This is a genomic window from Arthrobacter humicola (assembly GCF_039531445.1).
Taxonomy (GTDB): domain Bacteria; phylum Actinomycetota; class Actinomycetes; order Actinomycetales; family Micrococcaceae; genus Arthrobacter; species Arthrobacter humicola.
The window spans coordinates 1-98696 of the sequence record NZ_BAAAQB010000010.1; the positions used below are offsets into that span (position 1 = coordinate 1).

The window sequence follows — 98696 nt, forward strand, 5'->3', positions numbered from 1 at the left end:
CATCCTGAGCCAGGATCAAACTCTCCGTTGAAGAAAAACAGACACAACATGCGCCCCCGGGAAAACGGGATGCACACGCTGCACAAAATTTGAAACCAGCCAAAAACACCAGACCACACCACGGGGTGGCGGGCCCGGCACATTCAACCAATTCAATACAATAAATTGGTATCAACAAACTTGGCACACTATTGAGTTCTCAAACAACAGACACATTCGAATACTCGTCGAAACAATTCATTTCAATGAATTCTTTTATTTCGCTTTTCTTCGCTGCGATGTTTACAGCTTATTTCATTCATTTCCACTTTGCAAATTCGCGATTTTCATCCGAATTTCACTCTGTGGAGCGAATCCGCCCAGCAGAATTGAAGCAATTTTCATTATCCGCGCCTAGCGCATGAAGAATTGCTTCTCATTTGTGGGGGTTTGTCTCCGCTCAGCGGCGGCGACTCAGAAAACAATACACGCTCCTCCCCGGCCGTGCAAATCAGCCAGGAAGGAGCGTGCAGCGTGCGTTCTCAGTACGGACCAGCAGCGGATCAGGGCGCCGCGACCTCCACCGTTGCCAGGTTCTTCTTGCCCCGACGCAGGAGCAGGTAGCGCCCGTGCAGCAACTGGCTGGCCGCGATAACGGCGTCGGGGTCGGAGACCTTCGCGTTGTTCACGTAGGCCCCGCCCTCCCCCACGGTGCGGCGGGCGGCGGACTTGCTCTCGGACAGGCCGGAGGCCACGAGCAGTTCGATGATGCCCAGACCGCCGGCGTCCACGGTGGCGGACGGCAGCTCGGAGGTGGCAGCCTTCAGGGTCGCTTCATCCAGCACGGTCAGATCGCCGTTGCCGAACACCGCCGCCGACGCCGCAATGACCTTTTCCGTGGCGTCAACACCGTGGACAAGAGAGGTCACCTCGTATGCCAGTTTCCGCTGGCCCTCGCGAGCGAACGGCCGTTCGGCGACTGCCAGCTCCAGTGCCTCGATCTCCGCACGGGTCAGGAACGTGAAGACCTTGAGGCGGGCCGCGACGTCGGCATCTGCCGTGTTGAGCCAGAACTGGTAGAAGGCGTACGGGCTGCACATCGCCGGATCCAGCCAGATCGCGTTGCCCTCGCTCTTGCCGAACTTGGTGCCGTCAGAGTTGGTGATGAGCGGCGTTCCCAGGGCATGGACGTGCTTGCCCTCAACCTTCCGGATGAGTTCGGTGCCGCTGGTGAGGTTGCCCCACTGGTCCGAGCCGCCGGTCTGCAAGGCGCAGCCGTAGTCGCGGAACAACTGGAGGTAGTCCATGCCCTGCAGGATCTGGTAGCTGAATTCGGTGTAGCTGATGCCTTCATCCGAGCCAAGGCGGGACGCGACGGCATCCTTGCGGAGCATGGTCCCGACCCGGAAGTGCTTGCCGATGTCGCGCAGGAAGTCGATGGCGCTCAGCGGCGCCGTCCAATCCAGGTTGTTGACCATCCGGGCGGCGTTGTCGCCCTCGAAGCTCAGGAAGCGGCGGACCTGCGCCTGCAGGTAGCCCACCCACTCCGAGACGGTGTCCTTGGTGTTAAGGGTGCGTTCCGCCGTCGGACGCGGATCCCCGATCAGCCCCGTGGAGCCGCCGACCAGGCCGAGCGGCTTGTGGCCGGCCAGCTGGATCCGGCGCATGAGCAGCAGCTGGACGAGGTTGCCCAGGTGCAGGCTCGGCGCGGTCGGATCGAAGCCGCAGTAATACGTCACAGGCTCGCCGGCGAGGAGCTTCTCGAGCTCCGCCTCATCCGTGGAGACGTGGACAAGGCCGCGCCATTTCAGCTCCTGCCAGATATTGGCGAAGCTGGGGTCGTTCTGCTGGGCATCGAGATTATTTAGCTGGGACACGGAATCTAAGGTAGCAGGATCAGCACATCCGCATCGCAGGTGACGCCCTGCCGACCGCTGTCTCCCCGCCGCCGTCCGGCAGCCGTACAACGCGGCGGCCGGAACGGGCCTACTCCTCGATGCCGGCGGGGACGCCGGAGGCGGCGATGAGCCTCAGGCGTTGCGTGGGCCTGGTCATGGCCACATAGAGGTCGCCCACCCGGCCGTGCTCATGGTTGAGCATGTCCGTCGGTTCAAGGACCACGACGCCGTCGAACTCCAGTCCCTTTGCCTCGCGGGGGCTGATAACCACGATGTCCTGCGCGTAGCTTCCCGCACCGGTCCCCACGCGGTGCCCGTACACGGCCCGGAGTGCAGCGCTGGCTTCCGGGAGAAGCTCGCCGTCGGCAATGACCGCCAGCAGGCCACCTTCGATCGCGTCCAGTTCCTCCGGCAGTACCTCGACGAGCTTCCTGACAATCTGGCTCTGGTCCACGCGGTCGATCACCGGCGCCCAGCGTCCTTCCCTGACTGCCTTCGGCGCGGAAACCACCAGGCCGGCCGCATTGGCCATCCGGGCGGCCGCCTCGGCGATCTGCGACGGCGTGCGGTAGTTGACGGTAAGTTCCTCGAGCTGCCAGCGGTCGCCGAACATGGGGGCCAGCGCGCTGTGCCAAGAGTTGGCGCCGGCGACTGAACTCGTCTGGGCGATGTCGCCGACGATCGTGAACGACTTCAGCGGGCAACGGCGGACGAGCAGCCGCCACTGCATGGGCGACAACTCCTGCGCCTCGTCCACCACAATGTGCCCGAACGCCCAGCTGCGGTCCGTGGTGGCACGCTCGGCAGCGGTCAGCCGCGTCTCGCGCTCCTGGTTCTGGTCCACGAGGTCTTCGGCGGTGACGAGGACATCCACCCCGGCGGTTTCCATGTTGACCAGAGTCTGCTTGGCGTTGGCGAGATCGCGGGCGCGGTCCTGTTCCTGCTGAGCCAGTCCCCGGCCGGCGGCGGCATCAAGCTCGCCGAGCAATTCGGCGGCCTCGTCGAGCAACGGGACGTCGGACTCCGTCCACGGCGAACCGGCCGGGCGGAGCAGCAGGGCGCGTTCCTCCGGGGTGAGGTTCGGGGTGCATGCCTCGAGAATGGCCGGCTTGCTCAGCAACTCGCCCACGAGCTTCTCCGGGGTCATGGGCATCCAGCACAGGTTCAGCGCGATCCGGACATCCCGGGCGGACCGGACATCCTCCGCCAGGTAGGAACGGTCGGCGTTGTTGCCGATGTTGCCGGCTTCCACCAGCTCCGTCATCTGTTCGGTCAGTTCGCGGAGCAGAATCTTGACGAAGGAGACGCGGGCCTCGTTGTGCGGCTTGCCCGTGGCCCGTGCCCTCTCCTTGGCGCGGCGGACCTGCCGCGGCGTCAGGATCAGCTTGCGCCCGTCGACCTCCAGGACGCGGTTTCCGGCCGGGAGGCGCTGCCGGTTGGCGACGGCGTTGGCCACCACGTCGGCCATGTCCAGCCGGCCCTTGATGGCAGCCACGGCAGAGTCCGGCTCGGCGACGGCGGTGATGCCCGGCATAAGCCGGCCAAGGCTCGCCATCACGACGCCGGTCTCACCCAGCGAGGGCAGCACACGTTCGATGTACTTCATGAAGGACGACGTCGGCCCCACCAGCAGGACGCCGGCGCTCTTTAGCCGGTCCCGGTGCGTGTAGAGCAGGTAGGCCGCGCGGTGCAGTGCGACGGCGGTCTTGCCAGTGCCCGGTCCGCCCTGGACCACGAGCGCGCCGGAGATGGAGGAACGGATGATCCGGTCCTGCTCGGACTGGATGGTGCCGACGATGTCCGACATCCGGCCGGTCCGCTTGGAATTCAGGGCAGCCAGCAGGGCGCCTTCGCCCTGGAGGGAGTCGTTGTCGGCGAGCATGTCGGCGTCGAGCACGTCATCCTCGATCGCCTTGACCTCGCGGCCCTGCAGGATCAAGTGACGGCGGCGACGAACGCCCTGCCGGTCAAAAGCCGTGGCCTGGTAGAAATGGCCGGCCTCGGGCGCCCGCCAGTCCACCATGAGCCGCTGCAGGTCCTCGGTGGTCAGCCCGATGCGGCCGATGTACTGGGCCTCCCCGGAGTCCAGGTCCAGGCGGCCGAAGACGAGGCGGTCATCGACGGCGTCGAGCTGGGCGAGGCGGTCCTCGTACAGGGCCGCGAAGGCATCGCGTTCGGAGACGTTTTGCATGGTGCCCACGGCACCGGCACGGCGCACCTGGGCCAGCTGGGTGCGCTTCTCTGCCCGCAACTCATCGAGCCGGGCGTAAAGTCCGGCCACATAGTCGCGTTCATGGGCCAAATCAGCGTCGTGCATCGAACGTTCCCCTATCGAAAAAGACAGACCCACCATTCTACAGCCATTTCGGCAGACTCAGCTTTCGCCGGTCTGTCGAACAATGCCAAGGCAGTCTTCGTCAGGGAATTCTACCGACACGTCCCGAATGGTCCAGCCCCGGACCTCCCGTTAGAGCCGTAACAAGGATCGGACGTTGTGGCCGGTCAGGGCCGCGCGACCGCCAAGATCGTCCAGTTCCATGACCACGCCGACGCCGGCCACGTGGATGCCGCAGCGCTCAAACAGCCGTGCCGCGGCGCCGAGCGTACCGCCGGTGGCGAGGACGTCGTCGAGGATCAGCACGCGGCTCCCGGGCGCCAGATCGGTCCTATGCAGCTCGAGGGTGGCGGTGCCGTATTCCAGGGCGTAGTCCTCGGAGACGACCTCGCGCGGCAGCTTGCCCGCCTTCCGGACGGTGATGACGCCGGTGCCGGTGGCATACGCGGCAGCGGCGGCAAGAAGGAAGCCGCGGGCTTCCACCCCGGCGACGGCGTCGAACTGGCCCTTGAACGACTCAACGAGGGCGTCGACTACCGCCTTCAGTGCCGCCCCGTCGGCGAACACCGGGGTCAGGTCCTTGAAGCTGATTCCGGGTTGGGGGTAGTCCGGGATGGTGGCGCAGAGGCTGTTGATCAGCTCGCCCGCGGGCTTTGCTGGCTTGATCTGGTTCGGCTCGCTTGGATTCACCCATCCACCTTACTGGCTGGTAGCCACGCGCCGCCGGGCCTGCCCCGTGCCGGGCAACCTGGCGGTCACCGAATGTTCACCTCAGGGGTGCCGGATTCCACCGTTGCGTCCACTCCCGCGGTGATTGAATGCTCCAATGCGACACGAAATCGTCCTCTCCGGCCATGGCGTCCACGTGGTTCCGCTGGCCCCGGAGCATGCGGAAGGTCTCTTTGATTTTGTGGATTCCGGCATGTGGGCGGGCATGGCGGCGCCGATGCCCGGGACCAGCGGCGAGCTGGCGGCGCTGTTCCAGTCCCGGCTGGACGATCCTGCAACCATCCCGTTCGCTGTGACGGACGGGCGGACCGGCGCCCTCCTTGGCACGACGTCCCTGTGTGACTACGTCCCCGCCCAACAGCGCCTGGAAATCGGGGGAACGTTCTTCGGGCGTCAGTTCTGGGGCAGCCACATCAATCCCGCGAGCAAGCACATGCTCCTCGCCCACGCCTTTGAGGTACTGGAAGTCCACCGGGTGGCGTTCCGCTGCGATGCCCGCAACACCCGCAGCGCGACGGCGATCGAGCGGCTCGGCGCCCGCTTCGAGGGGATCCTGCGCGGCCACCGCGTAGCGCCCGGCGGGGGCCGCTCGGACACCGCCGTGTTCTCGATCCTCTCGCAGGAGTGGCCGCAGGTGCGCGAAGACCTCCGGCGCCGGCTTGCCCCGTTCGCTGTCGGAGCCGACGGCGCACTCCGCGCCTTCGCGGGCCCGTAGAACTCCCTACGCCCCAGGCCCTGCATCTGCACAGGAGGCGCCCCCGGCGTCGCCGCCCGGGTCCGGTGGGCGCAGGAGGTCCTGGGCGAGCCCAAAGGAGACGACGTCGAGCGCCTTTCTGAGCGCGTGCTCGGCATGGAACCGTCCGGCCGCCACAGTGCTCAGCCTGGCGTAGTCCTCCGCCCAGCCGGACCGGCGGAACCTGTCTGCGTCGCCATGCAGGAGCCGCCCGTAGAGCACGTCCTCGAAGAGGTCATGGGCATCATCCTGATCATCCGGAGCGAGTCCGGACATCAACTTCTGGCGGCCCCGGATCATCCCATCGGTGAACAAGGTGGCCGCCTGGTCTGCGCCCTCGCTTATCCGGGCGTCCGCCGCGTAATTGCACAAACGCAGGGCCCGCACCACGAGTTTGAGCGACACGTGTTCATCCGGAACGATGAATTTGCGCAGCAAGACCGCACGGAAGAGCTCGATCCAGTGCGTGCGCTCCGCCGCTGCAGCGTCGACGGAATCGACGGGTTCCGCTGGCTCCGCCGGCTCCCTCGGGACCGGGCCGCCATCTGCGGAGAACAGCTCAACCATGCGGAAGTACTCGGTGGCCAGCTGCGCAAAGATCTGCAGGCGTTCGAGCTCGCTGCTTGGCTTTCCGCGTTTTCCCTCGCCCATAATGCTTCATCATGCCCCACCGCGGGTGCCCGGCATCAGGGGTCCCTCCGGCTACGCGTTCCTGGCGTTTGGCGCTTTGGCGGCCTTGTAGCGGGACACGGTGGGGTCGCCGCTGAGCCAGAACCGCCACGGGTAGTCATGGCTGCCGCCGGCGCCGGAGACGCCGACGCGCGGACCCGAGCTGATGTCCGCAGCGGCCGCGCCCGGCGGCGTCGCGGGCAGCTCCAGCCGGAAGGGTGCAACGAGGGCGTCCCGCCCGCTGTCCGCCGTCGTCAGCCCCAGCGCGGTGGCAAGCCGGGCGGGCCCGCTTGCGAGGTCGTTGTCGGATTTCGACGTCGGGCGCCTGCTCCGGGCCAGCTCGTGTCCGGCGACAACTTCGCCGGCCCGCAGCAGCAAGGCCGACGCCGTGCCGGCGGGTCCGCAGACGATGTTGGCGCAATGGTGCATCCCGTACGTGAAATACACGTAGAGGTGGCCGGCCGGCCCGAACATCGGCGCGTTGCGCGCCGTTTCGCCGCGGAAGGTGTGGGAGCCCGGGTCAGGGTGCAGTGAATCATGCGGGCCAAGGTAGGCCTCCACTTCGGTGATCCGTACCGAGACGGAACCGTCGCGCCCGTCATGCGTCAAGACGGCTCCCAGAATCAGCGGCGCCACGTGCCGGGCGTCCGCCGAGAGCAGTTCCCGGAGCAACCCGGCCGCAACGGGCGATGCGCCGGATACCGCACCCGGCACTGTTCCCGCCCCGGACACGGCACCGGACCTGGCGGGAAGCGGGCTGGACGTCATGCTCCGACTTTAACAAACGCCCGCCGGACACTGAACCACCCGCCACGGCCGTGTCCGAATTCCGCTAGCAGGTGGTCGGCGGAGCTGGCAGGATGGGGTCATGGACTTCTGGCAGCGCTACCGGGCAATCGACGCCCGGGACACCCGATTCGACGGGCAGTTCTATACCGCTGTCCGGACCACCGGGATCTACTGCCGGCCCTCATGCCCGGCCCGGACCCCCAAAGCGGACAACGTCACGTTCTATGAAACCTCGGCCGCCGCGCACGAGGCCGGCTACCGGGCCTGCAAGCGCTGCCTGCCCGAGGCCGTGCCCGGCACGCCGGCCTGGAACGTGCGCTCGGACATCGCCGGCCGCGCCATGCGGCTCATCAACGACGGCGTGATCAACCGCGACGGCGTCGAGGGGCTGGCGGCCCGGCTGGGCTATTCCTCGCGCCAGCTCAACCGGATACTGAGCCATGAACTCGGCGCCGGCCCGCTGTCCCTCGCGCGGGCCAGCCGCGCCCAGACCGCGCGCACCCTGCTGGTCTCCACCGGAATGAAGGTCTCGGACATCGCCTTCGCCGCCGGATTCAGCAGCGTGCGCCAGTTCAACGAGACCATCGGCGAAGTCTTTGCCATGACGCCCTCCGCCCTCCGTGCCACGGCCCGGCATCACCGTGCCCCCGCTGCTACCACGGCGCTCACGCTCAACCTTCCGTACCGGGAACCGTTCAATCCCGGCGTGTTCAACTTCCTCGCCGTCCGCGCCATCCCCGGGATCGAGGAAGGCAGCTCCGGCTCCTATGCCCGGACCCTGCGGCTGGCCCACGGCGATGCCCGGTTCCGGGTGGAGTACGACGCCGGCGCGCCCGGCCGTCCGCTGGTACTGACCATCGGCGCCGTCGACCTCCGGGACCTGGCCTCCCTGCTGAGCCGGGTCCGGCGTCTGCTGGACCTCGACGCCGATCCCGTCGCCATCGACGCCGCCCTCGCGGCCGATCCCCGCCTCGCCGCCGCCGTGGCACGCACGCCGGGCATGCGGATGCCCGGCGCCGTAGACCCGCAGGAACTCCTGATCCGGGCCATGATCGGCCAACAGATCACCGTGGCTGCCGCGCGGACCGCCCTGGTCCAGCTCTCCGCGGCCGGAAGCGAGAGCCTGGTGCCCGCCGACGGTCTCCACCGGCTCTTCCCCACGGCCGCCCAGATCGCGGAAACAGGCTTCGAACTGCTCCGCGGGCCGCAACGCCGCATCGACTCGGTCCGGGCAGCGGCCGCGGCAATGGCCTCCGGGGACCTGGACTTCGGCTACGGCGATGACGTGCGCGGACTTGAGGACAAGCTCTTGCCGCTTGCCGGCGTCGGGCCGTGGACGGTGGGATACGTCGCGATGCGGGTCATCGGGGCCCCGGACGTGTTCCTGGCCAACGACGCCGCGGTCCGCAATGGCATCCGGTCGCTCACTCAGGCCACAGACGGCACCACTCCTTCCCCCGATTTCCGTGAGGTGAGTCCGTGGCGCTCCTACGCCACGATGCACCTTTGGCGCGCGGCAGCTGCTGCCCAGGCCGCGGCGCGCACAGCATCTCCTACCCGGTCGCAGTGACCGCCGCAGACTCCGAAGAAAGCGAAACCATGAAAGCCCAGTTGTTGACCATGTCCACCCCGGACGGTCCTTTCACCATCATTGCCCGCGACGGCGCCGTGCTGTCATCCGGCTGGACCGCCGTTCCCGGCGAGCTGACCGGTCAGATCCACGCGGACCTGCTGCCGGCCGAATTCGAGACCGTTACCGGCCTCGGCGCCATCTCCGAGGCGGTGGAGGCGTTCTACTCCGGCGATCCGGAACCGGCCATGGGCGTGCCGGTGCTGCAGAAATCCGGTCCCTTCCGCAGCCACGCCTGGGACGTGCTCCGCACCGTCGCACCGGGACGCCCTGTGACCTACACGGAGTATGCGGAGCTTTCCGGCAACGCCAAGGCCGTCCGCGCAGCGGCCAGTGCCTGCGCCTTCAATGCGGCGGCCCTGTTTGTTCCCTGCCACCGGGTCATCCGGACCGACGGGACCCTGGGTGGCTTCCGCTGGGGGCTGGCCGTCAAGGGCAGCCTACTGGACCGGGAACGCGAACTGGCCCTGACGGCGTCGCGGCCGTAGGGCTGCAGGCCCCGGGAGCGCCGCCTGGCGAAAGGCAGGCCCCGCTCAGTTGTTGACGGGCACGCCCGCGGGCCAAGGCAGCAGCTCCGGAAGGTCCACGCCGTCGGCCGCTGCCGTGGCGCGCAGGCTCCCGAGGCTCGGGGTGCGGCCGGCCAGCCAGGCGGCGATATCGGTCAGCATGCCGCTGATGACGGTGGATTTCCCCCCGCTGCCAATGGCCCGGTCGGGCAACCCGAGCGGCTGCAGCACGAAACGCTGGCCGTCCGGGACCCTGGCGGAGAGGAAGTCGAAGAGGTGCTCGCAGAAGGGCCGGCTCCAGGTTTCCGGTCCGCGCCCGGTGCCGAGGTCCGTGGCATGGATGACGAGTTCTCGCCACAGCGCCAGTCCGCCGTCAAGGGCCACTCCCCCGCGGTAGGCAATGGGCGCACGCCAGCCGGCCGCGTCGAGGGAATCGAAGGCGCGCAGAGCCCGTTCCAGCGACGAGGCGAGGTCGGCACGGTGCTCCGCGAGGCTGTGGCCGGCCGCCATTTCGATGGCACGGGTGCGCCCCTCGAAACCGCCGTCATAGAGCTCGATTTCTTCGCCGCGGGCGGCATGTTCGAGCTGGCGGGCCATCGCGTTGGCGATGCCGCAGATGTGCGCCAGCACGTGCCCGCGGGTCCAGCCCGGCAGCTCGGACGGCGCCTTGATGTCCTGTTCCGAGAGCGAAGCGGCAATACCCGTCACGGTGTCGGCGGCCCGGTGCAGTTCTTCCCGAAGCTTTTCTGGTGTGATTGCGGTCATGGCGCCCATCCTAACGGAGCCACCGGATTAGCAGCGATTAACTGAGCCGGGTCAGGTCAGCGGGTCGGGTAGCGGTGCCGGATGTGCCGGCGGTCGTGCCGTGCCTGCCAGAATTCGATCTCCCGCGGACGCACCGCGTAGAGCTGCCAGTTGGGGTTCTCAGTGCCGTCCGCCCCGGGCCGGGCGTGCCAGTCCGCGGCCGAGGCCGCGGCGGACAGCGCCACGACGTCCCCTGCCACCCGCACCTGGCGCCCCTGCGGCTGCCAGAAGAAGTTCAGCGCCGCGTGCGGGTTGGCCGTGAGTTCGTGTCCCTTCCGGGACTCCCGGGACGTGGCGAAGTGCCAGCCGTCGGCGTCGATGTCCTTCAGGATCAGCATGCGCGAGGACGGCCGGCCGTCGGCGTCGGCCGTGGCCAGGCTGCAGGCGTTGGGTTGCGGCACCCCGGCCTCGAGGGCTTCGGCGAGCCACTGCCGGAAGAGTTCGGCGGGATCTGCGGGGGCGGCGGCCGGATCAAACTCCGGGAGGACATCGGGGAAATCGGGCAGGGCACGCAGGTACTGGCGGAAGGATTCGCTCATGCACCCACCTTAAGCGCCGCGAGTTGGCACTTCACGGCAGTGTTTTCGAAAAACATTGCCGCGAAATGCCAACTCGGTGGTAGACGCCCGGGTGGCGAGAGTTGCTACCCCGCGTACTCCCGCACGCCGGCCAGCTCGTCTTCAAGGGCCAGCAGCTGGCGCTCGACGGCGGCCGGTGCCGTGCCGCCCTGGGAGTTGCGGCTGTTGAGCGAACCCTCCGTGGACAGGACCGTACGGACCTCCGGCGTCAGGTGCTCCGAGATGGCGGCGTATTCCTCGTCCGTCAGGTCCCAGAGCTCGACGCCGCGGCTTTCGGCTTGCTTCACCGCGGCACCGGAGAGCTCGTGCGCCTCGCGGAACGGAACACCCTGCCGAACCAGCCATTCGGCAATGTCCGTGGCCAGCGCGAAGCCCTGGGGGGCCAGCGCTTCCATCCGTTCGGTGTTGAACTTCAGGGTCGCGATCATGCCGGAGACGGCCGGAAGCAGCACTTCCAGGGTGTCGGCGGCGTCGAAGACCGGCTCCTTGTCTTCCTGCAGGTCGCGGTTGTACGCGAGCGGCAGGCCCTTGAGCGTCGCCAGCAGGCCCGTCAGGTTGCCGATCAGCCGGCCGGCCTTACCGCGCGCGAGCTCGGCGACGTCCGGGTTCTTCTTCTGCGGCATGATCGAGGAGCCGGTGGAATAGGAATCATGCAGGGTGACGAAGGAGAACTCCTTCGTGGCCCACAGGATCACTTCCTCCGAGACCCGGGACAAGTCCACCCCGATCATGGCCGTGATCCAGGCGAACTCAGCGAAGACATCGCGGGAGGCGGTGCCGTCGATCGAGTTGTGCGTGGCGGAGAAGAAGCCCAGTTCCGCGGCAACGGCTTCGGGGTCCAGGCCCAGCGAGGAGCCGGCGAGGGCGCCCGAGCCATAGGGCGAAACCCCGGCGCGCTTGTCCCAGTCGGCCAGCCGCTGCACATCGCGCAGCAGCGCCCAGGCGTGGGCCAGCAGGTGGTGGCTGAGCAGCACCGGCTGGGCATGCTGGAGGTGGGTGCGGCCGGGCATGGCCACACCACGGTGGGCCTTGGCCTGGTCCACGAGAGCATCGATCGTGGCGAGCACGCCGCGCGCGATGATCCGGGCGTGGTCCCGCAGGAACATCCGGCCCAGGGTGGCCACCTGGTCGTTGCGGGACCGGCCGGCGCGGAGCTTGCCGCCGAGCTGGGTCCCGGCGCGCTCGATCAGGCCGCGCTCCAGGGAACCATGCACGTCCTCATCGGACTCGGCCGGCGTATAGGCCCCCGAGGCGACGTCCTCATCCAGCCGCGTCAGGGCGGCCAGCATGCCCTCGAGCTCGGCGTCGTCCAGCAGCCCGGCCTTGTGCAGCACGCGGGCGTGCGCCTTGGACCCGGCGATGTCGTAGCGGGCAAGCCGCCAGTCAAAGTGTGTGGACTTGCTCAGCGCTGCGAGGGCGTCCGCGGGGCCGCCGGCGAACCGGCCGCCCCACAGCGCTCCCGTGTTGGTGGCTTCGGACTTGGTGGTTTCCTGCTCAGCCACAGGGGCTACTTTCCGGCGACGCGGATGTCGCGGCCGGAAGCAACCTTGGCGGACATGCCCCACAGCTCGATGAAGCCACGCGCCATCGACTGGTCGAAGGTGTCGCCGGTGTCGTAGGTGGCGAGGTCGAAGTCGTAGAGCGAGGTCTCGGAGCGGCGTCCGTTGACGATCGCCTGGCCACCGTGCAGGACCATGCGGATGTCGCCGGAGACGTAGCGCTGGGTGTCTTCGATGAAGGCGTCGAGCGAGCGCTTGAGCGGGGAGAACCACTGGCCGTCGTAGACCAACTCGGCCCAGCGCTGGCCGACGGTGGCCTTGAAGCGGGCCTGCTCGCGCTCGATCGTGATGTCCTCGAGGTGCTTGTGTGCGGTGATCAGCGCCATGGCGCCGGGGGCCTCGTAGATTTCGCGGGACTTGATGCCCACCAGGCGGTCCTCGACGACGTCGATCCGGCCGACGCCCTGGGCACCGGCCCGGCGGTTGAGTTCCTTGATGGCCTGCAGCGGGGTGACCTTGACGCCGTCGATCGCGACCGGCACGCCGGCCTCGAAGGAGATGGTGACTTCATCCGGCGCCGGCGGGAATTCCGGGGTGGCGGTGTAGTCGTAGATGTCCTTGGTGGGGGCGTTCCAGATGTCCTCAAGGTAGCCGGTTTCGACGGCGCGGCCCCAGACGTTCTGGTCGATCGAGTACGGGTTCTTCTTGGTGGTCTCGATCGGCAGTCCCTTCTCCTCCGCGAAGGCGATGGCCTTGTCTCGGGTCAGGGCGAGGTCGCGGACCGGGGCGATGCACTTCAGGTCCGGGCCGAGGGTCTGGATGCCGACCTCGAAGCGGACCTGGTCGTTGCCCTTGCCGGTGCAGCCGTGGGCCACGGTGGTGGCACCGAATTCACGGGCGGCCTTGACCAGGTGCTTGACGATCACCGGGCGGGAGATGGCGGAGACCAGCGGGTAGTGGCCCTGGTAGAGGGCGTTGGCCTTCAGCGTGGGGACGCAGTACTCGTTGGCGAACTCGTCGCTGGCGTCGGCCACGTAGGCCTCGACGGCGCCGCAGCCCAACGCGCGCTGGCGGATGGTTTCCAGGGATTCGCCGCCCTGTCCGACGTCGACGGCCACGGCGATGACCTCGGCGCCGGTGGCTTCACCGATCCAGCCGATGGCTACGGAAGTATCCAGGCCGCCGGAGTAGGCCAGAACAATACGCTCAGTCACTTGAAATGCTCCTTAGTTGTTTGGTTGATGCAGTTGTCTGGGAAGAATGTGGAAGAACTGTCGGGAAAACTGCTGCGGAAATCGTGTCTGTTGAAAGCCTGTCACAGGCCCGCCGCAGGCCCAATCCTGCGTTTGCCGCGGCGCTATTGGCTGCCGGCTTCCTCGGCGAACTGCAGGAAGCGGGCTGCGACGTCGGCGCCGCCCAGGGGGTCCCGGGTGACGAGGAGGACGGTGTCGTCCCCCGCGATGGTGCCCAGGATCGAGGGCATCACGGAGTGGTCGATCGCGAGGGCCAGGAAGTTCGCGGCCCCCGGCGGGGTCCTGAGCACCACGAGGTTGGCCGAGGCCTCGGCGGTCACGAGCAGTTCCCCGCACAGCCGGCTCAGCCGGGCGTCGAGGATTTCCTGGGTGACACCGCTTTTGGCGGCCCGTTCGCCGCCCTCCCCCGGGACGGCGTAGACCAGCACGCCGTCCTTGCCGCGGACCCGGACCGCGCCGAGTTCCACGAGGTCGCGGGAGAGCGTGGCCTGGGTGACCTGGACGCCGTCGTCCGCGAGCAGCGCCGCGAGCTCGGCCTGCGACCGGACCGATTCGCCCGTGAGGATCGCCGTGATCCGAGCCTGCCGGGCCGTTTTGGTGGCCGGGCTGGCCCCCGGAGAGGCTGGCTGGACGGACATCAGGCCGGGCCCACCGGCGCCAGCCCATCGACCGGCGCGAGCCCGTCAACTACCGCCAGGCCTGAGCGGTGCATGAGCCATGCCATGAGTGCCTTCTGGGCGTGGAGGCGGTTTTCGGCCTCGTCCCAGACCACCGACTGCGGGCCGTCAATGACGTCCGCGGCGATCTCGTAGCCCCGGTAGGCCGGCAGGCAGTGGAGCACGACGGCGTCCGGCGCCGCGAGCTTCATGGCCTGGGCGTCCACGGAATAGTTGCGGAACAGCTTCATCCGCGCTTCCTTTTCCGCTTCCTGGCCCATGGACACCCACGTGTCGGTGGCGACGACGTCGGCGCCGAGGAGGGCCTCGGCGGGGTCGATCGTCACGAGCACCGAGCCGCCGGTCTCCGCGGCGCGGTCCTCGGCGGCGGCGATGATCTCCGGGGACGGCAGGTACCCGTCCGGGCCCGCGATGCGGACGTTCATGCCCGCCGTGACGCCGGCCAGCAGGTAGGAGTTGGCCATGTTGTTGGCGGAGTCGCCCAGGTACGCCATGGTCAGGCCGTTGAGTTCGCCCTTGTGTTCCTTGATGGTCAGGAGGTCGGCGAGCAGCTGGCACGGGTGGTAGTCATCGCATAGGGCGTTGATGACCGGAACGCGCGAGTTTTCGGCCATGGCGACGAGGCCGGCGTGCGCGCCGGTGCGCCACACGATGGTGGAGACCATGCGTTCGAGCACCTTGGCGGTGTCCTCGACCGATTCCTTGTGGCCGATCTGTGCCTCGCCCGGGTTGATGATGAGCGGGTTGCCGCCCATGTCCGCGATGCCGGTGGCGAAGGAGACCCGGGTCCGGGTGGAGGTCTTGTCGAAGATGACAGCCACGGTCTTGCGGCCGCTGGCCGCCGCGGCGAAGGGCTGGACGCTGTACGGCGCGGCTTTCATCCGGGCGGCGAGCTCGAGGACCTCGGCTTGTTCGGCCGGGCTGAGGTCCGTGTCCTTGAGGAAGTGGCGGACGGGTCTTGTCGAAATTTCAGTTGCGGTCACTGGGCGTCCTTTGCAGTCTGGAGGAGGGCGGGCAGCGCCGCGAGGAAGCGGTCGGCCTGATCGGTGGTCAGGATCAGCGGCGGTGCCAGCCGGATGGTGCGCGGGCCCGGGCTGTTGACGATGAACCCGGCGTCGAGCCCGGCGGCAACGACGCCGGGCGCGACGTCGGCGTCGAGGTCGAAGCCGATCAGCAGCCCCTCGCCGCGGACCTCGGTCACGCCGTCGATCGCGGCCAGGCCCGCGCGCAGGTGCTCCCCCACGGCCCGGACGTGGGCCAGGACGTCCTGGCTTTCGAGGACGTGCAGGGTGGCGAGGGCGGCCGCGGTGGCCACCGGGTTGCCGCCGAACGTGGTCCCGTGCTGGCCGGCGGTCAGCAGCGCGGAGTTTTCCGGGCCGAAGGTCACGAGGGCGCCGATCGGGAAGCCTCCGCCCAGCCCCTTGGCGAGGGTCACGGCGTCGGGCACGATCCCGGCGTCCTCGCTGGCCAGCCACTTGCCGGTCCGGCCGATGCCGGTCTGGACCTCGTCGAGGATCAGCAGCGCGCCCGCGGCGGTAGTGGCCTCGCGGGCAGCCTTGAGGTAGCCGGCGGGCAGCGGCCGGACGCCGGCCTCGCCCTGGATCGGTTCCAGGAAGACCGCGGCGGTGGTGTTGTCCACCGCGGCGCGAAGGGCCTCGATGTCACCGAACGGAACGTGCACGACGCCGCCGGGCAGCGGCGCGAACGGCGCACGGTATGCCTCCTTGGCGGTCAGCGCGAGGGCGCCCATAGTGCGGCCGTGAAAGGCGCCCTCGAGCGCGATGATTTTGGTGCGCGGCTTCGCTGCGCTCTCCGCGGCTGCGGCGTGGCTGGCGCCGGTGTTCCGGCGCGCCAGCTTGAACGCCGCTTCGACGGCCTCGGTGCCGGAGTTGGCGAAGAACACCTTCGAGCCGGCCGGCGCCTTGGACAGTTCCAGCAGCTTTTCGGCCAGGGCGATCTGGGTGGGGCTCGTGAAGAAGTTGGAGACGTGGCCCAGGGTGGCGAGCTGGCTGGAGATCACCGAGGTGACGAACGGGTGGGCGTGGCCCAGCGCGTTCACCGCGATTCCGCCGAGCAGGTCGAGGTACTCCTTGCCGTCGGCGTCCCACACGAGGCAGCCGGCGCCGCGGACCAGAACCCGTTGCGGGGTGCCGAAGACGCCCATCAGGGAGGAGGAGTAGCGGGAGAGCCACTGCGCGCCAGTGGCGTGCGAGTGGACCAGCTCCCCTACCGGAGAGTGTTCGAGATCCGTGGAAGATGCCGTTTCGATCTGGTTCATTTGCTTTCCTCGTCCGGGACCACCTGGGTGCCGATACCCGCGGTCGTAAAGGTTTCCAGCAGCATCGAGTGCGGCAGCCGGCCGTCAACGATGTGGGCGCGCTCGACGCCGTCGTCAATTGCTTTCAGGCAGGCCGCCATCTTCGGGATCATGCCGGACTCAAGGCGCGGCAGCAGCTCGCGGAGCTCCGAAGCCGTCAGCGACGAGATGAGCGAGGACCGGTCCGGCCAGTTGGCGTAGAGGCCTTCGACATCGGTCAGGATGACCAGCTTGGATGCACCCAGCGCCGACGCGACCGCGGCCGCCGCCGTGTCCGCGTTGACGTTTAGTACCTGCCCGGTGGTGGACCCGTCGTCGTGGATTTCCGGGGCGACGGTGGAGATCACGGGAATCCGCCCGGCGGCCACGATGTCCAGGATGCCTTCCGGGTTGACCCCGACGACCTCGCCCACCAGGCCCAGGTCCACCTCTTCGCCGTCCACCACGGTGCCGGTACGGACGGCGCGGAGCAGGCCACCGTCCTCACCCGACATGCCGACGGCGTACGGGCCGTGGGAGTTGATCAGGCCCACGAGTTCGCGTCCCACCTGGCCGGTGAGGACCATCCGGACCACGTCCATGGCCTCGGGGGTGGTGACGCGCAGGCCGCCCTTGAACTCGGATTCGATCCCGAGCCGGCTGAGCATGGTGTTGATCTGCGGGCCGCCGCCGTGCACCACCACGGGGTGGATGCCGACGTGGTGCAGGAAGACGACGTCTTCCGCGAAGGCGCGGCGGAGCTCGTCGTTGACCATGGCGTTGCCGCCGTACTTGATCACCATGGTGGTGCCGGCAAAGCGCTGGATCCAGGGCAGCGCCTCGATCAGCGTGGCTGCTTTGTCGCGGGCCTCGGACATGGAGGTGGTCTCGCGTGTCTGGGTGTTCATGCTGTTCGTCCCTTCCCGGAAGGGCCTAGCTTGAGTAGGCGCTGTTCTCGTGGACGTAGTCGTGGGTGAGGTCGTTGGTGAGGATCGTGGCCTCGGCCTCGCCGGCCTGCAGGTCGATCTCGACGAGGACCTCGCGCGGCTCCAGGTCCACGAGGTTCCGGTCGTCGCCTATGCTGCCGTTGCGGCAGATCTGGACGCCGTTCATGGTCACATTGAGCTGGTCCGGCTCGAACGCCGCGTCGGTGGTGCCGACGGCGGACAGCACGCGGCCCCAGTTGGGGTCCTTGCCGAAAATCGCGGTCTTGAACAGGTTGGAGCGGGCGACGGCGCGGCTGACGGTCTCGGCGTCCCGCTCGCTCGCAGCGTTGAACGTCCGGATCGCAATATCGTGGCTGGCGCCCTCGGCGTCGCCGATCAGTTTGCGTGCCAGCTCGGCGCAGACCTCGGTCAGTCCTGCGCCGAACGCGACGGCGGACGGCACGGCACCGGAGGCACCGGAGGCCAGGAGCACCACGGTGTCGTTGGTGGACATGCAGCCGTCGGAGTCCGCCCGGTCGAAGGTGACCCGGGTGGCGTCGCGGAGGACGACGTCGAGCATTTCCGGCTGGACGTCGGCGTCCGTGGTGAGGACCACCAGCATAGTAGCGAGGCCCGGGGCCAGCATGCCGGCGCCCTTGGCCATGCCGCCGATGGTGAACTCGTTGCCCTCGGCGTCCGTGCCGGTGAAGACGACCTGCTTGGACACGGAGTCCGTGGTCATGATTGCGGTGGCCGCTGCTGCCCCGCCGTCGGCGGCCAGGCCGGCGGTGGCGGAACCGATCCCGGCCAGGATCTTGTCCATGGGCAGCTGCTCGCCGATCAGTCCGGTGGAGCAGACCACGACGTCGGTGGCCGAGACACCCAGCGCCTCGGCGGTCTTCTCGGCCGTGGTGTGCGTGTTCTGGAAGCCCTGGGGCCCGGTGCAGGCGTTGGCTCCCCCGGAGTTGAGGATGACGGCGTCGACGCGCCCGTCCTTGACCACTTCGCGGGACCAGTGCACGGGTGCCGCGGCGACGCGGTTGGACGTGAAGACCGCCGCGGCGGCCTTGGACGGGCCGTCGTTGACCACGAGGGCCAGGTCCGGTTTGCCGGAGGTCTTGAGGCCGGCGGTGACGCCGGCGGCGCGGAATCCCTGCGGTGCGGTGATGCTCACGGTGCGACTCCCTGGAGGTTGAGGCCGGCGTCTTCCGCCAGGCCGAGGGCAATATTCATGGACTGCACGGCCCCGCCGGCGGTTCCCTTGGTCAGGTTGTCGATGGCGCAGCACACGATCACGCGGCCGGTGTGCTCATCGAACGCAAGCTGCATGGCCGTGTGGTTGGATCCCAGGACCGATTTGGTGGAGGGCCACTGGCCTTCGGGGAGCAGGTGCACGAACGGTTCGTCGTCGTAGGCCTCGCTCCAGGCGCGGCGCAACTCCTCGGCCGTGACGCCCGAACGCACCTTCGCAGTTGCCGTCGTGAGGATGCCGCGGCTCATCGGAGCGAGCGTGGGCGTGAAGGACACGGTGACCGGGGCGTTCAGGGCTTTGGACAGTCCCTGCTCGATCTCCGGGGTGTGCCGGTGTCCGCCGCCCACACCGTAGGGGCTCATGGAGCCCATGACCTCGGCGCCGATCAGGTTCACCTTGGCGGCCTTGCCGGCCCCGGACGTGCCGGAAGCGGAGACGATCACGACGTCGTCGCCTTCCAGGAGGTGGTTGCTGAAGCCGGGCGTGAGGGCCAGCAGGGCCGACGTCGGGTAGCAGCCCGGGACGGCGATCCGGGTGGCGCCGCGCAGGGCGTCGCGCTGGCCGGGCAGCTCAGGGAGTCCGTAGGGCCAGGTGCCGGCGTGCGCGGAGCCGTAGAACTTCTCCCAGGCGTGCGGGTCCTCGAGGCGGTGGTCCGCGCCGGCGTCGATCACCACGGTTCCGGCCGGAAGCCGGGCCGCGATCTCCGCGGACGCCCCGTGCGGAAGCGCCAGGAACACGACGTCGTGCCCGGCCAGGTTGTCCACCGTGGTGTCTTCAAGGATCCGGTCTGCCAGGCCATGGAGATGCGGCTGCAATTCCCCTAGTCTGGAACCGGCGTTGCTGTGGGCCGTGATGGCGCCGATGGTGACGTCGGGATGCCCGGCAAGGATCCGCAGGACCTCGCCGCCGGCATAACCGCTCGCCCCGGAAACGGCAACAGAAATAGTCATAAGCACGACTATACAGCAAGAGTATGCATAGGTGCCGATATTTATGCATCGATGCTTCCGTGTCCGGATGACCCCCGGAATGCGTACGGCTACGTCCCCCTAGCCTGTCCTCCGAGCACGGCTCCGGAAGAAGCGTGCCGGCGTCAGGAGAGTTCCGCCGGCAGAGGATGACGGTGTGGATCGGCGGTCCGTGTAGACACCGGGGCGTATGCTGGGTAAAGGGTAATACAGACCGTGCAGCTGCGAATGTCAGTTGGCGCGTTGCCCGTAACAGTTACGAGGCAAGCGCTCCATGACCCTCACCACCGCAACGACGGAGCGACCGAAATCGCGCGTCCGGCAGCCCAATGCCGTCGTCCTCAGCTACTCGGAACTCCTGAAAACCGTCAAGGCGGCGGGCCTGCTCGAACGCCGCGTCGGTTTCTACATCACGGTGTTTTCCGTCCTGGCCCTCCTGATGGCCGCCACCTGGTTCGGCTTCGCCTTGATCGGTGACAGCTGGTTCCAGCTCCTCATCGCCGCGGCCCTGGGCATCCTCTGCACCCAGCTGAGCTTCCTGGCCCACGAGGCCGGGCATCGGCAGATCTTCGCCTCCCGCCGCGCCAACGACTGGGCCGCACGGCTCCTTGCCACCTCGGTCGCCGGGATCAGCTACTCCTGGTGGGAGCAGAAGCACGGCGCGCACCACAACCACCCGAACGTCATTTCCAAGGACCCGGACATCGCTACGGGGGCGATCGCCTTCTTCCCGGAAGCTGCGGCGACCCGGCAGGGACGGTTCTCGTTCCTCACCCGCAAACAGGGCTGGTTCTTCTTCCCGCTCCTGTTCCTTGTGGGCCTGGGCCTGCAGATCGATTCGATCAAGTTCATCTTCCAGCGCGCCAAGGTCACGCACCGCTGGGTTGAAATCCCGATCCTCGTGGTCCGCCTCAGCCTGCTGCCGGTTCTCGCCTTCACTTTCCTGCCGTGGGGCATGGCACTCGCGTTCATCGCGGTCCAGCTCGCCGTCTTCGGTTTTTACATGGGCGCCTCCTTCGCCCCGAACCACAAGGGCATGCCGGTCCTGCCTGCCGACAGCCGCGTGGACTTCTTCAGCCGCCAGGTCCTGACCTCCCGGAACATCTCGGGCGGCCGCTTCATGGACATCCTGCTCGGCGGCCTCAACCGCCAGGCCGAGCACCACCTGTTCCCGGACATGGCCCGCCCGCAGCTGGACAAGGCCGCCGTGATCGTCCGCGAGTTCTGCGCGAAGCACCAGGTTCCTTACACGGAAACCACGCTCCTGCAGTCCTACGGCATCATCGTCCGTTACCTCAACGACGTCGGCCTCTCCGCCGGACGCCACTTCGAGTGCCCGATGGCGACCGTCACCCGCCGCTACTAGCCGGGCGCAACGCCTCTGCCGCCGCCCGGGTGCAGGCTCCGCCGGCGGGCCGGGCAGGTGTGGGACCATCATGCGCTGGTCTGTTCATGGCCGCACCACGTGACGGCTAGTTACGGACGGCCCCTTCATGGTTGTCGCCGGTGTCCCTAGGATGGTCCATGGGACCGGGACAGAAAATTCCCGCCCGGAAAAGGAGCCATATGATGCACGCTATCGTCGCCCGCCGGGCAGGGGGCCCCGAGGTCCTGGAACTCGACGAAACAGCCCGTCCCGTTCCCGGACCGGGCCAGCTTCTGATCAGGGTCGCCGCCGCGGGCGTGAACTTCATCGACACCTACAAGCGCAGCGGCGTCTACAAGGTCGCCTACCCCTTCACACCCGGCTCCGAAGCCTCGGGGACCGTGGAGGAAGTCGGCGACGGCGTCACCGGGTTCGCTCCCGGCGACCGGGTGGCGACGGCGGAAGGCATCAACTGCTACGCCGGCTATGCCCTCGTCGACGGGGACAAGGCCCTCCCGGTTCCGGACGGTCTGGACAATTTCACCGCCGCGGCCCTGCCGCTACAGGGCGTCACAGCCCATTACCTGATCAATTCCACCTTCAAGGTCGAGCCTGACCACACGGTGCTGGTCCACGCCGGCGCCGGTGGTGTCGGGCTCCTCATGATCCAACTGCTCAAGGCCAAGGGCGCCCACGTCATCACCACCGTCTCCACGGACGCGAAAGAACAGCTGGCCCGGAACGCCGGGGCAGACCACGTGCTGCGCTACGACGGATTCGCGGAGCACGTCCGCGACCTGACCAGCGGCACCGGCGCGGACGTGGTGTACGACGGCGTCGGAAAAGACACCTTCGACGGGTCCCTGGCGTCGCTGCGCATCCGGGGCATGCTGGTCCTCTTCGGCGGAGCCTCCGGTCCGGTCCCGCCGTTCGACCCGCAGCGGCTCAATGCCGGCGGCTCGCTGTACCTCACGCGGCCCACCATGGGCCACTACCTTCGCGACGCCCGGGAACGCCGCTGGCGCTCGGACGAAGTCTTTGCCGCCGCTGCCGCGGGCAGCCTCAAGGTCAGGATCGGCGCGCGCTACTCCCTCGCCGAAGCAGCACAGGCCCATGATGACCTCGAACAGCGCCGCACCACGGGCAAAGTCATCCTGGTCCCCTAAAGCCGCGCGGGCGCCTAGACCACGCGGCAACACCATCCGTTCATCTCTTGCAGGGACAATGCGCCAGTGACCGAGCAACAACTGACCCCGAGTAAAGCCCCCGACGCCGGTTCGGCACAGCGTGTGGCGGCGGACGACACCCCCGTCCACGCGCCCCAACTGCCCGGCGCGCTCTCCGCCCCGCCGGAGCGGACGCTCATAGACATCCTCCGCACTACTGCCGACCGATTCCCTGATGCATCCGCCCTCGACGACGGCCACCGCTCGCTCAGTTACGCCCAGCTAATGCACGAAGTCCGGGCAACCGCGCGGAAACTGCACATGGCCGGACTGGGTGCCGGCGACAAGATCGGCGTCCGGATCCCGTCCGGCACCAATGAGCTCTACATCTCGATCCTGGCGGTGCTGCTCGTCGGGGCGGCGTACGTCCCGGTCGACGCGGACGACCCCGACGAGCGGGCCAAACTCGTCTTCGGGGAAGCCAGGGTTTCCGGCATTCTTCGCGCCGGCGCGAAGATCGTCACGGACAGCAAACACCCCCGGCCGTTCCCCGCGGCCAGGCAGCCGGGCCCCGACGACGACGCGTGGGTTATCTTCACTTCCGGTTCCACCGGCACTCCCAAGGGCGTTGCCGTCCAGCACCGCTCGGCCGCCGCGTTCGTGGACGCCGAGGCCCGCCTCTTCCTGCAGGATGATCCGGTGGGCCCGCAGGACCGGGTGCTGGCAGGATTGTCCGTTGCCTTTGACGCCTCCTGCGAGGAAATGTGGCTCGCGTGGCGCAACGGCGCCTGCCTCGTCCCGGCACCCCGGGCGCTGGTCCGCACCGGGATGGACCTTGGCCCCTGGCTCATCAGCCACAGCATCACAGTGGTATCCACCGTCCCCACGCTCGCCGCACTCTGGCCCGTCGAGTCGCTGGAAAGCGTCCGCCTGCTGATCTTCGGCGGGGAAGCGTGTCCGCCGGACCTTGCCGAGCGGCTCGCCGTCGAAGGCCGGGAAGTATGGAACACCTATGGTCCCACCGAGGCCACCGTGGTCGCCTGTGCCGCGCCGCTCGGCACGCCCGGCCCCATCCGGATCGGCCTGCCGCTGGACGGCTGGGACCTCGCCGTCGTCGACGCCGATTCACTCCCGGTCGCCGAAGGCGCGGTGGGCGAACTGATCATCGGCGGCGTCGGGCTGGCCCGGTACCTTGACCCGGCCAAGGATGCGGAAAAGTACGCCCCCATGCCGACGCTGGGCTGGGAGCGCGCCTACCGCTCGGGCGACCTCGTCAAGTACGAGGCCGAGGGACTCATCTTCCAGGGCCGCGCCGATGAACAGGTCAAGCTCGGCGGCCGCCGGATCGAACTGGGCGAAATCGACGCCGCCCTGCAGTCGCTGCCGGATGTCGCCGGTGCCGCCGCCGCGGTGCAGACCACGGCGGCGGGCAACCAGATCCTGGTCGGCTACCTTGCCGCCGTGGCTGGCCAGGACATTGACCTCGCAGTCGCGCGCGAACTGCTGGGCGAGAACCTGCCGGCACCGCTCATCCCGCTCCTGACCCTCGTCGATTCGCTGCCCACCAAGACCAGCGGCAAAGTGGACCGCCATGCCCTGCCCTGGCCGCTCAGCGGTACCGGAGCCGTCGAGGCCGAAGGCGCCCCTCTCAACCTGCCCGAGGACGCGCAATGGATCGTGCAGCAGTGGAGCGCCGTGCTGGGGAGCCCGGTCACGAGCCTGGACGCTGATTTCTTCGCCTACGGCGGCGGCTCGCTGGCAGCCGCGCAACTCGTGTCCGCCCTGCGCGTGCGCTACCCGACCATCACGGTGGCCGATATCTACGCGACCCCCAGGGTAGGCGCGCTGGTGGACACGGCCCGCCAGTCGCTACCCGAGGGCGGGGCTGTTCCCGCACAGGAGCGGACCGTCCGGCCCACGGCACGGAGGTCCCAGGCCTTCCAGACGTTCATGGGCGTCCCGCTGCACATCCTCGTCGGCATGCGCTGGCTGACCTACCTGATGGCCGCCAACAACCTTCTGGCAGCCTTCGCCGGATTCAGCGCGGCGCCAACAATTTCGTGGTGGTGGGTCCTTGCCTCCTGGCTCGTCTTCGTCAGCCCCGCCGGGCGGATGATGATCTCCATTGCCGCGGCCCGGATCCTGCTCCGCAACGTCGGGCCCGGAACGTACCCGCGGTCCGGGAGGGTGCACATCCGGCTCTGGCTCGCCGAGCAGATCCAGGACCTCGCCGGCGCTATCAGCCTGGCCAGCGCGCCGTGGGTCCCTTACTACGCAAAAGCCCTGGGCGCCAAGATCGGCGAGAACGTCCAACTGCACTCCCTCCCGCCCGTCACCGGGCTGCTGACCCTCGGAGCCGGGTCCAACATCGAGCCTGAAGTTGATCTGTCCGGCTGGTGGATCGACGGCGACCTCGTCCACATCGGCGCCATCAGAATTGGCCCCGGCGCAAGCGTCGGGGCGCGCAGCACACTCATGCCGGGAGCCATCGTGGGCGCAGGAGCGCAGGTGGAGCCGGGCTCCGCAGTCATGGGGAAGGTCAAAGCCGGCCAGCTGGTGGCAGGGTCACCGGCCGAGCGACGCGGCAAGGCCCGGCACTCGTGGCCGGAATCCCCGGCCGAGCACCGGCTGATCGGCCGGCTGTGGTTTGCCGGGTTCGCCGCGGCATCAGCGGTGCTGGCTCTTATCCCCTACGCCTCCGCCGCCGCTGCGGCCTTTGTGATGTTCTCGTTCATCAAGGGGCACTCCTCGTTGTCCGCGGCCCTGCCCGGACTTGTGCTCTCCATCCCCCTTGCGGCACTCGTGTGGTTCCTGACCAACCTGTTGCTGATACTTGCCACCACACGGCTCCTCAGCATCGGCCTCGCCGAGGGCTACTACCGTGTCCGCAGCCGGATCGGATGGCAGGTGTGGGCAACCGAGCGGGTGCTGGACCTGGCCCGGGATCTGCTGTTCCCGATCTACGCCAGCCTCTTCACCCCTGTCTGGCTCCGGCTTCTCGGCGCGAAGATCGGCCGCAACGTGGAAGCCTCCACGGTGCTCCTGATCCCCCGCATGACCACTGTGGGAGAAGGCGCGTTCCTGGCCGACGACACCATGGTGGCGTCCTACGAACTCGACGGCGGCTGGATGCGGATTGCGCCGGCAAAGATCGGCAAGCGGTCCTTCCTGGGCAACTCGGGCATGACGGCGGCCGGCCGCAACGTGCCCAAGAACTCCCTCGTGGCTGTCCTCTCCGCGACCCCGGCCAAGGCGAAGTCCGGGACGTCGTGGCTCGGCAGCCCGCCCGTGCGGCTGCGGCGCACCGCCATCGCCTCCGACGACACCCGGACCTACCAGCCGCCCCGGCGGCTGAAGGTCGCACGCACCCTGTGGGAGCTGTGCCGGTTCGTCCCGGTCATGCTCACGGTCGCGATCGCCGTCGCCGTGATGCTGGCATTTGACGCGATCGCAACCATCTTCAACTATGGCATCGCCGCCGTCCTGGGCGGGGTGGTGATCCTGCTGGCCGGTGCCACGGCCGCAGGAAGTGCGGTGGCGGCCAAATGGCTGCTGGTCGGCCGTATCCGCCCCGGTGAACACCCGCTCTGGAGCTCCTTCATTTGGCGGAACGAAGTGGTGGACACCTTCATTGAGATGGTCAGCGCCCCGTGGTTCGCGCGCGCGGCCACAGGCACACCGGCGCTGGTCTGGTGGCTGCGGGCACTCGGCGCGAAAATCGGCAGGGGAACCTGGTGCGAAAGCTACTGGCTGCCCGAGGCAGACCTCGTGACCCTCGGCAGGAACTCGACCGTCAACCGCGGGTGCGTCGTGCAGACCCATCTGTTCCATGACCGCGTCATGAGCATCGACACTGTTACGCTCGATGACGGAGCCACCATGGGACCGCATGGCGTCATCCTGCCGCAGGCCAGGATAGGCACCGGCGGCACGGTGGGGCCGGCGTCCCTCGTCATGCGGGGCGAAACCGTCCCTGCCGGCACGTACTGGATGGGCAACCCCGTCAGCCCCTGGGACGGCCCCGCACCGCCCGCCAAGTCCCGGTAGGCCCGGCCCGTATGTCCGACAGCACCACAATCCGAAGGTCCGTCCATTGAGTACCAGTGCACCAAGCAGCGGCGCCTCTGCCACCGGCGGGGATACTGCCGGAGAAATCGGCGGGGATATTGCCAGGCAAATCAGCAGGGATACAGCCAGGGCACCGGCGCGGGTTGTTGGCTCCCCGGACCCCTACATGCCTGGTCACGGGACCCACGCCTACCGGGTCACCCGGTATGAACTCGAGCTGGACTACAGGGTCAGCAGCAATCGCCTGAACGGGCGTGCTGTCCTGCACGCCATGACACAACTTCCGACGTCGGCGATCGTCCTGGACTTGACCGGGCTGCGGGCCACCAAGATCCAGCTCGACGGCCGCAAGGTGCGCCGGTTCACCCAGCGCGCCGAGCAGCTCGTCGTATACCCGGAAGTGCCGCTGCTCGCCGATGAGGCGTTCAGCCTGGATATCCGCTACGAGGGATACCCTGCACCCCGCCGCGGCCTCTGGGGCGAAGTGGGCTGGGAAGAGCTCTCCGATGGCGTGCTGGTGGCTGGCCAGCCCAACGGCGCCGCTTCCTGGTTCCCGTGCAATGACCACCCGCGGGACAAGGCGAGCTATCGCATCACGGTGACCACCGAGGCGAACTACCGGGCGGTGTGCAACGGCGTGCTGCTGTCCCGCACCAGCAGGGCCAGCCGCGAGACCTGGGTGTACGAGCAGGCCGAACCCATGGCCACCTACCTCGCAACGGTCCAGATCGGGCGTTATGAGCTCCTGACGCTCAACGCCGAGCGGCCGTCGGGTCACGTTCCCCAGTATGTGGCCGTTCCGGCGTCGCAGGCGGCGGACGCCCGGACCGCCCTGGCCCGGCAGCCCGACATGATGCGGACCTTCACCAACTGCTTTGGGCCGTATCCGTTCCCGGAGTACACCGTGGTGGTGACCGGGGACGTGCTGGAAATCCCGCTGGAGGCACAGACGCTGTCCATCCTGGGTCCCAACCATTTGCGGCAGGACTGGGAGTCGCAGCGGATGGTCGCCCACGAGCTCGCCCACCAGTGGTTCGGGAACTCGCTCACGACGGCCACGTGGAAGGACATCTGGCTGCACGAGGGCTTTGCCTGCTATGCCGAATGGCTCTGGTCCGAAGAGGCCGGCGTGATGTCGGTGGCCGGCCGCGCCCGGGCTGCCTGGCGCAAGCTTTCCGCCCTCCCACAGGACCTGATGGTCGGCGACCCCGGCCCGGAGCTGATGTTTGACGACCGCGTCTACAAGCGCGGAGCCTTGGCCCTGCACGCACTGCGGGTGCGCTCTGGCGACCTCGCGTTCTTCGCCCTGCTGCATGACTGGACGGACCGTTTCCGCCACGGCACCGTGACGACGGCCGACTTCATCCTCACGGCGGCCCACGCGACAGGCCTCGATGCCGAGGCACTGCTGCACCCGTGGCTCTACGAAGATGCCCTCCCGCCGCTGCCGCAGTCAGCGCCGCCAACGCCCTGACGGCGGCCGGCGCCGCAGAAAGACCGGTCGCAGACACACTGGCCGCGTACAGACCGAAAGCGCCTAGGGATAGACCGCCACGGCGACGGCGGCCACGAGGTATGCGGGCAGCCCGGCCTCTGCCGGCGGCAGGTCCCGGAGCCCGGCACGGCCGTTGACGTCCCCCTCCAGCACGTCATCCGGGGCGTCATCGAACACGTCGACGGTGTCCGGAGCCGTCTGCAGTCCCGTGCCGGTCATCTTGAGCCAGGCCTCCTTGCGCGCCCACAGCCGTGCCCGCGCGCGCAACAGCTGGGTGCCGGTGAGGGCCGCGAGGTGGGCGCGTTCCGCCGGGGTCAGCACTACGGCGTCGAAACCCTCGAAGTCGGTCCTGGCCGGATCCTCAACGTCGATCCCCAGGCGCAGGGCCGGGTCCGGGTCAACGATTCCGGCCAGCAGCGTCCAGCCGGCCGCACGGGACAGGCTGAGCAGCAACGGCGCCGCTGCTCCCCCGATCAGGTAGCCGGGACGGCCGTGGGAGATCTGCGTGCCGGTGCCGCAGCGCGGACAGCTGTACCAGGCTGTGAGGGCCGACGCCGGCACACCCAGCAGCCCGGCGGCAAACCTCCGCTGCGCCAGCCGTCCGGCGAGGAAGTCCTCCCGTGTCCGGGCGGTCATGGCCCGTGCCCGGTCCAGCTCCGGTCCGTCCAGAAGGGAACGCGCGTCGCTCTCCAGGAGCGAGGCAGCTGCCGCCGTTGCCGCGGCTGATGCGGGGTCCAAGGGATCGCCGGAGCTCACGGGGACGCGAAAGGGCGGGCAGGCACGCACAACAAGGTGTGATGCCATGACCCGCCCTTTCAGCTCGCCAGCGCCGTCGTCAGCTCAGTGCCGCAGTTAGCGCTGCACAGCCCCGAAGCGTTCGTGGGCAGCGGCGACGGCACCCTCGCGGGCCGCCGATGCCTCGTCCGCCGTCAGGGTGCGGTCGTCGGCGCGGAAGCGCAGGCTGAACGCGAGCGACTTCTTGCCGTCCTCGATGCCCTTGCCCGCGTAGACGTCGAACAGTGCGACGTCCTCGAGCAGTTCGCCGGCGCCTTCACGCAGGGCCGTAAGCACCTCTCCGGCCGGGACGTCCTGCGGGACCACGAGGGCCACATCCTGGGTCGCCACCGGGTACGTCGAGATGTGCCGGGCCACGATCACATCGGCGGCGGCCTCGAACAGGGCGTCGGCGTTCAGTTCCAGCGCCACGGAGCGGGCCGGCATGTCGTAGGCTGCCAGCAGCTTCGGGTGCAGCTCCCCGGCATAGCCCACTACCTCGCCGGTGCGCAGGGCAATCTGCGCGGCCCGGCCCGGGTGGAAGGCCTGGTGCCGGCCCTGAGTGACCACGAGGTCGACGCCGAGCACGTCGCCGGCGACACGGGCGATATCCAGGGCGTCGGCCCAGTCCCACGCCCGCGGGGCGTGGCCCGGGGCTGCGGGAGAGTCGTGCCCCGTGAGAACCGCGGCGAGGTGCAGCGGCTGGTCCGGGACGCCGTCGTACAGGGCATCCAGCACCTCGTCGCCGGGTTTGACGCCGAGCGGCGGAATCGAGGCGGTGCCCAGCTGCTCGCCGGGCAGGAACACGAGCCCGGCCTCGAAGAGGGCGAGGTCGCGGAAACCGCGGGAGTGGTTGCGCTTGGCCACCTCGATCAGGCCCGGCAGGATGGAGGTCCGCAGGAAGCCGTGCTCCTCGCTGATCGGGTTCGCCAGTTTGAGGGCCGTGCGCGCCGCACCCTCGGCAGGAACGCCGAAGGTGTCGTTGGCGGCCTTGGACACGAACGGGTAGGCCAGCACTTCGGTAAGTCCGGCGTCGGCGAGGGCCTGGATCAGGCGTCGGCGCTGCTGCTGGACACGGGTCAGGCCACGGCCCGGCGGCGCAACCGGCAGGGTTGCCGGGATCTTGTCGTAGCCGACCAGCCGGGCGATTTCCTCGGTGAGGTCGTCTTTGGTTTCGAGGTCGTTGCGCCAGCTCGGGGCGGTCACCGTGTGGCCGGCGGCGCTCGTTTCGACGACGGCGCCGAGGTCCTCGAGCGAGGTCACGATGTGGTCCTCGGTGAAGTCGATCCCGATCCGGGCGGCAGCGTAGCCTGCCGGCAGTTCGATGGTGACGGCGTCCGGTGCAGTGCCGACGTCGGTCCCCGCCTCGTCGGCGGTGCCGCCGGCGAGTTCGACCAGCAGGTCCACCACGCGCTGGGCGGCGACGTCGGCAACCTGCCAGTCCACGCCGCGTTCGAAGCGCTTGGACGCCTCGGATGGGAGCTTGTGGCGGCGGCGCGATCGCGCGATCGAGACTTCGTCGAAGTGCGCGGCCTCGACCAGGACGTTGGTGGTGGAGTCCGATACCTCGGTGTGGGCACCGCCCATGACGCCGGCGATCCCGATGGGCCCGGAGGCGTCCGTGATGAGCAGGTCCTCGGCGTCGAGCGTGCGCTCCTTGTCATCCAAGGTGGTGATCTTCTCCCCTGCCGCGGCCCTCCGGACCACGATGTCGCCGGACAGCTTGTCCAGGTCATAGCAGTGGTTCGGCTGCCCGAGCTCGAGCATTACGTAATTGGAGATATCCACCGGCAGGGAGATGGACCGGATGCCGGCGAGCCGGAGGCGGGACGTCATCCACGGCGGGGTGGGCCGGGTGGCGTCCACGCCGCGCACGGTGCGGGCCACGAAGCGGTCGCAGCCGGGCTTGCCGTAGATCGGGGCGTCGTCGTTGAGCTTGACGCCGTAGCCGCCGGACAGCACCTGCGGGGCGTGGACCTTGGATGCCGGGTCTGTGAACTCGGTGCCGGTGGCATGCGCGTATTCACGGGCCACTCCGCGGATGGAGAAGCAGTAGCTGCGGTCCGGGGTGACGTTGATTTCGGCGGCCTGGTCATAGAGGCCCAGGAGTTCCATGGCGTCGGTGCCCAGTTCGGGGTCGAGGCCGATCCGGGACAGGACCAGGATGCCGTCGTGGTCCTCGCCGATGCCGAGTTCACGCACGGACGCGATCATGCCGGCGGAGAGGTGTCCGTAGGTCTTGCGTGCGGAGATGTGGAAGTCGCCCGGCAGCACGGCACCGGGGAGGGTGACAACCACCTTGTCGCCTTCGACGAAGTTGTGGGCGCCGCAGATGATGCCCTGCACACCGGAGGGGTCGATGCCCTCACCGGTCAGGGTCTGTTGCTGGCCTTCGGGGACAACCCGGACCTGGCACCAGTTGATGGTCTTGCCGTTGGTCTGGGGTTCCTTGACGATGCTGAGCACCTGGCCCACCACGATCGGACCCTGGATGGTGTCCGTGGGACGGTGGACCGCTTCTTCTTCGAGTCCGACTTTGACGAGCTCGGCCATGACGTCTTCGGCCGTTGCTTCGGCCGGTACCTGCGCGAATTCGCGCAACCAGGAAAGTGGGATACGCACTGTTAGATCTCCATCCCGAAGTGCTCGCTGAAACGTACGTCGCCTTCAATCATGTCGCGCATGTCGCCAACCTCATTGCGGAACATGAGGGTGCGCTCGATGCCCATACCGAAGGCAAAACCTGAATAAACGTCCGGATCGATGCCGGCGGCGCGCAGGACGTTCGGGTTGACCATGCCGCAGCCGCCCCACTCGATCCAGCTGGGGCCGCCCTTGGCGCCCGGGTGCCAGATGTCCAGCTCGGCGGAGGGCTCGGTGAACGGGAAGTAGTTCGGGCGCAGCCGGATCTGTGCTTCCCCGCCGAACATCTGCCGTGCGAAGTGCTCCAGGGTGCCGCGGAGGTCGGCCATGCTCAGCTTCTTGTCGATGGCCAGGCCCTCGAACTGGTGGAAGACTGGGGTGTGCGTCGCGTCGAGTTCATCCGTGCGGAACACTTTGCCCGGGCACAGCACGTAGATGGGCAGTTCGCGTTCCAGCATGGAGCGGACCTGCACCGGTGAGGTGTGGGTGCGCATGAGCAGGTGCGCCTCGGGCGGCTCGACGAAGAACGTGTCCTGCATGTCGCGGGCGGGGTGGTCCGGCTTGAAGTTCAGGGCATCGAAGTTGAACCATTCGGACTCGACCTCGGGCCCCTCGGCGATCTCCCAGCCCATGCCAACGAAGATGTCCGCGACGCGGTCCTGCAGCGTGGAAAGCGGGTGGCGTGCACCGGCCCGGCGCCGGCGGGGCGCCGCCGTGACGTCGACGGTCTCTTCGACGAGGATCCGCGCGTCATTCTCGGCTTCGAGCTCGGCCGTACGGTCCGCGAGCGCCTTGTTGACGCGTCCGCGGGAGGCTCCCATGAGTTTGCCGGCGGCGGCCTTCTGGTCCTTGGGCAACGCGCCGATCTCGCGGTTGGCGAGGCTCAGCGCCGACTTCTCACCCGTGTGCGCGAGGCGCACGGCCTTGAGTTCATCGAGGGTCGCGGCAGCGGCGATGGCGGCAACGGCTTGGTCTACGGCAGCGGTAATGGCGGCTTCATCCAGAGGATTCGGGACGGCGGCGCCCGGCAAAGTTTCAGTCATCTACTGTTCTTAGCTACGAGTCGGATCATGCCGGCGGCACGCACGCAGGGCGCGAGTTGTCGGCAAGGCTTATTGTCACAGTTCATTGTCACAGCCCGTGATCACTGTTCCTGATCACTGTTCGCTGTCACAGTTCACTGTGCTGGATTCATTGTGCTGGATTCATTGTGCTGAATTCATAGTGCTGGCCAGCCGAAATCCCTCCGGCGGGCACTTCCCTCAGTCTAGTAGACGGCCGTCGGCCGCACGGCAACGGCCGCGTGACGTGACACATCACGGCGGCTCTCCTAAGGTCCCCGGCGCGCCCCCGGGGTCGGGCTTGCCTGACCACCGGACATGTCCCCCCGCTCCCCTGACCCGTGGACATGTCCCCGACTACCATGGCCTCATGACGTCCGGTCAACGGCTGCGGCAGATCGCCAACATGCTCAATGGCACCACCCCCTTAGGGCTGGTGCTGGCGGTCTGTGCCGGGACGACCGTCGGCAGGGGTCCGCGTGGGCTGCTGATCGCGAGCCGCTACCGCTGGCGGCTTCCCTTTGCCGGGGCCTTCACGGTGGGCAACGTGATCCTCTTCCGTGCCGGCCCGGAAGCCGCCCGCGCCAATCCGGCACTGCTGGGACACGAGGAGCGCCACAGCACCCAGTACGCCTGGTGCCTGGGGCTGCCCTTCCTTCCCCTGTACTTCATCGCCGCGGGCTGGTCGCTCTGGCGGACGGGCAACCCGGGCAGCGCGAACTTCTTCGAGCGCCACGCCGGGCTGGAAGCAGGCGGCTATCCCCGCACGAGCGCCCCGGCGACCGATCCGCGAACAAACCGCACACGGGCGTGACTGCCCCCGAGCGATACGAGGCCTGACATGACACACAACCCCAGAAGCATTTCGGTCACCGGAACCGGCAGCGCGGAGGCGGTGCCTGACCTCCTGACGTTGTCAGTTGGCGTCGAATGCCGCCGGGATACCGTGGCCGAGGCCTACGGCGACGCCGGAACACGCTCGGCCGCCATCACCTCGGCGCTCCGGCAGCACGGGGTGGACGGCCCCGACATGTCCACCTCCGGGCTGAACGTCCGGGCCGAAGTGAACTGGCAGGAGGGCCGCGGACAGACCGTCACCGGCTATCTGGCCTCAAGCACGCTCACCATCAGGATCCGAACGCTGTCTGCGTCCTCGGCGATCATTGCCGCGGCCGTTGCCGCCGGCGGGGACGACGTCCGGCTGAACGGCCTGACGCTCGGCTTCTCGGATTCCGCCGGCGTCGAGGTCCGGGCGCGGGAGGCTGCGTGGCAGGATGCCCGCACCACCGCCGCGCACTACGCCGCCCTCTCCGGGACAGGCCTGGGCAGGGTTCTTTCCCTCACCCAGCACACCGGGTTCCAGCCGCCGGTCCCGGTCGCGAAGATGCAGCGCGCGGTGGCGGCGGAAGCTCTCACCGTTGAGGCCGGTGAGTCGAGCGTCACCGCCACGGTCGGCGTCGTCTGGGAACTGCTCGACTGAGTCATCCTGTCGACGCTTGAGCCGCTGGCGGCCTGCCTGGCGCTCGGCCCGCTAGTGCGTTGCGCCGGCAGCGATCTTGAGATCCGCCGTCGTCGCGAGCGCGGTGCGGACGACGACGGCGAGCGCCGCCGCCATCTGGTGCGCCGGCAGCGACGGCGTGCTGCCACCGGCCGGAAGCTGGCTGTCCTCGTAGGGGACGTGGACGAAGCCTCCCCTGGTGCCCGGCCGCAGCCTCAGTGCGTGCATGAGCGCATAGAAGGTGTGGTTGCACACATAGGTCCCCGCGCTTTGCGACACTTCCGCCGGGATCTGTTCTGCGGCCAGGGCCGCGAGCGCCGCCTTGACCGGCAGGGACGTGAAATAGGCTGCCGGTCCGCCGCTGACCACGGGTTCGTCCACGGGCCGGTTGCCGGCGTTGTCCGGGATCCGGGCGTCGTCACAGTTGATGGCCACGCGCTCCAGGGAGATGCGTGCCCTGCCGCCGGCGTGGCCGGTGCACAGCACGAGTTCCGGCCGGAAGCGCTCCAGAGCTTCCTCCAGCACCGTCGCCGATGTCCCGAAGACGCAGGGAAGTTCCACGGCCCGGACGTCGAGTCCTTCCGACCGGAGCAACCGCGCCGCCGAACGGGCCGCGGTCCAGGACGGGTTGGTTGTTTCGCCACCGAAGGGCTCGAATCCGGTCAGGAGAATCATCGCCCCAGCCTAACAACGCGCCACCACGATGCGGCCTAACGATGCCGCCCAACAGTTCGGTCCGGCAGTTCGCTCCAACACTGCGCGCACCGGCGCTCGTCGCGAAAGGCGGCATGGCCGGCGTCGTACCTTCCAGTGAAGCACCCCGGGATCCGGGGGAACAGGACATGATCCAGCCGGCAGCCTAAGCATTCCTTCGTCGCGTAATCCAGGCTCGCCCTGTTGGACAGTCTCCGTACAGCGGATCCTGCATCAGATGCAGCACACGGCACAGGTGTGGCTCCGATCTCACGAGTGCGCCTGCGTCGGCAAGGTGAGGATTTCGGCTCCGTCGCTGGTGATGGCGATCGTATGCTCACTGTGTGCTGTCCGGCAGCCTGTCGCACTTCGGAGCGTCCACCCGTCAGCGTCGGTGATGAGTTCAGCGGTGTCGGCCATGACCCACGGCTCCAGTGCGAGCAGCAACCCGGGGCGCAGTTTGTATCCGCGGCCCGGCCGTCCGGTGTTTGGAACGTGCGGGTCCTGGTGCATCGTCGATCCGATGCCATGGCCGCCAAACTCGGTGTTGATCGGGTATCCCGCCTCGCTGAGGACCGAGCCGATGGCATAGGAGATGTCGCCGATGCGAGCCCCGGGTCGGGCAGCGGCTATCCCTGCGTTCAATGCGCGCTCGGTCGCGCTGATCACTGCGACGCTCTCCGGGGGCTTGGAGTCGCCCACGATGAAGCTGATGGCAGAGTCCGCAGCGACTCCTCGTTTGGAGACGGCGAGGTCGAGTGTCAGCAGGTCACCGTCGGCGAGCGCGTAGTCGTACGGGAGTCCGTGGAGCACGGCGTCGTTGACGGCCGTGCAGATGTAGTGTCCGAACGGCCCGCGCCCGAAGGATGGCTCGTAGTCGACGTAACAGGACTGCGCTCCAGCGTCGACGATCATGCTGCGGGCCCACCGGTCGAGGTCCAGGAGGTTCGTGCCGACCGTGCTGCGGCTCTTGAGCGCCTGCAGGATGTCGGCGACAAGGGCGCCTGTCTCCTTTGCTCGGGCCAGTTCGGCGGGGTTCAGGATCTCGATCATGCGGCGCCTTTCTCACGCATCCAATAACTATACCGGTCATATTATCCCGGTATAATCGCAGCCATGGTCAGGTTGCCGCTTACAGTCGAAGAGGTCGAGCGCGGGCAGCGCCTCGGCGCCCTGCTGCGTCGCGCCAGGGGAGGACGCTCGATGCTAGACATCGCGCTCGATGCACGCGTCTCACCTGAGACCCTCCGGAAGATCGAGACGGGCCGTGTCGCGACCCCCGCCTTCCCGACTATCGCTGCGATCGCCGAGGTCCTGGGACTTTCCCTCGATGCGGTGTGGGCCGAGGTTAACCAGCCCGAACGTGGCGCTGAGCCGATCAGCTCCGATCACGACGCACGCGAGCGGCTGGCCTCGTAAGTCTCAATCCCGCAGCTGCGTTGCAGGCGTCCACGAGAAGCGTCTGGGGTCAGCCGCCAAGACAGCGAATCTCATCCGCATGGCCCGACGGCATTCTTGACATTGAGTCGAACATATATTCGAATGGTGGCATGAGATGGGATGCACAAGCACTGAAGCGCGGCAGCTCCGGAAGCGACGTCTCGACGGAAGACCCGTCCACCACGACGGAATCTGCCAATATCAGGTCCGCCACTCCCCTGTCCCCCGATGCCCTGTTGCCCCTGGCCGGACTGGTTCGGTCCGTCTCCACCCCGGAGTTTGCCGGGATCACTTTCCATGAGGTCACCGCCAAATCGGTGCTCAACAAGGTGGCCGCCGGTTCTCGGATGCCGTTCGACTGGACCATCAACCCGTACCGCGGCTGCAGCCATGCCTGCGTCTACTGCTTTGCCCGCAAGAGCCACACGTACCTGGACTTCGACGCCGGCCTGGACTTTGACAGCCAGGTGGTGGTCAAGATCAATGCTGCCGAGGTCCTGCGCAGGGAACTGGCCAAGCCCTCCTGGCGGCACGAGCACGTGGCCCTCGGCACCAACACGGACCCCTATCAGCGCGCCGAGGGCCGCTACCAGCTCATGCCCGGCATCATTGGCGCCCTCGCCGACTCCGGCACGCCCCTGTCCATCCTCACTAAAGGCACGCTCCTGGCCCGGGACATCCCGCTGCTGAAGCATGCCGCGGCCCAGGTCCCGGTCGGGGTGGGCATCTCGCTGGCCATGACCAACGAGCACCTGTCCGAGGCCGTGGAGCCCGGTACACCGGGTCCGCGGGCACGGCTGAAGCTCATTTCCCGGCTCAGGGAAGCAGGCCTGCCCTGCGGCGTCATGGCCATGCCGATCCTGCCGTGGCTTTCCGACGGTGACGACGCCCTCAACTCCCTCTTCGGGGCCCTGGCAGCGGCCGGCGCCACGGGGGTCACGGCCGGCGCGCTGTACCTGAAGCCGGGGACGCGTGAGTGGTTCATGCAGTGGATTGCCCGCGAACATCCGCACCTGGCGGGCAAGTACCGCCGGTTGTACGGCAGCGGGTCCTATGCCTCAAAGGAATACCGGGCGTGGCTGGCCGGTCGCATCCGCTATTTCAAGGACCTGCACGGCTTTTCCGGTTCGCAGGGCTTCAGCCACAGGGACCTCAGCGGCAACGCGGACCTCAGCGATGATGCCCGGGAAGAGGAAGTCCAGTACCCGGCTGGAAGCATCCCGGACACATCCCGGTACGCCACTAACCGGCACCCCGGCACGGTGCATGCCGGCCACCAGGCAGCGCAGCCGACGTTGTTCTGAAACGCGCCAGCTCCCTGACCTCAGAGCGCCTTGACCGCACCGAGCACCTTGGACAGCGAATCCTTAGCATCCCCGAACAGGAGCGTGGTTTTGGGGTCGTGCAGGAGATCGTTTTCGATGCCCGCGAAGCCCGGACGCATCGACCGCTTCAGGAAGACCACCTGCTGGGCCTGCACCACGTCCAGGATCGGCATCCCGTAGATCGGCGAACCAGGTGAAGACTTGGCCGCCGGGTTGACGACGTCGTTGGCGCCGACCACCAGCACGATGTCCGTGTTGGCGAACTCGGGATTTATTTCCGCCAGCTCCCGCAGGGACTCATACGGCACATCGGCCTCGGCCAGGAGCACGTTCATGTGGCCCGGCATGCGTCCCGCCACGGGATGTATGGCGAACACCACATCAATGCCGCGGTCGGCCAAAGCTGTGGCGAGCTCCGCCACGGTGTGCTGGCCTTGTGCCACGGCGAGCCCGTACCCGGGAACGATCACCACGCGCTGGGCATAGCCGAGCTGGACGGCTACGTCTTCCGGGGAGGATGAGCGTACGGGCCGGTCACTCACGGCGGTGGAACCCGCCGTCGAGCCGCCCTTGAAGGCGCCGAACATGATTCCGGTGACTCCGCGGCCCATGGCAGAGGCCATGACCTTGGTCAGGATGGTGCCGCTCGCGCCGACCAGAGTTCCGGCGACGAGCAGCAGGACGTTGCCCAGGACGACGCCGGACGCGGCCACCGCCAGGCCCGTGAAGGCATTCAGCAGCGAGATCACGATCGGCACATCCGCCCCGCCCACCGGCAACACGAGCAGCAGACCTGCCGCGAGCCCCAGGCCCAGCAGCGCCAGCGACCAGCCGACGGACCCGCTCAGGACGACCAGTGCCCCGGAGACGACCGCCCCGAGCATGACGGCCCCCATCACCCAGGGCATCCCGGGAAACAGCAGCGGACGGGTGCTGATGAGTTCCTGCAGCTTGCCCACGGTCACCGCGGAGCCCGCGAAGGACACGGCGCCCACGAGCATGGTGAAGACGACCGCCAGGCGCACCCACGAATCCTCGCTGTGGCTCAGTTCGAGTGCGGCGACCAGCGCTGCGGCGCCGCCGCCGACGCCGTTGAACAGTGCCACCAGTTGAGGCATCTGCGTCATCTGCACCCGCCGGGCCACGGGGACGGCTATCGCGGAGCCGACGGCGATGGCGGCCAGGATGAGCGGAATATTCTCCAGCCGGGCAGAGAAGAACACCGTGATGACCGCGACGAGCGCCCCGGCCGCACCGATGGCGTTGCCGCGGCGGGCGGTTTTTGGCGAGCTCAGGCCCTTTAGCGCCAGGATGAAGCAGACGGCGGCCACCAGATACAGCAGGGCTGTCCATTCCGGGGTCAGGAGGCTCATCTCGCCTCCCCTGCGCCGCCGCCGGAGGTGCCGTCACCGGCGAGTCCTTCGGCCGCCGTTCCGCCGGCTTTGGCGGTACCGGTTCCTGAGGGCTTCTGCGCCGATTTGCGCAGGGGCTTGTGCACGCTGAACATCTCCAGCATCCGGTCCGTGACCACAAAGCCACCTACCAGGTTCACGGTCGCCAGGACCACTGCCAGGAGTGCGATGCCGAGCACCCAGGGGTCGCCGGCCTGTCCGGCCACGATGATGGCGCCGACGAGGATGATCCCGTGGATGGCATTGGCGCCGGACATGAGCGGTGTATGCAGCTTGCTGGTCACTTTGGAGACGACTTCGAAGCCGACGAATACGGCAAGCACCACGACTGTCAGCAGCGCAACGGGGCCCATCAGATGTCCTCGCCCAGGGCTGCGGCGGTGGCGGAATGCCGTACGGCGCCGCCGTGGGTCAGGCATGTTCCGGCGACCACGTCGTCGCCGAAGTCCGGGGCAACGGTGCCGCCGTCGGTCATGAGGGCGAGGAAGTTGCTGACGTTCCGGGCGAAGAGCCGGGACGCGTCCGACGGCATGGCGGATGCGGCGTCCTGCAGGCCCACGAGCGTGACCGATCCGCCGTCAACCGGCACCTGGATGTCCTGGCCGGCGATCACGCCTTCCACATTGCCGCCGGACTCCGCGGCGAGGTCGACGACGACGGACCCTGCCCGCATGCCGGCCACCATGTCGGTGGTTACCAGCAAGGGAGCGGCCCGGCCCGGGATGGCCGCCGTCGTGATCAGGATGTCCGTGGCCGCGACGTGCGGGGCCAGCAGGCTGCGCTGGCGTTGCGCCCGGTCCTCGCCGAGGGCGCGGGCGTAGCCGCCGGTTCCTTCCGCCGCCGCGTCGAGGTCCAGATTGATGAACGTGCCGCCCATCGAGGCGACCTCGTCGGCGGAGGCGGCGCGGATGTCGTTGGCCGAAACGCGGGCGCCCAGCCGCTTCGCGGTGCCGATGGCCTGCAGTCCGGCGACACCGGCCCCCAGGACCAGTACCCTCGCCGGGGGGATGGTTCCGGCGGCCGTCATGTAGAGCGGGAAGAACCGCGGATACCGCACGGCGGCTTCCAGCACGGCGCGGTACCCAGTGACAAGGGACTGCGAAGTGAGTGCGTCCATCGACTGGGCCCGGGAGATCCTCGGAAGCAGCTCCAGGGCGAAGGAGGTGATCCCGGCGGCGGCCAGCGCCCGGACGGTCGGCAACTCGGAGGCTGGCGACGCCAGGCCGACAGTGATGGCACCGGGCCGCAGCCGGGCCGCAGTCTCCGGCGCGAGCGGACGAACATGCAGCAGGACGTCCAGGGCCGCGAGCGGGAGCTCCGAGATCACCGTGGCGCCAGCCTCTTTGAACGCTGCGTCCGCGAACCCTGCCTCGGTTCCTGCGCCGCTCTCCACCACGAGTGTGAGCCCGAGGGCCGTCAGCTGCTGCACCGTTTCCGGCGTGGCCGCAACTCGGCGTTCTCCGGCGCGCTGTTCTCGTCCGACACCGACCTGCACGGGCTGCTCCTCTCGATTGCGTTCAGAGTAGGCACATGCCTGACCGTTTGGCGAGAGGCGGCCGGGCGTATGCCGGTCGGCGTGTCCGGGTCAGCGGATCAGTTCGGCTCCCCCGCCGCGCAGCCTGGCGGCATGGACGGCGGCCAGGAGCGCTTCGACGATCGGGAAGTCGGCCGGGATCCACGGCAGGCCCAGGACGTCCTCGGAATTGCGGAGGTCAAGCCAGCGCAGTTCGTCGTGGTCCTCCAGCGGCAGGGGCTCCCCGTCCTCGAGTTCGGCGAACCAGACCCGCATCGCAGCCTTCTCGTTGAGCGGCCAGCCCGCCGCGGTCGCCGCGGGCAGCTCGGCTCCGAGCCGTACCTGCACACCGAGTTCCTCCCGGAGCTCGCGGTGCAGGGCGTCTTCGGCTGCTTCGCCCGGCTCCACTTTTCCGCCCGGGAACTCCCACATACCGGCAAACTGCGGTGGCGCCGTGCGCCGCGCTACAAGGAGTTTGCCCGGTTCCGCCAGGGAGTCCACTACTGCGCCGCCGACGACGTTGATGAGTCCAGTCACGCTCCCCAGTCTAAGGCGGGCGCCAGGGATCGACGTCGGCGGCCGGCGTCGCGGGGGGCGTCACAGCTGGGAATGGGTAAGGGACAATGGTGAAGGCGTTGCCGGGCAGCCTGCGGAATATTCGGCGCGCGCTCTCAGTTCTATAAAGCATATTTATCTGGCCGACTCTTCCCGGCATCTCCCGGAAATCACCCGAAAAGACGAATGACAACCACCACACAAGCTCCGGCGTCGTCCAAGACCGGCACCCGTCACCTTGCCCTCGCCATCATTGCCCTCGCCATGGGCGGGTTCGGGATCGGCACCACAGAATTCACCATGATGGGCCTGCTCAAGGAGATTGAGCAGGGCCTGAACATCAGCACGCCCGAGGCCGGCCACCTCATCTCCGCCTACGCCCTCGGCGTCGTCGTCGGTGCGCCCGTGCTGGCCGCCGTCGGAGCCAAACTGCCGCGCAAGCATCTGGCCCTGGGGCTCATGCTCTTCTTCAGCATCGCCAACCTCAGTTCCTTCCTCGCCCCTGACTACGGCTCCATGCTGGTGTCGCGGTTCGCGGCGGGGCTGCCGCACGGCGCCTTCTTCGGCGTCGCGGCCGTGATTGCCGCGTCCCTCGTGGCGCCGACCAAGCGGGGCTGCGCCATTTCGATGGTTATGGCCGGGCTGACTGTATCCAACGTCATCGGCGTTCCCTTCGCTACCTGGCTGGGCCAGAGCTACGGGTGGAGGCTGCTGTTCCTGCTGGTCGGCCTGATCGGCATCATCACGCTCGCCATGTTGTGGAAGTTCGTTCCGTTCCAGAAGCCGCACGCCGATGCCAGCTTCCGCCGCGAGCTCGGGGCACTCAAGCGGCTCCAGGTGTGGCTCGCCATCCTGGTCGGCATCGTCGGCTTCGGCGGCTTCTTCGCGACCTACACCTACATTTCGCACACCATGACATCCGTGGCCGGCGTCCCGGCGCCGTGGCTGCCGCTCGTCGTGGCGCTGTACGGAGTGGGCATGGTGGCAGGCAACATCGTTGGCGGCCGGATCGCCGATAAGTCCGTCATGGGGACGATCTACTGGGTGCTGCCGGCGACAGCCGTGGCCCTCGTGGTCTATGCCGTTGCGGCCCATTGGGCATGGTCGGCGCTGATCATGGTGTTCGTGGTCGGTGCCGCCGGGTCCATGCTGGTTCCCGCCTTGCAGACCAGGCTCCTGGATGCATCGCCTGATGCCCCGTCGCTGGCCTCATCCCTCAACCATGCGGCGCTCAACGTCGCCAACGCCTTGGGCGCCTTTCTCGGCGGACTCGTGATCGCCTGGGGCTGGGGTTACGTCGCCCCCGCGCTCGTGGGTGCCGTCCTGGCCATCCTGGGCCTCGGGGTCGCCGCCATCAGCGGCGCCGTGGAACGCCGGCGGCCGCTGGCCTCGTAGCCGCTGACCCGCCGCCCACGAAGAACGGCAGCCCGATCCAGTGATGTACTGGACCGGGCTGCCGTTCTTGTTTGCTGACTTCTAGCTGCGCTGTCTTCTACGGCGCTGCCTTTTACTGCCCTGCCTTTTACTGCGCTGCCGTCGACGGCGGCCACCGGTTAGGACGCACTGACCCGCTGCACATCCGGCTCCAGGTAGATGACCCGGGCGATCGGGACGGCCTCGCGGATCCGGGCCTCTGCGGCGTCAATCGCCTTCGCAATGTCCTGGCCGGAGTCCGTGCGGCCGATGCTGATCTTCGCCGCCACCAGCAGTTCCTCGGGGCCTAGGTGCATCGTCTTGAGGTGAATGATGCCGGTGCCGCCAGCTTCGATCGCGCTGCGGATCTTGGCAACGTCGTCCCGGGTGGCCGACTCGCCCAGGAGCAGGGACTTTGTTTCCATGGCCAGCACGACGGCGATCCCCACGAGCAGGAGGCCGATCATGGCGGTGCCCAGGGCGTCCCAGATGCCGTTCCCGGTGATGAGTGTCAGGCTTACGCCGAAGAGCGCGAAGACGAGGCCCACGAGGGCGCCGAAATCTTCGAGCAGGATCACGGGGAGTTCCGGCTGCTTGGCGTTGCGGATGAACTTGACCCAGCTCTGCTTCCCGCGGAGGGGGTTGGATTCGGCGATCGCCGTCCGGAACGAGAAGGATTCGGCAATGATCGCGCCCACCAGCACAGCCAGCGGCACCCACCAGAAGTCACCTTCGATGCCATGCGGGTGCTGGATCTTTCCCCACGCCTCGTAGAGCGCAAAGAGACCGCCGACGCTGAACAGCACAATCGAGACGATGAAGGCGTAGATGTAGCGCTCACGGCCGTAGCCAAAGGGGTGTTCCTGGCTGGCTTCCCGCTCCGCGCGCTTGCCGCCGACCAGCAGCAGCAACTGGTTGCCGGAGTCTGCGAGCGAGTGAATGGCTTCGGCCAGCATGGATGACGACAGCGTCAAAAAATAGGCGACGAACTTCAAAACGGCGATGGTCAGGTTGGCAGCCAGCGCCGCAATTATCGCCTTGGTACCGCCATTTGCAGCCACGTGAGCTTCTCCTTAACGGGGTTCTTCCGGGGTGTAAGCGGACACCGGAAGAACCCGGCGCCCGCAAGGAATACGCTACCTGTTTCCGGGCGGCCTCCGAACCGCGGCAGGGCCGATACCGCCACGTAACGATTGGGCACTTCCCTGCTGACAAGTAATCCGGCCTATGTTAGCTTGAAGCCATATTCGGGATTCACAATTTGGATACCGACGAATATGTAGGAGGAGACATGGGCTTTCTTGGCTGGATCATTCTCGGACTCATAGTAGGTGCAATCGTCAAGGCAGTCATGCCCGGCAGGGTCGGCGGCGGCTGGGTTACCAGCCTCGTGCTCGGCGTCGTCGGAGCCATTGTCGGTGGCTGGATCGGCGACCTTCTGTTTGGCGGCGGCAAGATGGAATTTTGGAATCTCGGTTCCTGGCTCCTGGCCATCGTCGGCGGCTTGGTGGTTGCCCTCGCCTACGGCGCCATTACAGGACGCAACAAGACCACATCATAATTCTGTACGGCTGACCTCACGCTTCGAGTGAGGCCCTAGGCACACTTCGACAGAACAGTACGACGGCGGAGCCCACCTTTGGCGGGCCCCGCCTTTTTTCTGCGCCTGCATCCGCCGCGATGCCTTTTCGGGCAGCCGGGTCTCTAGGGCACCTGCTGGGACCGGGCGCTGGCGTAGAGGCAGACGGTGGCCGCGGTGCCGAGGTTGAGGCTCTCCGCCTGCCCATAGACCGGCACGGCCACCCGGTGGTCGGCCAGCGCAATCTCGTCCTCGGACAGGCCCTGGGCTTCGTTGCCAAAAAGCCAGGCGGTGGGCTGTTCCAGCGCGTAGACCGATCCCGCGGCGGACGCGCCCAGCCGGCGGGCCGCATTCTCGTCCTGGAGACGGTCCAGGTTCAGCTGGCCGTAGCCATCGGCGGCGAGGACGCCGATCCCCCGTTCCTTGCAGCGGGCCACGATGTCAGCCGCATCGGCGCCAAGGACGATCGGCAGGTGGAAGAGGGATCCCGCCGTCGAACGGACCGCTTTGGGGTTGTAGATGTCCACGCTGGATCCGGTCAGGACCACCGCGTCCGCGCCGGCAGCGTCGGCGGCGCGCAGGACGGTTCCGGCGTTGCCGGGGTCGCGGACCTGGCAAAGGACGGCGATCAGCCGCGGCCCGGCGTCCAGCACCTCATCGAGGCCAACGTCCAGGAAACCGCAGACCGCGAGAACGCCCTGCGGGGTGACCGTGTCCGCCATCGCGGCGAGCACTTCGTCGGTGGCGAGGTAGGCGGTGGTGCCCTCCGCGAGTGTCTCCAGATCCGGATGCCGGTCCAGGCACGACTCGCTCGCGTAGACCTCATAGACAATGCCGGGTTGCCCCGCGGCGAGCCTCTTTTGGTGTAGGACGAGGGCTTCCCGGACCGCCTGCGGCCCCTCCGCCAGGAACTCGCGTCGCTTTAAACGGGCCGGGCGCCCGGCAAGTTGTGCCACCTTCCTCACCCGATCAGCTCGGGGGTTGGAAAGTGGAAGATCTTGCGGGCGCCCGGATTCGTTCATATAAGAACCTTAGTTGCTCTCGCAGCCGGTTCTTGAACGCTGCAGTTTTTCAACTGCTGCGGGAACTACTTTGCAGCCTCGTCGGCGGCCTTCTTGGCAGCAGGCTTCTTCGCGGGAGCCTTCTTGGCGGCCTTCGGAGCCGGAGCGGCCTCAGCCTGGACAGCCGGAGCTGACGTGTCGGCGGGCAGCGCGTCCTTGGCGACCTTGACCAGCGCGGCGAAGGCGTTGGCGTCGGAAACGGCGAGCTCGGCCAGCATGCGGCGGTCAACCTCAACCTCAGCGGCCTTCAGGCCCTGGATCAGGCGGTTGTAGGTCAGGCCGTTGGCGCGGGATGCAGCGTTGATGCGCTGGATCCAAAGACGGCGGAAGTCGCCCTTCTTCTTCTTGCGGTCGCCGTAGCTGTACACAAACGAGTGCAGCAGCTGCTCTTTGGCCTTGCGGTACAGGCGTGAGCGCTGTCCGCGGTAGCCCTTTGCGCGTTCGAGGATAACCCGGCGCTTCTTGTGGGCATTTACAGCCCTCTTCACACGTGCCACGTGCGTACTCCTTCAGAATTCTGATCCCAAGCGTCTACTGCCGGAAAAGTCCGGCTGGCCTGAGAAGCCTTTTTGGTAGTTGATTGCCGCCAGGTGGCCGGCAATCAGAGAACTTGGAACTTAGATGCCGAGCATCTTCCGGATGACCTTGGCGTCGCCCTTGAAGACGATCTTGTCGCCGGCAAGGCGACGGGTCAGCCGTGAGGACTTGTGCTCGAGGTAGTGACGGCGGTTGGCCTGCTGACGGCGCAGCTTGCCGCTACCGGTCAGCTTGAAGCGCTTCTTAGCACCGCTGTGGGTCTTCATCTTCGGCATGGGAACCGATCTCCTTACGTATCCGCAGAAAAGTCTGCAGCTCTTTCGTGCAGCCGCCCCTGCGGGCGGCATGCTGGTTGCTTGCTGCCGGACATTGCTGTCCGGCAGCCGTGAACTAGTTGGTCTTCTTGCTGCCGGGCTTGGCGGCAGCCCGGGGGGCGGCCGGCCGTGCGGCGGGCTTCGGAGCTGCAGGCCTCGGAACCGGCTTCGGAGCAGCGACCGGCTTCGGTGCTGCTGCCGGAGCGGCCGGAGCGGATTCCGCAGCCTTCTCCTCCGGAGCCTTAGCCATGGGGGCCTTAGCCACGGGAGCCGGGGCCGGAGCGGCCTTCGGAGCCTCGGGAGCCTTGGCTGCTGCGGGCTTCTCGGCCGCCTTCGGAGCCTCGGGAGCCTTGGCTGCTGCCGGCTTCTCGGCCGCCTTGGGAGCAGCTTCCTTCGGGGCTTCCTGGGCCGGAGCCTCCTCGGCCTTGGCTTCCGCGACCGGGGCGTGCGTGGCTGCCGCCGTTTCAGCCGTGGTCTCTTCGACCTTGGCTTCTTCGACCGCGGGAGCCTCCGTTGCAGGAGCCTCCGTCGCTACGACGTAGCCTTCGGGCAGGAGGTCGGACAGCGTCTGCGTGAGCGGAGCGTTGCCGCCGGAGACGTCGACGCGGCCCGATGCCTTGGCTTCGTTCTCAGCCTTGGCTTCCGCACGCTGCGTTGCGCGGCGGGCCTCTGCCTTGGCTTCAGCCTTATTCTTCAGCGGGCCCACCACCATGACCATGTTGCGGCCATCGATCCGAGGGCTGGACTCCACAACGCCAACTTCGGCGACGTCGTCCGCGAAACGCTGGAGCAGGCGGATGCCCATCTCGGGACGCTGCTGCTCACGGCCGCGGAACTGGATCATGGCCTTGACCTTGTCACCAGCGCCGAGGAAGCGGAGCGCGTGGCCGCGCTTCGTCTCGTAGTCGTGGGTGTCAATCTTCAGGCGGAAGCGAATTTCCTTCAGGACCGTGTTGGTCTGGTTCTTCCGGGCCTCGCGCGCCTTGACAGCGGCCTCGTACTTGTACTTGCCGAAGTCCATCAGCTTGCACACCGGAGGCTTGGCCTGCGGTGCAACTTCAACGAGATCAAGATCGGACTCGGCAGCCAAACGCAGGGCATCCTCAATACGGACAATTCCTACCTGTTCGCCTGCAGGGCCGACCAGCCGCACCTCGGGGACGCGGATACGCTCATTGATTCTTGGCTCGCTAATGTTAAAGCTCCTGTGTTCGTGAGGGGTATTCCACCGGCAAAAAGAGAAGGCCCCCAATTGCCGGAGCAATCGAAGGCCTCAAGATCGGAACTGCCGCCCTCAATGAGGCGGCATGCACTTTCGCCGGACCGGAGTCCGAGGTTGTGCCCGACCAGGTACCCGGCAACCTTGACTCCCGTGAGGGAGGGGCTTCCCGAAGGAAGTTTCGCGGCTGACGCGGGTGGGAGAGAACTCCGCTTGCAAACTAAAAGCCAATTCTACAGAAAGATACCCGCTCAACGCACGTGTGCGTCGCCGGGCACCGCCTACACCGGGAAGCACCAGTCAAAAACAGGCACCACAGGTAAGAAGTACTGCAGAATAACGACATTCAGTCGGTCTGTGACAAGCTTACCAGCATGAGCACTTCAGACAGTAATTCCCATGTCTTCGAGCCCGCAGCCGCACAGGCCGACGTCTCGCAGCAGATTCGCGACATCTCGGAAGTCCCCGCGATCGAGGTCATCACCACGGCCGCCGTGCACCTGATGAGTGCCGCCGCAGTGAAGCTGGGCCTCGCCGCCGAGGAAAATGCCCAGGAACTCAAGGACCTGGACGAGGCCCGCAAACTCATCACCGCCCTCGCCGGCCTGGTGACGTCCGCGGCACCGGAAATCGGCTCACAGCACGCCGGGCCGTTGCGCGACGGACTGCGTTCGCTGCAGCTGGCCTTCCGCGAGGAATCGATCATCCCCGACGCTCCGGGCAAGGGCCCGGGCGAGAAGTACACCGGCCCCGTCAACTAGTCACAGTCAACTAGTCACGGCCAACTAGCCACGGCCACCTCAGCACTTTCGTCAGCTATGACACGCCGGCGGGCGGACCATCCGGGTCCGCCCGCCGGCGTCGTTAACTCTGCTTCGATCCATCGGGACTCAGTGCGGCCCCCGGGCCCGGGCGGTCCCCCTGACAGGGACACCGCGGCGTCAGGCGTGGGCCAGGCGGCGGCGGCGCATCTGCTGCAGGACGAGTCCTACGAGGCAGAGGCCCACGCCAGCCAGCCCCACGGCGACGAAGCCGGCCGACGGGCCGATGACGTCGATGAACAGCCCGGCGAGCGGCGCGCCCAGAGCCACGCCACCGGTGAGCGAGGACCCGTACCAGCCCATCGCCTCGCCGCGACGGCTCTCGTCAACGAGTTCGGCCACCTTTTCCGAGGCCGCGGACAGCACCGGCGCGCACAGCAGCCCCGGCAACAGCGAGAGCAGGCTGAGGGTCCAGGTATCGGTCGCGAACGCCATCGGGACCGTCAGCGCTGACATTCCCAACAGCAGGAGGATCGGCGAGACGGGCCGGTGCATGGCGCCGTAGACTATGCCGCCCACTACCGAGACCGCGCACCAGAAGACGAAGACGATCCCGATTTCGCCCTCGTGCCCGCCGGTCTGGAGGGCTGCGACGATGCCGACGTCGGTGCCGCTGAGGACCATGCCGGCACCGGCCGCGACGGCGAAGACGGCTCCCACGGCGGCGGTGAACCAACTGAAATTGTGGATGACCCGGTGGCGCAGGCCAGAGCGCCGCTGCCGCCGTTCCTCGGCCGCGGCCGCCAGGGGCGCCAGTTCGGCCGCGGCCTCCTGGAGGTGGGCCGGCGCGGCGGCGACGACGGCGGCCTCCGCGCACTCGAGCTCCTCCGCCTCGAGCCCGGCGTCGGGGGCCGCGCTCCGGGTGGGCGGATTGAACCACATGAGGAAAAGTCCGGAGACGGACGTGGCCACGCCGACTATTGTCAGGCCCAGGACCGACTGCCCGCTGGTGGCGACGACGGCGCCGACGGCGGGGCCGATCATGAAGACCAGCTCGGTGGCGATGGCATCGAGGGCGAAGGCGGTGCGGCGCTGGTCCCCGGTGGCCAGTACGCCCAGGGACTGCCGCACCACGCTGAAGATGGGCAGCGTGAGCAGGCCGCCGACGAAGACCAACGGCAGCAGGACCTCGTAGGAGACGTGCGGCACGATGGACCAGATCACGGTCTCGGAGATGACGGACGGGATGAGCGCCTTGCGCAGTCCCACGGTGTCGACCCGGCGTCCGCGCCAGGGCGCCCCGACGGCGATTCCGATCGTCATGACGGCGGCCGCCGCGCCGGCGGCCGCGTAGCCCTGGCCAAGGGTCAGGACGATGTGCAGGGTCAGCAGGACGCCGGCCGCCGAGTGCGGTATGCGGGCAATCATCCCGACCAGCAGGAGCCGCCTGATGGGCCGGACGGCGAGCAGCTCCCGGTAAAGCGCGAAATTCACGACACTACATCCTTCTGGTACTGCCCACGGCAGCACCGGGAGGTCCCCCCGTTGGGCCGTCAGCTATGGTGCTGCGCGCTGCAGCTTGACCTCGATTGAGTCAACCCGCTCGGCAAAGAATTCATTCCGGGCCCAGTCGTTGTTGAGGCCGGCGACGATGGACTGCACGCCGGCGGCGTCGAGTCCGTCCTCAAGGTACAGGACCACGCGGAGTTCCGGGCCGGATCCCCCGCCGGGGAGCCGCCTGCCATCGGCTGTAGCCGAGGCAATTCCACCCCCCGGATGAATTTCAACACGGCGGACCGCCGGAAAGCCAACCGCGCTGTCCCCGAGGGCGCGCGCGAGTTCCGGATCGGCATACGACGGCGTCCAGGTTTGCTGCTGGGCCAGTGCCCAGACCGCCGGTCTGCGGACCACGAACGTCAGGTCCGCGCCGGGATCCAGCACGAGCAGCTCGGCACCTTCCGCAACGGCGGACAGGGCCGCCCGGGCCGCGTAGACCGCCACAGGCCTGGCCTCCGGATGCCAGGCCTCCAGTGACGCCGCCGAGGTGAAGACCGGCATGGCCGTCCGCCCGTCCGGCGCTTTGAGCGTGACGAGGGCCATATCGGCCTGCTTGTCGGCATGGAGGCCGCCGGCGCCTTCCCCCTCCTCGGCGAGCTGGGCCAGGATGGGCACGAAGACCCGGGCGGTGGCGAGCGCGGCCACCACGGCTGCCTCGTCGCCGGTGCCGGCGGCGAGGTTGGCCACGGCCGCTAGGTAGCCGGCGTCGGCAGCGCCGTCGTCGTCCTCGAAATTGTGGATCTTCGCGGCTTCCCCGGACAGGCTGCGGCCCGCCCAGGGTTGGCCAGCGGAGTCCGTGGCGCCGCCGGCGCCGGCGAGGGCAGCCGCGATATGTCCGGGCAGATGCCGGACCGGAGCCGCGCCGGCGTCCGGCTGCCCTGCGTTGTGGGGGTCGTGGGTGTCGCCGGGCTCGCGGGTGTGCGTCATGACCGGTGACCGCTTAGCGGCGGCCGGCGACGTCGAGGGCCTGGGGCAGTGTGAAGTTGCCGTTGTAGAGGGCCTTGCCGATGATGGCGCCCTCAACGCCGAGCGGCACCAGGGACCGCAGGACCTGCAGGTCCTCAAGGCTGGAAATGCCGCCTGAGGCGACCACCGGCTTGCCCGTCTTCTCGACCATCTGGCGCAGGAGTTCGACGTTGGGGCCCTGGAGGGTGCCGTCCTTGGTCACGTCGGTGACGACGTACCGGGCGCAGCCTGCGTCTTCGAGGCGGCCGAGCACCTCCCAGAGGTCCCCGCCTTCCTTGGTCCAGCCGCGGCCGGCGAGCGTGGTACCGCGGACATCGAGGCCGACGGCGATCTTATCGCCAAAGCGCTCGATCACCCGGGAGGTCCATTCCGGGTTCTCCAGTGCCGCGGTACCCAGGTTCACGCGGGCCACGCCGAGGTCGAGCGCCTTTTCGAGGGATTCGTCGTCGCGCAGGCCGCCGGAGAGTTCCACCTTGATGTCCAGCCGCCCCACGACCTCGCGCAGCAGTTCAGCGTTGGAGCCGCGCCCGAATGCGGCGTCCAGGTCCACCAGATGCACCCACTCGGCCCCCTGCTGCTGCCAGTTGAGGGCGGCCTCCAGCGGAGTGCCGTAGCTCGTCTCGCTGCCGGCTTCGCCCTGCACGAGCCGGACGGCCTGGCCGTTGACGACGTCGACGGCGGGCAGAAGCTCGAGTACGGGCAGCGGGGTTTCGGTGGTCATCGTGGTGTCCTCAGCTCGGGATGGTGGGTCAGGAACGCGGCACGGTCGTCAGGACGCCGGCAGGGTCAGGAGATAGGCGGCCAGCAGCGACATGCCGGCCAGGATGTAGAACACGACCTCCACCCAGCGCGGACTTTTCTGCTGGCGGAAGGAGATTGCGCCGCCGACCAGCAGGCCGGCGACGCCCATGAGGACCAGGGACCACATCTAGGCGGTCTGTTCCGGTGCCGCGGGGCGCAGGCTGTCGACCCAGTTGCGCAGGAGCCGGGCGCCGGCGTCGCCGGACTTCTCCGGGTGGAACTGCGTGGCGCACAGCGGGCCGTTCTCCACGGCCGCAATGAACGGGGCACCGTGTTCGGACCAGGTCACCAGGGGCGCCGCCATCCGGGGCTGGATGACGTCGAAGTCCCAGTGCTGGACCCCGTAGGAGTGCACGAAGTAGAAGCGCTCACCCTCGACGCCGACGAACAACTTGGATCCCTCCGGGACGGAGACGGTGTTCCAGCCCATGTGGGGCACGACGTCGGCGGGCAGCAACTCGACCTTGCCGGGCCACTCACCCATGCCTTCGGCTTCCGTGCCGTGCTCGACGCCTGCCTCGAACAGCACCTGGAGCCCCACGCAGATGGCAAGCACGGGGCGGCCGCCGGCGACGCGGCGGCCGATCATGCGGATGGCATCCACGGACTTGAGCTCGCGCATGACGGTTTCGAAGGCGCCGACGCCGGGGACCACGAGGCCGTCGGCGTTGAGGACGTCCTCGGGCTTGGAACTGAGGATGACCTCGGCGCCGGCGCGCTCCAGAGCACGGACTGCAGAGCGGACGTTGCCGGAACCGTAGTCCAGCACAGTGACGGTCGGCTTTCCCTCCGGAGACACCGGTTTGGTTCCGGCGGCCGGGTCGATGATGGCCCCGTCGCGCAGGACCGGGCCGGTCACAGTGCGCCCTTGGTGGACGGAATGCCCTCGACCCGGGGGTCCGGTTCGACGGCTGCGCGCAGGGCCCGGGCGAACGCCTTGAACTGGGCCTCGACGATGTGGTGGGGGTCGCGTCCGGCCGTGACGTTCATGTGAAGGCAGATCCCGGCGTGGAGCGTGATCGCCTCGAACACGTGGCGGGTCAGCGAGCCGGTGAAGTGGCCGCCGATCAGGTGGTATTCCTGGCCTGCCGGCTCGCCGGCGTGCACAAGGTAGGGCCGGCCCGAGACGTCGACGACGGCCTGCGCGAGCGCCTCATCCAGGGGCACGGTCGCCTCGCCGAAGCGGCGGATTCCGGCTTTGTTGCCCAATGCGGTCCGCAGAACCTCGCCAAAGGTGATGGCCACGTCCTCGACGGTGTGGTGGACATCGATGTGGGTGTCGCCGGTGGCCTTGACGGTCATGTCAATCAGCGAGTGCTTGCTCAGGGCCGTCAGCATGTGGTCGTAGAACGGGACCGACGTGCTGATATCCGAGACCCCGGTGCCGTCCAGGTTGATCTCGACCAGGACCGAGGACTCACTGGTGGTCCGTTCCATGCGTGCGGTCCGGCCCTCGGCGGCGGTGGCTCCGGTGTTGCTCATGTAGATGTGTCCTTTGGAAGAAGGCAGGGTGCTGGGCAGTCTGGCGGGGCGCACTGGCTCCCCGTCAAGTCTAGGCCTGCGGCGTGGCGTGGCTGGTCAGGATGCGTTCAAGGGCTTCGAGGAAGGCTGTGGTTTCCGTCTCAGTGCCCGCGGTCACGCGAAGGTGCCCCGGGATGCCGACGTCGCGGATGAGGACGCCGGCGTCCAGCAGGCCCTGCCAGACGTCGTGCGGGCTCTCCAGTCCGCCGAAGAACACGTAGTTCGAATCGGAAGCCGCCGGCTTGAGGCCCAGGCGGGTCAGCTCGGACACGATCCGGTCGCGCTGGCGCTTGATGTCCTCGACGTCGGCCATGAGGGCCACGCGGTGGTGCAGTGCGGCCAGGGCCGTGGCCTGGGTGATAGCTGACAGGTGGTACGGCAGACGGACCAGCCGCAGGGCGTCGGTGACCTCGGGAGCGGCGGCCATGTACCCGAGCCGCGCCCCGGCGAGGGCGAAGGCCTTGCTCATGGTGCGCGAGACGATGAGCCGCTCCCGGCCGGGCAGTAGGGTCAGAGCGCTGGGTGTGCCGTCGTGGGCAAACTCGTGGTACGCCTCGTCGACGATCACGATGGTCTGGCTGGCCTGGCCGGCGTCATAGACGGCCTCGACGACATCAAGACCCAGTCCGGTACCGGTGGGGTTGTTCGGGGAGCACAGGAAGACAATGTTAGGCTCCAGTTCCCGGACCTGGCGGGCAGCCGATTCCGCGCTGAGCCCGTAGTCCGCCGCGCGGGCGCCGACGATGTACTCCGTGTCCGTGCCGGCGGCCAGCAGCGGGTACATCGAGTATGTGGGAGGGAAACCGAGGGCCGTCCGGCCGGGGCCGCCGAAGGCCTGGAGGATTTGCTGAAGGACTTCGTTGGAGCCATTCGCGGCCCAGATGTTCTCCGCGCCCAGACCGTGGCCAAGGTACTCGGCGAGGGCTTCCCGCAATTCGGTGAACTCCCGGTCCGGGTACCGGTTCAGCCCGGCGGCGGCGGTGCTGACAGCCTCGGTGATGGCGGCGCGGACGTCGGCCGGGACACCATGGGTGTTCTCGTTGACGTTGAGCAGAATGGGGACGTCCAGCTGGGGTGCGCCATACGGTCGCAGGCCGCGCAGATTGGTTCGGAGGGGCAGTCGGTTGAGGCGCTCAAGCTGGTCAGTCACGTGACCAGTTTAAGTGGAAGCGGGACGGGCGCTGAAACTGTGACGCCCGGGACGGGCGCCGGCGGTACCTACTTGGACGGAACGAACAGCTGCTGGCCCGGCATTACACGCGCAGCGTCAAGGTTGTTCAGCTGCACGATATCGGCCACGACGTCACGGGGATCGCGTTCCGGCGCGACGGTCCCCGCAATGGCCCAGAGGGACTCCCCCGGCTGGACTGTCACGGAAACAGTGGGCGTCACATTGAGCTGGTCCGCGGAATCCGCCGCCTTGGCCGGAGCGTTGAGGAATCCGCTGAACGACAAGATGAGCGCTGCCAGCAGGATCAGCGGGATCCCGAAGAAGACGAACCGTCCGCGCCGGGTGAGCCGCAGCGGCGCCTGCTTCGGCCGCCGGGTGACCCCGCGGTCCGTGATGCTGTGATCAAAAGTGCTGTGAAACGCGCTTGCTGCTGACATGAACTGAGCCCTCCTGGACCATACGGTGCCGCCGGCGTTCTCCACATACTCGCCGCCAACCGGCCGAACCTTCGAACATAGAACCGAAGAATGCACTCGACTCGCAAATCCTTGAATCGAACACATATTCGAACTTTGCTAGTTCTGTTTTAGCACTTAGTAACGAACGATGTCGAGACTCGCTAGAACAAATGTTTGAAAAAGCTCTGCCGCTGGCCTACTTTTGAGGGAAAGAACAACAGCTTGTGAACTCGTTCATCGGTAGTTGATCAGGAGGGTCTGACATTTCAGGCCGGAAGTTCCCGGTGACAGCAGCCACGGCGGCCGGGTGGAACGGAAAGGCGTTGGCGAACATGGCAGCACAAGCCACCGGCGGCCGGGCCAGTTCACGGAGCGCCCAGCCTGCCCGGGCCCCCAAGAGCCTGACCGTCCGGCAGAAGAAAATCCTGGAAACGATCCAGCGCTCCGTCAGTGACAACGGCTACCCGCCGTCCATGCGCGAAATCGGCGACACCGTCGGACTCGCCAGCCTGTCGAGCGTGACCCATCAGCTGTCCCAACTGGAAAAGCTCGGGTACCTGCGTCGCGACCCAAAGCGTCCAAGGGCCATGGAAGTGCTCATGCCGCTGACCCTGGACGAGGGTACGAGGGCCATTTCGGGCGTCGAGAAGTCCAGCGGCCTCCGGGCCGTCGGTGGCCTCTCCGTGACGGAACTCGCCAGCGCCACCGACACGGCAATGGTGCCGTTCGTCGGACGCATCGCGGCCGGCGGACCGATCCTCGCCGACCAGGTGGTGGAGGACGTCATGCCCCTGCCGCGCCAGCTGGTGGGCCACGGCGAACTCTTTATGCTCAAGGTGGCCGGCGACTCGATGATCGATGCCGCCATCTGCGACGGCGACTGGGTGGTTGTCCGCCGCCAGGGCGACGCCGTGAACGGCGACATCGTGGCCGCGCTGCTCGATGATGAAGCAACGGTCAAGACGTTCCGCCAGCGCGACGGCCACACCTGGCTGCTGCCGCAAAACACCCAGTACGAGCCCATCCTCGGCGACCACGCCGTGATCATGGGCAAGGTCGTCTCGGTGCTCCGCTCCCTCTAGCCACCCCGTGGCAGGCCTCCCGGGGCAGCCACCCCCGGAACGGCTTCCAGGGGCCGGAGCCACGGCTCCGGCCCCTGCTTTTTAGTCCTTTCCGGAGTCCTTCGCCAGGCGCTTCAAGGCGGCCACGGCGATCGAAGGATCCGTGGTGGGCCAGAACGGCGGAAGCGCGGCGCGGAGGAACCCGCCGTAGCGCTCCGTGGACAGCCTCGAATCCAGCACCGCCACCACACCCTTGTCCGAGGTCGAGCGGATCAGCCGGCCGGCGCCCTGCGCCAGGCGGATTGCGGCGTGCGTGGCCGAGACGGACATGAAGCCGTTGCCGCCGGCCTGCGCCACCGCTCGGGAACGTGCTGTCATGAGCGGGTCGTCCGGCCGCGGGAACGGAATCCTGTCAATGACCACCAGGCGGCAGGACACCCCGGGAACGTCGACACCCTGCCACAGGGACATCGTGCCGAACAAACATGTGTCCGGCTCGTCGGCAAACTGCCGCACGAGCGCCGTCATGCTCGACTCCCCCTGACACAGGATGCTGAGGCCCAGCCGTGGCCGCATCGCCTCGGCGGCCTCCTCCGCCGCCCGCCGGGAGGAAAACAAGCACAGGGCGCCCCCGCCGGAGGCACGGATCAGTTTCTCGAGTTCGTCCAGGGCCTCCGGGGACGTGCCGCGGCCGGGCTTGGGCAGGTGCTGGGCGACATAGAGGATGCCCTGCTTCGGATAGTCGAACGGGGACCCGACGTCGACGCCGGTCCAGCTCGGGGCGCCGCTGCCGACCAGGCCGAGGCCTCCGGCGGCCGGCTCGAACGCCGCCCCGATGGCGAGCGTGGCGGATGTCAGGATGACGGTGTGGTCCGCGAACAGTCCTTCACGCAACCGCCCCGCGACGCTCAACGGAGCCACATTGATCAAGGCCGGCGCGGTCTCGTCCGGCTGGGAGTAGCCCTGCGCCGGGTCGAAGCTGCTATTGCGGGAGAACCACACGACTTCGCGGTTTTCCCGCGCGGCCAGGAGGCGTTCGCAGAGTTCCAGGATGACCATGAGGCGGGACCGGGCGAGCTGGCGACCGCCGTCGGCCGTCGTGGAGCTGTCCCCCTTGGAATCGGAGAGCGCGGCGCGGCAGGCGTCGCGCAACTGGTCGATGCAGTCCAGCTGCTCGGTGTTCAGGCCGTTGGGCATCAACCCGCTGGGGACACCGTCGATGGCGAGTTCCAGGTGGGAGGCGGCATTGTTCAGGGCGTCCACGGTGATGCCGGTGTGCTTCCGGGCCCCGGAGGCAGCGGCGTGGACCATCGCGACGGAGAGCTGGCCGGAGACTGCGCCTGTGACGCGGTCCTGCAGTTCGTGGGCCTCGTCCACCACCACGACGCCGTACTCAGGCAGGACCGCCAGGCCTTCGAACGCGCTGACGGCGAGCATGGCATGGTTGGTGACCACGACGTCGGCATCGGCGGCGTTCTGCCGGGCCAGTTCACTGAAGCATTCGGCCGCGAGCGGGCACTTTTGCGCGCCGAGACACTCCATGGACGTGACGGAGACCTGCCGCCAGGCCCGGTCCGTGACACCGGGCATGAGTTCGTCCCGGTCTCCCGTGACCGTCTCCTCCGCCCATTCGCGCAGGCGCACGACTTCCTTGCCGAGCTGGGAGGACGGCCCGCCCAGCGCGGCGGCAAAGTGCGGCACGGACGTGTCCTCGCCGAGGGAGAACAGTTGTCCCTCAGACGGTTCCTCGGACGGGAAGCCGCCCTCGATCTTGTGCCGGCACACATAGTTCGACCGGCCCTTCACCAGGGCAACCTTGACGGGCCGCTCCAGGGCCGGGGTGATCGTCTTGAGCAGCCGGGGCAGGTCGCGGCCGACAATCTGAGTCTGCAGTGCCAGGGTCGCGGTGGAGACCAGGGTGGGCTTGTTGCTGGTCAGCGAGTGGGCGATCAGCGGAATCAGGTACGCCAGAGACTTGCCGGTGCCCGTGCCGGCCTGGACCAGCAGGTGGTCGCCGCTGTCGATCGCGCGCGCCACCTGCCGGGCCATTTCGTGCTGGCCGTCGCGGCTCTGGCCACCCATGCCGGACACGGCACGGTCGAGCAGCTCAATCACGAACGCCTCGCCGGTCCCGCCGGCCGTGTTGCCGCCCGCGGCGTCCTCGCCCGTCCCGCCATCGGCCGGTTCCGCGTCAGCGGCCCCGGCGTCCGGGGATCCGGCCTTGGCTTTGGTCACCGCAGCCTCAGTCATTGCTGATGAAGGGATCCAGTTCAGCGGCGAGTCCTTCGCGCACCATCACCACGGCCCGGGTGCCGGTTTCCTCGTGCTCGAGGCTGAGGATCTCAGCGTCGGTCTCGTGGAGCTTGTTGAGCAGATCTCCGCGGTTGTAGGGGATCAACAGTTCAAGCTTCACGCCGGGGCGCGGAATGCCGTCACTGATGGCCTTGAGCAGTTCCGGGATGCCTTCACCTGTGCGTGCCGAGACCACCACGTGGCGCGGTTCGCGCTGCTTGAGCCGTTCGACCACAAACGGGTCGGCGGCGTCGGCCTTGTTCAGGACGATGATTTCCGGAACCTTGCGGGCGTCGACTTCGCTGAAGACTGCCCGGACTGCGGCGATCTGGCCCTCGGGGTCCGGGTGCGAGACGTCGACGACGTGCAGGATGAGGTCCGAGTCGGCCACCTCTTCCAGGGTGGAGCGGAATGCTTCCACGAGCTGGGTGGGCAGCGAGCGGACGAATCCCACGGTGTCCGCCAGCGTGTAGCCGAGGCCGTCGGCGGTTTCTGCCTTGCGCACGGTGGGGTCCAGCGTGGCGAACAGGGCGTTCTCCACCAGCACCCCGGCGTCGGTCAGGCGGTTCAGGAGCGAGGACTTCCCGGCGTTGGTGTAGCCGGCGATCGCTACTGACGGCACGGCATTACGACGGCGGTTGGCGCGCTTGGTTTCCCGGGCGGGCTTCATGGCGGCGATTTCGCGCCGCAGCTTGGCCATGCGGGTGCGGATCCGGCGGCGGTCCAGTTCGATCTTGGTTTCACCGGGACCACGGGAACCCATGCCGGCGCCGGCGCCGCCCACCTGGCCACCGGCCTGGCGGGACATCGACTCGCCCCAGCCGCGCAGGCGCGGGAGCAGGTATTCGAGCTGGGCCAGTTCCACCTGTGCTTTGCCTTCCCGGCTCTTGGCGTGCTGCGCGAAGATGTCCAGGATGAGCGCGGTGCGGTCGATGACTTTGACCTTGACGATGTCCTCCAGGCCGCGCCGCTGGGACGGGGCGAGTTCGGCGTCGACCACTACGGTGTCGGCGCCCGTGGACATCACGATGGCTTTGAGTTCCTGCGCCTTGCCGGAGCCGAGGAAGGTTCCGGGGTCGGGCTTGGCCCGGCGTTGGACGAGCCCGTCCAGGACCTCGGAGCCGGCTGTCTCAGCGAGGGCCGCAAGTTCACGTAGGGAGTTCTCGGCGTCGGCGAGAGTACCTTCGCTCCAGAGTCCGGCCAGGACGACGCGTTCGAGGCGCAGCTGACGGTATTCGACCTCGGTGACGTCCTCGAGTTCGGTGGACAGGCCCGCCTTGCGGCGCAGGGCGTGGCGTTCCTCAAGGTCCTGCTGGTCGCCGTCGAAGTTGGTGTACACGTCGTCCAGGCGCGAGATGGCCTGTGCCGTGCCGAACACCGCCTTCTGGCCGCCGGCACTCGTGCCGGCTGCGTCGTGGGCTCCGGTGCCGCGGCCCGCGTTCGGGGCAGGGGCGTCCTTGGAGAGGATCCGGTCGATAACAGCCTGGATCTCCTCAGGGCTCATGTCCTGGGCGGCTGAATCGGGTCCGGTGTTGGGCTGGCTGGTCATGGTCTCCTTTAGGGGTTCGGCTATTTCAGAATAGTGCCGATTGGTGCTCTGTGGAGCGGTATTCGCGCTGGGCTGACGGCGAGGGGTCATGCAGGCCTCCTGGAATGCCCGCGGCAACGGTGCCGGGGGCAGGGCTGGCTCCGGGCGGAGCGCTGGCTGGGTAAAGAGAAGGGCTAGGTAAAGAGAACAGCTAGGTGAAGAGAGCGGCTCGGTGGGAGAGGCGCCCGAGGCGCCCGGCTGCGGGGAACGCAGTGAGGTAATTGCCGTCCGCCGGGCCGGCCCGGAAGCGGGCCAGGCACGGTGTCAAGGAAAGAAGGGCCGCCGTCAAGGCGTTGTCGAGAAAAGCGGCTGGATTCCAAGTGTTTCGTGCACCTGCCGGCGAGATAACTCGACATGGCGATGGAGCACTGAGCGGAAGGCGTTTACCTGCGTCGCTGCGGGGACGGGATGAGACCCGTGCCGGCTACTTGGAGATCAAGATCATGCTTTTAAGCCTAGCAGACGCCGAAGCTCGCCCGGTTCACGCGGTCAGCTCCCCGGGGTGCGCCGTTCGGGGCGGGCCGCCGGGACCGTTCACGCCCCGTTCCAAGGCTTGGCGGCCGCTCCTTCCTGGCACCGCGGCCGTTCCGTTGCGTACCCGGGCCCGGACGCCGTTCCGCGTCCCGTCCGGTTTCCCATTCGGGTGGACCGCCAACTAATCTGGCCCATTATGGAGTCTGCACACTATTTCAGCGCCCAGCCCGCCGGGCCCTTCACCCGCAAGCCGCTCACCGTGGACCTTGCCGGTGAGACGCGCCGGCTGCAGACGTCCTCGGGGATCTTCAGCCCGGACGGGATCGACAAGGGAACGGCCGTGCTGCTGGCCGATGTCCCGGCTCCGGCTCCGCAGGGGAACCTGCTTGATATCGGCTGCGGCTGGGGCCCGATTGCCCTGACCATGGCCCTGCGGGCACCGCACTCCCGCGTCTACGCGGTGGACGTGAACGAGCGCTGCGTGACCCTGACCAACGAAAACGCCGCACTGCTGGGACTCACCAACGTCACCGCCAGCACGCCGGAGGCGGTGGACCCCGAACTGCGTTTTGACACCATCTGGTCCAACCCGCCTATCCGGATCGGCAAGGACGAACTTCACGCGCTCCTGCGCCTGTGGATTCCGCGGCTGGCGCCGGGCGGATCGGCGTGGCTCGTGGTCCAGAAGAATCTCGGCTCGGATTCGCTGCAACGTTGGCTCGCGGCGGAGCTCGATTCCAGCTTCACCGTGACCCGTGAGAGCACGTCGAAGTCGTTCCGGATCCTTCGGGTCAGGAAAGCGTCCCGGTAGCCACGATCACGGCCGGGCCGCTGAGCTCGACGTGTTCGTGTCCCTCCGGGCCGACGAAGAATTTCACACCGACCGCTCCGCCGGGAACGTGAACGTTCCACGCGTCCGGCGCGCCCTGCCCGGCCCAGTGGCGGATGGCGACGGCGGCGGCGCAGGCACCGGTGCCGCATGACTGGGTTTCCCCCACCCCCCGCTCGTGGACCCGCATGGTGATGGTGCCCGTGCCGTCGTGGACGAGTGGTTCGGAGGGCACCACGAATTCAACATTGGTGCCGTGCGGCGGCGTCGGATCCACCTTGGGCGCGGTGAACAGCTGCGTGGCCTCAAGTTCGGCCATTTCGGCCAGGGCCACCACTGTGTGCGGGTTGCCCATGCTGACCGACAGTGCGGGCCTGGCCACCTCCAGCCCCTCGGCGCTGACGAGCGAATCCATGGCCCGCGCGGTCGCCTCGCCCGGGAAAATGAACGCCCAGGGCCCCATGTCGACGGCGTAGCCGGCAGCGGTGCGGACGATCGTCTTCACGCCGCCCCGGGTGCCGATGACGAGGGATTCGCCGGCCGGCAGGTTCACGAGGCCTTCGGCGATGAGGAAGTGCACAAAGACGCGGACGCCGTTGCCGCACATCTCAGACAGTGAGCCGTCGCCATTGCGGTAGTCCATGAACCACTCGGCGTCGGGGTGGGCGGTCAGCAATTCCTGCCCCTCGGGCAGGAGCCGCGAGGGCACCGCACGGATCAGGCCGTCGCCGCCGATGCCGCGGTGCCGGTCGCAGAGCGCCGCGACCTGCTCGGGGCTGAGCGACAGTGCGCCGTTGGGGTCGGCGATCAGGACAAAGTCGTTGCCTGTTCCGTGGCCTTTGGAAAACTTCAGACCGCTGAGGGATGCGGTATCGCCGGCGGCAGGGGCGGCGGTTACGGCTTGGGATGCGTCCATGCTCCAAGGTTACCGTTCCGTATGGAGAGCTCCGGCACCGTGACGGGAAGGCTACGGCGGCGGCGGAACGGGCGCCGTCCGGCACAGGGCCGCGGCCCTGGCCACCAGGGCGGGATCCTGCCAGTCCAGCCAGATGACCCGGGGATCGGCACGGAACCAGGTCAGTTGCCGGCGCGCGAACTGCCGGGTGGCGATGATCGTTTCGTCCGTGGCCTGCTCGAGGCTGGAAGTGCCGTCGAGAACCCGGAGGAACTGGGCATAGCCGAGGGCCCGTGGCGCGGTCCTGCCGTTGCGGAGCCCCGCGGCGTCGAGCCGCCGGACTTCCTCCAGCAGCCCCCGGTCCACCATGGCGTGGACCCGCAGGGCCAGGCGCTCCCGGAGCAGTTCCCTGTCGACTTCGAGCCCGATCTGGACGGCAGGCTGGAAGTACTCGCGGGCGGGCATGAAGGAGCTGAACGGGCGTCCGGTGAGTTCGAAGACTTCCAGGGCGCGGACGATGCGCCGGGCATCGCCGAGCCTGCCGGCCGACACGGGGTCCACGGCTTCCAGCCGTTGCCGCAGCGGCGCGGGGCCCGCCGTTTCCAGTTCGACCTCCAGGCGCCGTCGGATATCTGGATCCGTGCCGGGAAACTCCAGGACATCGAGCGCGGCACGGACGTACAGTCCGGAGCCGCCGGCCAGGATGGCCCGCTTCCCGCGGGCGTGGATGTCTCCGATCAGGGCGCGGGCCTGCTGCTGGAAGTCCGAGACGCTCGCTTCCTCGGTCACGTCCAGGATGTCCAGGAGGTGGTGCGGGACTCCCCTGCGTTCGGCGTCGGTGATCTTGGCCGTGCCGATGTCCATGCCGCGGTAGAACTGCATGGAATCGGCGTTGATGACCTCGCCGTTGAGTTCCAGCGCCAGCGAAACGGCGAGGTCGGACTTGCCGGAACCGGTGGGCCCGACGACGGCGATCACCGGCGGCGCTGCCGCCGTCTGCAGCGCCGTGGCCGGCTGGCCGTGCACCTGCGCGACGGCGCTGCGTTGAGGTCCCGGCACGGCGCTAACGGCCGCGGACCGGGAGGCTGGGCATGCCCAACGACACGCCGGCCTTGCCCGACGCGCCGGTTTTGCCCGCCGGACTCGTCGGGCCGGCACCGCAGGAATCGGCCTGGGACCGGTCCCAGGCGTCACCGGCACGCGACCGGCGCAGGCTGTAATCCGCCGCCGAGGCGGGGTCGGCGACGAGGTGGAACGCGGCCGCTTCAGTGATGGTGACGGTCACGAGGTCGCCGGGCCGGGGCACGTCGGCGCCCTCGGGCACCGAGAAGTGCACCAGCCGCTGGTCCTGGGACCGGCCGGAGAGGCGGTGGGTTTCCTCCGCCTTGCGGCCGGACTGGGCGGTCACCATGACCTCGACGCGGCGGCCGAGCTGGCGGGCGTTTTCCTCGGCAGCAATCCGGTCCTGCAGGGCCGTGAGGCGCTCGAAGCGCTCCTGGACCACGGCCTTCGGGAGCTGGTCCGGCAGGTCCGCGGCGGGGGTGCCGGGCCGCTTGGAGTATTGGAAGGTGAAGGCGGTGGCGAAGCGGGACTTCTCGACGACGTCGAGCGTGGCCTGGAAGTCTTCCTCGGTCTCGCCGGGGAAGCCGACGATGATGTCCGTGGAGATGGCCGCGTGCGGGATCTTCTCACGGACCTTGTCCAGGATGCCGAGGAACTTCGCAGAGCGGTAGGACCGCTTCATGTCCTTGAGGACCTTATCCGAGCCGGACTGCAGGGGCATATGCAGCTGCGGCATGACGTTGGGCGTCTCGGCCATGGCATCGATGACGTCGTCGGTGAAGGCCGCGGGGTGCGGACTCGTGAAGCGGACACGCTCCAGGCCCGGGATTTCCCCGCAGGCACGCAGGAGCTTCGAAAACGCCTGCCGGTCGCCGAACTCGACGCCATAGGAATTCACGTTCTGCCCCAGCAGGGTCACTTCAATGGCGCCGTCGTCCACAAGGGCCTGGATCTCGGCCAGGATCTCCCCCGGGCGGCGGTCCTTTTCCTTGCCCCGCAAGGCAGGCACGATGCAGAAGGTGCAGGTGTTGTTGCAGCCAACCGAGATGGACACCCAGCCCGAATAGACGGAGTCCCGCTTGGTCGGAAGGGTCGAGGGGAAGACGTCCAACGATTCGAGGATTTCCAGCTGGGCCTCGTTGTTGTGGCGGGCCCGGTCCAGCAGGGCAGGAAGGGCACCGACGTTGTGGGTGCCGAAGACCGCGTCGACCCACGGCGCCTTCTTGAGGATGGTCTCCCGGTCCTTCTGCGCGAGGCACCCGCCGACGGCGATCTGCATGCCGGGATTGGCTGCCTTGACCGGGGCCAGGATGCCCAGGTTCCCGTACAGCTTGTTGTCGGCGTTCTCCCGGACCGCGCAGGTGTTGAAGACCACGACGTCGGCAAGCTCGCCGGTGGACGGTACGTAGCCCGCGGCTTCAAGCATGCCGGCCATACGCTCGGAATCGTGCACGTTCATTTGGCACCCGAAGGTGCGTACCTGGTACGTGCGGGGCTGAGCCGAACCGGAGTTGAGCTCCGTGGCAGTTGCATCTGCGCTGACTGCCGAAGATGCTGTGGGAGAAGTGGTGCCGGCCGCTGGGGAGGGAATGGTAAAACTCACCTGTTAAGGGTAACGGTTAGGGGTAACCGGTTGTGGCCGGGCCTGCGCGGACGCGGGAAGGGACGGCGGCTGCGAGCCCTTAGTCGCCGGCTCCGGCGGCCGCGGCATCGAGCGCCTCGGCGACGATCCGGAAGGCCAGTGCGGGCTGGTAACCCTTGCGGGCAAGCATCGACGCCAGGCGGCGGGTGATCTTGTCCCGCTCCGCACGGTCCTCGTCGCCGGTGAATCCCCGCAGTTTGCGCTCCACGAGCTCACGGGCGGCCGCCTCTTCGTCGGCGTCGCTGAGCTGATCGAGCGCGCTGGCAGCGGTATCCGGGTCGATCCCCTTGTCCGCCAGTTCGCGGCGCAGGGCCCCTTTGGCGAGCTTGCGCGTTTGGGACCTGCTGCGGACCCACATGTCGGCGAACTCGGCGTCGTCAACCAGCCGCACTTCCTCGAAGCGGTTCAGTACGGCCTCGGCCACGTCCTCGGGGACGTTGCGCTCGGCCAGCTTGCGGGACAGCTGCAGACGGCTCTTGGGCGAATTCGTCAGTTGGCGCAGCACGATGGCACGCGCCACCGCCGCAGGATCCGCGTCCGGGTCCAGTTCCGGTGACGGCGCCGTGGTTCCCCGGGACCCGTTCGACCCCCGGGAACTGCGCGAGCCCTGCGTTCCTCGTGAACCGCGCCGGGTCGACCCCATGCCGGGGTCGCCAGCGCCCGGGTCAGGGTTCCGTTGCCGGAACCCTGACCCGCTGCCGGCGCCGGGGCTAGAAGCCGTCAACGGCCTTCAGCTTCGGTGATTCCTCGGTCTCGGCGGGGGCCCTCACGCCGACGCCGAGCTTTTCCTTGATCAGGCGCTCGAGTTCGGCCGCCAGTTCCGGGTTGTCGCGCAGGAACCGGCGGGAGTTCTCCATGCCCTGGCCCAGCTGGTCGCCATCGTAGGTGAACCAGGAACCGGACTTCTTGATCAGGCCGTGCTCGACACCCATATCGATGATGCCGCCCTCGCGGGAAATACCCTGGCCGTAGATGATGTCGAACTCGGCGATCTTGAAGGGCGGTGCCATCTTGTTCTTGACGATCTTGGCCTTGGTGCGGTTGCCGACGGAGTCCGCGCCCTCCTTGAGGGTCTGGATCCGGCGGACGTCGATGCGGATTGAGGCATAGAACTTCAGGGCCTTACCACCGGTGGTGGTTTCCGGGGAGCCAAAGAAGACGCCGATCTTTTCGCGCAACTGGTTGATGAAGATGGCCGTGGTCTTGGTCTGGCTCAGTCGGCCGGTGATCTTGCGGAGGGCCTGGCTCATCAGGCGGGCCTGCAGGCCGACGTGGCTGTCGCCCATGTCGCCTTCGATTTCGGCACGGGGAACCAGAGCGGCAACCGAGTCAATGACAATGACGTCAAGGGATCCCGAACCAATGAGCATGTCCATGATTTCCAGGGCCTGCTCGCCGGTGTCCGGCTGGGAGACCAGGAGGGCGTCAGTGTCGACGCCCAGCTTGGCGGCGTATTCCGGGTCGAGGGCGTGTTCGGCGTCGATGAAGGCGGCGATGCCGCCCTGGCGCTGGGCGTTGGCAACGGCGTGCAGCGCCACGGTCGTCTTACCGGAGGATTCCGGACCGTAGATTTCCACGACACGGCCGCGGGGCAGGCCGCCAATTCCCAAAGCGACGTCCAGGGCAATGGAACCGGTGGGGATAACCTCGATGGGCGCACGGACTTCGTCGCCGAGGCGCATAACCGAGCCTTTGCCGAACTGCTTGTCAATCTGGGCAAGCGCTGCGTCGAGCGCCTTCTGGCGATCCGGGGCTGCGGCCATGATTCACACCTCTAATACTTTCTCGCTGTGGAGTGGCCGTGTAGGCCCTTCGTCTGTCATCACTGACGCTACTGGCACCCTCCGACAAAGTTGTCGCTGGGGACCCCTTATGTGGAAAACGCCGTATGTGGAAAACGCTCAAAAAAAGCATATCCCTATCCGAACAGATATTCGAACAATAATGCGGCGTGTCAGACGCCGGCCCCTGACGGCAGGAGGCCCGGCGGCGCATCCGGCGGCATGCCGGGCGGAGTTTCAGGCGTCAGCTGGGCCCGGCGTTGTCGCGGGGTTTGATGTCCCTGCCGAGACGGCGTTCCGGCGGGACGTCCTGGACGTCGCACAGGGCAAGCCACACCTGGCGGGGAGGGATGCCGGCGCTGAGGGCCTGGTCCGCGGTGCGTCCGCCGACGCCGGCCAGAACCAGCGAGCTGCTCAGGACACGGGAGTACCCGGCACCGAACTCGTCGTCCATGAGCCGCCAAAAGTCACTGATTCGCACCAGTAAAGTCTCTCACGGCGCGGGACTCTAGAATGGTTGCCATGAGCAACCCACCCGAGGCCGCCGCAGATTCCTCCCCTGGAGACACCGGCGTTGACGCCGTCGTTGACGCCGACGCGGCCCTGAACGCCGTCGAAAACCAGCTGAGCCTGCTCTGGCGTCGCGGCCGGTCCATTTCCAATCAGCTCTCCCGCGAGGTCCACCCGGACGTGGAACCCGCTGCGTACGGACTGCTCACCGTGATCCGCAAGCAAGGACCTATCCGGCTGACCGACCTCGCCTCCAGCATCGGCGTCGGCAAACCCTCGGTGAGCCGGCAAATCGCGTTCCTCGAGGGCCTCGGCCTCGTGTCGAAGGAAGCGGACCCCCTCGATGGCCGGGCGCAGGCCATCCGCCTGACGCCCGAGGGCGAGGAAAGGATGCACCAGGTCCAGGACGCCCGGCGTGAGGTCTTCCGGAAGCGCCTGGCGCAGTGGCCGGCCCAAGACCTGCAGGCTCTCGCCACCTACATGGCAAAGCTCAATGCCACCTACGAACGCGATGGCTTCCCCCGGGACGAACACGCCTGAGACTCGAAAAGGACCCCCGGCCGAGCCGGGGGTCCTTTTCTAACGTCTGTGAGTTGGCGTCTAGCGTGCTCCGGAAAGGAGGCCCTTCGCCAGCTCGTCGTTGAGGTCGGAATTGAGTTCTCGGTCGAGGTCGCGGCCGTAGCGCTGCGCGAACTCCTGCGGGACGGTGTCCGGAACCGCGACACCCTCGGCGACCGCGACGCGGTCGCTGACTTCGCGGAGCATGCTCGAGAGCGGAACATCGAGGGCCGAGCAGATCGAGGACAGCAACTCCGAGGAGGCTTCCTTCTGGCCGCGCTCCACTTCACTCAGGTAGCCCAAGGACACACGGGCACTGTGCGAAACTTCGCGGAGGGTACGGCCTTGGCGCTGGCGGACATCGCGCAGGACATCACCGATTTCGTGACGAAGTACTACCATCTTGCGCTCCTTCTGTTCGCTCTTTGCCTGATCGGCGAGGCCCACATCCTTCCAGCGGACAACGCCGTTTACGGATACGGGCTGCTTTACCATCTGTATCGCCTTGCTCCTCGTACTGTCGAGTCCGCCGGTGGGGGCGGACTCTGCTGATGTTTTCATCCTAGGCGCCTCCCTTATTTGGAAGCGACACAATGTAACAACTATTCGGAATCAACTTTTGTTCCCGGCAACTTTACGCCGGGTAGCCTTCGGAAGATAGGGCCTCAAGCAGGCGTTCCAGGGCCGCGCCGCACGCGAGGGCGCGGATCTCGGCGCGGCTGCCGTCAAAGGAATACGGGTACGACGTCGAGCCCTCCGCCGTCGCGATGCCGACAAAGACCGTGCCCACCGCCTTGCCGTCGTGCGGTTCGGGCCCGGCCACACCGGTGGTTGACACGCCAATATCGGCGCGACAGACGCGCCGGGCACCGTCGGCCATCGCCGCGGCGACCTGCCCGTCCACGGAACCGACGGCGTCGAGCAGACCGGCGGGGACGCCCAGGACGTCGGTCTTGACCGAGCTGGCGTAGGACACGACGCCGCCCTGCAGCATCGCGGAGGCGCCCGGCGTGTCGGCCAGGATCGCCGCGACCATTCCGGCCGTCAGGGATTCGGCGGTGGCAGCGGTCACCCCACGGCCGATGGCGCCGGTGACGGCCTGCTCCGCCAGCCGGTGAAGGTTGGGGTGCAGCTTGGGATGAAGATTGGGGTCCGGCTTGGCGTTCAAATCAGTCATGGCTTGTTCTCCCCTACCCGTGCTTTCTCTGCCTTGATGCCGGCGGCCCGCAGTTTGAGGGCCTCGATAACGTACTCGCCGCCGGTCCACAACGTGATGGCCAGCGCAGCCATCATGACGACGAACGCCACAACTCCGAGCCACGGGGCGATGGATGCCAGCGGTAGGACGTAGAGGAAGATCGCCACCGTCTGCACAACCGTCTTGAGCTTCCCGCCCCGCGAGGCCGGAATGACGCCGTAGCGGATAACGAAGAACCGCAGGGCGGTGATGCCCCATTCCCGGAGCAGGATCAGGATCGTCACCCACCACGGCAGTTCCTGGAGCAGCGAAAGCATGACCAGGGCCGAGCCGATCAGGAGTTTGTCGGCGATCGGGTCCGCGATCTTCCCGAAGTCGGTGACGAGTCCGCGGGACCTGGCGATGTCGCCGTCGAGCTTGTCCGTGTAGATAGCGACCGCGAACACGACGGAAGCCGCCCAGCGCCAGACGCCGTTCTGGGCCTGGAGCCCGGGGGCGTCGAGGACAAGGAACCAGACGAAGAACGGCACCAGCACTATCCGCAGCATCGTCAGGATATTCGGCAGGTTCCAGATCCGCGAGGCGGATCCGGCGTTGGCTTCGGCGCTATTCACCTTCCTAGGCTACCCGTCTTCCCGCACTACCGTCCGGTGAGGGACCAAGCGTCCTCCGAGCCGTCCTCGTCATCGGAGCCGCTGTCGGCGCCGTCGTGGTAGTCGATCGCCTGGGTGCGGTTGGCCAGGTCAGCCGCCACGAGGTCCTCCGCGTAGCCGCCCTGGGCGATGTTCGCATTTGCGTTCTCGCTCAGCGCCGCCGTCTGGGAATCCGCGACGGCGGGCGCGTCGAGCCCCTTCATCGCGGCCAGTACCGCGGCGAGGTCATCCGGCTTGACCAGCACGTCGCGGGCCTTGGACCCTTCCGAGGGTCCCACCACTCCCCTGGACTCGAGCAGGTCCATGAGGCGTCCGGCCTTCGCGAAGCCGACACGGAGCTTGCGCTGCAGCATCGAGGTGGAGCCGAACTGCGTGGTGACCACGAGTTCGGTCGCCTGCAGGAGGACTTCGAGGTCGTCCCCGATGTCGTCGTCGATCTGCTTCTTCTGCGCCTCGGGCGCGACGTCGTCCCGGTAGACGGCCTTGAGCTGGCCCTTGACGTGTTCGACCACCTTGTGAATCTCCGACTCCGTGACCCACGCGCCCTGGACGCGCATGGCCTTGGAGGCGCCCATGGGCAGGAAGAGGGCGTCGCCCTGGCCGATGAGTTTCTCGGCGCCCGGCTGGTCCAGGACAACCCGGGAGTCGGTGACGGAGGACGTGGCGAAGGCCATGCGGGAGGGCACGTTCGCCTTGATCAGGCCGGTCACGACGTCGACGGACGGACGCTGGGTGGCGAGAACGAGGTGGATGCCGGCCGCACGCGCCAGCTGGGTGATGCGGACGATCGAGTCTTCGACGTCGCGCGGGGCGACCATCATGAGGTCGGCGAGTTCGTCCACGATCACCAGCAGGTACGGGTAGGGCTTGATGACGCGCTTGGAGTCCACCGGCGGGTGGACCTTGCCGGCCCGGACGGCCTTGTTGAAGTCGTCAATGTGCTTGAAGCCGTAGTTGGCGAGGTCGTCGTAGCGGGCGTCCATTTCCCGGACCACCCACTGCAGCGCCTCGGCAGCCTTCTTCGGGTTGGTGATGATCGGGGTGATGAGGTGCGGGACGCCCTCATAGGCCGTGAGTTCCACGCGCTTGGGGTCCACCATGACCATGCGGACCTCGTCCGGGGTGGCCCGCATCAGGATCGAGGTGATCATGGAGTTCACGAACGAGGACTTGCCGGCGCCGGTGGCGCCTGCCACCAGCAGGTGCGGCATCTTGGCGAGGTTGGCCACGACGTAGCCGCCCTCGACGTCTTTGCCGACGCCCATGACCATGGGGTGGTCGGTGCGGCGGGCGTTCTGGCTGCGGAGGACGTCGCCCAGGGACACGGTCTCGCGGTCCGTGTTGGGGATCTCGATGCCGATGGCGGACTTGCCCGGGATGGGGCTCAGGATGCGCACGTCCGAGCTCGCGACGGCGTAGGAGATGTTCTTGGACAAGGCGGTGACCCGCTCCACCTTGGTGCCCGGGGACAGTTCGATTTCGTAGCGGGTCACGGTGGGGCCGCGGCTGAAGCCGGTCACCTGGGCATCGACGTTGAACTGGTTCAGGGTCTCGGTGAGCGAGGCGACGATCGCGTCGTTGGCCTCGGTGCGTTCCTTGGGGATGGAGCCGGGCGTCAGCATGTCCGACGCCGGCAGGGTGTAGGTGACGTCGCCGGCCAGCGAGAGCTGTTCGGTGCGCTGCGGAATCGGGGTGGGCAGGGGTGCCGGCGCCACCGGGTTGGCGGGGACCTTCGGGGCTGCCGCGGCGGCGGGGTTGAGCGAGCCCGCGGCCACCATTCCGGGAGTCACCAGCGGGATGGCCTCGGTGGCGTAGTCTCCCGGCGATCCGGCGGCCGCGCCGAGGCCCTGAGCCGCCTTGATCTTCTCAACGGCGATCTCGGCCTGGGTGGGACGGCGGACACCGGGTGCGACGCCGGACTCGGCACCGGGTTCGACGTCGGGGCCGGCACCAGCCAGCGCCTTGGCGCCCCTGGCCCGTCTGGCGGGCGGCGCGTCGTCAGCTGCTTCCTCGTCGGCAATGAGCGCCCGCTCGAACGCTTCGTCGCCGACGTAGCCTTCCAGACCGGCGTCGTCGTCATGGTCTCTGCCGAAGAGGCGCCTGCGCTTCTTCCTGGGCGCCGCCGCGGCGTCGTTCTCGTAGAGGTAGCTGCGGTCGTGACGGTCCCCGCCGTCGTCGTCCTGCAGGTCGATGCCCATCAGGTGCTCGTAGGCGTCCCGGAGGCGGCCGGGGATGGCGCCGAAGGGTGTCGCCGTGACGATCAGCAGTGAGGTGAAGGCCAGCAGGCTGTACACCGCCACGGGGACGGCGGGGTGGACTGCGGCCAGCGGGGCGGCGGCGAGGTAACCGAGCATGCCGCCGGCCTTGCGCAGACCGTCGAAGCCGTCGGCCACCGTCGGCTGGCCGCCGATGATGTGGGCCAGGCCGGAGCCGGCGAAGGTCATGATGAGGAAGCCGATGCCGATCCGGTTGTTGCCGCGGCCGTCGTCGGGCTGGCGGAACAGGCGGAAGGCGCACACGAACAGCATGAGCGGCAGCAGCAGGGACATCCAGCCGAACGTGCCGTTGATGACCGCGAACACGAGGTCCGGGAGCCAGCCTTGGAACCCCCACCACGCGAAGGTGGCGACGAAGACGCCCAGGGCCAGGTTGAACAGTGCGGCACCGTCGCGGCGGTCCTCGGGGGCGAGGTCGCTGACGTCGTGGCCGACGCGCCGGATGCCGGCACCGACCACGTGGCCAATGCCAAGCCATGCACCGGCGAGCACCCGGACAATCCAGGGCTGGGGCGGCTCAACGGCGGCCAGCTGACGGGTCCGGGCGGTGCCGGTGGTTCTACCTGCGGTCCCACCTGCGGCGCCCCGCGGCCGGGCGGATTTGGATGCGGCGGGACTGGACCCCCGGCCGGGAGAACTGCCTGATTTGCCGCTTGAGTTTCCTCTAGGCGCGGGAGAAGTACGAGTCGCCATACCCGCCACGGTACCGGATGCCAGCTCTAAAACCCCGAATTTCCGGGCCGCCCGGGATCATGTTGTTCCTGGTTCCAACGCCGAACGGCCTCCCCCGCCCGCTGTAGCCCTGAGGCTGCGAGCGGGCCGGGAAGGCCGTTCCCCGGGCATCCGCCCGGTGTCCGCGAAGGGGTTTACGCCCGGCGAACCAACTGAGGCTTACGCCCGGCGAACCAACTGAGGCTTACGCCTCAAGGACCACCGGAGGCTTACGCCCGGCGAACCAACTGAGGCTTACGCCTCAAGGACCACCGGAATGATCATGGGCTTGCGGCGCAGCTTGCGGTTCACCCAGGTCCCCACGACCCGGCGGACGACCTGCTGGAGCTGGTGCGTCGTGTGGTCGGTTCGGTTCTGCACTGCTTCTTCGAGGGCCTCGTTGATCTTGGGGATAATCTCGTCAAAGACGGAGTCGTCCTCGGCCACGCCGCGAGCGTGGATCTCCGGCCCGGACACCACCTTGCCGGTGGCCCGGTGGATGACAGTGATGATGGAGATGAAACCCTCGTCGCCGAGGACCTGACGGTCCTTGAGGTCGGCGTCGGTGATTTCACCCACGCTGGAGCCGTCAACGTAGACGAACCCGACCTCGACCTGGCCGACGATGTCGGCCTGGTGGTCGCGGAGATCGATCACGGTGCCGTTGTCTGCGAGCAGGATGCTTTCCTCCGGCACACCGGATTCCAGGGCAATCTTGCCGTTGGCGATGAGGTGGCGGGTTTCGCCGTGCACCGGCATGGCGTTGAGCGGCTCAAGGATGTTGTAGCAGTACAGCAGCTCGCCGGCGGCAGCGTGGCCGGAGACGTGCACCTTGGCGTTGCCCTTGTGGATGACATCTGCACCGAGCTTCAGCAGGCCGTTGATGATGCGGAAGACCGCGTTCTCGTTACCCGGGATGAGGCTCGAGGCGAGGATGACGGTGTCGCCCTCGCCGACGACGACGCGGTGGTCGCCGTTGGCCATGCGGGACAGGGCCGCCATGGGCTCGCCCTGGGAGCCGGTGGACATCAGTACAACCCGGTTGTCCGGCAGGTTGTCGATGTTCTTGATATCGACCAGGATCCCGGCCGGGACTTCCAGGTAGCCCAGTTTCGCGGCGATGGCCATGTTCCGGACCATGGAGCGCCCCACGAAGGCAACCTTGCGGTTGTGGTTGGCGGCGGCGTCGAGGACCTGCTGGACGCGGTGCACGTGGGAGGAGAAGGACGCGACAATGATCCGCTTGGAGGCCTGGCCGAACAGCCGGTCCAGGGTGGGCCCGATTTCCTTCTCCGCGGTGGTGAAACCGGGGACGTCGGCATTGGTCGAGTCCGACATGAACAGGTCCACGCCTTCTTCGCCTAGCTTGGCGAAGTGCCGGAGGTCGGTGATGCGGCCGTCGAGCGGCAGCTGGTCCATCTTGAAGTCACCGGTGTGCAGGACGGTGCCGCCCGCGGTGCGGAGGAACACGGCCAGGGCGTCCGGGATGGAGTGGTTGACGGCGATGAACTCGCATTCGAAGGGCCCGAACTTCTCGACCTGGCCCTCGACGACAATCTTGGTGTTGGGCTTGATCCGGTGTTCCTGCAGCTTGGCCTCGATGAGGGCAAGGGTGAGCTGCGAGCCCACGATGGGGATGTCGGCGCGCAGGCGCAGGAGGTAGGGAACGGCGCCGATGTGGTCCTCGTGACCGTGGGTCAGGACGACGGCGACGATGTCCTGGAGACGGTTCTCGATGTAGGAGAAATCCGGCAGGATGAGGTCGACGCCGGGCTGGGTCTCCTCGGGGAAGAGCACGCCGCAGTCAACGACGAGGAGCTTGCCCCCGATCTCGAAGACGGTCATGTTGCGGCCAATTTCCCCGAGCCCGCCGAGCGGCACGATCCGCAGGGTGTTGTTCGGGAGGCGGGGCGGCGTGACAAGGCCGGGAAGGGCGGTTTGGGTCATAGTGCACTACTTTCCAGGCGGAAACCGGGCTGGACTTTCACGATCAGGATTGGCTCCTGCTCAGGAAAAGACCATCCCCGCTTCCGCCAAATCCTCGCGGATGATTACGATCTCGGCCTCGTCCGGCTCCACGAGGGGCAAACGGACAACCGAGTTGGGCAGGACTCCCTGCCACTTAAGAACCTGCTTGGCAGCGACAGCACCCTGAATGTGGGTCATCACTGCGCGGACCACGGGGTCCAGTTCGAAATGTAGGGTGCGGGCGGTAGCAAAATCGCCTGCAAGTGCGGCATCGATCAGCGCGCGGAACTGCCGCGTAGCGACGTGCGCGGAGACGCTGACCAGGCCGACGGCACCTGCGGCCATCCACGGCAGAGTGAGGCCGTCGTCGCCGGAGTAGACATCAATGTCGGTGTTGGCCAGGACCTGGGTGAGCGCGGCGAAATCAGCCTTCGCATCCTTGAGGGCAACGATCCGGGGGTGGTCGGCGAGACGGATCATGGTCTCGGGCAGGATGGGCACCCCGGCGCGGCCCGGAATGTCGTACACCATGACGGGGAGGTCGGCGGCGTCGGCTACGGCTTCGATGTGGGCTTGGATGCCGGCCTGGCTGGGCTTGTTGTAATACGGGGTGACGATCAGCTGGCCGTGGGCTCCCGCCTTGGCGGCGCGCTTGGCCATCTCGATCGAGTGCGAGGTGTGGTTGGTCCCGGTTCCGGCGATGACCTTGGCACGGTCGCCGACGGCCTCGACAATGACGCGGAAGAGCTTCTCTTTTTCGTCGTCCTCCAGCGTGGAGGTCTCCCCGGTGGTGCCGGAGATGACGAGGGCATCATTGCCGTCGTCGACAAGCTTGCTCGCCAGTTCCGCCGACTGCTTGTAGTCGACCTCACCGTCCGTCGTGAAAGGCGTAACCATGGCAGTCACGAGGGTACCGAACGTGTAAGAGCGAATATCAGAGTCAGCCATATGAAAAACGTTACCTTGTCTGCGGCATGTTAGGACAATGGCGGCGGTGTGAGGAACGTCAAACTTGCCCGGCCGCGCGTCACGTTTCGGTCTTCCGGCCGGGCTCAGGGCCGCCGAAACCGGGCCAGGACACTGTGCTGAAGGCTCGCCGTCAGCACTTCCGTCCCGGTACCGGCCGCCTGCCGGAAAGGGAGTCCGTCAGGACCCCAGAATCCGCTCAGCCCGCACGAGGGACCCAGTGGCGTGGCGCCCGCCAGGTTCGCCAGGACGGAGAACATCCGGTTGTCCATGGCGCGGGCGCCAAGATGCAGCCCCAGCCGGTGGTCCTCCCCCGCCGTGTAGACGGCCGAGACGGCATAGACGTCCGCCCCTGCCCCAGCCGCCCACTCCGCGTGACCGGGGCGTGCGGCGTCGAAGCAGATCGCCAATGCGATCTTCCAGCCGTCGATCTCCAGGACCGCGGGGTGACTGCCGGCGACAAAGATCCCCTGCTCCGGACCGTGCAGCCAGGTCTTGAAGCTGGGCTCGATGGCGCCTGATGGGTGAATGGCCAGGGAGGCAAGCCGCGGCGTACCGTCGTCCTGCGTGAAAGCGGCCCCGACCACGGCGGTAATTCCAGTCCGGCGGCAGATTTCCCGGATGCCGTCCAGCCGTCGGTCTGCCGCGCTCAGCCACTCTTCGGGCCCCTCCAGCAGGTCCAGCCGGTACCCCGTCAGCGAGAGTTCGGGAAAGATGACCAGCCGGGCTCCGTGAGACTCGGCGTCTTCGATCAGGCGGATGTGTTCGGGCACATTGGCGGCAACGCCGCCGTCAAGGGCCTCGTATTGGATCGCGGACAGCGTCAGAGCAGTTATGGAGCCAGTGGTCACTCTGCCATCCTAGGCATCTCCCTCCCTCCCGCGGGCGCCGAGCAGTAACGCCCGACAGCGGATTCGCGCAAAGACTCCGCCCAGGCCGCGAGCCGCTGGGCCGCCCGCACGTAGTGGAACAACTCGGTCGGAGTGAGGGCGTCGAGATCCGTCTCCGCCAGCCGCCGCGCCAGCTCCGCCCCCGGCGGCTGCACAGCCAACGCCGTGCCCTCCTGGCCCCACTGGACATCCTCTGCCGGCTCTCCGGCGACCAGCCGCCGGAAGAGGAAGTCCACGACGCCCGGGCTCATGGCTTTGAGAACGCCGGCCCCTGCCTCACAGCCGTCCCGACGGCCGCCGGGCGGAGTGTTGCCGGAATCCCGGCCCGAAGGTTTCCGGCCTGGTGAATCCGGAGTCAAGAAGGCAGGCTCTGAGGCGTTGTTCATGCGCTCATCTTATTCGAACATATATTCGAACACAAGGCTTTGTCGGGGCCTGCGTGACGCTGCGGGCAGGCCTAACATGAGACGATCGAACGATGACCCCGCGCGGAATGACCACTGCTTCCCGGACCGCCAAGGCCACCTCCGCCGGCGTCCGCCTGGCCGGCATTGACGCCGCCCGCGGGCTCGCGTTACTGGCCATGATGGCCACGCACGTGCTGGCGACCTTCGAGTCGAACGCTCAGCTCACGCCCACATGGATCGGGCTCGCGTTTTCCGGGCGTGCTTCGGCACTGTTCGCCGTGCTGGCCGGCGTCGGCTTGGCGCTGTCCACCGGGAAACAGCAGCCCGTAGAGGGTTCCGCGCTCTGGGCCGCCCGCCGCGGCATCGCACTTAGGGCGCTGGTGGTAGGCACCGTCGGACTCTCGCTGGGCGGCCTGGACGTCAGCATCGCCGTCATTCTGGTCCACTACGCGCTCCTGTTCCTGTGCGTGCTGCCGTTCGTCGGTCTCGGGCTCAACCGCCTGCTTGTCCTCGCGACCGCATGGATCCTGGCTTCTCCTGTGCTGGCCTACCTGCTGCGGCCCTGGCTGCTGTCAGCAGATCCGCCCTTGCGGCTGGGACATAACCCCGGCTGGGAGGACTTGGCCACACCCGCAAGACTCCTCGGCGACCTCTTCCTCACGGGCTACTATCCCGTCCTGCAGTGGATCGCCTATCTCCTGGTGGGACTGGCGATCGGCCGGATGGCGCTGTCGAAGGCAGCCACGCCGTTCCTGCTGCTGGCTGCCGGGACAACGGTGGCGGTCTTTGCCAAGTGGCTCGGGGCAGTCCTGATGGAGGACTGGGGCGGCCGGCAGGCATTGGAGTCGCAGATCGGCGATCCCGCCTACCCGCTGGGGAGTCTGCTGCAGGTCAACCTCGCGGGTGTCGACCAGTCAGGCTCAGTGTGGTGGCTGGCCACTAGCGCACCGCATGCGGGCACCACGCTGGACCTGCTTCACACCTCGGGAGTCGCCGCCGCCGTGATTGGCGTGTGCCTGCTGCTGGGCCGGCTGGGCGAATGGGTGGAGCTGGACCTGCTGCTACCGCTCCGCGGAATCGGGGCCATGACTTTGACCCTCTACACGGCGCATTTGTGCATCATGGCGGCGCTGCACGATCGGCCGCTGGCGCCCGGCTGGACCGTGGAGGGCGTGTACTGGGCGCAGGCCGTCGGCATGTTGGTGGTCGGCGGGGTCTTCGCGGCCCTGATCTGGCGCGGGCCGCTGGAGTGGGTGTCCCATGCCGCCAACCAGGTGGGCCGCTACCAGCCCGCCCGCGGGCGTCAGCCTGCCCGTTTCCGCTAGGGAGTCTCACCCATGAGGGCGGTGGACCGCGCCGGATGATCGCCAAGCGGGTTCTCCGCGTCTGCATCGCCTGAACGCGCATTTGGGGCTGAGGCCCTGCGTCAGCCCGGGGTGAGGACGCAGAACTCGTTGCCCTCTGAGTCGGCGAGGCACACCCACGGCACATCGCCCTGGCCGACGTCGGCGTCAGTGGCGCCCAGAGCCCGCAACCGGGCCACTTCCGCCGCTTGATCATCACCGGGGTAAGGCATCAGGTCTAGATGGACGCGGCCACACACGGTCTTCACGTCGGGCGTGCGAAGGAACTCCAGATACGGCCCGACACCCGTGGCGGAACGCAGTCTCGCATGATCGTCGGTCACCTCGTGCAGGGTCCAGTCCATCGCCTCGCTCCAGAACCGGGCCATGGCCCGCGGATCCGCACAGCTGACCACCACGGCGGCGATCGGCCCGGTATCCCGGTAGATCGATCGAGGCTCCAGCACGCGGAACAGGTTGCCCTCCGGGTCGGCCAGAAGCGTCCACGGCACATCGCCCTGGCCCACGTCGGCGGGCGTCGCGCCGAGCTCCAACAGGTCCGCGACCAGCTCCGCCTGATGGGCCACGGAGGTGGAGGTGAGTTCGAGGTGCGCGCGGTACTTTACCGTCTTGGGGTCCGGGACGGTGACGACATCGACGCAGACGGCGACGGGGTCCGGCCAGACGAAGCCCACGGGTTCAACATTGGTCACACCGGGGCCCTCGCTGGAAACACCCCAGCCGAGCGCCTCGGCCCAAAACCGACCGAGCGCGGAGTCGTCCCGAGCCTTGAAATTCACCTGAACAAGTCGCAGCGCCATAGCGCCCGATCCTATCCAGTTCCTCCCCGATATAGGAGGAACGCTCAGCGCCGGCTAGGGCTTTTGCGCCCCGGCACGGAACATCCGTACGGCGTCGCGCATCGAAGCGCGGGCGCGCTTGCGGTCGCCGGCGGCATCGTAGGCACAGCTGAGCCGGAACCAGGACCGCCAGTCGTCGGGCGCAGCTTCGGCCTCGGCGCGGTATTTCTCAAATTCGAGGTCGGCGGCTTCGCGGATGATCCGGCCTGCAGGCGTGCGCGGCAGTGTGTCCTCCGGCAGTCCGCCTTCGGCTTCGAGGATCTTCGCCAAACGCTCGGTGCGGGCACCGAACAGCAATTCCCGGACCAGGGCCCACGCTCCGATGACCGGCAACACGAGGTAGGCCACACCGATCGCCTTCGCCACGAGGCTTTGGTCCGACATCAGGAGCAGGGAGCGCTCGAATGACACCACCAGGTAGAAGACGAGCAGCAGGGTGACGGCTCCCACCCAGATCTTGGTGCGGTTCGCTTTCAGGGCGCTCAAGGCTGCGGCCATCGGGCTCAGAGCCCCAGGTCCAGGTAGCCGTCGAGCCCCACGGTGAGGCCGGGGTGCGCGGCGACATTGCGGATCCCCAGCAGCACGCCGGGCATGAAGGAGGCGCGGTCGAAAGAGTCGTGGCGGATGGTCAGCTGCTCCCCCGGGCCGCCCAGCAGGACCTCTTGATGCGCGACGAGGCCGCTGAGCCGGACACTGTGGACCCGGACGCCCTCCACGTCGCTGCCGCGGGCGCCCTCGAGTTCCGTGGTGGTGGCGTCCGGGCTGGAAGGCACGCCGGCGGCGGTGCGCTCGGCCGAGATCAGCTGCGCCGTGCGCACAGCCGTTCCGGAGGGGGCATCTACCTTGTCAGGGTGGTGCAGTTCAATGATTTCGACGGACTCGAAGTACTTGGACGCCTTGGCGGCGAAGGCGGAAGCCAGGACCGAGCCGAGGGCGAAGTTCGGGGCGATGAGGACGCCGACTCCGGGCCGGTCGGCGAGGAGCTCCTCCAGACGGGCAAGCCGGCCGGCATCCCAGCCCGTAGTGCCGACGACGGCGTGCATGCCGTGTTCGACGGCGAAGCGGACGTTCGCTTCGGTGCTTTCGGGAACGGTCAGGTCCACCACGATCTGCGCGCCCGAGCTGACGAGCGATTCGAGGGAATCGTTGCGGCCAAGGGCCGCGACGAGCGTCAGGTCCGCGGCGGCGTCGATTGCCTTCACGGCCTCGGCGCCCATGCGCCCGTTGGCGCCCAGCAAGGCGACGGAGAGTTGTTCGATCATGCCATCAACCCTACCGCCGGGGCCGTTGCCCTCTGGAACCGGCGGCCTTGAGTTACACGGGCCGTGCGCCTACTCGCCGGCCCCGACCCATTCGACGGTGCCGTCGGCGAAAAACTGCTCTTTCCAGATGGGCACCTGGGCCTTGATCCGGTCCACGAGTTCGGCGCACACCTCGAAGGCCTGGCCGCGATGCGCTGCGGAAACGGCGCAGACCAGGGCGGGGTCGCCGATCTCGAGCATGCCGATCCTGTGCGCGGCCCAGATCCGCACCGGCTGCTGACGCTGTTCAGCGCCGCCGTCATCCGAAGATCCGTCGGACGCCGGGCCGCCGGCCGGGACCGAGTGTTCCGCCACGAGCCGGGCGACGACGTCGGCCATCACATGGTGCGCCGTCGGGTGGGCGCTGTAGCTGAGCCGCGAAACCTGCTTGCCGCCGTCGTGGTTCCGGACGACGCCGCTGAAGCTGACCACCGCGCCGGCGGTGTCCGATTCGACGGCCGCAATGGCCTGCTCCACCGAGATAGGTTCGGCGCTCAGGACGGCGTGCACGACTTCAAATCCTGTTTCAGTGCCCATGACTGCCTTCCAGCTGGTCGCAAAGATGTCCAAGGATGGGATCGAGCACGCTCAGGCCATCCATGACGCCCTTCGGTGATCCGGGCAGGTTCACGATGAAGGTCTGGCCGGCCGCGCCCGCGTGGCCACGGCTGAGCATGGCCATGGGCGTCTTGGCTGTCCCGGCGCTGCGGATGCCTTCCATGATGCCCGGGATTTCCCGGTCCAGCAGGGGCAGGGTCTCCTCAGGGGTCGCGTCGGTGGGGCTGAGGCCTGTGCCGCCGCTGGTAATGATGACGGCCGGCTGCTGGCTGAGCAGGGCACGCAGCGCGGCTCCCACCGGAGCCCCGTCCGGAACCACCAGGGCCGGGAACGGCTCAAAGCCGTGTTCGGTGAGCCAGTCGACGATGACGGGCCCCGTGAGGTCCTCGTAGACGCCGGCGGCCGCGCGGGTGGAGGCGATCACGACGCCGGCCTTCCGGCCGGTGGCTTCGCCGTGGCGGTGCGGTTCGGGCATGTTCATAGGGTCCAGTCCCCGCTCTTGCCGCCACTTTTGGCGAGCACTTTGATATCGGTCAGGACCGCGTGCTTGTCCACGGCCTTGATCATGTCGTAGACGCTCAGTGCCGCAACCGACGCCGCGGTCAGGGCCTCCATCTCGACCCCGGTGACGCCGCGGGTCTTGACGGTGGCAAACACCGTGACGGAGGCGGTGTCGAGCTCGAAGTCGATGGTGACCTTGGCGATCGGCAGCGGGTGGCAGAGCGGGATGAGATCCGGTGTCTTTTTCGCCGCCATGATCCCGGCGATGCGGGCAACGGCCAGGGCGTCCCCCTTCGGGAGCTCGCCGCCGCCGAGGAGCGCGAGGACCTCCGCCGTGCTACGGACGGTCGCGGTGGCCGTGGCTTCCCGGGTGGACTCTGCCTTGTTGGACACATCAACCATCTGGGCCGTGCCATCGTGGCGGAGGTGGGTCAGGCGGGTGTTGTCCCCTGCGCTATTTTCCGCTGTGCTGTTTTCCGCTGGCGCGGGAGTTGCCTCAGCGTTCTCTGCTTCATTCACAGAATCCATACTTCCACTTCATCGCCCGCAGCGAGAGCCGCTGTGCCCTCGGGAACGTGGACCAGGGCGTTGGAACGGGCCAGTGCGTGCACCAGGTGTGAGCCGGCACCGCCCTCCAGCCGGACCGTGCCGTCCGGCGCCAGGGTGCCGCGCCGGACCTGGTGCTTGCCCGGCGGGGAGGTCAGCGCCTCGGCCAGCCGGGCTCGGACGGCGGGCCGCGGCGCGGGAGCGCCGAAGAGTTCGGTGAGGACGGGGCGCAGGAACATTTCAAATGACACGAGGCAGCTCACCGGGTTACCGGGGAACCCCAGCACGGGGACGCCGTCGAAGCTGCCGATCCCCTGCGGTCCGCCCGGCTGCATGGCCACTGCAGTGAACTCGACGTCGTGTCCGGCCATGGCCTGGCGGACCACTTCGTAGGCGCCCTTGCTGACACCACCGGTGGTGACGATCAGGTCCACGTCCGGGGCGTGCCGGCGCAGCAGCAGGGCGAGCTCCTCCGGCCGGTCCGTGGATATGCCCGTCCTGGTGACCTCGAGGCCGGCCTGGCGCATGGAGGCTTCGAGCAGCGTGCCGTTGGAGTCGAAGATCTTGCCAGGTCCCAGCGGGCTGCCCGGTTCCACGACTTCGTCGCCGGTGGTGACCAGCAGGACACGCAGCGAAGGACGGACGGGCACGTCCGTGAAGCCCATGGCCGCCAGGAGTCCCAGCTGGCCGGGGCCAAGGAATGTCCCGGAGCCGAGGGCGGGCTCGCCGGAGTGGATGTCACTGCCGATGTCGCGCACAAACGTTCCCGCAGCCGTGGCCGGCAGGCGAACCGTGGCGGGCTCGCCGGGCGCGGGGAACGAATCGGGCACCGCCTGTTCAATGGGCACGACGGCGTCGGCTCCGGCCGGCATCATGGCTCCGGTCATGATCGGCGCGGCGGTGCCGACGGGCAGTTCCGCCGGTGCGGCGCCGGCCGGAACAGGCGCGACGACGCGCAGTTCCGTGCCGCCGTCGGGCACGTCGCCGCTGCGGATCGCGAAACCGTCCATCTGGGAGTTGGCAAAGGGGGGAAGATCCAGCGGTGCCGCGATGTCGACAGCGAGTCCCCGGCCCAAGGCTTCAAGCAGCGGGAGCCGTTCCACCCAGTCATCGGTGCGGAGCGGCGCGAGCAGGGCGCGGACCTTGTCCCGGTGCGCTTCCACGCTGATGTGCCTTGTCTCGGTGCGGTGCATGCGTGTCCTGACCTTTGCTCAGCTCACTAGGATTTCACGTCAACTCTAACCGTGTGAAAGCCGGTGGCCCCGCTCGGCGCGACGGGGGCGGACTCCTCCACTTGCGGGACGCCCTCGAGGTCCGTGGCCCGGACCTGGACCTCGTACCGGCCGGGAGTCAGCGGAAGTGCCAGCTTCCACTGGTACCACGTGTCCTTCGAAATGCCCGGGCCGAGCTCGGCCTGTTTCCAGTCGCCCCGGTTGACCCGCAGCTCCACCTTGCCGATGCCCGTGTGCTGGTCCCACGCGACCCCGCCGAACACCACGGTCCCTGCCGTCACGCTGCGCCCGTCCTGCGGCACGTCGATGCGGGACGAGGTCTTGATGGGCCCGCGCTCGCTCCAGCCGCGGGGCGTCCAGTAGGCGACATCGTCCGCGTAGCGGGTCACTTTCAGTTCGGTGACCCACTTGGTGGCCGAGACGTAGCCGTACAGCCCGGGCACGATCATCCGGACCGGGAAACCGTGCTCCAGCGGGAGCGGCTCGCCGTTCATTCCCACGACCAGCAGCGCGTCGCGGCTGTCTGTGAGGGCCTCCAGCGGCGTCCCGGCCGTCCAGCCGTCCGTGCTGCGGGAGAGCACCATGTCCGCTCCGGGCTTGGGTCCGGCCATGGCGAGCAGTTCGCGGACCGGCCAGCCGAGCCACTTGGCGTTGCCGATCAGGTCTCCGCCCACCTCGTTGGAGACGCAGGCGATGGTCACATGGCGTTCTGTCAGGGGTTTAGCCAGGAGGGTGGCAAAGTCGAGTTCAATCTCGCGTTCCACCAGGCCCGTGACCTTCAGCGTCCATTGCGCCGGGTCCACCAGAGGCACGCGCAGGGCGGTGTCGATCCGGTAGAAGTCCTTGTTGGGGGTCACGAGCGGTCCGAGGCCGTCCAACCGGATCTCGGCGCCCGCGGGGATGGGCGGCGCCGGTGAGGCGGCCGTCGGGATGGCCAGCTTGCTGCGCACGTCACTGACGACGGCGGCGGCTCCCCTGAGGGTGGACGCGAGCACACCCGCGACGGCGGCAACCGCGGCGGTTCCGCCGAGGGCCAGCAGGAAGCGGCGCCGGGCAGGTCCGGCCTCGCCGGCCGGAGGCTCGGCGGCCCGCGCGGCGGCAGGGGTTTCCGGCGGGGAAGTCTCCGCGGCCGGGGCCACCACCGGGACAGGCTGCGCCGCGGCCCGGGTTTCGGACGGGTCGGGCTCCGGCGGGACCGTCGCCGCGGCCGGTTCCCCGTCCGTGGCTCCGTCCGGGGCTCCGTACGGGTCGGGCAGCCACGTCTCGAGTTTGCGGATGAGCCAGCGCAGCAGGGCGATCCCCACGAGTGCCACCAGCACCGGGACGGGGATGGCGTTCGCGGTCAGGTCGGCCCGGCTCAGGACGGCCACGAGGCCCACGGCGCCGAAGACCGCGATGATGGCCACCCCGGCGAATCGGCGCCGCACTTCCAGGACCCCGGACAAGGCGGCGAGCGCGGCGATGACCAGTGCCATGCCACCGAGGAGTGCCAGTTTGTCCGCGGTACCAAAGACGGAGATGACCCATTCTTTGACGCCCGGCGGGACGGCATCGATCACTGCCCCGCCAACGGCCGTCACGGGAGAAACTGTGGGGCTCACCAGGCTGGCCGTGAGTTCGCCGAGCACCACTGCGGTCCCGACGGCCACCAGTCCGGCCGCGGCGGCCCACAGGTCCCGCGTCCGCCGGTCCTTCGAACGGTCTTGCCTGGGCCGGCTTTGCGTGGACTTCTGCACCTGCGTTCCAGCGCGTTGCTGGTCCTGACCGGTGATTTCCTTATCCATGGCCTTGCCCGTGTCCTCATCCGTTGCTTGGGCCGTGTCCTGGTCCAACCGCTTGTGCATGTCCTTGTCCATTTCGGCCCCCTGTTCGTCCAGGCCCGCGCCGCGGTTCACTGCGCGCGTCCGGTGTGGAGCGTCTCGTCCGCCGGGTCCGGCGGACGACGGTCCTGCTCCCCGCCCGCCGAGGACGCGCCGGGAGCGAGGCCGCCAGCGGACGGAACGTCCGCCGGGGATGCCGGCACCGCCGTCTCGTGGCCGGAGGCCTCCCTGGCAGGGACCTCCCTGCCCGAGACCTCCTGGCCGGGAAGCAGCAGCGAGAAGCGGCATCCGCCGTCGACGTTCTCCACGGTGACTGTCCCCTCATGGGCCTGGACGATTCCGGCGACGATGCTCAGGCCAAGCCCCGCCCCGCTGTAGCGCAAGGTGCCTGCCGGCTCGTCCGACCCTGGCACTCCCGCGTCGTCCGGCGCGGGCAGGCGGCCTGCCGGGCGCCGGGCGGGATCCTTTTGCCAGCCGGTCTCGAAGACATGCGGCAGGTCCTCTTCGGGGATCCCGCCGCAGCCATCGGTGACGGCGACGACGGCCCGGTCCCCTTGCCGCCCCACCTGGACGGTGACGCGGGAGCCCGGCGGGCTGTGGACGATGGCGTTCAGCACGACGTTCCGGATGGCGCGTCCCATCGAGGGGCCGTCGGCGAGAGCCAGGCACTCGCGCCGGCCGCCGCCGTCGAGCGTGACCCCATGCTGCTGCGCCAGCGCGGCGAGGTCGGCGATGGCGTCGCTGGCGAGGTCGTACAGGTCCAGCGGCTCGGCTTTGAGCCGCATAGTCCCGGCATGGATCTTCGACAGTTCCAGGAGGTCGTTGACCATGCCCGCCATGAGGTCCGTCTGAGCGATGATCTTGCGGTAATAGCCGGGGACATCCGATGCCATGCCGTCTTCCAGCGCCTCGGTCATGGCCCGCATGCTCGCCAGCGGCGTCCGGAGGTCGTGGGAGATCCAGCTGACGAGTTCGCGGCGGGCGTTCTCGACGGCGGCCTCCCGCTGCCGGGACGCCTCCAGCTTCCGGCTGCTGGAGTCGAGCTCCGCGGCGAGGGCGGCCAGTTCGTGGCTCATCACCGGGGACTGGATCCCCGGGCTCTCACCGCGGCCGATGCTCCGAGCGGCCTCGACCAGGTCCCTGGCGTTCCGCGACACCCGCGATCCCAGCACCAGGGCGATTGCAACGGCCACCGCAGAGGCCACGGCCAGGACGTACCACATGACCTCGAGGTCCCGGGCCGAGATGAACATGGCGTTGAAGGCGCTGACCATTCCGGCGACCAGGACCGCCACGGCGGCGAGGACCACCACACAGATCTGCACCGCAAAGGAGGCCTTGCGCAGCGGTTTCAGCACGAGCAGGGATGCGGCCCCGATCACGGCGCCCCATGCCACGGCCCAGCCGATGATGGTCAGGAGTTCAGAGGTCTGCACCGGCGGTTTCTTCCTCGTCGCTGGGGTCCAGCCGGTAGCCGACGCCCCAGACCGTTTTCAGGATGGCGGGGCGGGTGGGGTCGTCCTCGATCTTCTCGCGCAGCCTGCGCACGTGGACCGTCACCGTCGAGAGGTCACCGTAATCCCAGCCCCACACGGCCTTCATGAGCTCTTCGCGGCTGAAGACCTGGCGGGGACGACGCAGCATGAAGGCCAGCAGGTCAAATTCCCGCGCTGTCAGCGCCAGGGGCCGGCCGTGGCGGGTGACCGTGCGCGCGGCCGGGCTGAGGTCGAAGCCGCCCACTTCGATGGAGGGCTCGGGACTGAATTCGGGAATGCTCCGGCGCAGGACCGAGCGGACGCGCAGGACCAGTTCGCGGGGCGAGAACGGTTTGGTGACGTAGTCGTCCGCGCCGGCTTCCAGGCCCAGGATCCGGTCGTCCTCGGTGCCCAGGGCCGTGAGCATGATGACCGGGACCCTATGTGCTGCCCGCAGCCGGCGGCAGACTTCCACGCCGTCCAGGCCCGGCAGCATCCGGTCCAGCAGGACTAGGTCCGGCCGGCGTTCCGCGGCCAGGCGCAGGGCCGTGAACCCGTCGCCGGCGAGGACCACCTGGAATCCCGCCTGGACGAGATAGTCGCGGACCACCCCGGCGATGGTCGGCTCGTCTTCGACGAGGAGGATGCGCCGGTACTCCGTTGCATCCGGGGCCTGCTGGGTCGTGTTCACGCTTCCAGCATAGGTTCGCGGCCGCGCCGCGGGCAGGCATCCGAAGCCCTGCCGGACATCGTTCCCGAAGACGTAATATCCCTGCCGTCACGCGGCTGTGACGTCTGCCGCGGGGTGGCGTAGCCTGACTCTATGACAGTTCAACTGGGTATGCCCCAGCCCCGCGAGGCAGGCAGTCCCGGAACAGGCACGCCTGCCGCAGCCGCGCTGTCCGGGCGCCCGCACGGCCTGCCTGCCGGGCTCCTCGATCGTTACGGCCGCCGTGCCACGGACATGCGCTTATCGCTGACGGACAAGTGCAACCTGCGCTGCACTTACTGCATGCCGGCCGAGGGCCTGGAGTGGCTGTCCAAACAGGCGGTGATGTCCGCCGAGGAGATCGTGCGGATTGTGCGGATCGGCGTCGACATGCTGGGCGTGCGCGAACTCCGGCTGACCGGAGGCGAGCCGCTGGTGCGCGCGGATCTGCTGGACATTATCTCCGCGCTCCGCCGGGCCCACCCTGAGCTGCCGATCTCCATGACCACCAACGCCGTCGGCCTGGACAAGAAGGCTGCCGGGCTCAAGGCTGCCGGACTCTCCCGGATCAATGTCTCCCTCGATTCCCTGCACGAGGAAACCTTCGCCAAGCTGACCCGCCGCCCCTTCCTGGACAAGGTCCTCGCCGGCGTGGACGCCGCCTGGGCTGCGGGCCTGGGTCCGGTCAAGCTCAACGCCGTGCTCATGCGCGGCATCAACGACGCCGAGTCGCCGGCCTTGCTGGCCTGGGCGCTGGACCGCGGCTATGAGTTGCGCTTCATCGAGCAGATGCCGCTGGATGCGGACCACGGCTGGACCCGCCGGAACATGATCACCGCTGCGGAGATCCGCGGGCTGCTCTCCGCCGACTACGTGCTCAGTTCCGACCCGCGGGACCGCGACGGCGCCCCGGCGGAACGGTTCGAAGTTCGTGCACGCGTTCCCGGCACCGGCGAGGCCACCGGCCCCGTGCTCGGCACCGTGGGCATCATCGCCTCCGTTACGGAGCCATTCTGCTCGGACTGCCGCCGCACGCGCATCACTGCCGAAGGCAAGATCATGAGCTGCCTGTTCTCGCGCGAGGAAGTGGACCTGCTGGGGCTGCTGCGCGAGGGTGCAAGCGACGAACAACTGGCCGAACGCTGGCAGGATGCCATGTGGATCAAGCCCAAGGCCCACGGCATGGACCATGTGGGGCTCGACGCCCCCGACTTTGTCCAGCCGGACCGCAGCATGAGCGCCATCGGAGGCTGACTTTTTCGTGAACGTACGCTACTTCGCTGCCGCGCGCGCTGCCGCCGGCGTGGATGAAGAACGCTTCGCCCTCGCCGACGGCGACACCCTCGCCTCACTGCTTGAGGCGATCCTCGCCGTCGAACGCCCCGAGCCGCCGGCCGGTACACCGCCGCTGGCACGCATCCTGTCCCGTTCCAGCTTCCTGCTCAACGAGGTGGCCGTGCGTGACCATGCAAAGACGCTCCAGCAGGCCGACGTCGTGGACGTGCTGCCGCCGTTCGCCGGCGGCTAGGCCTCAACGGCCCGACGCATCGGCTAACCTCAGGCCGGGATGGAGGCGCCTTCGGGGACGCGACGGCAGACGGTGGTCATAAAGGTGGTGAACTCGCTCGCCTTGCCCAGGCGGAGCCCGGCAGCGTGCGTCAGGACGCCGCCGTCCACCCGGAAGGTGTGCCGCGCGGTGCCGCGGTCGCTGCGTCGTTCCACGGTCAGGGTGCCGGCTTCCCAGCTCGCGCGCGCGGGCGCCTCGGGCGGCAGCCCCATGCTGTTGACGTGGTACCAGAAGGTGTCGGGGCGATCCGGGTCCATGGTGAAGACGCCATGACCTTCGGAGCGGGATCCGTCTTCATCCGTGTGGCGGTAGCTCTGTGTCACAGCCAGCCCGGCGGCCGCCGGAGAAAAGATGATCTCGGATTCCGCGCTGCGCGCCGGACCCCATGCGGAGGCCTCCCAGTGTGTGGTCCCCGTCCACCGGCCCAGGAAAGGCTCTAGCGCCGCGCATGCACTGCCTGGCAGTGGCCGGTCCACAGTTCCTCCCATGCGGAGTTCCTCCCGAGTGACCCCGCCACCATCATCACGCCGTGCCTGCGCCGGTGTAAAGACCGGCGATTTACAAAGCTAGAGCCCGAACGTCTCGGTTTCCTCAAACGGACCCACCACCGTGACGGTCCGCGGCGCGGCCGCGAGCTGACGGGCAAGCTCCTGGACTTCCGCTGCGGTGACGGCTTTGATCTGGCGCAGGGTCTCGTCGATGTCCTGGTACTCGCCGGACACCAGCTCCGCGCGGCCCAGCCGGGACATCCGGGAACCGGTGTCCTCCAGTGCCAACACGATGCCGCCGCACAGCTGTCCCACTGCCTTGCGGAGTTCCTCGTCGGAGATTCCGTCCGAGGCCAGCTTGTCCAGTTCTGCGCCGAGCAGCTCGATAACCTGCCGGACCTTCGACGGCGTGCAGCCGGCGTACATGCCGAAATAGCCGGCGTCGGCGTACGAGGAGGCGAAAGAGTAGGTGGAGTAGACGAGTCCGCGCTTCTCGCGGACCTCCTGGAAGAGCCGGGACGACATGCCGCCGCCAAGGACGGCGTTGAGAACGCTCATGACGAAGCGGCGGTCGTCTGTGGCGACCAGCGACGGGCACCCCATGATGATATTGGCCTGTTCCACGGGACGCTTGACGACGTGCAGGCCGGCGGTGCCGGTGATGTCCGCGCGCTCGGTGGAGCGGCGCTGCACGGGAGCGGCAGCGGGCTCAAGGTTCCAGCCGGCGGAGTGCAGGGCATCCACCACAAGCCCGCAGACGACGTCGTGGTCCAGCCCGCCGGCGGCGGTGACCACGAGCTCGTCGGGACGGTAGTAACGGCGGTAGTGGTCCCACACCGAGTCGCGGGCCACGGCGCGGATGGCTGCCGGGGTGCCGCCGATCGGGCGGCCGAGGGGGTGGGATCCGAGGACGGCGGCGACAAAGTGCTCATGCGCGACGTCCGTAGGGTCGTCGCTGTCCATCGCGATTTCCTCGAGGATGACGTCGCGTTCCTGCTCCATCTCCTGCGGGTCCAGGACGGCCCCGGTGATCATGTCGGCGATGACGTCGATCGCCATGGGGAGGTCGGTGTCCAGGACGCGGGCGAAGTAGCAGGTGCTTTCCTTCGCGGTGGCGGCGTTTGATTCCCCGCCGACCTCGTCGAAGGCCGAGGCGATTTCCAGGGCGGTCCGGCGCTTGGTGCCTTTGAACAGCAGGTGTTCCAGGAAGTGGGTGGAGCCGTGCTGCCCGGGGGCCTCGTCGCGTGAGCCCACACCGACCCAAAAACCAATGGTTGCCGACCGCTGGCCGGGCATGGCTTCGGTCAGCACGCGGACGCCGCCGGGAAGGACCGAGCGGCGAACCTCGGAACCACCGTCGGCTCCGTGGATCAGTGTGTCTGCGTGCTGATTCTGCTCAAGCGGCAGGGGGACGACTGTCATCAAGGCCTTTCCATAAACCATCAAAATAATGCGTCAAATCTGCCTGCCATCGTACCAGCGGGCCACTCCCCCGGCGGCTGCTCCCTGGACATGAGCAGGAACATCTGCAGGGACACCTACGAGGGCATCCACGAGGGCTTTAACCGACGGCGGGGCCGGTGGATGATCCACCGGCCCCGCCGTTTGGTCAGGAGAGACTACTCTGCTGCGGCGTCCGCGGAGACCTCAGCGCTGTCTGCGTCCTCGGAGCCTGCCTCGTCGGCCACAACGGGCGACAGGGAGAGCTTGCCGCGGTCGTCGATCTTGGTGATTTCCACCTGGATCTTCTGGCCGACGGAGACGACGTCCTCGACGTTGTCCACGCGCTTGCCACCGGCGATCTTGCGCAGCTCGGAGATGTGCAGCAGACCGTCCTTGCCCGGGGTCAGGGAAACAAAGGCGCCGAAGGTGGTGGTCTTGACGACCGTGCCCAGGTAGCGCTCACCGATTTCCGGGATCTGCGGGTTGGCGATGGCGTTGATCGCGGACCGTGCTGCGTCGGCAGACGGGCCGTTCGTGGCGCCGATGTAGACAGTTCCGTCGTCCTCGATCGAGATGTCGGCTCCGGTGTCTTCCTGGATCTGGTTGATCATCTTGCCCTTCGGGCCGATGACCTCGCCGATCTTGTCTACCGGGATCTTGACCGCGATGACGCGCGGCGCGAACTCGGAGAGCTCGTCCGGGGTGTCGATCGCGGAGTTCAGGACGTCCAGGATGTGCAGGCGGGCTTCGCGGGCCTGCTTCAGGGCGGCTGCCAGGACGGAGGCCGGGATGCCGTCGAGCTTCGTGTCCAGCTGGATGGCCGTGACGAACTCGGAGGTACCGGCAACCTTGAAGTCCATGTCGCCGAAAGCATCTTCGGCGCCGAGGATATCGGTCAGGGCGGCGTAGCGGGTCTGGCCGTCAACCTGGTCAGAGACCAGGCCCATGGCGATACCGGCAACAGCGGCCTTCAGCGGCACACCTGCGTTGAGCAGGGACAGCGTGGACGCGCAGACGGAACCCATCGACGTCGAACCGTTGGAGCTGAGGGCCTCAGACACCTGGCGGATGGCGTAGGGGAATTCCTCGCGGGAGGGCAGCACCGGCATGATGGCGCGCTCTGCGAGGGCTCCGTGACCGATTTCGCGGCGCTTCGGGGAACCGACGCGGCCGGTCTCGCCAGTGGAGTACGGCGGGAAGTTGTAGTTGTGCATGTAGCGCTTGCGCGTCACGGGAGACAGCGAGTCGATCTGCTGTTCCATCTTGAGCATGTTCAGTGTGGTGACACCCATGATCTGGGTCTCGCCGCGCTCGAAGATGGCCGAGCCGTGAACGCGGGGCAGGACCTCAACCTCGGCGGTGAGCTGGCGGATGTCCGTCAGGCCGCGGCCGTCGATGCGGATCTGGTCCTTGAGGATGCGCTGGCGCACAACCTGCTTGGTGACGGAGCGGAAGGCCGCGGACAGCTCCTTCTCACGGCCTTCGAACTGGCCGGCCAGGGAAGAGGTGACCTCGTCCTTGAGCTCGTCGGAGGCGGTGTCGCGTTCCTGCTTGTCGGCGATCTGGAAGACGGCTGCCAGCTTCTCGGCGGCAGCGGACTCGACGGCGGCGTAGACGTCGTCCTGGTAGTCCAGGAAAACCGGGAACTCGACGGTCGGCTTGGCGGCGCGGGCTGCCAGGTCGGACTGTGCTTCGCAGAGGGCCTTGATGAACGGCTTGGCGGCCTCAAGGCCTTCGGAGACAACTTCTTCGGTCGGGGCGGTGGCGCCCTGTTCCTTGATGAGGTTCCAGGAGTTGTCGGTGGCTTCGGCTTCAACCATCATGATGGCGACGTCATCGCCAGCAATGCGGCCGGCAACGACCATGTTGAAGACGGCGTTCTCGAGCTGGGAGTGCTTCGGGAACGCAACCCACTGCGAGCCGTGCTCGTCGGCGACGAGGGCAACGCGGACGCCGCCGATCGGGCCGGAGAAGGGCAGGCCGGAAAGCTGGGTGGACATCGAGGAAGCGTTGATGGCCACGACGTCGTAGAGCTCGTCCGGGTTGATGGACAGCACGGTGACGACGATCTGGACCTCGTTGCGCAGGCCCTTGACGAATGCCGGGCGCAGCGGGCGGTCCATGAGGCGGCAGGCCAGGATGGCTTCCGTGGAAGGGCGGCCTTCGCGGCGGAAGAACGAGCCCGGGATACGGCCGGCAGCGTACATGCGCTCTTCGACGTCGACCGTCAGCGGGAAGAAGTCGAAGCCTTCACGCGGGTGCTTGCCGGCGGTGGTGGCGGACAGCAGTGCGGTCTCTTCATCGATGTAGACCATCGCTGCGCCGGCGGCCTGCTTGGCAAGACGGCCGGTTTCGAAGCGGATTACACGCTTGCCGAAGCGGCCATTGTCAATGACTGCTTCTGAGAACTGGATTTCGGGACCCTCCAAGAGAGTCACCTCCGTTTCATGGTTCACGGAGCCCAGCCGCATCAACCCAGCCCAGCATCTGTCTACTGGCCTGCACTGCACCCGGTCATCGATCGAGACCCACGGGCCGGGCTTCAATCCTTGAAGCCGTTCCCGGGAATCACTACCGAGGACCGCGAATGCGTGATGCGGTTGATCCTCCTGTTTAGTTTTGTCCTGAAGAAGGCGGCCCTTTCCGGTCCGGAAGGGGCCGCCCCTTAAAGCTGACTAGCGACGCAGGCCGAGGCGCTCGATGAGCTGACGGTAGCGGGTGATGTCAGTGTTCTTGAGGTAGGTGAGCATGCGCTTGCGACGACCAACCATGGCCAGCAGACCGCGCTGGGTGTGGTAGTCGTGCTTGTGCACCTTCATGTGCTCAGTGAGATCCTTGATCCGCTGAGTCAGGACTGCAACCTGGACCTCCGGCGAACCGGTGTCGCCCTCGGACGTTGCGAATTCCTTGATGATGGACTGCTTTACAGCGGCTTCAAGTGCCACGTTAACTCCTAGAGATGTGCCGTGAGGCCCGAAAACAGTACTTCACTGCCGGGGGTGCCGTCCCGGAACACCGTGCCGAAGCCAGGTATCCCGTACACAACAGGAACCAGCCGCCACGGACTGCAGCCGGATCCAACGTTTAGTTTAGTGGCACGTCCGCGATCTTGTCGAAACCACCTGCCGTGCCAGCCGGCGAAGGGGCTCAGTTCTCCGGGCCCGAAAGCAGCTCCCGGATGGCGGCGAGGCCGCGGTACAGCTCCTCAAAGGAGGTGCTGAGCGGAGACAGCCCGATCCTGATGCCCTGCGGGGCACGGAAATCGGGAATCACGTCCTGATCCCACAAGGCGGCCGTCATTTCACGGAAGGCAGGGTGGTCGATCGTCACGTGGCTGCCGCGCAGTTCGGGGTCCCGCGGGGTGGACAGCTGCACGCCGGCCGGTGCCAGCCAGGCGTCGTAGAGTTCAAGGGCGAAGGCCGTCAGCACCCGCGACTTCGCGCGGAGCGCGGCCATGCCCACTTCCTCGATCAGGTCCAGCGTGCCGCGCATGGCGAGCATCCCGAAGATGGCCGGGGTGCCGCTGAGGAAGCCGCGGATGCCGGGAGCGGCCTCGTAGCCGGGACCCATTTCGAACGCGTCCTTGCGTCCCATCCAGCCCCAGATCGGCTGCTGCAGCCCGGCCAGGTGCCGGTCGTTGACGTAGGCGAACGCGGGCGAGCCCGGTCCCCCGTTCAGGTATTTGTAGGTGCAGCCTGCCGCAAAGTCGACGTCGGCGTCGTCCAATGCGATCTCCACAGATCCGGCGGAGTGGCAAAGGTCCCACACCACCAGGGCGCCGGCGTCGTGGATTGCGGCGGTGACGGCCGGCAGGTCGGCGAGGAAACCGGAACGGTAGGCGATCTGGCTCAGGACCACGACGCCGGTGGCCGGCCCCGTCGCGGCCCGCACCTGCTCGACGGTGACGCCGGCGGCGGGATCGGCGTCGATCCAGCGCAGGGTCAGGCCCTGTTCGCGGGCGATTCCCTCCACCAGATAGCGGTCGGTGGGGAAATTGTCCGTGTCCAGGACGATTTCGGTCCGGGCCGGATCTGTGACGGCGGCCAGGGCGGCGCGGATCAGCTTGTACAGCACCACGGTGGTGGAGTCGGCAATGATGGTCTGTCCGGGCGCCGCACCGAGCACCGCGCGGCCGAGCTGGTCGCCGATGGCCTGGGGCAGTTCAAGCCACTCCTCATCCCAGCCCCGGATCAGGCGGCCGCCCCAGCTGTCCTGGATGAAGGTGCTGATGTCGGTGATGGTCCGTTTGAGCGGCCGTCCGAGCGAGTTCCCGTCAAGGTAGGACAAGTCGGTGTCCGTGCCGACGAAGTGTTCCCGGTAGTTTGCGAGCGGATCCGCGGCGTCGAGGTCGCGGGCGCGCTGCCACAGGGCGTCGGTAGTGTTGCCTGCGGTCTCCGCATTGATCGCGTTCACTGGCCGATCTCCGTCCGCACTGCGAAGAGCTCCGGGAAGAAGGTCAGTTCCAGGGCCTTCTGCAAGAACGCGGCCCCGCTGGACCCGCCGGTGCCGGCCTTCATGCCGATGGTGCGCTGGACGGTGCGCAGGTGGCGGAAGCGCCAGAGCTGGAAGTTGTCCTCGAGGTCCACGAGTTCCTCGCAGGCCTCATAGGCACCCCAGTTGTCGGCGGCGTTCTCGTAGATGTACTTGAACACCGGAACCAATTCCGGGCAGAACTCGTGGGCCTTGGTGACGTCGCGTTCCAGCACGGAGGCCGGGACGTCGAAGCCCTGGCGCTTGAGATACGCCAGGAAGTCGTCGTAGATGCTGGGGGCGTCGAGCAGTTCGCGCAGCATTTCGTGGGCCTCGGGGTCCGATTCGAAGACCGGAAGCATCTTGGCGTTCTTGTTGCCGAGCAGGAACTCGACCGCCCGGTACTGGCTGGACTGGAACCCGGACGAGTTGCCGAGGAAGCCGCGGAACTGCGAGTACTCGGTGGGCGTGAGGGTGGCCAGCACGGACCACTGCTCGGTAAGGGTCTTCTGGATGTGCTTGACGCGGGCGATCGCTTTGAGGGCGGAGCCGAGGTCGTCAGAACGCAGCCAGGCGGCGGCGCTGCGAAGCTCGTGCAGCACCAGCTTCAGCCACAGCTCCGTGGTCTGGTGCTGGATGATGAACAACATCTCGTCGTGGTGTTCCGGGGTGCTGACAGGCTGCTGGGCGCTGAGCAGGGTGGGCAACTGCAAATAGGATGCGTAGCTCATCCGCGTGCTGAAGTCGCGGACGATGTCCCTGTCCAGCTCCCTCGTGTTCTTCTCGATGGTCACGTCTCTTGCCTTCCTTGCCGCCTGGCTGTGATTCAGCGCGCGGCTCCAGTGAGTCAGAACGCCGTCGGCGCGGGGTTGGACGCCGGTCTGGCCCCGTTGTCAGCGGGCGAACAGGATGTCATGGGCCTGGACGACGTCCAGACGCATCTGCTCCACCAATGCCTCAGGCCCACGGTACGCCACCATGCCGCGCAGCCTGGAGACGAATTCCACCACAACTGTCTGGTCGTACAGATCGAAGTCCTCTACGGACTCCTCCGGGCGGTCGATGACGTGGGCTTCTACCTGACGGCTCACGCCGTCGAACGTGGGGTTGGAGCCCACGGAGATGGCCGCAGGCCAGCGGGTCCCGGCCTGGTCCACGAGCCAGCCGGCGTAGATTCCGTCCGCGGGAATGTACCCGCTCGCCGTCGACGCCAGGTTTGCCGTGGGGAAGCCAAGATCGCGGCCGCGTGCGGCACCGTGCACCACCTCGCCGCGCATCCGGTGCGGTCTCCCCAGTACGGCAGCGGCGGTGGCAACGTCGCCGGCGCGGAGGGCCTCGCGCACCCACGTGGACGAACAGCGGCGGTCCGTGCCGGCGTCGTCGTGGATGGGGAAGCCTTCAGAGCCGAACTCACTGATGACCAGCACCTCGAAACCGAACTTCCTGCCCAGTTCCTGCATGGTGGAGAGGTCGCCGGAATTGCCGCGGCCGAACCGGGCATCGTGGCCGATCACCACGTGGCTCGCTTTCAGGGCGTCCACAAGGACCGTGGAGACAAATTCTTCAGGTGTATGGCTGGCGAGCTCCAGCGAGTACTTCATCACCAGCACGGCATCGAGGCCGAGCTCACCCAGTGCCACGAGCTTGTCCTCCAGCCCCATGATCAGCTCGGGAGCCGATTCCGGACGGTGCACCTGCGCGGGGTGCGGATCGAAGGTGATCGCGACGGCGCGGGCGTGGTTCAAGCGGGCGGTGCGGATGAGCTGCGACAGCACCTGCTGGTGGCCGCGGTGAACACCGTCGAAATTGCCGAACGTGACAACCGAAGGACCAAAGTCCGACGGGACTTCGGACAGATCGTTCCAGATGTGGACCATCAACCTCGCCTTTTGCTGCCTGCCATGAACTCTTCCGGAGGGACCGTGCCGGCTCCGGAACTCTCTAAGATTACCCGCAATCCGGGCAGCCTCCGGACGGCGCACGCGGCTTCCGGGGCAGCCTCGCGGGCACGGCCGGTGCGCCGTCCGGCGGGAAGCCGATTCAAAGGCGGCGTGGCGACGGCGTCAGCGCGCGTGGGGCCTATCGACCCAGCAGGAGCCTGCGCTGGCTGTCCCGGACCCCGTGGATGCGCCAGTTCCGCCAGTGCAGCAGTGCGGCGGCGAGGATGAGCGGGACGTGGATCCCGGGCAGGTTTCGCGCGAACCAATGCGGCAGGTAGATATCCGTGACCGAGCCGTTGCCGTCGCCGAGGTCCCGCGCGACGGCGGTCAGCGGACAGTGGAAGCCGTTCGCGGCGAAGATCAGCGTCTCTACCGCGACCACGACGGCGGCAGCGCCCGCTTTCCGGTCGGTGCGGCCCCTGATACCCGTATAGAGGACGTAGGCCATGCAGGCCTCGATGGTGAACCAGGCGATGGTGTGGAACGACTTCACTGCCCGCAGCAGCAGACGGCGTTGGTCCATGCCTCCACCCTAGACACGTATCGGCCGTTGTGACTCAGAGGCTTTCGGCCCGGGCCGCGCCTTCTTCTGCCAGCCACGTTTCCAATGCCCTGGGCCGCCTGAAGACGATAACGCGCGGGGAACTCCCTCGGGCCGACGTATGGCCTCCGGACTCCTGTCCGTCTCCCGCCCGGGCGCCAGGTCCCGGCTGGCCCCCAGGTCCCGCCCGGCGTCCTAGTCCCGCCCGCTCCGCTTTGAATCGTCCCGGCACAGGGTGACTCGCTCGCGTGACGCAATCATTGCCGGGGCATATCGGGGCGGAAGTATTTGTTGCGGCGGGGTGTTTGGCGGGGGTCGACGTGGGGTGGCGGGATGAACCAGGGGATGCCGCTGCGCATCTGGATGGTCCACGCTTCCTTGTGGATCAGATGGTGGTGGTGGGAGCACAGCAGGGTGCCGTTGTCCGTGCCCGTGGTCCCACCGCGGGACCAGTAGGTGATGTGGTGGGCTTCGCACCAGGGCGCGGGGATGGTGCAGCCCGGGAAGGCGCAGCCCTGGTCCCGGGCGGTGAGGGCTTTGCGGATGTGGGGCGGGAAGATCCGTGCGGTGCGTCCGATGTCCAGGATCCGGCCTTCTCCGCCGAGCAGGACGGGGATGATGTCGGCGTCGCAGGCGATCTTGCGGATGGTGGAGGCGGTGACGGGTCCGGTGAACATCAGCGTTCCCGTGCCCGGGCCGGGCGTGGCGGCGGGGTCGTTGGGGGTGCCGGTGCGGTCGAGGCGGCCGAGGAGGTCCCGGTAGTCGATGGTGGCCATGACCTGGGGCCGGAGTCCGCCGGCGGCGGGCAGGGCCCCGGCGGCGAGGGCGGCGTCGCAGGCGCCGACCAGGCCGTCGAGCAGTCGTTGCGGCCGCGAGCGGCGGTCCAGGACGTCGGCCGCACCGGCCGTGGTGCTTACGGCCGCGTCAGACCGGGCGGCCGCTCCGGCGGCGTGTCCGCTACCGTCACGGATCCCGTCGGCCGCGGCCACGTCAGTGACCGCGTCGTCCGTTTCCACGCAAACCCCGCCGGCTCGTCCGGCAGCGGAGACGTCCGCCGCCGCGTCGGTGGCCGCGCCGGTGCCGGGGTCGGCTGTTGGGTCCGGGCCGGGATCGGTTCCTGCGCTGGTGCGGGGGTTGGTGGCGGTGTTCATGGGGGTGCTGAGGTGTTCGAACTGGTCGGTGGTGGCGAAGATTTCCAGGTGGTGCAGGCCGTGCCGGGGTTTGCGGATGAAGGCGCCCTGGAGCCGGCGGAGGGCTTCCTCGGTAGGTTCGGCGCCGTCCTGGTCCAGGGCGTCGGTCCAGCGCCGGGCGATCCGGGTCAGGAAATCGGGGTCGTTCTCGATCGCGGTCAGGGTCAGGGCGTGTTCCATCGCGGCGGCGGTCCCGGGCGGGCACAGGTGCCGGACCCGGTCCAGGGCGGTGGTGATGATGGTCGCGGTCCGGGACGCGATCTGCCCGGCGGCGACGGCGGCGCCGAGTTCCTCGTGCACGGCCGGCACCGGTGCTCCGGTGAGTCCCTGGCGGGGCAGCAGGTCCGCGGCCTGGGTGAGCCGGCGCCGGGCTTCGGGGGCGCTGATCCGCAGCCGTGCCCGCAGGAAATCGGTGGTGCTCTTGTAGCCGTCGTCGGCCGCGGCGCACACGCCGGCCGGTCCGCCGCTACTGTCAAATGCCGTCCAGCCGTGCGTCCCCACCTCAGATCCGGCCCCGGCGCCCTCGTCTCTCCCAACCCCGGATTCGCCGTCAGATCCGGCGCCGGTTCCGGCGGGGGTGTCTTGTGTCCAGCCGGTGAGCCAGCCCGCCGGCGCCGCCGTTTCGGCGGCCCGGCCCGCCGGCGCCGGCCGGGTCCAGGCTGTTTGTTTGCGGGTCCGGTCCACCGCGGCGGCGGCGATGAGTTGGAAGTATTCGACCGTCCGGGAGAGTTCCTCCACGCGGCCGGCGAAGTCCGCGGCTTCGACCAGGGAGAACCGGGCCGCCTCGGCGGCCGCCGGGCCCAAGGATCGCAGCAACGCCAGCGCCGATTCCACCGCGCCGCCGGCACCATGGCCCGCAGCGCCGTTGGCGGCAGCAGTCGCGGCGCGGCCCAAAGTACCGTTCCCGGCATGGTCTGCGCCACCGATGTGTGATGCTTCAGACTCCCCGGCCTCGCCGGCCAGGGGGGTGTCAGATTGTTTGTGTAGGAGGGCTGTAGTCGCTGATGGATTGGAGAATCATTGTGGCTATGACTGAACCCCGTGAAGTGCTCCCGGAGGAGCT

92 protein-coding genes are annotated in these 98696 nt (G+C 67.9%); 20 read left to right on the forward strand and 72 right to left on the reverse strand.

Annotation, left to right across the window (positions count from 1 at the left end; genetic code table 11):
- Positions 1–542: 542 nt before the first annotated feature.
- From tyrS to ABD243_RS03985, 3 genes are all read right to left on the reverse strand, one after another.
- Positions 543–1856, reverse strand: a complete 1314-nt coding sequence (gene tyrS, locus ABD243_RS03975; protein WP_344362344.1) for a tyrosine--tRNA ligase — start codon at positions 1854–1856, stop codon at positions 543–545.
- 109 nt (positions 1857–1965) lie between these two features.
- Positions 1966–4194, reverse strand: a complete 2229-nt coding sequence (locus ABD243_RS03980; protein ID WP_344362347.1) for a HelD family protein — start codon at positions 4192–4194, stop codon at positions 1966–1968.
- A gap of 150 nt (positions 4195–4344) precedes the next feature.
- Positions 4345–4902, reverse strand: coding sequence for an adenine phosphoribosyltransferase (locus ABD243_RS03985; protein WP_344362349.1), 558 nt, complete (start codon positions 4900–4902; stop codon positions 4345–4347).
- Positions 4903–5038: 136 nt separating this feature from the next.
- Between ABD243_RS03985 and ABD243_RS03990 the strand changes: the two genes are divergently transcribed.
- On the forward strand, positions 5039–5656 hold the full coding sequence (locus tag ABD243_RS03990; protein WP_344362352.1) for a GNAT family N-acetyltransferase: 618 nt from the start codon (positions 5039–5041) through the stop codon (positions 5654–5656).
- Positions 5657–5662: 6 nt separating this feature from the next.
- Here the strand turns inward: ABD243_RS03990 and ABD243_RS03995 are convergent, their stop codons facing one another.
- Complete coding sequence (locus tag ABD243_RS03995) at positions 5663–6325, reverse strand: hypothetical protein (RefSeq protein ID WP_344362355.1); 663 nt, start codon at positions 6323–6325, stop codon at positions 5663–5665.
- A gap of 51 nt (positions 6326–6376) precedes the next feature.
- Complete coding sequence (locus ABD243_RS04000; protein WP_344362357.1) at positions 6377–7111, reverse strand: DNA-3-methyladenine glycosylase; 735 nt, start codon at positions 7109–7111, stop codon at positions 6377–6379.
- A 100-nt stretch (positions 7112–7211) separates the two neighbouring features.
- On the opposite strand from ABD243_RS04000, the gene ABD243_RS04005 reads away from it, so the two are divergent.
- Together ABD243_RS04005 and ABD243_RS04010 are read left to right on the forward strand one after the other, a co-directional pair.
- A complete protein-coding gene (locus ABD243_RS04005; RefSeq protein ID WP_344362359.1) occupies positions 7212–8702 on the forward strand; it encodes an AlkA N-terminal domain-containing protein in 1491 nt (496 codons plus the stop codon).
- 29 nt (positions 8703–8731) lie between these two features.
- Complete coding sequence (locus ABD243_RS04010; protein WP_116767758.1) at positions 8732–9250, forward strand: methylated-DNA--[protein]-cysteine S-methyltransferase; 519 nt, start codon at positions 8732–8734, stop codon at positions 9248–9250.
- 45 nt (positions 9251–9295) lie between these two features.
- Here ABD243_RS04010 and ABD243_RS04015 read toward each other — a convergent pair whose 3' ends face one another.
- The 10 genes from ABD243_RS04015 to argC form a co-directional block, all read right to left on the reverse strand.
- Positions 9296–10033 carry a maleylpyruvate isomerase family mycothiol-dependent enzyme gene (locus tag ABD243_RS04015; protein ID WP_344362361.1) on the reverse strand — a complete coding sequence of 246 codons (738 nt, stop codon included), beginning with the start codon at positions 10031–10033 and terminating at the stop codon, positions 9296–9298.
- A 56-nt stretch (positions 10034–10089) separates the two neighbouring features.
- Positions 10090–10611 carry a pyridoxine/pyridoxamine 5'-phosphate oxidase gene (locus ABD243_RS04020; protein ID WP_344362363.1) on the reverse strand — a complete coding sequence of 174 codons (522 nt, stop codon included), beginning with the start codon at positions 10609–10611 and terminating at the stop codon, positions 10090–10092.
- A gap of 104 nt (positions 10612–10715) precedes the next feature.
- Complete coding sequence (argH, locus tag ABD243_RS04025; RefSeq protein WP_344362366.1) at positions 10716–12152, reverse strand: argininosuccinate lyase; 1437 nt, start codon at positions 12150–12152, stop codon at positions 10716–10718.
- A 5-nt stretch (positions 12153–12157) separates the two neighbouring features.
- Positions 12158–13363: an argininosuccinate synthase gene (locus ABD243_RS04030; RefSeq protein WP_091249950.1), complete on the reverse strand. Its 1206-nt coding sequence runs from the start codon at positions 13361–13363 to the stop codon at positions 12158–12160.
- 143 nt (positions 13364–13506) lie between these two features.
- Positions 13507–14040, reverse strand: coding sequence for an arginine repressor (locus tag ABD243_RS04035; protein WP_091249947.1), 534 nt, complete (start codon positions 14038–14040; stop codon positions 13507–13509).
- A complete protein-coding gene (gene argF, locus ABD243_RS04040) occupies positions 14040–15062 on the reverse strand; it encodes an ornithine carbamoyltransferase (RefSeq protein WP_344362371.1) in 1023 nt (340 codons plus the stop codon). Before argF ends, ABD243_RS04035 begins: the two co-directional genes overlap by 1 nt.
- Complete coding sequence (locus ABD243_RS04045) at positions 15059–16357, reverse strand: acetylornithine transaminase (protein ID WP_344362373.1); 1299 nt, start codon at positions 16355–16357, stop codon at positions 15059–15061. The genes argF and ABD243_RS04045 overlap by 4 nt, the downstream gene beginning before the upstream one ends.
- Complete coding sequence (gene argB, locus ABD243_RS04050) at positions 16354–17283, reverse strand: acetylglutamate kinase (protein ID WP_344362376.1); 930 nt, start codon at positions 17281–17283, stop codon at positions 16354–16356. The genes ABD243_RS04045 and argB overlap by 4 nt, the downstream gene beginning before the upstream one ends.
- A gap of 25 nt (positions 17284–17308) precedes the next feature.
- Positions 17309–18475, reverse strand: coding sequence for a bifunctional glutamate N-acetyltransferase/amino-acid acetyltransferase ArgJ (gene argJ, locus ABD243_RS04055; RefSeq protein WP_344362378.1), 1167 nt, complete (start codon positions 18473–18475; stop codon positions 17309–17311).
- Positions 18472–19503: an N-acetyl-gamma-glutamyl-phosphate reductase gene (gene argC / locus ABD243_RS04060; RefSeq protein WP_344362382.1), complete on the reverse strand. Its 1032-nt coding sequence runs from the start codon at positions 19501–19503 to the stop codon at positions 18472–18474. The genes argJ and argC overlap by 4 nt, the downstream gene beginning before the upstream one ends.
- Before the next feature lie 292 nt (positions 19504–19795).
- Between argC and ABD243_RS04065 the strand changes: the two genes are divergently transcribed.
- The 4 genes from ABD243_RS04065 (at position 19796) to ABD243_RS04080 (ending at position 27595) form a co-directional block, all read left to right on the forward strand.
- Positions 19796–20887 (forward strand): fatty acid desaturase family protein, encoded by a 1092-nt coding sequence (locus tag ABD243_RS04065; protein WP_344362384.1) that lies wholly within the window; start codon positions 19796–19798, stop codon positions 20885–20887.
- Between the two features lie 200 nt (positions 20888–21087).
- Positions 21088–22053 carry a quinone oxidoreductase family protein gene (locus tag ABD243_RS04070; protein WP_344362387.1) on the forward strand — a complete coding sequence of 322 codons (966 nt, stop codon included), beginning with the start codon at positions 21088–21090 and terminating at the stop codon, positions 22051–22053.
- Positions 22054–22176: 123 nt separating this feature from the next.
- On the forward strand, positions 22177–26100 hold the full coding sequence (locus ABD243_RS04075) for a Pls/PosA family non-ribosomal peptide synthetase (protein ID WP_344362521.1): 3924 nt from the start codon (positions 22177–22179) through the stop codon (positions 26098–26100).
- Between the two features lie 46 nt (positions 26101–26146).
- Positions 26147–27595 carry a M1 family metallopeptidase gene (locus tag ABD243_RS04080; protein WP_425547124.1) on the forward strand — a complete coding sequence of 483 codons (1449 nt, stop codon included), beginning with the start codon at positions 26147–26149 and terminating at the stop codon, positions 27593–27595.
- A 63-nt stretch (positions 27596–27658) separates the two neighbouring features.
- Here the strand turns inward: ABD243_RS04080 and ABD243_RS04085 are convergent, their stop codons facing one another.
- Genes ABD243_RS04085 through pheS form a run of 3 tightly spaced genes read right to left on the reverse strand, consistent with a single transcriptional unit; the run spans position 27659 to position 32076 of the window.
- Positions 27659–28420, reverse strand: coding sequence for a 4'-phosphopantetheinyl transferase family protein (locus ABD243_RS04085; RefSeq protein ID WP_344362389.1), 762 nt, complete (start codon positions 28418–28420; stop codon positions 27659–27661).
- A 48-nt stretch (positions 28421–28468) separates the two neighbouring features.
- Positions 28469–31012 (reverse strand): phenylalanine--tRNA ligase subunit beta, encoded by a 2544-nt coding sequence (pheT, locus tag ABD243_RS04090; protein WP_344362392.1) that lies wholly within the window; start codon positions 31010–31012, stop codon positions 28469–28471.
- Between the two features lie 2 nt (positions 31013–31014).
- Entirely contained in the window at positions 31015–32076 is a 1062-nt protein-coding gene (pheS, locus tag ABD243_RS04095) for a phenylalanine--tRNA ligase subunit alpha (protein WP_091249929.1), read from the reverse strand.
- A gap of 388 nt (positions 32077–32464) precedes the next feature.
- On the opposite strand from pheS, the gene ABD243_RS04100 reads away from it, so the two are divergent.
- Positions 32465–32908 carry a hypothetical protein gene (locus ABD243_RS04100; protein ID WP_344362396.1) on the forward strand — a complete coding sequence of 148 codons (444 nt, stop codon included), beginning with the start codon at positions 32465–32467 and terminating at the stop codon, positions 32906–32908.
- Between the two features lie 27 nt (positions 32909–32935).
- Positions 32936–33574 (forward strand): SIMPL domain-containing protein, encoded by a 639-nt coding sequence (locus tag ABD243_RS04105; protein ID WP_344362399.1) that lies wholly within the window; start codon positions 32936–32938, stop codon positions 33572–33574.
- Positions 33575–33625: 51 nt separating this feature from the next.
- Here the strand turns inward: ABD243_RS04105 and pcp are convergent, their stop codons facing one another.
- Together pcp and map are read right to left on the reverse strand one after the other, a co-directional pair.
- Entirely contained in the window at positions 33626–34267 is a 642-nt protein-coding gene (gene pcp / locus ABD243_RS04110; protein WP_344362402.1) for a pyroglutamyl-peptidase I, read from the reverse strand.
- A 288-nt stretch (positions 34268–34555) separates the two neighbouring features.
- Positions 34556–35338, reverse strand: a complete 783-nt coding sequence (gene map / locus ABD243_RS04115; RefSeq protein WP_344362404.1) for a type I methionyl aminopeptidase — start codon at positions 35336–35338, stop codon at positions 34556–34558.
- 63 nt (positions 35339–35401) lie between these two features.
- Between map and ABD243_RS04120 the strand changes: the two genes are divergently transcribed.
- Entirely contained in the window at positions 35402–35704 is a 303-nt protein-coding gene (locus tag ABD243_RS04120) for a helix-turn-helix domain-containing protein (RefSeq protein ID WP_344362406.1), read from the forward strand.
- A 131-nt stretch (positions 35705–35835) separates the two neighbouring features.
- Positions 35836–37029 (forward strand): Rv2578c family radical SAM protein, encoded by a 1194-nt coding sequence (locus ABD243_RS04125; RefSeq protein WP_344362408.1) that lies wholly within the window; start codon positions 35836–35838, stop codon positions 37027–37029.
- A 20-nt stretch (positions 37030–37049) separates the two neighbouring features.
- Here ABD243_RS04125 and ABD243_RS04130 read toward each other — a convergent pair whose 3' ends face one another.
- The 4 genes from ABD243_RS04130 to ABD243_RS04145 form a co-directional block, all read right to left on the reverse strand.
- Positions 37050–38423: an NAD(P)(+) transhydrogenase (Re/Si-specific) subunit beta gene (locus tag ABD243_RS04130; protein WP_344362410.1), complete on the reverse strand. Its 1374-nt coding sequence runs from the start codon at positions 38421–38423 to the stop codon at positions 37050–37052.
- Positions 38420–38815 (reverse strand): NAD(P) transhydrogenase subunit alpha part 2, encoded by a 396-nt coding sequence (locus ABD243_RS04135; protein WP_344362412.1) that lies wholly within the window; start codon positions 38813–38815, stop codon positions 38420–38422. The genes ABD243_RS04130 and ABD243_RS04135 overlap by 4 nt, the downstream gene beginning before the upstream one ends.
- Positions 38815–39957, reverse strand: coding sequence for a Re/Si-specific NAD(P)(+) transhydrogenase subunit alpha (locus ABD243_RS04140; protein ID WP_344362415.1), 1143 nt, complete (start codon positions 39955–39957; stop codon positions 38815–38817). Before ABD243_RS04140 ends, ABD243_RS04135 begins: the two co-directional genes overlap by 1 nt.
- A gap of 90 nt (positions 39958–40047) precedes the next feature.
- Positions 40048–40512 carry a (deoxy)nucleoside triphosphate pyrophosphohydrolase gene (locus ABD243_RS04145; protein ID WP_344362417.1) on the reverse strand — a complete coding sequence of 155 codons (465 nt, stop codon included), beginning with the start codon at positions 40510–40512 and terminating at the stop codon, positions 40048–40050.
- Between the two features lie 204 nt (positions 40513–40716).
- Here ABD243_RS04145 and ABD243_RS04150 point away from each other — a divergent pair, with 204 nt between their 5' ends.
- Positions 40717–41925: an MFS transporter gene (locus tag ABD243_RS04150; RefSeq protein ID WP_344362419.1), complete on the forward strand. Its 1209-nt coding sequence runs from the start codon at positions 40717–40719 to the stop codon at positions 41923–41925.
- Between the two features lie 158 nt (positions 41926–42083).
- On the opposite strand, the gene ABD243_RS04155 is transcribed toward ABD243_RS04150, so the two are convergent.
- Complete coding sequence (locus tag ABD243_RS04155; RefSeq protein ID WP_116767803.1) at positions 42084–43004, reverse strand: cation diffusion facilitator family transporter; 921 nt, start codon at positions 43002–43004, stop codon at positions 42084–42086.
- Positions 43005–43234: 230 nt separating this feature from the next.
- On the opposite strand from ABD243_RS04155, the gene ABD243_RS04160 reads away from it, so the two are divergent.
- On the forward strand, positions 43235–43504 hold the full coding sequence (locus ABD243_RS04160) for a GlsB/YeaQ/YmgE family stress response membrane protein (RefSeq protein ID WP_091249893.1): 270 nt from the start codon (positions 43235–43237) through the stop codon (positions 43502–43504).
- Between the two features lie 143 nt (positions 43505–43647).
- Here the strand turns inward: ABD243_RS04160 and ABD243_RS04165 are convergent, their stop codons facing one another.
- The 4 genes from ABD243_RS04165 to infC form a co-directional block, all read right to left on the reverse strand.
- Positions 43648–44544, reverse strand: coding sequence for a TrmH family RNA methyltransferase (locus tag ABD243_RS04165; protein WP_344362423.1), 897 nt, complete (start codon positions 44542–44544; stop codon positions 43648–43650).
- 65 nt (positions 44545–44609) lie between these two features.
- Positions 44610–45080 carry a 50S ribosomal protein L20 gene (gene rplT / locus ABD243_RS04170; protein WP_091249887.1) on the reverse strand — a complete coding sequence of 157 codons (471 nt, stop codon included), beginning with the start codon at positions 45078–45080 and terminating at the stop codon, positions 44610–44612.
- Positions 45081–45200: 120 nt separating this feature from the next.
- Positions 45201–45395: a 50S ribosomal protein L35 gene (rpmI, locus tag ABD243_RS04175; protein ID WP_009358635.1), complete on the reverse strand. Its 195-nt coding sequence runs from the start codon at positions 45393–45395 to the stop codon at positions 45201–45203.
- Between the two features lie 115 nt (positions 45396–45510).
- On the reverse strand, positions 45511–46587 hold the full coding sequence (infC, locus tag ABD243_RS04180) for a translation initiation factor IF-3 (protein ID WP_425547125.1): 1077 nt from the start codon (positions 46585–46587) through the stop codon (positions 45511–45513).
- A gap of 440 nt (positions 46588–47027) precedes the next feature.
- On the opposite strand from infC, the gene ABD243_RS04185 reads away from it, so the two are divergent.
- The gene (locus ABD243_RS04185) at positions 47028–47414 is read left to right on the forward strand and encodes a DUF1844 domain-containing protein (protein ID WP_091249882.1); all 387 of its coding nucleotides are present in this window, start codon (positions 47028–47030) and stop codon (positions 47412–47414) included.
- A gap of 180 nt (positions 47415–47594) precedes the next feature.
- Here the strand turns inward: ABD243_RS04185 and ABD243_RS04190 are convergent, their stop codons facing one another.
- The 8 genes from ABD243_RS04190 to ABD243_RS04225 all read right to left on the reverse strand — a co-directional run bounded on the left by ABD243_RS04190 (position 47595) and on the right by ABD243_RS04225 (position 53867).
- A complete protein-coding gene (locus tag ABD243_RS04190; protein WP_344362430.1) occupies positions 47595–48908 on the reverse strand; it encodes an MFS transporter in 1314 nt (437 codons plus the stop codon).
- Between the two features lie 63 nt (positions 48909–48971).
- Positions 48972–49898 carry an SseB family protein gene (locus ABD243_RS04195; protein WP_344362432.1) on the reverse strand — a complete coding sequence of 309 codons (927 nt, stop codon included), beginning with the start codon at positions 49896–49898 and terminating at the stop codon, positions 48972–48974.
- Positions 49899–49911: 13 nt separating this feature from the next.
- Positions 49912–50658: a bifunctional 1-(5-phosphoribosyl)-5-((5-phosphoribosylamino)methylideneamino)imidazole-4-carboxamide isomerase/phosphoribosylanthranilate isomerase PriA gene (priA, locus tag ABD243_RS04200; RefSeq protein ID WP_344362433.1), complete on the reverse strand. Its 747-nt coding sequence runs from the start codon at positions 50656–50658 to the stop codon at positions 49912–49914.
- A 48-nt stretch (positions 50659–50706) separates the two neighbouring features.
- Positions 50707–50865, reverse strand: coding sequence for a hypothetical protein (locus ABD243_RS04205; protein WP_175460408.1), 159 nt, complete (start codon positions 50863–50865; stop codon positions 50707–50709).
- Complete coding sequence (gene hisH, locus ABD243_RS04210; RefSeq protein ID WP_344362438.1) at positions 50866–51597, reverse strand: imidazole glycerol phosphate synthase subunit HisH; 732 nt, start codon at positions 51595–51597, stop codon at positions 50866–50868.
- Positions 51594–52220 (reverse strand): imidazoleglycerol-phosphate dehydratase HisB, encoded by a 627-nt coding sequence (hisB, locus tag ABD243_RS04215; protein ID WP_091249867.1) that lies wholly within the window; start codon positions 52218–52220, stop codon positions 51594–51596. Before hisB ends, hisH begins: the two co-directional genes overlap by 4 nt.
- A 70-nt stretch (positions 52221–52290) precedes the next feature.
- Positions 52291–53409, reverse strand: a complete 1119-nt coding sequence (locus ABD243_RS04220) for a histidinol-phosphate transaminase (protein WP_344362443.1) — start codon at positions 53407–53409, stop codon at positions 52291–52293.
- A 68-nt stretch (positions 53410–53477) separates the two neighbouring features.
- The gene (locus ABD243_RS04225; protein WP_344362445.1) at positions 53478–53867 is read right to left on the reverse strand and encodes a LysM peptidoglycan-binding domain-containing protein; all 390 of its coding nucleotides are present in this window, start codon (positions 53865–53867) and stop codon (positions 53478–53480) included.
- A gap of 353 nt (positions 53868–54220) precedes the next feature.
- Between ABD243_RS04225 and lexA the strand changes: the two genes are divergently transcribed.
- Positions 54221–54970 carry a transcriptional repressor LexA gene (gene lexA / locus ABD243_RS04230; protein WP_091250045.1) on the forward strand — a complete coding sequence of 250 codons (750 nt, stop codon included), beginning with the start codon at positions 54221–54223 and terminating at the stop codon, positions 54968–54970.
- Positions 54971–55051: 81 nt separating this feature from the next.
- Here lexA and ABD243_RS04235 read toward each other — a convergent pair whose 3' ends face one another.
- Positions 55052–57199 carry an ATP-dependent DNA helicase gene (locus tag ABD243_RS04235; RefSeq protein ID WP_344362448.1) on the reverse strand — a complete coding sequence of 716 codons (2148 nt, stop codon included), beginning with the start codon at positions 57197–57199 and terminating at the stop codon, positions 55052–55054.
- Positions 57192–58790, reverse strand: coding sequence for a GTPase HflX (gene hflX, locus ABD243_RS04240; RefSeq protein WP_116767818.1), 1599 nt, complete (start codon positions 58788–58790; stop codon positions 57192–57194). The genes ABD243_RS04235 and hflX overlap by 8 nt, the downstream gene beginning before the upstream one ends.
- A gap of 709 nt (positions 58791–59499) precedes the next feature.
- Between hflX and ABD243_RS04245 the strand changes: the two genes are divergently transcribed.
- Positions 59500–60114, forward strand: a complete 615-nt coding sequence (locus tag ABD243_RS04245; protein ID WP_116767819.1) for a class I SAM-dependent methyltransferase — start codon at positions 59500–59502, stop codon at positions 60112–60114.
- Here ABD243_RS04245 and dapF read toward each other — a convergent pair.
- The 6 genes from dapF to ABD243_RS04275 all read right to left on the reverse strand — a co-directional run bounded on the left by dapF (position 60095) and on the right by ABD243_RS04275 (position 65993).
- Positions 60095–61048, reverse strand: a complete 954-nt coding sequence (gene dapF, locus ABD243_RS04250; RefSeq protein WP_344362452.1) for a diaminopimelate epimerase — start codon at positions 61046–61048, stop codon at positions 60095–60097. The genes ABD243_RS04245 and dapF overlap by 20 nt on opposite strands.
- Positions 61049–61099: 51 nt before the next feature.
- Positions 61100–62029 carry a tRNA (adenosine(37)-N6)-dimethylallyltransferase MiaA gene (miaA, locus tag ABD243_RS04255; protein ID WP_344362526.1) on the reverse strand — a complete coding sequence of 310 codons (930 nt, stop codon included), beginning with the start codon at positions 62027–62029 and terminating at the stop codon, positions 61100–61102.
- 61 nt (positions 62030–62090) lie between these two features.
- Complete coding sequence (miaB, locus tag ABD243_RS04260; protein WP_344362455.1) at positions 62091–63692, reverse strand: tRNA (N6-isopentenyl adenosine(37)-C2)-methylthiotransferase MiaB; 1602 nt, start codon at positions 63690–63692, stop codon at positions 62091–62093.
- A gap of 79 nt (positions 63693–63771) precedes the next feature.
- A complete protein-coding gene (locus ABD243_RS04265; RefSeq protein WP_344362457.1) occupies positions 63772–64251 on the reverse strand; it encodes a regulatory protein RecX in 480 nt (159 codons plus the stop codon).
- Between the two features lie 190 nt (positions 64252–64441).
- The gene (gene recA / locus ABD243_RS04270; protein ID WP_344362459.1) at positions 64442–65494 is read right to left on the reverse strand and encodes a recombinase RecA; all 1053 of its coding nucleotides are present in this window, start codon (positions 65492–65494) and stop codon (positions 64442–64444) included.
- A 262-nt stretch (positions 65495–65756) separates the two neighbouring features.
- Positions 65757–65993, reverse strand: coding sequence for a DUF3046 domain-containing protein (locus ABD243_RS04275; RefSeq protein WP_116767821.1), 237 nt, complete (start codon positions 65991–65993; stop codon positions 65757–65759).
- A 41-nt stretch (positions 65994–66034) separates the two neighbouring features.
- On the opposite strand from ABD243_RS04275, the gene ABD243_RS04280 reads away from it, so the two are divergent.
- Positions 66035–66562, forward strand: coding sequence for a MarR family winged helix-turn-helix transcriptional regulator (locus ABD243_RS04280; RefSeq protein ID WP_344362461.1), 528 nt, complete (start codon positions 66035–66037; stop codon positions 66560–66562).
- Between the two features lie 60 nt (positions 66563–66622).
- On the opposite strand, the gene ABD243_RS04285 is transcribed toward ABD243_RS04280, so the two are convergent.
- The 8 genes from ABD243_RS04285 to ABD243_RS04320 form a co-directional block, all read right to left on the reverse strand.
- On the reverse strand, positions 66623–67075 hold the full coding sequence (locus tag ABD243_RS04285; protein WP_066434909.1) for a helix-turn-helix domain-containing protein: 453 nt from the start codon (positions 67073–67075) through the stop codon (positions 66623–66625).
- A 139-nt stretch (positions 67076–67214) separates the two neighbouring features.
- Positions 67215–67757 carry a CinA family protein gene (locus ABD243_RS04290; RefSeq protein WP_344362465.1) on the reverse strand — a complete coding sequence of 181 codons (543 nt, stop codon included), beginning with the start codon at positions 67755–67757 and terminating at the stop codon, positions 67215–67217.
- Entirely contained in the window at positions 67754–68392 is a 639-nt protein-coding gene (pgsA, locus tag ABD243_RS04295) for a CDP-diacylglycerol--glycerol-3-phosphate 3-phosphatidyltransferase (protein WP_091249836.1), read from the reverse strand. Before pgsA ends, ABD243_RS04290 begins: the two co-directional genes overlap by 4 nt.
- A gap of 26 nt (positions 68393–68418) precedes the next feature.
- Positions 68419–71400, reverse strand: a complete 2982-nt coding sequence (locus tag ABD243_RS04300) for an FtsK/SpoIIIE family DNA translocase (protein WP_344362469.1) — start codon at positions 71398–71400, stop codon at positions 68419–68421.
- Between the two features lie 273 nt (positions 71401–71673).
- On the reverse strand, positions 71674–73365 hold the full coding sequence (locus tag ABD243_RS04305; protein WP_344362472.1) for a ribonuclease J: 1692 nt from the start codon (positions 73363–73365) through the stop codon (positions 71674–71676).
- A gap of 60 nt (positions 73366–73425) precedes the next feature.
- The gene (dapA, locus tag ABD243_RS04310) at positions 73426–74334 is read right to left on the reverse strand and encodes a 4-hydroxy-tetrahydrodipicolinate synthase (RefSeq protein ID WP_116767826.1); all 909 of its coding nucleotides are present in this window, start codon (positions 74332–74334) and stop codon (positions 73426–73428) included.
- A gap of 104 nt (positions 74335–74438) precedes the next feature.
- The gene (locus ABD243_RS04315) at positions 74439–75203 is read right to left on the reverse strand and encodes a carbon-nitrogen hydrolase family protein (RefSeq protein ID WP_344362475.1); all 765 of its coding nucleotides are present in this window, start codon (positions 75201–75203) and stop codon (positions 74439–74441) included.
- Positions 75200–75628, reverse strand: coding sequence for a hypothetical protein (locus tag ABD243_RS04320; RefSeq protein WP_237563489.1), 429 nt, complete (start codon positions 75626–75628; stop codon positions 75200–75202). The genes ABD243_RS04315 and ABD243_RS04320 overlap by 4 nt, the downstream gene beginning before the upstream one ends.
- Positions 75629–75720: 92 nt before the next feature.
- Between ABD243_RS04320 and ABD243_RS04325 the strand changes: the two genes are divergently transcribed.
- Positions 75721–76974: a heparan-alpha-glucosaminide N-acetyltransferase domain-containing protein gene (locus tag ABD243_RS04325; protein WP_344362478.1), complete on the forward strand. Its 1254-nt coding sequence runs from the start codon at positions 75721–75723 to the stop codon at positions 76972–76974.
- Positions 76975–77075: 101 nt separating this feature from the next.
- On the opposite strand, the gene ABD243_RS04330 is transcribed toward ABD243_RS04325, so the two are convergent.
- The 10 genes from ABD243_RS04330 to ABD243_RS04375 all read right to left on the reverse strand — a co-directional run bounded on the left by ABD243_RS04330 (position 77076) and on the right by ABD243_RS04375 (position 85976).
- On the reverse strand, positions 77076–77813 hold the full coding sequence (locus ABD243_RS04330; protein WP_344362481.1) for a VOC family protein: 738 nt from the start codon (positions 77811–77813) through the stop codon (positions 77076–77078).
- A 54-nt stretch (positions 77814–77867) separates the two neighbouring features.
- The gene (locus ABD243_RS04335) at positions 77868–78350 is read right to left on the reverse strand and encodes a hypothetical protein (RefSeq protein ID WP_344362483.1); all 483 of its coding nucleotides are present in this window, start codon (positions 78348–78350) and stop codon (positions 77868–77870) included.
- Between the two features lie 5 nt (positions 78351–78355).
- Positions 78356–79114 (reverse strand): 4-hydroxy-tetrahydrodipicolinate reductase, encoded by a 759-nt coding sequence (gene dapB, locus ABD243_RS04340; RefSeq protein WP_344362485.1) that lies wholly within the window; start codon positions 79112–79114, stop codon positions 78356–78358.
- Positions 79115–79183: 69 nt separating this feature from the next.
- Complete coding sequence (locus ABD243_RS04345; RefSeq protein WP_344362487.1) at positions 79184–79690, reverse strand: molybdenum cofactor biosynthesis protein MoaE; 507 nt, start codon at positions 79688–79690, stop codon at positions 79184–79186.
- Positions 79680–80192: a MogA/MoaB family molybdenum cofactor biosynthesis protein gene (locus tag ABD243_RS04350; protein ID WP_116767833.1), complete on the reverse strand. Its 513-nt coding sequence runs from the start codon at positions 80190–80192 to the stop codon at positions 79680–79682. The genes ABD243_RS04345 and ABD243_RS04350 overlap by 11 nt, the downstream gene beginning before the upstream one ends.
- Positions 80189–80740: a cyclic pyranopterin monophosphate synthase MoaC gene (gene moaC, locus ABD243_RS04355; RefSeq protein ID WP_116767834.1), complete on the reverse strand. Its 552-nt coding sequence runs from the start codon at positions 80738–80740 to the stop codon at positions 80189–80191. The genes ABD243_RS04350 and moaC overlap by 4 nt, the downstream gene beginning before the upstream one ends.
- A complete protein-coding gene (locus tag ABD243_RS04360) occupies positions 80728–81951 on the reverse strand; it encodes a molybdopterin molybdotransferase MoeA (RefSeq protein WP_344362489.1) in 1224 nt (407 codons plus the stop codon). The genes moaC and ABD243_RS04360 overlap by 13 nt, the downstream gene beginning before the upstream one ends.
- Positions 81952–81977: 26 nt before the next feature.
- Positions 81978–83846, reverse strand: coding sequence for a molybdopterin-dependent oxidoreductase (locus ABD243_RS04365; RefSeq protein WP_344362492.1), 1869 nt, complete (start codon positions 83844–83846; stop codon positions 81978–81980).
- Between the two features lie 35 nt (positions 83847–83881).
- A complete protein-coding gene (locus tag ABD243_RS04370) occupies positions 83882–85246 on the reverse strand; it encodes a sensor histidine kinase (RefSeq protein ID WP_344362494.1) in 1365 nt (454 codons plus the stop codon).
- A complete protein-coding gene (locus ABD243_RS04375; protein WP_344362496.1) occupies positions 85233–85976 on the reverse strand; it encodes a response regulator transcription factor in 744 nt (247 codons plus the stop codon). Before ABD243_RS04375 ends, ABD243_RS04370 begins: the two co-directional genes overlap by 14 nt.
- A gap of 132 nt (positions 85977–86108) precedes the next feature.
- On the opposite strand from ABD243_RS04375, the gene moaA reads away from it, so the two are divergent.
- A complete protein-coding gene (gene moaA / locus ABD243_RS04380) occupies positions 86109–87248 on the forward strand; it encodes a GTP 3',8-cyclase MoaA (RefSeq protein WP_344362499.1) in 1140 nt (379 codons plus the stop codon).
- A 7-nt stretch (positions 87249–87255) separates the two neighbouring features.
- Positions 87256–87522 (forward strand): MoaD/ThiS family protein, encoded by a 267-nt coding sequence (locus ABD243_RS04385; RefSeq protein WP_344362501.1) that lies wholly within the window; start codon positions 87256–87258, stop codon positions 87520–87522.
- Between the two features lie 29 nt (positions 87523–87551).
- Here ABD243_RS04385 and ABD243_RS04390 read toward each other — a convergent pair whose 3' ends face one another.
- The 9 genes from ABD243_RS04390 to ABD243_RS04430 all read right to left on the reverse strand — a co-directional run bounded on the left by ABD243_RS04390 (position 87552) and on the right by ABD243_RS04430 (position 98527).
- Positions 87552–87884 (reverse strand): DUF1579 domain-containing protein, encoded by a 333-nt coding sequence (locus tag ABD243_RS04390; protein ID WP_344362503.1) that lies wholly within the window; start codon positions 87882–87884, stop codon positions 87552–87554.
- Positions 87885–88127: 243 nt separating this feature from the next.
- A complete protein-coding gene (locus ABD243_RS04395) occupies positions 88128–89471 on the reverse strand; it encodes a M16 family metallopeptidase (RefSeq protein WP_344362506.1) in 1344 nt (447 codons plus the stop codon).
- 197 nt (positions 89472–89668) lie between these two features.
- Positions 89669–91921, reverse strand: a complete 2253-nt coding sequence (locus ABD243_RS04400) for a polyribonucleotide nucleotidyltransferase (protein ID WP_116767853.1) — start codon at positions 91919–91921, stop codon at positions 89669–89671.
- A gap of 246 nt (positions 91922–92167) precedes the next feature.
- Positions 92168–92437, reverse strand: a complete 270-nt coding sequence (gene rpsO, locus ABD243_RS04405; protein WP_091249788.1) for a 30S ribosomal protein S15 — start codon at positions 92435–92437, stop codon at positions 92168–92170.
- A 202-nt stretch (positions 92438–92639) separates the two neighbouring features.
- Positions 92640–93905, reverse strand: coding sequence for a kynureninase (gene kynU, locus ABD243_RS04410; RefSeq protein WP_344362511.1), 1266 nt, complete (start codon positions 93903–93905; stop codon positions 92640–92642).
- Positions 93902–94756 carry a tryptophan 2,3-dioxygenase gene (kynA, locus tag ABD243_RS04415; protein WP_091249783.1) on the reverse strand — a complete coding sequence of 285 codons (855 nt, stop codon included), beginning with the start codon at positions 94754–94756 and terminating at the stop codon, positions 93902–93904. Before kynA ends, kynU begins: the two co-directional genes overlap by 4 nt.
- Before the next feature lie 99 nt (positions 94757–94855).
- Entirely contained in the window at positions 94856–95839 is a 984-nt protein-coding gene (locus ABD243_RS04420) for a bifunctional riboflavin kinase/FAD synthetase (protein WP_116767843.1), read from the reverse strand.
- Positions 95840–96041: 202 nt separating this feature from the next.
- Positions 96042–96425, reverse strand: coding sequence for a hypothetical protein (locus ABD243_RS04425; protein WP_344362515.1), 384 nt, complete (start codon positions 96423–96425; stop codon positions 96042–96044).
- 275 nt (positions 96426–96700) lie between these two features.
- Positions 96701–98527: an HNH endonuclease signature motif containing protein gene (locus ABD243_RS04430; protein WP_344362518.1), complete on the reverse strand. Its 1827-nt coding sequence runs from the start codon at positions 98525–98527 to the stop codon at positions 96701–96703.
- Positions 98528–98696 lie beyond the last annotated feature (169 nt).

Coding starts and splice junctions, on each gene's coding strand:
- ABD243_RS04225 (WP_344362445.1), bottom strand. CDS start 53,867: ATGTCAGCAGCAAGCGCGTTTCACAGCACTTTTGATCACAGCATCACG.
- ABD243_RS04185 (WP_091249882.1), top strand. CDS start 47,028: ATGAGCACTTCAGACAGTAATTCCCATGTCTTCGAGCCCGCAGCCGCA.
- ABD243_RS04235 (WP_344362448.1), bottom strand. CDS start 57,199: ATGACTGAGGCTGCGGTGACCAAAGCCAAGGCCGGATCCCCGGACGCC.
- ABD243_RS04330 (WP_344362481.1), bottom strand. CDS start 77,813: ATGGCGCTGCGACTTGTTCAGGTGAATTTCAAGGCTCGGGACGACTCC.
- ABD243_RS04360 (WP_344362489.1), bottom strand. CDS start 81,951: ATGCACCGCACCGAGACAAGGCACATCAGCGTGGAAGCGCACCGGGAC.
- ABD243_RS04335 (WP_344362483.1), bottom strand. CDS start 78,350: ATGGCCGCAGCCTTGAGCGCCCTGAAAGCGAACCGCACCAAGATCTGG.
- ABD243_RS04285 (WP_066434909.1), bottom strand. CDS start 67,075: ATGGTAAAGCAGCCCGTATCCGTAAACGGCGTTGTCCGCTGGAAGGAT.
- map (WP_344362404.1), bottom strand. CDS start 35,338: ATGATCGAGATCCTGAACCCCGCCGAACTGGCCCGAGCAAAGGAGACA.
- ABD243_RS04165 (WP_344362423.1), bottom strand. CDS start 44,544: ATGAACGAATCCGGGCGCCCGCAAGATCTTCCACTTTCCAACCCCCGA.
- dapA (WP_116767826.1), bottom strand. CDS start 74,334: ATGGCTGACTCTGATATTCGCTCTTACACGTTCGGTACCCTCGTGACT.
- ABD243_RS04205 (WP_175460408.1), bottom strand. CDS start 50,865: ATGTGGTCCCTGGTCCTCATGGGCGTCGCCGGCCTGCTGGTCGGCGGC.
- lexA (WP_091250045.1), top strand. CDS start 54,221: ATGGCAGCACAAGCCACCGGCGGCCGGGCCAGTTCACGGAGCGCCCAG.
- ABD243_RS04130 (WP_344362410.1), bottom strand. CDS start 38,423: ATGAGCCTCCTGACCCCGGAATGGACAGCCCTGCTGTATCTGGTGGCC.
- moaA (WP_344362499.1), top strand. CDS start 86,109: ATGACAGTTCAACTGGGTATGCCCCAGCCCCGCGAGGCAGGCAGTCCC.
- recA (WP_344362459.1), bottom strand. CDS start 65,494: ATGGCCGCAGCCCCGGATCGCCAGAAGGCGCTCGACGCAGCGCTTGCC.
- rpmI (WP_009358635.1), bottom strand. CDS start 45,395: ATGCCGAAGATGAAGACCCACAGCGGTGCTAAGAAGCGCTTCAAGCTG.
- ABD243_RS04100 (WP_344362396.1), top strand. CDS start 32,465: ATGACGTCCGGTCAACGGCTGCGGCAGATCGCCAACATGCTCAATGGC.
- ABD243_RS04245 (WP_116767819.1), top strand. CDS start 59,500: ATGGAGTCTGCACACTATTTCAGCGCCCAGCCCGCCGGGCCCTTCACC.
- ABD243_RS04070 (WP_344362387.1), top strand. CDS start 21,088: ATGATGCACGCTATCGTCGCCCGCCGGGCAGGGGGCCCCGAGGTCCTG.
- ABD243_RS04150 (WP_344362419.1), top strand. CDS start 40,717: ATGACAACCACCACACAAGCTCCGGCGTCGTCCAAGACCGGCACCCGT.
- hisB (WP_091249867.1), bottom strand. CDS start 52,220: ATGAGCAACACCGGAGCCACCGCCGCCGAGGGCCGGACCGCACGCATG.
- argB (WP_344362376.1), bottom strand. CDS start 17,283: ATGAACACCCAGACACGCGAGACCACCTCCATGTCCGAGGCCCGCGAC.
- ABD243_RS04020 (WP_344362363.1), bottom strand. CDS start 10,611: ATGAGCGAATCCTTCCGCCAGTACCTGCGTGCCCTGCCCGATTTCCCC.
- ABD243_RS04345 (WP_344362487.1), bottom strand. CDS start 79,690: ATGGGCACTGAAACAGGATTTGAAGTCGTGCACGCCGTCCTGAGCGCC.
- ABD243_RS04305 (WP_344362472.1), bottom strand. CDS start 73,365: ATGACCCAAACCGCCCTTCCCGGCCTTGTCACGCCGCCCCGCCTCCCG.
- ABD243_RS04325 (WP_344362478.1), top strand. CDS start 75,721: ATGACCCCGCGCGGAATGACCACTGCTTCCCGGACCGCCAAGGCCACC.
- ABD243_RS03995 (WP_344362355.1), bottom strand. CDS start 6,325: ATGGGCGAGGGAAAACGCGGAAAGCCAAGCAGCGAGCTCGAACGCCTG.
- priA (WP_344362433.1), bottom strand. CDS start 50,658: ATGACCACCGAAACCCCGCTGCCCGTACTCGAGCTTCTGCCCGCCGTC.
- dapF (WP_344362452.1), bottom strand. CDS start 61,048: ATGGACGCATCCCAAGCCGTAACCGCCGCCCCTGCCGCCGGCGATACC.
- ABD243_RS04350 (WP_116767833.1), bottom strand. CDS start 80,192: ATGAACATGCCCGAACCGCACCGCCACGGCGAAGCCACCGGCCGGAAG.
- ABD243_RS04105 (WP_344362399.1), top strand. CDS start 32,936: ATGACACACAACCCCAGAAGCATTTCGGTCACCGGAACCGGCAGCGCG.
- ABD243_RS04425 (WP_344362515.1), bottom strand. CDS start 96,425: ATGGACCAACGCCGTCTGCTGCTGCGGGCAGTGAAGTCGTTCCACACC.
- ABD243_RS04160 (WP_091249893.1), top strand. CDS start 43,235: ATGGGCTTTCTTGGCTGGATCATTCTCGGACTCATAGTAGGTGCAATC.
- ABD243_RS04125 (WP_344362408.1), top strand. CDS start 35,836: ATGAGATGGGATGCACAAGCACTGAAGCGCGGCAGCTCCGGAAGCGAC.
- ABD243_RS04000 (WP_344362357.1), bottom strand. CDS start 7,111: ATGACGTCCAGCCCGCTTCCCGCCAGGTCCGGTGCCGTGTCCGGGGCG.
- dapB (WP_344362485.1), bottom strand. CDS start 79,114: ATGATCGAACAACTCTCCGTCGCCTTGCTGGGCGCCAACGGGCGCATG.
- ABD243_RS04195 (WP_344362432.1), bottom strand. CDS start 49,898: ATGACGCACACCCGCGAGCCCGGCGACACCCACGACCCCCACAACGCA.
- ABD243_RS04035 (WP_091249947.1), bottom strand. CDS start 14,040: ATGTCCGTCCAGCCAGCCTCTCCGGGGGCCAGCCCGGCCACCAAAACG.
- ABD243_RS04280 (WP_344362461.1), top strand. CDS start 66,035: ATGAGCAACCCACCCGAGGCCGCCGCAGATTCCTCCCCTGGAGACACC.
- ABD243_RS04320 (WP_237563489.1), bottom strand. CDS start 75,628: ATGAACAACGCCTCAGAGCCTGCCTTCTTGACTCCGGATTCACCAGGC.
- pcp (WP_344362402.1), bottom strand. CDS start 34,267: ATGATTCTCCTGACCGGATTCGAGCCCTTCGGTGGCGAAACAACCAAC.
- ABD243_RS04005 (WP_344362359.1), top strand. CDS start 7,212: ATGGACTTCTGGCAGCGCTACCGGGCAATCGACGCCCGGGACACCCGA.
- ABD243_RS04365 (WP_344362492.1), bottom strand. CDS start 83,846: ATGGACAAGGACATGCACAAGCGGTTGGACCAGGACACGGCCCAAGCA.
- ABD243_RS04010 (WP_116767758.1), top strand. CDS start 8,732: ATGAAAGCCCAGTTGTTGACCATGTCCACCCCGGACGGTCCTTTCACC.
- ABD243_RS03990 (WP_344362352.1), top strand. CDS start 5,039: ATGCGACACGAAATCGTCCTCTCCGGCCATGGCGTCCACGTGGTTCCG.
- ABD243_RS04420 (WP_116767843.1), bottom strand. CDS start 95,839: ATGGTCCACATCTGGAACGATCTGTCCGAAGTCCCGTCGGACTTTGGT.
- hflX (WP_116767818.1), bottom strand. CDS start 58,790: ATGACCAGCCAGCCCAACACCGGACCCGATTCAGCCGCCCAGGACATG.
- argC (WP_344362382.1), bottom strand. CDS start 19,503: ATGACTATTTCTGTTGCCGTTTCCGGGGCGAGCGGTTATGCCGGCGGC.
- moaC (WP_116767834.1), bottom strand. CDS start 80,740: ATGGATTCTGTGAATGAAGCAGAGAACGCTGAGGCAACTCCCGCGCCA.
- ABD243_RS03980 (WP_344362347.1), bottom strand. CDS start 4,194: ATGCACGACGCTGATTTGGCCCATGAACGCGACTATGTGGCCGGACTT.
- ABD243_RS04120 (WP_344362406.1), top strand. CDS start 35,402: ATGGTCAGGTTGCCGCTTACAGTCGAAGAGGTCGAGCGCGGGCAGCGC.
- pheS (WP_091249929.1), bottom strand. CDS start 32,076: ATGACTGAAACTTTGCCGGGCGCCGCCGTCCCGAATCCTCTGGATGAA.
- ABD243_RS04065 (WP_344362384.1), top strand. CDS start 19,796: ATGACCCTCACCACCGCAACGACGGAGCGACCGAAATCGCGCGTCCGG.
- ABD243_RS04015 (WP_344362361.1), bottom strand. CDS start 10,033: ATGACCGCAATCACACCAGAAAAGCTTCGGGAAGAACTGCACCGGGCC.
- ABD243_RS04045 (WP_344362373.1), bottom strand. CDS start 16,357: ATGAACCAGATCGAAACGGCATCTTCCACGGATCTCGAACACTCTCCG.
- ABD243_RS04395 (WP_344362506.1), bottom strand. CDS start 89,471: ATGACAGTCGTCCCCCTGCCGCTTGAGCAGAATCAGCACGCAGACACA.
- ABD243_RS04085 (WP_344362389.1), bottom strand. CDS start 28,420: ATGGCATCACACCTTGTTGTGCGTGCCTGCCCGCCCTTTCGCGTCCCC.
- ABD243_RS04290 (WP_344362465.1), bottom strand. CDS start 67,757: ATGACTGATTTGAACGCCAAGCCGGACCCCAATCTTCATCCCAAGCTG.
- ABD243_RS04300 (WP_344362469.1), bottom strand. CDS start 71,400: ATGGCGACTCGTACTTCTCCCGCGCCTAGAGGAAACTCAAGCGGCAAA.
- ABD243_RS04135 (WP_344362412.1), bottom strand. CDS start 38,815: ATGGGCCCCGTTGCGCTGCTGACAGTCGTGGTGCTTGCCGTATTCGTC.